The 111132-nt window shown below is 65.0% G+C and carries 115 protein-coding genes and 1 riboswitch (2 of these 116 running past the window's edge); of the genes, 76 read left to right on the top strand and 39 right to left on the bottom strand.

Translation table 11 applies throughout. The annotated features are described in order from the left end of the window. The 15 genes from ATC04_RS02585 to aqpZ all read left to right on the top strand — a co-directional run. Positions 1 to 409 carry the final stretch of an acyl-CoA dehydrogenase family protein gene (locus ATC04_RS02585; protein WP_052772518.1) on the top strand. The gene continues 728 nt to the left of window position 1, outside the view, so 409 of the gene's 1137 nt are visible here — the last part of the coding sequence; its start codon lies beyond the left edge, outside the window; it ends in the stop codon at positions 407 to 409. Continuing rightward, a complete protein-coding gene (locus ATC04_RS02590) occupies positions 406 to 1914 on the top strand; it encodes an MFS transporter (RefSeq protein ID WP_047120258.1) in 1509 nt (502 codons plus the stop codon). Before ATC04_RS02585 ends, ATC04_RS02590 begins: the two co-directional genes overlap by 4 nt. A gap of 2 nt (positions 1915 to 1916) precedes the next feature. Continuing rightward, entirely contained in the window at positions 1917 to 3629 is a 1713-nt protein-coding gene (locus tag ATC04_RS02595) for an AMP-binding protein (protein WP_047120257.1), read from the top strand. Next, positions 3626 to 4144 carry a MaoC family dehydratase N-terminal domain-containing protein gene (locus ATC04_RS02600; RefSeq protein WP_052772517.1) on the top strand — a complete coding sequence of 173 codons (519 nt, stop codon included), beginning with the start codon at positions 3626 to 3628 and terminating at the stop codon, positions 4142 to 4144. The genes ATC04_RS02595 and ATC04_RS02600 overlap by 4 nt, the downstream gene beginning before the upstream one ends. After that, positions 4144 to 4596, top strand: a complete 453-nt coding sequence (locus tag ATC04_RS02605) for an OB-fold domain-containing protein (protein ID WP_052772516.1) — start codon at positions 4144 to 4146, stop codon at positions 4594 to 4596. The genes ATC04_RS02600 and ATC04_RS02605 overlap by 1 nt, the downstream gene beginning before the upstream one ends. Further along, entirely contained in the window at positions 4593 to 5042 is a 450-nt protein-coding gene (locus ATC04_RS02610; protein WP_152666900.1) for a MaoC family dehydratase, read from the top strand. The genes ATC04_RS02605 and ATC04_RS02610 overlap by 4 nt, the downstream gene beginning before the upstream one ends. Next, positions 5039 to 6214: a lipid-transfer protein gene (locus ATC04_RS02615; RefSeq protein WP_047120256.1), complete on the top strand. Its 1176-nt coding sequence runs from the start codon at positions 5039 to 5041 to the stop codon at positions 6212 to 6214. Before ATC04_RS02610 ends, ATC04_RS02615 begins: the two co-directional genes overlap by 4 nt. Then, positions 6207 to 6851, top strand: coding sequence for a PaaI family thioesterase (locus tag ATC04_RS02620; RefSeq protein WP_082124005.1), 645 nt, complete (start codon positions 6207 to 6209; stop codon positions 6849 to 6851). The genes ATC04_RS02615 and ATC04_RS02620 overlap by 8 nt, the downstream gene beginning before the upstream one ends. Positions 6852 to 7065: 214 nt before the next feature. Continuing rightward, a complete protein-coding gene (locus ATC04_RS02625; protein WP_047120255.1) occupies positions 7066 to 7836 on the top strand; it encodes an electron transfer flavoprotein subunit beta/FixA family protein in 771 nt (256 codons plus the stop codon). 12 nt (positions 7837 to 7848) lie between these two features. Beyond that, positions 7849 to 8823, top strand: a complete 975-nt coding sequence (locus tag ATC04_RS02630) for an electron transfer flavoprotein subunit alpha/FixB family protein (protein ID WP_047120254.1) — start codon at positions 7849 to 7851, stop codon at positions 8821 to 8823. A gap of 17 nt (positions 8824 to 8840) precedes the next feature. Next, positions 8841 to 9779, top strand: coding sequence for a cytochrome b/b6 domain-containing protein (locus ATC04_RS02635; RefSeq protein WP_047120253.1), 939 nt, complete (start codon positions 8841 to 8843; stop codon positions 9777 to 9779). 126 nt (positions 9780 to 9905) lie between these two features. Continuing rightward, positions 9906 to 10817 carry a LysR family transcriptional regulator gene (locus tag ATC04_RS02640; protein ID WP_047120252.1) on the top strand — a complete coding sequence of 304 codons (912 nt, stop codon included), beginning with the start codon at positions 9906 to 9908 and terminating at the stop codon, positions 10815 to 10817. A gap of 120 nt (positions 10818 to 10937) precedes the next feature. Next, the gene (locus tag ATC04_RS02645; RefSeq protein WP_052772514.1) at positions 10938 to 11996 is read left to right on the top strand and encodes an FUSC family protein; all 1059 of its coding nucleotides are present in this window, start codon (positions 10938 to 10940) and stop codon (positions 11994 to 11996) included. Positions 11997 to 12165: 169 nt separating this feature from the next. Beyond that, positions 12166 to 13452, top strand: coding sequence for an SH3 domain-containing protein (locus ATC04_RS02650; RefSeq protein ID WP_052772513.1), 1287 nt, complete (start codon positions 12166 to 12168; stop codon positions 13450 to 13452). Between the two features lie 141 nt (positions 13453 to 13593). Then, positions 13594 to 14358, top strand: coding sequence for an aquaporin Z (gene aqpZ, locus ATC04_RS02655; RefSeq protein WP_047120251.1), 765 nt, complete (start codon positions 13594 to 13596; stop codon positions 14356 to 14358). A 163-nt stretch (positions 14359 to 14521) separates the two neighbouring features. Here the strand turns inward: aqpZ and ATC04_RS02660 are convergent, their stop codons facing one another. The 5 genes from ATC04_RS02660 to ATC04_RS02680 all read right to left on the bottom strand — a co-directional run bounded on the left by ATC04_RS02660 (position 14522) and on the right by ATC04_RS02680 (position 20900). Next, positions 14522 to 16063, bottom strand: a complete 1542-nt coding sequence (locus ATC04_RS02660; protein WP_047120250.1) for an ATP-binding cassette domain-containing protein — start codon at positions 16061 to 16063, stop codon at positions 14522 to 14524. Next, a complete protein-coding gene (locus tag ATC04_RS02665; protein ID WP_231735889.1) occupies positions 16056 to 16907 on the bottom strand; it encodes an ABC transporter permease in 852 nt (283 codons plus the stop codon). The genes ATC04_RS02660 and ATC04_RS02665 overlap by 8 nt, the downstream gene beginning before the upstream one ends. Then, positions 16900 to 17850, bottom strand: coding sequence for an ABC transporter permease (locus ATC04_RS02670; RefSeq protein WP_231736047.1), 951 nt, complete (start codon positions 17848 to 17850; stop codon positions 16900 to 16902). The genes ATC04_RS02665 and ATC04_RS02670 overlap by 8 nt, the downstream gene beginning before the upstream one ends. 4 nt (positions 17851 to 17854) lie before the next feature. Beyond that, positions 17855 to 19276, bottom strand: a complete 1422-nt coding sequence (locus tag ATC04_RS02675; RefSeq protein ID WP_231735890.1) for an ABC transporter substrate-binding protein — start codon at positions 19274 to 19276, stop codon at positions 17855 to 17857. 340 nt (positions 19277 to 19616) lie between these two features. After that, a complete protein-coding gene (locus ATC04_RS02680) occupies positions 19617 to 20900 on the bottom strand; it encodes an MFS transporter (RefSeq protein ID WP_047120246.1) in 1284 nt (427 codons plus the stop codon). A 298-nt stretch (positions 20901 to 21198) separates the two neighbouring features. Between ATC04_RS02680 and ATC04_RS02685 the strand changes: the two genes are divergently transcribed. After that, positions 21199 to 21969, top strand: a complete 771-nt coding sequence (locus ATC04_RS02685; protein ID WP_047120245.1) for a type II CAAX endopeptidase family protein — start codon at positions 21199 to 21201, stop codon at positions 21967 to 21969. A gap of 6 nt (positions 21970 to 21975) precedes the next feature. Then, complete coding sequence (locus tag ATC04_RS02690; protein WP_047120244.1) at positions 21976 to 23163, top strand: MFS transporter; 1188 nt, start codon at positions 21976 to 21978, stop codon at positions 23161 to 23163. A 50-nt stretch (positions 23164 to 23213) separates the two neighbouring features. Here the strand turns inward: ATC04_RS02690 and ATC04_RS02695 are convergent, their stop codons facing one another. Beyond that, positions 23214 to 24074, bottom strand: a complete 861-nt coding sequence (locus ATC04_RS02695) for a hydrolase (RefSeq protein WP_231735891.1) — start codon at positions 24072 to 24074, stop codon at positions 23214 to 23216. A 144-nt stretch (positions 24075 to 24218) separates the two neighbouring features. Between ATC04_RS02695 and ATC04_RS02700 the strand changes: the two genes are divergently transcribed. After that, complete coding sequence (locus ATC04_RS02700; RefSeq protein WP_231735892.1) at positions 24219 to 25559, top strand: MATE family efflux transporter; 1341 nt, start codon at positions 24219 to 24221, stop codon at positions 25557 to 25559. Between the two features lie 10 nt (positions 25560 to 25569). Here ATC04_RS02700 and ATC04_RS02705 read toward each other — a convergent pair whose 3' ends face one another. Then, positions 25570 to 26211, bottom strand: a complete 642-nt coding sequence (locus ATC04_RS02705) for a GntR family transcriptional regulator (protein ID WP_047120242.1) — start codon at positions 26209 to 26211, stop codon at positions 25570 to 25572. A gap of 150 nt (positions 26212 to 26361) precedes the next feature. Here ATC04_RS02705 and ATC04_RS02710 point away from each other — a divergent pair, with 150 nt between their 5' ends. From ATC04_RS02710 to rraA, 6 genes are all read left to right on the top strand, one after another. Continuing rightward, the gene (locus tag ATC04_RS02710) at positions 26362 to 27675 is read left to right on the top strand and encodes an MFS transporter (RefSeq protein WP_047120241.1); all 1314 of its coding nucleotides are present in this window, start codon (positions 26362 to 26364) and stop codon (positions 27673 to 27675) included. A gap of 56 nt (positions 27676 to 27731) precedes the next feature. After that, positions 27732 to 28961 carry an alpha-hydroxy acid oxidase gene (locus ATC04_RS02715; protein ID WP_047120240.1) on the top strand — a complete coding sequence of 410 codons (1230 nt, stop codon included), beginning with the start codon at positions 27732 to 27734 and terminating at the stop codon, positions 28959 to 28961. Between the two features lie 119 nt (positions 28962 to 29080). Further along, positions 29081 to 29695, top strand: coding sequence for a DUF308 domain-containing protein (locus ATC04_RS02720; RefSeq protein ID WP_160309103.1), 615 nt, complete (start codon positions 29081 to 29083; stop codon positions 29693 to 29695). A 38-nt stretch (positions 29696 to 29733) separates the two neighbouring features. Beyond that, positions 29734 to 30033 (top strand): hypothetical protein, encoded by a 300-nt coding sequence (locus tag ATC04_RS02725; protein WP_047120238.1) that lies wholly within the window; start codon positions 29734 to 29736, stop codon positions 30031 to 30033. A 205-nt stretch (positions 30034 to 30238) separates the two neighbouring features. After that, positions 30239 to 31636 carry an amino acid permease gene (locus ATC04_RS02730; RefSeq protein ID WP_231736049.1) on the top strand — a complete coding sequence of 466 codons (1398 nt, stop codon included), beginning with the start codon at positions 30239 to 30241 and terminating at the stop codon, positions 31634 to 31636. 88 nt (positions 31637 to 31724) lie between these two features. Further along, positions 31725 to 32201, top strand: a complete 477-nt coding sequence (gene rraA, locus ATC04_RS02735) for a ribonuclease E activity regulator RraA (RefSeq protein WP_047120237.1) — start codon at positions 31725 to 31727, stop codon at positions 32199 to 32201. 16 nt (positions 32202 to 32217) lie between these two features. Here rraA and ATC04_RS02740 read toward each other — a convergent pair whose 3' ends face one another. Next, the gene (locus ATC04_RS02740; protein ID WP_146955966.1) at positions 32218 to 32526 is read right to left on the bottom strand and encodes a hypothetical protein; all 309 of its coding nucleotides are present in this window, start codon (positions 32524 to 32526) and stop codon (positions 32218 to 32220) included. 97 nt (positions 32527 to 32623) lie between these two features. Continuing rightward, positions 32624 to 33172, bottom strand: a complete 549-nt coding sequence (locus ATC04_RS02745) for a CGNR zinc finger domain-containing protein (protein WP_047120235.1) — start codon at positions 33170 to 33172, stop codon at positions 32624 to 32626. Between the two features lie 129 nt (positions 33173 to 33301). Here ATC04_RS02745 and ATC04_RS02750 point away from each other — a divergent pair, with 129 nt between their 5' ends. Beyond that, positions 33302 to 34273: an EamA family transporter gene (locus tag ATC04_RS02750; RefSeq protein ID WP_052772512.1), complete on the top strand. Its 972-nt coding sequence runs from the start codon at positions 33302 to 33304 to the stop codon at positions 34271 to 34273. Positions 34274 to 34282: 9 nt separating this feature from the next. Here ATC04_RS02750 and ATC04_RS19685 read toward each other — a convergent pair whose 3' ends face one another. Continuing rightward, positions 34283 to 34609 (bottom strand): 4a-hydroxytetrahydrobiopterin dehydratase, encoded by a 327-nt coding sequence (locus ATC04_RS19685; RefSeq protein WP_052772511.1) that lies wholly within the window; start codon positions 34607 to 34609, stop codon positions 34283 to 34285. A 440-nt stretch (positions 34610 to 35049) separates the two neighbouring features. Between ATC04_RS19685 and ATC04_RS02760 the strand changes: the two genes are divergently transcribed. After that, a complete protein-coding gene (locus tag ATC04_RS02760; RefSeq protein WP_047120234.1) occupies positions 35050 to 36498 on the top strand; it encodes an amino acid permease in 1449 nt (482 codons plus the stop codon). A 95-nt stretch (positions 36499 to 36593) separates the two neighbouring features. Here ATC04_RS02760 and ATC04_RS02765 read toward each other — a convergent pair whose 3' ends face one another. After that, positions 36594 to 37157 carry a dihydrofolate reductase family protein gene (locus tag ATC04_RS02765; protein WP_047120233.1) on the bottom strand — a complete coding sequence of 188 codons (564 nt, stop codon included), beginning with the start codon at positions 37155 to 37157 and terminating at the stop codon, positions 36594 to 36596. Between the two features lie 231 nt (positions 37158 to 37388). Between ATC04_RS02765 and ATC04_RS02770 the strand changes: the two genes are divergently transcribed. Next, positions 37389 to 38918 carry a GMC family oxidoreductase gene (locus ATC04_RS02770; protein WP_047120232.1) on the top strand — a complete coding sequence of 510 codons (1530 nt, stop codon included), beginning with the start codon at positions 37389 to 37391 and terminating at the stop codon, positions 38916 to 38918. Between the two features lie 88 nt (positions 38919 to 39006). Here ATC04_RS02770 and cycA read toward each other — a convergent pair whose 3' ends face one another. Then, positions 39007 to 40500, bottom strand: a complete 1494-nt coding sequence (gene cycA / locus ATC04_RS02775; RefSeq protein ID WP_047120231.1) for a D-serine/D-alanine/glycine transporter — start codon at positions 40498 to 40500, stop codon at positions 39007 to 39009. Positions 40501 to 40822: 322 nt separating this feature from the next. Beyond that, positions 40823 to 40921, bottom strand: a riboswitch (glycine riboswitch). A 335-nt stretch (positions 40922 to 41256) separates the two neighbouring features. Here cycA and ATC04_RS02780 point away from each other — a divergent pair. From ATC04_RS02780 to ATC04_RS19190, 3 genes are all read left to right on the top strand, one after another. After that, a complete protein-coding gene (locus ATC04_RS02780) occupies positions 41257 to 41640 on the top strand; it encodes a MarR family transcriptional regulator (RefSeq protein WP_052772510.1) in 384 nt (127 codons plus the stop codon). Beyond that, positions 41637 to 42695: an FUSC family protein gene (locus ATC04_RS02785; protein WP_052772509.1), complete on the top strand. Its 1059-nt coding sequence runs from the start codon at positions 41637 to 41639 to the stop codon at positions 42693 to 42695. The genes ATC04_RS02780 and ATC04_RS02785 overlap by 4 nt, the downstream gene beginning before the upstream one ends. Positions 42696 to 42986: 291 nt before the next feature. Continuing rightward, positions 42987 to 43970 (top strand): phospholipase D family protein, encoded by a 984-nt coding sequence (locus ATC04_RS19190; protein WP_152666897.1) that lies wholly within the window; start codon positions 42987 to 42989, stop codon positions 43968 to 43970. Between the two features lie 181 nt (positions 43971 to 44151). Here ATC04_RS19190 and ATC04_RS02795 read toward each other — a convergent pair whose 3' ends face one another. The 3 genes from ATC04_RS02795 to ATC04_RS02805 all read right to left on the bottom strand — a co-directional run bounded on the left by ATC04_RS02795 (position 44152) and on the right by ATC04_RS02805 (position 47181). Next, a complete protein-coding gene (locus ATC04_RS02795) occupies positions 44152 to 46431 on the bottom strand; it encodes a heavy metal translocating P-type ATPase (protein WP_047120228.1) in 2280 nt (759 codons plus the stop codon). Positions 46432 to 46469: 38 nt separating this feature from the next. Next, the gene (locus ATC04_RS18650) at positions 46470 to 46790 is read right to left on the bottom strand and encodes a heavy-metal-associated domain-containing protein (protein WP_047120227.1); all 321 of its coding nucleotides are present in this window, start codon (positions 46788 to 46790) and stop codon (positions 46470 to 46472) included. Positions 46791 to 46851: 61 nt separating this feature from the next. Continuing rightward, complete coding sequence (locus tag ATC04_RS02805; RefSeq protein ID WP_047120226.1) at positions 46852 to 47181, bottom strand: metal-sensitive transcriptional regulator; 330 nt, start codon at positions 47179 to 47181, stop codon at positions 46852 to 46854. A gap of 96 nt (positions 47182 to 47277) precedes the next feature. Between ATC04_RS02805 and ATC04_RS02810 the strand changes: the two genes are divergently transcribed. Next, entirely contained in the window at positions 47278 to 48420 is a 1143-nt protein-coding gene (locus tag ATC04_RS02810) for a peptidoglycan bridge formation glycyltransferase FemA/FemB family protein (RefSeq protein ID WP_047120225.1), read from the top strand. A 14-nt stretch (positions 48421 to 48434) separates the two neighbouring features. Further along, positions 48435 to 49709, top strand: coding sequence for a carbamoyl-phosphate synthase (locus ATC04_RS02815; protein WP_047120224.1), 1275 nt, complete (start codon positions 48435 to 48437; stop codon positions 49707 to 49709). On the opposite strand, the gene ATC04_RS02820 is transcribed toward ATC04_RS02815, so the two are convergent. Both ATC04_RS02820 and ATC04_RS02825 read right to left on the bottom strand, forming a co-directional pair. Beyond that, on the bottom strand, positions 49706 to 50485 hold the full coding sequence (locus ATC04_RS02820; RefSeq protein ID WP_047120223.1) for a DUF4232 domain-containing protein: 780 nt from the start codon (positions 50483 to 50485) through the stop codon (positions 49706 to 49708). The two genes, ATC04_RS02815 and ATC04_RS02820, sit on opposite strands and share 4 nt — an antisense overlap. A 30-nt stretch (positions 50486 to 50515) precedes the next feature. Then, entirely contained in the window at positions 50516 to 51097 is a 582-nt protein-coding gene (locus tag ATC04_RS02825) for a hypothetical protein (protein WP_152666896.1), read from the bottom strand. Positions 51098 to 51198: 101 nt separating this feature from the next. Between ATC04_RS02825 and ATC04_RS02830 the strand changes: the two genes are divergently transcribed. The 4 genes from ATC04_RS02830 to ATC04_RS02845 all read left to right on the top strand — a co-directional run bounded on the left by ATC04_RS02830 (position 51199) and on the right by ATC04_RS02845 (position 54035). Then, positions 51199 to 51657 carry a GatB/YqeY domain-containing protein gene (locus ATC04_RS02830; RefSeq protein WP_047120221.1) on the top strand — a complete coding sequence of 153 codons (459 nt, stop codon included), beginning with the start codon at positions 51199 to 51201 and terminating at the stop codon, positions 51655 to 51657. Between the two features lie 84 nt (positions 51658 to 51741). Then, the gene (locus tag ATC04_RS02835; protein ID WP_047120220.1) at positions 51742 to 52989 is read left to right on the top strand and encodes an MFS transporter; all 1248 of its coding nucleotides are present in this window, start codon (positions 51742 to 51744) and stop codon (positions 52987 to 52989) included. 174 nt (positions 52990 to 53163) lie between these two features. Continuing rightward, on the top strand, positions 53164 to 53472 hold the full coding sequence (locus tag ATC04_RS02840; RefSeq protein ID WP_160309102.1) for a prevent-host-death family protein: 309 nt from the start codon (positions 53164 to 53166) through the stop codon (positions 53470 to 53472). Beyond that, on the top strand, positions 53469 to 54035 hold the full coding sequence (locus tag ATC04_RS02845; protein WP_052772507.1) for a type II toxin-antitoxin system RelE/ParE family toxin: 567 nt from the start codon (positions 53469 to 53471) through the stop codon (positions 54033 to 54035). The genes ATC04_RS02840 and ATC04_RS02845 overlap by 4 nt, the downstream gene beginning before the upstream one ends. Before the next feature lie 129 nt (positions 54036 to 54164). Here ATC04_RS02845 and ATC04_RS02850 read toward each other — a convergent pair whose 3' ends face one another. After that, the gene (locus ATC04_RS02850) at positions 54165 to 54935 is read right to left on the bottom strand and encodes a DUF2786 domain-containing protein (protein ID WP_047120218.1); all 771 of its coding nucleotides are present in this window, start codon (positions 54933 to 54935) and stop codon (positions 54165 to 54167) included. A gap of 262 nt (positions 54936 to 55197) precedes the next feature. On the opposite strand from ATC04_RS02850, the gene ATC04_RS19690 reads away from it, so the two are divergent. After that, on the top strand, positions 55198 to 55338 hold the full coding sequence (locus tag ATC04_RS19690; protein WP_181728092.1) for a hypothetical protein: 141 nt from the start codon (positions 55198 to 55200) through the stop codon (positions 55336 to 55338). 82 nt (positions 55339 to 55420) lie between these two features. Here the strand turns inward: ATC04_RS19690 and ATC04_RS02855 are convergent, their stop codons facing one another. Then, positions 55421 to 56098 (bottom strand): helix-turn-helix domain-containing protein, encoded by a 678-nt coding sequence (locus ATC04_RS02855; RefSeq protein WP_047120217.1) that lies wholly within the window; start codon positions 56096 to 56098, stop codon positions 55421 to 55423. A 188-nt stretch (positions 56099 to 56286) separates the two neighbouring features. On the opposite strand from ATC04_RS02855, the gene ATC04_RS02860 reads away from it, so the two are divergent. Together ATC04_RS02860 and ATC04_RS02865 are read left to right on the top strand one after the other, a co-directional pair. Then, complete coding sequence (locus ATC04_RS02860; RefSeq protein ID WP_047120216.1) at positions 56287 to 58197, top strand: FAD-dependent monooxygenase; 1911 nt, start codon at positions 56287 to 56289, stop codon at positions 58195 to 58197. Between the two features lie 115 nt (positions 58198 to 58312). Then, a complete protein-coding gene (locus ATC04_RS02865; protein WP_047120215.1) occupies positions 58313 to 59032 on the top strand; it encodes an AAA family ATPase in 720 nt (239 codons plus the stop codon). Between the two features lies 1 nt (position 59033). Here the strand turns inward: ATC04_RS02865 and ATC04_RS19830 are convergent, their stop codons facing one another. Genes ATC04_RS19830 through ATC04_RS02875 form a run of 3 tightly spaced genes read right to left on the bottom strand, consistent with a single transcriptional unit; the run spans position 59034 to position 60993 of the window. Beyond that, positions 59034 to 59591: a hypothetical protein gene (locus tag ATC04_RS19830; RefSeq protein ID WP_231735893.1), complete on the bottom strand. Its 558-nt coding sequence runs from the start codon at positions 59589 to 59591 to the stop codon at positions 59034 to 59036. Next, a complete protein-coding gene (locus ATC04_RS19835) occupies positions 59546 to 59980 on the bottom strand; it encodes a hypothetical protein (protein ID WP_200899423.1) in 435 nt (144 codons plus the stop codon). The genes ATC04_RS19830 and ATC04_RS19835 overlap by 46 nt, the downstream gene beginning before the upstream one ends. Then, positions 59977 to 60993 (bottom strand): proline racemase family protein, encoded by a 1017-nt coding sequence (locus tag ATC04_RS02875; RefSeq protein WP_047120214.1) that lies wholly within the window; start codon positions 60991 to 60993, stop codon positions 59977 to 59979. Before ATC04_RS02875 ends, ATC04_RS19835 begins: the two co-directional genes overlap by 4 nt. 217 nt (positions 60994 to 61210) lie before the next feature. Here ATC04_RS02875 and ATC04_RS02880 point away from each other — a divergent pair, with 217 nt between their 5' ends. Both ATC04_RS02880 and ATC04_RS02885 read left to right on the top strand, forming a co-directional pair. Next, complete coding sequence (locus ATC04_RS02880; RefSeq protein ID WP_047120213.1) at positions 61211 to 62041, top strand: PspA/IM30 family protein; 831 nt, start codon at positions 61211 to 61213, stop codon at positions 62039 to 62041. Positions 62042 to 62307: 266 nt separating this feature from the next. Beyond that, positions 62308 to 62559: a hypothetical protein gene (locus ATC04_RS02885; protein WP_052772506.1), complete on the top strand. Its 252-nt coding sequence runs from the start codon at positions 62308 to 62310 to the stop codon at positions 62557 to 62559. Positions 62560 to 62628: 69 nt separating this feature from the next. On the opposite strand, the gene ATC04_RS02890 is transcribed toward ATC04_RS02885, so the two are convergent. The 3 genes from ATC04_RS02890 to ATC04_RS02900 are packed head-to-tail and all read right to left on the bottom strand — an operon-like array spanning position 62629 to position 65434. Further along, positions 62629 to 63483 (bottom strand): hypothetical protein, encoded by an 855-nt coding sequence (locus ATC04_RS02890; protein WP_052772505.1) that lies wholly within the window; start codon positions 63481 to 63483, stop codon positions 62629 to 62631. Then, positions 63480 to 64169, bottom strand: a complete 690-nt coding sequence (locus ATC04_RS02895) for a response regulator transcription factor (protein WP_047120212.1) — start codon at positions 64167 to 64169, stop codon at positions 63480 to 63482. The genes ATC04_RS02890 and ATC04_RS02895 overlap by 4 nt, the downstream gene beginning before the upstream one ends. Beyond that, entirely contained in the window at positions 64157 to 65434 is a 1278-nt protein-coding gene (locus tag ATC04_RS02900; RefSeq protein ID WP_047120211.1) for a histidine kinase, read from the bottom strand. The genes ATC04_RS02895 and ATC04_RS02900 overlap by 13 nt, the downstream gene beginning before the upstream one ends. Before the next feature lie 105 nt (positions 65435 to 65539). On the opposite strand from ATC04_RS02900, the gene ATC04_RS02905 reads away from it, so the two are divergent. Together ATC04_RS02905 and ATC04_RS02910 are read left to right on the top strand one after the other, a co-directional pair. After that, the gene (locus ATC04_RS02905) at positions 65540 to 66025 is read left to right on the top strand and encodes a 2'-5' RNA ligase family protein (RefSeq protein WP_047120210.1); all 486 of its coding nucleotides are present in this window, start codon (positions 65540 to 65542) and stop codon (positions 66023 to 66025) included. Positions 66026 to 66139: 114 nt separating this feature from the next. Beyond that, positions 66140 to 66985 (top strand): SGNH/GDSL hydrolase family protein, encoded by an 846-nt coding sequence (locus ATC04_RS02910; protein ID WP_047120209.1) that lies wholly within the window; start codon positions 66140 to 66142, stop codon positions 66983 to 66985. Here ATC04_RS02910 and ATC04_RS02915 read toward each other — a convergent pair whose 3' ends face one another. Then, on the bottom strand, positions 66986 to 67408 hold the full coding sequence (locus ATC04_RS02915; protein ID WP_047120208.1) for a VOC family protein: 423 nt from the start codon (positions 67406 to 67408) through the stop codon (positions 66986 to 66988). It abuts the gene before it with no gap. Between the two features lie 169 nt (positions 67409 to 67577). Between ATC04_RS02915 and ATC04_RS02920 the strand changes: the two genes are divergently transcribed. After that, positions 67578 to 67751 (top strand): hypothetical protein, encoded by a 174-nt coding sequence (locus tag ATC04_RS02920; RefSeq protein ID WP_157359274.1) that lies wholly within the window; start codon positions 67578 to 67580, stop codon positions 67749 to 67751. 124 nt (positions 67752 to 67875) lie between these two features. Here the strand turns inward: ATC04_RS02920 and ATC04_RS02925 are convergent, their stop codons facing one another. Then, positions 67876 to 68298, bottom strand: a complete 423-nt coding sequence (locus ATC04_RS02925) for a hotdog domain-containing protein (RefSeq protein WP_082123998.1) — start codon at positions 68296 to 68298, stop codon at positions 67876 to 67878. Positions 68299 to 68564: 266 nt separating this feature from the next. Between ATC04_RS02925 and glsA the strand changes: the two genes are divergently transcribed. From glsA to ATC04_RS02960, 7 genes are all read left to right on the top strand, one after another. Next, positions 68565 to 69590, top strand: a complete 1026-nt coding sequence (gene glsA / locus ATC04_RS02930; RefSeq protein ID WP_047120938.1) for a glutaminase A — start codon at positions 68565 to 68567, stop codon at positions 69588 to 69590. A gap of 326 nt (positions 69591 to 69916) precedes the next feature. Then, positions 69917 to 70468, top strand: a complete 552-nt coding sequence (locus ATC04_RS02935) for an alternate-type signal peptide domain-containing protein (protein ID WP_052772504.1) — start codon at positions 69917 to 69919, stop codon at positions 70466 to 70468. 6 nt (positions 70469 to 70474) lie between these two features. Beyond that, entirely contained in the window at positions 70475 to 71083 is a 609-nt protein-coding gene (locus tag ATC04_RS02940; protein WP_146955964.1) for a hypothetical protein, read from the top strand. Further along, a complete protein-coding gene (locus ATC04_RS02945) occupies positions 71080 to 71649 on the top strand; it encodes a signal peptidase I (protein WP_047120206.1) in 570 nt (189 codons plus the stop codon). Before ATC04_RS02940 ends, ATC04_RS02945 begins: the two co-directional genes overlap by 4 nt. Then, complete coding sequence (locus ATC04_RS02950; RefSeq protein ID WP_047120205.1) at positions 71646 to 72311, top strand: hypothetical protein; 666 nt, start codon at positions 71646 to 71648, stop codon at positions 72309 to 72311. Before ATC04_RS02945 ends, ATC04_RS02950 begins: the two co-directional genes overlap by 4 nt. After that, positions 72308 to 72883 carry a SipW-dependent-type signal peptide-containing protein gene (locus ATC04_RS02955; protein ID WP_047120204.1) on the top strand — a complete coding sequence of 192 codons (576 nt, stop codon included), beginning with the start codon at positions 72308 to 72310 and terminating at the stop codon, positions 72881 to 72883. Before ATC04_RS02950 ends, ATC04_RS02955 begins: the two co-directional genes overlap by 4 nt. 1 nt (position 72884) lies before the next feature. Continuing rightward, the gene (locus ATC04_RS02960) at positions 72885 to 74012 is read left to right on the top strand and encodes a signal peptidase I (RefSeq protein WP_052772502.1); all 1128 of its coding nucleotides are present in this window, start codon (positions 72885 to 72887) and stop codon (positions 74010 to 74012) included. A 38-nt stretch (positions 74013 to 74050) separates the two neighbouring features. Here ATC04_RS02960 and ATC04_RS02965 read toward each other — a convergent pair whose 3' ends face one another. Then, positions 74051 to 74659 carry a TetR/AcrR family transcriptional regulator gene (locus ATC04_RS02965; RefSeq protein WP_047120203.1) on the bottom strand — a complete coding sequence of 203 codons (609 nt, stop codon included), beginning with the start codon at positions 74657 to 74659 and terminating at the stop codon, positions 74051 to 74053. A 142-nt stretch (positions 74660 to 74801) separates the two neighbouring features. On the opposite strand from ATC04_RS02965, the gene ATC04_RS02970 reads away from it, so the two are divergent. The 3 genes from ATC04_RS02970 to ATC04_RS02980 are packed head-to-tail and all read left to right on the top strand — an operon-like array spanning position 74802 to position 78345. Next, complete coding sequence (locus ATC04_RS02970; protein ID WP_047120202.1) at positions 74802 to 75779, top strand: nitrilase-related carbon-nitrogen hydrolase; 978 nt, start codon at positions 74802 to 74804, stop codon at positions 75777 to 75779. Beyond that, complete coding sequence (locus tag ATC04_RS02975; protein ID WP_047120201.1) at positions 75772 to 76794, top strand: agmatine deiminase family protein; 1023 nt, start codon at positions 75772 to 75774, stop codon at positions 76792 to 76794. The genes ATC04_RS02970 and ATC04_RS02975 overlap by 8 nt, the downstream gene beginning before the upstream one ends. 30 nt (positions 76795 to 76824) lie before the next feature. Beyond that, positions 76825 to 78345, top strand: coding sequence for an APC family permease (locus tag ATC04_RS02980; protein WP_047120200.1), 1521 nt, complete (start codon positions 76825 to 76827; stop codon positions 78343 to 78345). Positions 78346 to 78401: 56 nt separating this feature from the next. On the opposite strand, the gene ATC04_RS02985 is transcribed toward ATC04_RS02980, so the two are convergent. Then, on the bottom strand, positions 78402 to 79577 hold the full coding sequence (locus ATC04_RS02985; protein ID WP_047120199.1) for an FAD-dependent oxidoreductase: 1176 nt from the start codon (positions 79575 to 79577) through the stop codon (positions 78402 to 78404). 237 nt (positions 79578 to 79814) lie between these two features. On the opposite strand from ATC04_RS02985, the gene ATC04_RS02990 reads away from it, so the two are divergent. The 3 genes from ATC04_RS02990 (at position 79815) to ATC04_RS03000 (ending at position 82170) form a co-directional block, all read left to right on the top strand. After that, a complete protein-coding gene (locus ATC04_RS02990; protein ID WP_082123997.1) occupies positions 79815 to 80558 on the top strand; it encodes a sulfite exporter TauE/SafE family protein in 744 nt (247 codons plus the stop codon). A gap of 46 nt (positions 80559 to 80604) precedes the next feature. Beyond that, positions 80605 to 81789, top strand: coding sequence for a hypothetical protein (locus tag ATC04_RS02995; RefSeq protein ID WP_146955960.1), 1185 nt, complete (start codon positions 80605 to 80607; stop codon positions 81787 to 81789). A gap of 192 nt (positions 81790 to 81981) precedes the next feature. Continuing rightward, on the top strand, positions 81982 to 82170 hold the full coding sequence (locus ATC04_RS03000; protein WP_047120197.1) for a CsbD family protein: 189 nt from the start codon (positions 81982 to 81984) through the stop codon (positions 82168 to 82170). A 96-nt stretch (positions 82171 to 82266) separates the two neighbouring features. On the opposite strand, the gene ATC04_RS03005 is transcribed toward ATC04_RS03000, so the two are convergent. Beyond that, positions 82267 to 82779 (bottom strand): DUF3253 domain-containing protein, encoded by a 513-nt coding sequence (locus ATC04_RS03005; RefSeq protein ID WP_047120196.1) that lies wholly within the window; start codon positions 82777 to 82779, stop codon positions 82267 to 82269. A 249-nt stretch (positions 82780 to 83028) separates the two neighbouring features. Between ATC04_RS03005 and ATC04_RS03010 the strand changes: the two genes are divergently transcribed. The 5 genes from ATC04_RS03010 (at position 83029) to ATC04_RS03030 (ending at position 87709) form a co-directional block, all read left to right on the top strand. Next, positions 83029 to 84156, top strand: a complete 1128-nt coding sequence (locus tag ATC04_RS03010) for a type III polyketide synthase (protein ID WP_047120195.1) — start codon at positions 83029 to 83031, stop codon at positions 84154 to 84156. After that, the gene (locus ATC04_RS03015) at positions 84156 to 84857 is read left to right on the top strand and encodes a methyltransferase domain-containing protein (protein WP_047120194.1); all 702 of its coding nucleotides are present in this window, start codon (positions 84156 to 84158) and stop codon (positions 84855 to 84857) included. Before ATC04_RS03010 ends, ATC04_RS03015 begins: the two co-directional genes overlap by 1 nt. 26 nt (positions 84858 to 84883) lie before the next feature. Next, positions 84884 to 86008: an NAD(P)/FAD-dependent oxidoreductase gene (locus ATC04_RS03020; RefSeq protein ID WP_047120933.1), complete on the top strand. Its 1125-nt coding sequence runs from the start codon at positions 84884 to 84886 to the stop codon at positions 86006 to 86008. A 61-nt stretch (positions 86009 to 86069) separates the two neighbouring features. After that, positions 86070 to 87368 (top strand): 23S rRNA (adenine(2503)-C(2))-methyltransferase RlmN, encoded by a 1299-nt coding sequence (gene rlmN, locus ATC04_RS03025; RefSeq protein WP_231735894.1) that lies wholly within the window; start codon positions 86070 to 86072, stop codon positions 87366 to 87368. A gap of 65 nt (positions 87369 to 87433) precedes the next feature. Then, complete coding sequence (locus ATC04_RS03030; RefSeq protein ID WP_047120192.1) at positions 87434 to 87709, top strand: hypothetical protein; 276 nt, start codon at positions 87434 to 87436, stop codon at positions 87707 to 87709. On the opposite strand, the gene ATC04_RS03035 is transcribed toward ATC04_RS03030, so the two are convergent. Beyond that, positions 87706 to 88224 carry a hypothetical protein gene (locus ATC04_RS03035; RefSeq protein WP_047120191.1) on the bottom strand — a complete coding sequence of 173 codons (519 nt, stop codon included), beginning with the start codon at positions 88222 to 88224 and terminating at the stop codon, positions 87706 to 87708. The two genes, ATC04_RS03030 and ATC04_RS03035, sit on opposite strands and share 4 nt — an antisense overlap. 273 nt (positions 88225 to 88497) lie before the next feature. On the opposite strand from ATC04_RS03035, the gene ATC04_RS03040 reads away from it, so the two are divergent. The 4 genes from ATC04_RS03040 (at position 88498) to ATC04_RS03050 (ending at position 91770) form a co-directional block, all read left to right on the top strand. Next, a complete protein-coding gene (locus ATC04_RS03040; protein ID WP_047120190.1) occupies positions 88498 to 88983 on the top strand; it encodes a carboxymuconolactone decarboxylase family protein in 486 nt (161 codons plus the stop codon). After that, the gene (locus tag ATC04_RS03045) at positions 88983 to 90179 is read left to right on the top strand and encodes an aminotransferase class I/II-fold pyridoxal phosphate-dependent enzyme (RefSeq protein WP_047120189.1); all 1197 of its coding nucleotides are present in this window, start codon (positions 88983 to 88985) and stop codon (positions 90177 to 90179) included. The genes ATC04_RS03040 and ATC04_RS03045 overlap by 1 nt, the downstream gene beginning before the upstream one ends. A gap of 440 nt (positions 90180 to 90619) precedes the next feature. Beyond that, the gene (locus ATC04_RS19195; RefSeq protein ID WP_152666895.1) at positions 90620 to 91018 is read left to right on the top strand and encodes a hypothetical protein; all 399 of its coding nucleotides are present in this window, start codon (positions 90620 to 90622) and stop codon (positions 91016 to 91018) included. Positions 91019 to 91041: 23 nt separating this feature from the next. Next, positions 91042 to 91770 (top strand): RES family NAD+ phosphorylase, encoded by a 729-nt coding sequence (locus ATC04_RS03050; RefSeq protein WP_047120188.1) that lies wholly within the window; start codon positions 91042 to 91044, stop codon positions 91768 to 91770. Positions 91771 to 92020: 250 nt separating this feature from the next. On the opposite strand, the gene ATC04_RS03055 is transcribed toward ATC04_RS03050, so the two are convergent. The 4 genes from ATC04_RS03055 to ATC04_RS03070 all read right to left on the bottom strand — a co-directional run bounded on the left by ATC04_RS03055 (position 92021) and on the right by ATC04_RS03070 (position 96931). After that, a complete protein-coding gene (locus ATC04_RS03055) occupies positions 92021 to 93355 on the bottom strand; it encodes an alpha/beta fold hydrolase (RefSeq protein ID WP_082123994.1) in 1335 nt (444 codons plus the stop codon). Next, positions 93352 to 94569 (bottom strand): amidohydrolase family protein, encoded by a 1218-nt coding sequence (locus tag ATC04_RS03060; RefSeq protein WP_047120187.1) that lies wholly within the window; start codon positions 94567 to 94569, stop codon positions 93352 to 93354. The genes ATC04_RS03055 and ATC04_RS03060 overlap by 4 nt, the downstream gene beginning before the upstream one ends. Beyond that, entirely contained in the window at positions 94566 to 96020 is a 1455-nt protein-coding gene (locus ATC04_RS03065) for an aminopeptidase P family protein (RefSeq protein WP_047120186.1), read from the bottom strand. Before ATC04_RS03065 ends, ATC04_RS03060 begins: the two co-directional genes overlap by 4 nt. A gap of 143 nt (positions 96021 to 96163) precedes the next feature. Then, positions 96164 to 96931, bottom strand: coding sequence for a helix-turn-helix transcriptional regulator (locus ATC04_RS03070; protein WP_047120185.1), 768 nt, complete (start codon positions 96929 to 96931; stop codon positions 96164 to 96166). Positions 96932 to 97166: 235 nt separating this feature from the next. On the opposite strand from ATC04_RS03070, the gene ATC04_RS03075 reads away from it, so the two are divergent. Beyond that, on the top strand, positions 97167 to 97523 hold the full coding sequence (locus ATC04_RS03075) for a DUF2695 domain-containing protein (protein WP_082123992.1): 357 nt from the start codon (positions 97167 to 97169) through the stop codon (positions 97521 to 97523). 5 nt (positions 97524 to 97528) lie between these two features. On the opposite strand, the gene ATC04_RS03080 is transcribed toward ATC04_RS03075, so the two are convergent. Beyond that, entirely contained in the window at positions 97529 to 98200 is a 672-nt protein-coding gene (locus ATC04_RS03080; protein WP_047120184.1) for a VTT domain-containing protein, read from the bottom strand. A 367-nt stretch (positions 98201 to 98567) separates the two neighbouring features. On the opposite strand from ATC04_RS03080, the gene ATC04_RS03085 reads away from it, so the two are divergent. The 4 genes from ATC04_RS03085 to ATC04_RS03100 are packed head-to-tail and all read left to right on the top strand — an operon-like array spanning position 98568 to position 101990. Then, positions 98568 to 99485 (top strand): ABC transporter ATP-binding protein, encoded by a 918-nt coding sequence (locus tag ATC04_RS03085; RefSeq protein ID WP_047120183.1) that lies wholly within the window; start codon positions 98568 to 98570, stop codon positions 99483 to 99485. Then, positions 99482 to 100237 (top strand): ABC transporter permease, encoded by a 756-nt coding sequence (locus ATC04_RS03090; protein WP_047120182.1) that lies wholly within the window; start codon positions 99482 to 99484, stop codon positions 100235 to 100237. Before ATC04_RS03085 ends, ATC04_RS03090 begins: the two co-directional genes overlap by 4 nt. A gap of 26 nt (positions 100238 to 100263) precedes the next feature. Next, positions 100264 to 101388, top strand: coding sequence for a histidine kinase (locus ATC04_RS03095; RefSeq protein ID WP_047120181.1), 1125 nt, complete (start codon positions 100264 to 100266; stop codon positions 101386 to 101388). Then, positions 101385 to 101990, top strand: a complete 606-nt coding sequence (locus tag ATC04_RS03100; RefSeq protein ID WP_047120180.1) for a response regulator transcription factor — start codon at positions 101385 to 101387, stop codon at positions 101988 to 101990. Before ATC04_RS03095 ends, ATC04_RS03100 begins: the two co-directional genes overlap by 4 nt. On the opposite strand, the gene ATC04_RS03105 is transcribed toward ATC04_RS03100, so the two are convergent. Continuing rightward, a complete protein-coding gene (locus ATC04_RS03105; protein WP_047120179.1) occupies positions 101987 to 102487 on the bottom strand; it encodes a DUF456 domain-containing protein in 501 nt (166 codons plus the stop codon). The two genes, ATC04_RS03100 and ATC04_RS03105, sit on opposite strands and share 4 nt — an antisense overlap. A gap of 17 nt (positions 102488 to 102504) precedes the next feature. Here ATC04_RS03105 and ATC04_RS03110 point away from each other — a divergent pair, with 17 nt between their 5' ends. Continuing rightward, on the top strand, positions 102505 to 103344 hold the full coding sequence (locus ATC04_RS03110) for an enoyl-CoA hydratase/isomerase family protein (RefSeq protein ID WP_152666894.1): 840 nt from the start codon (positions 102505 to 102507) through the stop codon (positions 103342 to 103344). Here the strand turns inward: ATC04_RS03110 and ATC04_RS03115 are convergent. Continuing rightward, positions 103341 to 104909 (bottom strand): long-chain fatty acid--CoA ligase, encoded by a 1569-nt coding sequence (locus ATC04_RS03115; protein WP_047120178.1) that lies wholly within the window; start codon positions 104907 to 104909, stop codon positions 103341 to 103343. The genes ATC04_RS03110 and ATC04_RS03115 overlap by 4 nt on opposite strands. A gap of 190 nt (positions 104910 to 105099) precedes the next feature. Here ATC04_RS03115 and ATC04_RS03120 point away from each other — a divergent pair, with 190 nt between their 5' ends. Further along, positions 105100 to 105870, top strand: a complete 771-nt coding sequence (locus ATC04_RS03120; RefSeq protein WP_353611645.1) for a VOC family protein — start codon at positions 105100 to 105102, stop codon at positions 105868 to 105870. 1 nt (position 105871) lies between these two features. Here the strand turns inward: ATC04_RS03120 and ATC04_RS03125 are convergent, their stop codons facing one another. Continuing rightward, positions 105872 to 106669, bottom strand: a complete 798-nt coding sequence (locus ATC04_RS03125) for a GNAT family N-acetyltransferase (RefSeq protein ID WP_047120176.1) — start codon at positions 106667 to 106669, stop codon at positions 105872 to 105874. A gap of 104 nt (positions 106670 to 106773) precedes the next feature. On the opposite strand from ATC04_RS03125, the gene fdhD reads away from it, so the two are divergent. The 3 genes from fdhD to ATC04_RS03140 form a co-directional block, all read left to right on the top strand. Further along, on the top strand, positions 106774 to 107604 hold the full coding sequence (fdhD, locus tag ATC04_RS03130; protein ID WP_047120175.1) for a formate dehydrogenase accessory sulfurtransferase FdhD: 831 nt from the start codon (positions 106774 to 106776) through the stop codon (positions 107602 to 107604). Positions 107605 to 107665: 61 nt separating this feature from the next. Continuing rightward, positions 107666 to 109987, top strand: coding sequence for an FdhF/YdeP family oxidoreductase (locus ATC04_RS03135; RefSeq protein ID WP_047120174.1), 2322 nt, complete (start codon positions 107666 to 107668; stop codon positions 109985 to 109987). 220 nt (positions 109988 to 110207) lie between these two features. Next, positions 110208 to 111132 carry the 5' portion of a nucleobase:cation symporter-2 family protein gene (locus tag ATC04_RS03140; RefSeq protein ID WP_047120173.1) on the top strand. Its footprint extends 554 nt past the window's final position, so only the first 925 of its 1479 coding nucleotides appear in the window; the start codon lies at positions 110208 to 110210; its stop codon lies beyond the right edge, outside the window.

Raw genomic sequence — 111132 nt, forward strand, 5'->3', positions numbered from 1 at the left:
GCTGATCTCCGGCGTGGGAGCCGAGGCGCTGCGCCGCACCGCCGCCTACACCAACGAGCGCAAGCAGTTCGGGCGCGCCATCGCCACCAACCAGGGGGTGGCCCTGCGCGCGGCGGACGCGTTCATCGACACTGAAACAACCTGGCTGTCCACCATCGACGCCGCCTGGCAGCTGGACAACGACGGCGACGGCGCGGAAGCTGCCTTCGGCGCGTCCTGGCTGGCCCGCGAGGCCGGCTTCCGCGTGGTCCACACCACCCAGCACCTGCATGGCGGCATGGGCGCCGACCTGGACAACCACATCCACCGCTTCTTCCTGTGGATGCGTGAACTCGACGTGCTCTGGGGCACCGCAGGGCAGGTATCCGAAGAACTCGCAGCAGCAATCCTGGACGGAGACACCGCGTGAGCACGCCAGCAGCAGCGGGCAAGGCCCGCACCCACGCCGGACAGAGCGTGGCGGCAGTACTGGCGATCCTGGTGATCGCGGAGGTCGTCGCGGCCTTCGAAACCTCCATGGCGGTGCAGCTGCTGTACACGCCGGGCGAGTTCTTCACCTCCGACCTCTCCCAGCTGGTCTGGGTGGTCACCTCCTACTCGCTGGTCGCGGCGCTGGCCACCAGCTTCGTCGGACGCCTGGGCGACCAGTTCGGCCGCCGCAAGATCCTGGTCTGGGTGCTGCTGCTCTCGGCACTGGGCTCGGTCATCAGCGCGATCGCCCCGACCTTCGGCATCCTGGTTGCCGGCCGCGCCTTGCAGGGCGTGTCCGGCGCGGTGCTGCCGCTGGCCATCGGCATGGTGCGCTCCACCTTCCCGGAGCACAAGATCGGCACCGGCATCGCGGTAGTCTCCACCTCCGCGCTGATCGCCGGCGCGGGCGGCATGCTCGGCGGCGGACTGTTCCTCGACTACGCAACCTGGCACTGGATCTTCTGGACCGCGGCGATCTTCGCCTGCGCGGCCGCGGCGCTGGTGCACTTCGGCATCACCCGCGAACCGAAGTCCTCGCTGGCCTCCGCGGTGCACGTGGACTGGGCGGGCGGCCTGATGTTCGGCATCGGCATCGCCGGCGCGCTGTACGGCCTGACCCTGAGCAAGTCCCTGGGCTTCACCAACCCGCAGGTGCTGCTCTTCCTGGTCGGCGGACTGGTGCTGCTGGCGCTGTGGGTCCGCTGGGAGCTGCGCACCCGCGAGCCGATGATCGACGTGCGGATGTTCGCCCAGCGCAAGTTCGCCCTGGGCATGCTGGCCACCGCGCTGATCGCTATCGGCCCGATCGGCACCACGAATATCCTCACCGTGACCCTGTACCGCAATCCGAACAGCATCCCGCAGGCGGACGGCAGCGTCATGGAGCTGCCGGTGGGCCTGGGGCTGAGCGCCTCCGTGACCGGCCTGCTCGGCTTCATCACCGCCGCCGCGGCGTTTGCGATCTCGCCGCTGATCGGCCGGATCTCCAGCCGCTTCGGGGCCCGCATGGGCCTGATGATCGGCTCGCTGCTGACCATCACCGGCCTGCTGATCGTGTGCATCGACCCGACCAGCATCGCGGTGGTCATCACCGGCATGGTCGTGGTGATCTTCGGAACCGGCTTCCTCTACTCGGGCATGCCGACCGTGATCGTCGAATGCGTGCTGCCCGAGCAGACCAGCACCGCCACGGGCGTCAATGCAGTGACCCGCACGGCCTTCCAGGCGGTTGCCGCCTCGGTCGTGGGCCTGTTGCTCGTGTTCTCGCCCGTTGCAGCAGGCGAGAACACGTTCGTCTCGATGACCGGCTTCCTGCTCGTCGTGGGTGTGCTCATCGCCACCTGCCTGCTGACCATCGTCGTGGTCCTTTTCATTCCAGCGACGAAGCTGGCAGGCGCGGCCAGCGGCAAGCCACAGGTCTCCAACCTCACCCTTAAGGATTGACAATGAACACCGTTCTCGAAACGAAACTTCAAACTACCAGAGATCTACTTGACCTGCGAGCCGAGGACCACCACCCCGGCCTGCTCTTCGAAGGGCGCATCTGGACCTGGGCGGAAGTCGTGGCAGAATGCAAGGTCCGCGCGCATCTGCTGCTCTCGCTGCACGACGAAGGCAAGCCCTTCCACGTGGGCGTGATGCTTGAAAACGACCCCGAATACATCTTCGCCATCGGCGGCGCGGCCTACGCCGGCGCCACCGTGGTGGGCATCAACCTCACCCGCCGCGGCGAGGAGCTGGCCCGCGACATCGCGTACACCGACGTGGAGATCCTGCTGACCACCCGCGAGCTGGAAGGCTACTTCAACGGGGTGGACTCCGGGGTGCCGGCCGCGCAGACCCGCTACATCGAGAGCGCGGAGTACGCCCGCGAGCTGGATTCGCTGCGCCACCTGCCGCGCCCGGAGGCGCCGGCGGCCGGGGACCCGGATACCACGCTGCTGCTGCTGTTCACCTCCGGCTCCACCGGGGACCCGAAGGCAGTCATCTGCACCACCGGGCGGCTGTTCCGCACTGCGGAATTCCAGCACATGGGTCTGGGCCGCCAAGATGTCAGCTACAACTCCATGCCGCTGTTCCACGGCAACGGCATCTTCGCCTGCTGGGCCAACCCGCTGTACACCGGCGGCACCTTCGCGCTGGCCCGCAAGTTCTCCGCCTCCGGCTTCCTGCCGGATCTGATGCGCTACAAGGCCACCTACTTCAACTACGTGGGACGCGCGCTGTCCTACGTGCTGGCCCAGCCGGAGAAGGCCGCGGAGGCCGACACCTACCTGCGCTCCTGCTTCGGCACCGAGGCCAGCGAGTTCGACCTGGCCGAGTTCCACCGCCGCTACGGCGTCTGGCCCACCGAAAGCTACGGGGCCTCCGAGGGCGGGCTGACCCTGAAGCGTTCGGACGACAGCCCGGTGGGCGCGCTGGGCACAGCCCCCGAGGGCATGGACGCCGCGGTGGTCAACCCGGACACCATGGAGCAGTGCCCGCGGGCGATCTTCTCCGAGAACGGGCACATCCTGAACGCGGACGAGGCCATCGGCGAACTGGTGAACCTCACCGGCGCGGCCCTGTTCGAGGGCTACTACAAGAACCCGGAAGCCGTGGCCGAGCGCGTGCGCGGCACCGCGTTCCTCACCGGCGATTTGGCCTACCGCGACGAGGCGGGCTACTTCTACTTCGCCGGCCGCACCTCGGACCGGCTGCGCGTGGACAGCGAGAACTTCTCCGCCGCCCCGGTGGAGCGTGTGCTCTCCCGCTACCCGGGGGTCACCCTGGCCGCCGTCTACCCGGTGCCCGACGCCCGCACCGGCGACCAGGTCATGGCCACGCTGCAGTTCGATGACCCGCAGTCCTTCGACCCGGTCGACTTCGCGCGGTTCCTGGAGTCCCAGCCGGACTTGGGCACCAAGTGGGCCCCGCGCTTCCTCTCGGTGGTCTCCGACGTGCCGGTGACCGCCACCCAGAAGATCAACAAGCCCAGCCTGCGCCGCGAGGCCTGGCTGGTCAACGAGAACGTTTTCCACCGCCCGGGGCGGGAGATCGCCTTCGAGGTGCTGGACGAATCCGCCCTGGCGCAGCTGGAAGCCCTGTTCGAGCAGAACGGCCGCGCCCACCTGCTGCCGCTGAAGCCCGCCGAAACCACCATTAAGGAGACAGTATGAGCCAGGATCCCAATGTCCTGATCGGCGAGATGATCGCCGCCGGCAACGAGAGGATCAGCGTCGCCCGCGACGAGGTCAACCGGCCCATGATCCACCACCTGTGCGACGCGATGGAGGAAACCAACCCGATCTACCTGGATCCGGAGGCCGCCCGCGCCGCCGGCCACCCGGACGTCGTGGCCCCGCCCTCGGCGCTGCAGGTCTGGAACATGATCAACCCCTCGGACCCGGAGATCGAATCCGACGTGGACCGCGCCTATGCCCACCTGGCCGAGTGCGGCTACCCGAAGGTCGTGGCAGTGAACTGCGACCAGGAATACGACCGCTACCTGGTCCCGGGCGACCTGCTGACCGCCAGCGAGAAGGTCGAATCCTTCGTCGGCCCCAAGCAGACGGGCCTGGGCGAAGGCTACTTCATCACCACCTTGACCACCTACACCGACCAGCAGGGCGACCGCGTGGGCACCATGCGCTTCCGCACCCTGTGGTACAACCCTGAAAAGAGGAACTCGTAATGAGCGAAACGCTGACCGAGACCCCGGCCACGGCCAAGAGCCAGGCCCTGCGTCCCCGCCCGGCCATCAACCTGGACAACGCCTTCTTCTTCGAGTCCCTGAACGAGCGCGGCGAGCTGAGCATCCAGCACTGCGACGACTGCAACGAGCTGCGCCACCCGCCGGTGCCGATGTGCCCCGAGTGCAACTCGCTGCACTGGTCGCCGAAGACCATGTCGGGCCGCGGGATCCTGCACAGCTACGTGGTCATGTACCACCCGATCGTCCCGCCGTTCGAGCCGGGCTACATCGTGGCAGTGGTGGAGCTTGAAGAGGGCGTCCGCGTGGTCATGAACCTAGAGGGCGTGGCCCGCGAAGACGTGCAGATCGGCATGCCGCTGCACATCGCCGCAGAGCGCATGGACGCCGAGCTGGTCCTCCCGGTAGCCCGTCCGGCAGGGGGCGCCGCATGAGCACCGTCGACACCGCCGCCCGCGCCGGGCAGCAGACCGCCGAGCAGGTGCAGGCCGGGGAGGCGCTGCCCGAGCTGCGCATCCCGATCACCGCCACGCTGATCGTCACCGGGGCCATCGCCACCCGCGACTTCCAGAAGGTGCACCACGACAAGGACGTCGCCCAGGCCGCCGGCACCCCGAACGTCTTCATGAACATCCTGACCACCAATGCGCTGGTCAACCGCTACGTGGGCGAATGGGCCGGCCCGGCCGCCCGCGTGGGCCGCATCAACATCCGCCTGGGTGCCACCAACTTCCCGGGCGACGAGATGGTCTTCACCGGCACCGTGGACTCCGTGGACGGGGAAAACGTCGTGGTGAAGGTGGTTGGCACCAACTCCCTGGGCCCGCACGTGACGGGCACCGTAGACATCGTGATCCCATCGAAAGGGGAATCGGCATGAGCAACCTGCTGAATAAGGCAGTCATCGTAGGCATCGGCGCCACCGAGTTCTCCAAGAATTCCGGCCGCTCCGAGCTGCAGCTGGCCCAGGAGGCCGCCCTGGCCGCCTGCCGCGACGCCGGGGTGAACCCGCAGGACGTGGACGGCATGGTCACCTACTCCATGGACACCAACCCAGCCATCGAGGTCGCCCGCGGCCTGGGCTGCAAGGAGCTGAACTTCTTCAGCCACGTGGACTACGGGGGAGGCGCCGCCGCCGGCACCATCCTGCACGCCGCCATGGCGGTGGCCACCGGCGTGGCCAAGACCGTGGTCTGCTACCGCGCCTTCAACGAGCGCTCCGGCGCCCGCTTCGGGCAGGCGATGAGCACCGCGGGCATGGCCCCGGACGCCCGCGCCGCCGCCTACGCCTGGACCCTGCCCTTCGGTCTGATGACCCCGGCCTCCTGGGTGGGCATGTTCGCCCAGCGCTACATGCACCTGACTGGCGCCACCTCGGAGGACTTCGGCCGCGTGGCGGTGGCCGACCGCAAGCACGCGGCCACCAACCCGAAGGCCTGGTTCTACGAGAAGCCGATCACCCTGGAAGACCACCAGAACTCGCGCTGGATCGTCGATCCGCTGCACCTGCTGGACTGCTGCCAGGAATCCGACGGCGGCCAGGCGTTCGTCATCACCACCCCGGAGCGCGCCAAGGACCTGCCGGGCAAGGCAGTGACCATCCGCGCCGCCGCCCAGGGCGCTGCCTACGACCAGCACACCATGGTCAGCTACTACCGCAAGGACGGCGACCGCCCGCTGCCGGAGATGGGCAACGTGGCACGCCAGCTGTGGAACGACACCGGCCTGCGCCCGGAGGACATCGACACCGCGGTGCTCTACGACCATTTCACCCCGTTCGTGCTGGCCCAGCTGGAGGAATTCGGCTTCTGCGGCCGCGGCGAGGCCAAGGACTTCATCAAGAACGGCGCCATCGAGCTGGGCGGCCGCCTGCCGATCAACACCAACGGCGGCCAGCTGGGCGAGGCCTATATCCACGGCATGAACGGCATCGCCGAGGGTGTGCGCCAGCTGCGCGGCACCGCGGTGAACCAGGTGGAAAACGCCCGGAACGTGCTGGTCACCGCCGGCACCGGCGTACCGACGAGCGCATTGATCCTGGGCAATGACTAGGCAGGTGGCCCTGCCGGACGGCGGGGAGAAGGTCCGCGCGGCCGGCGGGGAGAAGCTGCTGGAAGCCGCCGGTCAGGTGCGCGAGCTGCTGGATGCCATGGTCCGGCTGGATGTGCGCACCCCGGCCGCCCCTGAACTGGTCGAGCGCCTGGACGAGGTGCTTGGGCTGCTGCGCGGGGAAATTGCTCCGGAGAGCGCGATGGTTCCCGACCTCTTCAAGGACCGCAAGGGCGATTACATGGACCGCTCGCCGGTCTCCGGGGTGCTGAACCCGATCGCCCCGCCGGTGTCGTTGCGCATGGACGGGGAGAACGGCGTGCGCACCTCCACCCGGCTGGGCCTGCCCTACCAGGGTCCTCCGGGCCGGGTGCACGGAGGCTGGGTGGCCACGCTGCTGGACCACCTGATGGGCTTCGCCGCTGGAACCGTGGACCAGTGGATCTTCACCCGGTCGCTGACCGTGGACTACGACCACGCGGTCCCGCTGTTCGAAGAGCTGGAGTTGACCGCGTGGGTCGAGGAAATCGACGGCCGCAAGATCTGGGTCAGGGGCCAGATCGAGGCCGGCGGCAAGGTCGTGGCCCAGGCCCGCGGGCTGTGGCTGCCGCCGCGCAACCGCCCGGCGCCGCAGGACTGAGCAGCCGGGCAGGGCGGGGTGCGGGCGAAGCGGAACTTCGTCCACGCCCTGCCCTAGACAAAAACTAGAATCTAGTTATAGTATTTCAGAAACGTGACCCGCGCCACGCGAAAGCCCGGCGGCGCACGGGCAGCGCCCGCGGCCACACCGTGAACGCACCCAACCCGGCGGAGGAGCCGGGCGGTGCGGAACCGAACCAAGAAAAGAGCAAACCATGAAGATTGCAGTGCTGATCAAGCAGGTGCCGGACACCGAAGAAGGCCGCCACCTCACCTCCGACGGGCGCGCAGACCGCGACGCCAGCGACCGCGTGATCGACGAGATCACCGAACGTGCGCTGGAAGCCGCGCTGAAGCAGAAGGACGCTGACAAGTCGGTGGAGATCACCGTAGTGACCATGGGCCCGGCCGCCGCCAATGAAGCGCTGCGCAAGGCACTGAGCATGGGAGCCGACAAGGCGGTGCACGTCCAGGACGACGCACTGGCCGGATCCGACGCGCTGGCCACCGCCCGGGCGCTGGCCCAGGCGCTCTCGGGCCTGCAGGCCGACCTGATCGTCGCAGGCAACGAGTCCACCGACGGCCGCGGCGGCGTGGTCCCCGCCATGGTCGCCGAACTGCTGAACCTTCCGTTCCTCGGCCCGCTGGGCACCCTGGAGATCTCCGGCGGCACCGTGCGCGGCACCCGCTCGGACGCCTCGGGCACCACCGCGCTGCGCGCTTCCATCCCGGCAGTCATCTCCGTGGCCGAGGCCATGGGCGAGGCCCGCTTCCCGAAGTTCAAGGGCATCCTGGCCGCCAAGCGCAAGCCTGTCGCCGTGCAGAGCGCCGCAGAACTGGGCCTGGGCGCGCCGGATCACGCCGCGGGCAACCTGGTGCTGGCCTCCGCCGCCCGCCCCGCCCGCACCGCCGGCGTCAAAATCATCGACGAGGGACAGGCCGCGCAGGAACTTGCCGCGTACCTGGCCGCCGAGAAGCTGATCTAAGGAACGAATGACATGACTAACATCCTGGTACACATCGAACTGGGCGAAGACGGCACCCCGACCGCCAGCGGCGCGCACCTGCTGGCCCTGGCCTCCAAGCTGGGCACCCCGGTGGCCGTCGCCACCGCAGCCGACTCCGCCGCCACTGCCGCCGCCATCGGCGGGCAGGGCGCCGAGCAAGTATTCATCGGCGAAACCGCCCAGGCCGCCGCCCACCCGGCGGCCAGCGCCGTCGCCGCCCTGCAGGCTGCCATCGAGGCCTACGCCCCGGCCGCCGTGCTCGCTTCCAACAGCGCCGTGGCCCGCGAGGTCATCGGCCGCCTGTCGGCGCGCACCGGCAACCCGGTGGTGCTCGAAGCCGTTGAGCTTGAGCAGCGCGACGGCCGCATCGCCGCCTCGCACTCGGTCTTCGGCGGCACCTACGTCACCGAATCCACCGCGGGCGCCGGCATCCCGCTGGTCACCGTGGCCTCCAGCGGTGCCGAGCCGCTGCCTGCAGCAACCCCGCAGCTGGCCACCGCCGCCATCGAGGTGGCCACCGCCGCCTCGGCTGAAATCGAATCCGTGACCCCGCTGGCCGCCGCGTCCTCCCGCCCGGAGCTGCGCGCCGCCAAGATCGTGGTCTCCGGCGGCCGCGGCCTGGCCTCGAAGGAGAACTTCTCGCTGGTCGAGGCGCTCGCCGACTCGCTGGGCGCAGGCCTGGGCGCTTCGCGCGCCGCCGTGGACTCCGGCTACATCCCGCAGAGCCACCAGGTAGGCCAGACCGGCGTCAGCGTCTCACCCGACCTCTATGTTGCAGTGGGCATCTCCGGCGCCATCCAGCACCTGGCCGGCATGCAGACCGCCAAGCGCATCGTGGCTATCAACAAGGACGAGGACGCGCCGATCTTCGACATCGCCGACTTCGGCATCGTGGGAGACCTGTTCGAGATCCTCCCGCAGCTCACGCAGCTGCTGGAGGCCAAGCAGCCAGTCACCGCCGGCTAGATCAGGGGGTCATTTCCATGTCGCTGACAACCAAGGAGGGTGCCCGCACCGCCGACAAGGCGGCGGGAAACCCGGCCCTGAAGAAGATCTGGATCGCCGTCGGCGTGGTGGTTGTCCTGGCTCTGCTGGTGCTGGCCGCCCGCTGGTGGCGCGGAACCGCGGCGGGGGAGCAGTTCCTGGTCGCCTATCCGGGGCACTCCGCGCTGCCGCAGAACGCGCCCACCGGCATCCCGGCCTGGCTGGGCTGGCAGCACTTCCTGAACGCCTTCTTCATGGTGCTGATCATCCGCTCCGGCTGGCTGATCCGCACCACCGCCCGGCCGAAGGCCTACTGGACCCGGAACAACACCGGGCTGTTCAAAACCAAAACCAAGCCCAAGAAGATCAGCCTGGAAATCTGGCTGCACCTGAGCCTGGACGTGCTGTGGATCGTCAATGGCGTGGTGTTCATCGTGCTGCTGTTCGCCACCGGCGCGTGGATGCGCATCGTGCCGACCAGCTGGGACATCTTCCCGAACGCGCTCAGCGCCGGCGTGCAGTACCTGTCGCTGGACTGGCCTGCCGAGAACGGCTGGCTGAACTACAACGCGCTGCAGGTTTTGGCCTACTTCGCGATCGTGTTCCTGGCCGCCCCGGTCTCCGCCATCACCGGGCTGCGCATGTCCCCGGCTTGGCCTGCCAAGCTGGACAAGGCATTGCCCATGGAAGCGGCCCGCAAGGTGCACTTCCCGGCCATGCTGTTCTTTGTCGGCTTCCTGGTGATGCACGTGCTGCTGGTGCTGCTCACCGGAGCGCGGGCGAACCTGAACCACATGTTCGCCGCCCGCAGCGACGACGGCTGGCTGGGCGTCATCATGTTCGTGGTGGCCGTCGCGGTCACTGCCGGAGCTTGGTTCGCCTGCAAGCCGGTGGTCATCCGGGCCCTGGCGGGAATGTCGGGCAAGATCTCCAAGTAGCTGCCCGCCCCGGGCCGTGCGCTCGCTCGCCGGAACCGGCGCACCGCAGGATTGCGATCCCGCGGTGCGCCGGTTTTCGCATGCCCCGACGTGGTGACCCGCGGCGCGTGGTGCAATGGACAGGTGATGTTAAGGCAGTTGGAATACTTCGTGGCGCTGGCCAGGGAACAGCATTTCGCGCGGGCCGCCGAGGAATGCAATATTTCCCAGCCGGCGCTCTCCGAATCCATCAGGAAACTTGAAACCGGTCTCGGGGTGCCGCTGGTGCGACGCGGCCACGCGTTCCAGGGGCTGACCCCGGAAGGCGAGACGGTGCTGCGCTGGGCCCAACGCCTGCTGGCGGACCGCGATGCGCTGACCCAGGAGGTGGCGGCGCTGCAGTCCGGACTGACCGGCACGCTGCGCCTGGGTGTGGTGCCCGCCGCGTCCTCCACGGTGGCCCAGCTCTGTGACGCCTTCGCCCGCGCCAACCCGAAGGCCCGGGTCCATGTCCAAGGCAGCCTGCGCTCCACCGAGATCATTGCCCAGATCCGCAGCTTCGAACTCGATGCGGGGCTGGTCTATGCGGACCCGGCGGAACTCGGCGGACTGCTCGCGCTGCCGCTGTACCGCGAGGAGCACGTGCTGCTCACCAAGGAGGGCATGTTCGCCAGTGCGGGGGAGCCGACCGCCGTGGACGAGGTGCTCTCGCTGCCGCTGTGCCTGCTGGATTCCTCCATGCGCGGCCGCCAGTTGCTGGACGAGGTGCTGGCCTCCCATGGGCGCAGCGCCGAGCCGCGCATCGAGTGCGACTCGATGATCACGCTGCTGGCGCAGGTGGCCACCGGCCGCTGGGCGAGCGTGGTCCCGAAGCAGTGGCTCGCGCCCCTGGGCGAGTTGCCCGGCGTGGTCCAAACGCCCCTTGTCAGTCCGCGGATCACCAGCCAGATCAGCTTGGTCATCCCCGAGCACCAGCCGCTGCCGCTCTTATTACGCGCATTACTCTCTGCGACGGGCGACGTATATCCGTCCGTCACAAACGATTTTGACTTGGCTTGATATGTTTTTCCGATTGAACCATCAAAAATAATACTTGGACATGATCAAACTCTCGATGCAACTCTGAAAAGGCAGAACCGTTCCTTTCCGCAGGAAGCTGCGCGAACCAGAGGAGCGATCATGGCCAACTTCCAGAATGCGCCAACCGAGCCGGCCAGCGCCCCGACATCCCGAATCCCAACCCCGGCGCTGGCCGCCGCGGCGTGGCAGCGCCTGGTGCTCTCCCACAGCCCCGAGATCCGCCCCGCCCTGCGCGTGGGCTTCGGGCTGGCGATCCCCGGTGCGGCACTGATGCTCCTGGGGCACGTGGACCTCATGGTCTACGCGGTCTTCGGTTCGGTGGTCGGGATGTACGGACGCAGCCCGCACCGGCTGCAGCGCCTCAAGGACCAGGTCCTGGCTGGAACCATGATGCTATGCGCCGGAATTTCAGGCATCGTCATCGCGCCGTGGGGGCCGGACGGCTGGGCATTGGTCGCCGGGGGCATCTTCTGGGCCTGCGCCAGCTCGCTGACCACCGACCGCTACGGCCTGAAGCCCGGCGGCTCGTTTTTCCCGGTCTTCGCCTTCGGGGCGCTGGCCAGCCTCCCGGTGGGGCAATCGCCGTCCACGGCGGGGCTGGCTGCATTTGTGCTCACCGCGCTGTTCTGCATCGTTCTGGGGCAGACCGCCCGCTTCGGTGCCGCGGCCCGGGGATTTCCCGGACACGAGCCGATCGGCTGGCCCGACGCGCTGCGCCGCTCGGCCTGCTACGCCAGCGTGGTGCTGCTGGCCGGCACCTTGGCCATCGGCCTGCAACTGGAGCACCTGCAATGGGTCATGGCCGGAGCGGTGGTGCCGCTGGCGGCCGGCAACGCCCGCGGAAGGCTGCGCAGGGGTGTGCACCGCGTGGCAGGCACCGTGGCGGGGCTGGTTGTCCTGCTGGGCATCTACTATCTGCAGCTGCCGGAGCTGGCCCTGGGCGTGGTGATCATCGCGCTGATGTTCCCCGCCGAGGGCTACATGACGCGCAACTACGGGCTGGCGCTGAGCTTCTTCACCCCGCTGATAATGCTGATGCTGGAGCTCGCCGACCCGAGCGTCAACGCGGACGTGCTGTGGGAACGCGCCGCGGGGAACCTGCTGGGCGTGCTGGCAGGAATCCTCGGAGCGCTGCTCTTCGATCGCAAACCCCGCTGACGATGCCCCGGATTCGGCCTGGACGTAGCATGATTAACTATGTCAGGCGTCGAATCGGCAATCTCGCTCGCACCGGGAACGGCTTTGCGCAGGACACCAGTCAAGCCCGCGCCTCTTGGAAGATTCCACTGCCGTGAAAACAGATTTCAGATCATCTCGACGATTCGCTGTGTCAACCGCCGGCGTGCTGCTGGCCGGTTCGCTGGCCCTGGGCGGTTTGGTGCCGGCCAGCGCGGCGCAGCCGCTCCCGGCTGCCGCGCCTGCCGCGGCACCCGGAACACTGCAGGCGGCCGCCGCCAAGCGGGTGACCCAGATCAAGACCACCAGCAACCTGAACATGCGCTCCGGTTCCAGCACCGCCTCCCGCGTGATCCTGACCATCCCGAAGAACAAGACAGTAGCGGTCAAGTCCCAAGCCTCCAACGGCTGGTACCAGGTCACGTACGACAAGAAGACCGGGTGGATCTCGAATAAATACGTCAAGGTCACCAAAACCGCCGCCACCGGCGGAACGACGAGCAGTGCGAAGCGCGTGAAGCTGTGGGTCACCCCGAAATCCACGATGAACATCCGCAAGGGCGCGGGAACCGGGCATGCGGTCGTCGGCAAGCTCAGCAAGGGGCAACCGGCCTACGCAAGCTCCAAGACCGCCAACGGCTGGTACAAGATTTCCACCCAGGGCAAAACCGGATGGGTCTCCGGCGCCTACGTCACCACCTGCTCCAAGGGCTGCGCCATTGACGCAGGCCCGTACACCACCAACCGCGCTGGCCTGTCGGACCGCTACTTCACCAAGTCTTCCGGCGCAGACCTGCATGCTTCGGTCAACGGCAAGAAGCGCATCGGCGACATCCCGAAGAATTCGATCGTCTACCGGGACGCCGCATGGGAAAAGAAGGCCGGCCCGGTCTCCGGCTGGTACTACGTGCGCACCCAGGGAGCGGACGGCTGGATGCAGGCTTCGGCGCTGAAACGCAGCACCAGCGCCAAAACCAGCAACACGAGCAAGATCACCCGCAGCAAGGTGCAAAAGCAGGCCAACGGGAAGCTGCCCGAGTCGATGCTGGTGGCCCTGAGCTGGGACAAGGAAAAAACCCTCATCGCCGCCCCGGCCGCCGCGGATCTGGGGCGGCTGAATTCGGCCTTCAAGAAGAAGTTCGGGAAGAACCTGGACATCGATCTGGCCTACCGCACCCTGGACACGCAGAAATTCCTCTACCAGGAGCTCGGCTCCTACATCGCGGCCAAGCCGGGGACCTCGAACCACGGCTGGGGATTGGCCATCGACGTCCCGGAGACCTACAACTACTCGTTCAAGGGCAAGTACTACAAGTGGCTGAAGGCCAATTCGAAGAAGTACAACTGGATCCACCGGAAAAATCTGGAAGAATTCCGGTCCAACGGAGGCCGAAATCCGTACGCCGAAGCATGGCACTTCGAATACGTCGGCAAATAATTCCCATGTCATGACAGGCAACAAATCTTTCTTGAGAATGAATGTCGGAAATCTTTTCAATAGAGAGATCTCCCAGTAGCCTTAGGGCACGGCTCACGCTGTCGTGGAACTCGCTTCATCTTTTGAGGAATGGAACAAGACATGTCAGATACGTCCGCGCCGACAACCGGCGCCAAGATTGCTGCCGAATTCCTGGGGACCTTCGTTCTCGTCTTCGGCGGCTGCGGCTCGGCGATTTTCGCAGCCAAGGTGATTTCCGATGAAACGGTCAATATGGGCATCGGCTTCCTGGGTGTTGCCCTGGCCTTCGGCTTGACCGTGCTGATCATGGCGTACGCCGTGGGCCACATCTCGGGCGGCCACTTCAACCCGGCCGTCACCATGGGTACCGCCGTCGCGGGCCGCACCGCATGGAAGGACGTCCCGACCTACATCATCACCCAGATCGTCGCGGCTTCGGCCGCCGGCGCGGTGCTGTACTGGATCGCCAGCGGCAAGGACGGCTTCGACGCCGTCGAATCAGGTTTCGCCAGCAACGGCTACGGCGACCGTTCACCGGACGGATACTCCATGCTGGCCGCGCTGGTGGCCGAGATCGTGCTGACCGCCATCTTCCTGTACGTGATCCTGGGATCCACCGACCGCCGTGCTCCGAAGGGCTTCGCCCCGCTGGCCATCGGCCTGTCGCTGACCCTGATCCACCTGGTCGCCATCCCGATCACCAACACCTCGGTCAACCCGGCCCGCTCGCTGGGCGTCGCCTGGTTCGCCGGCGGCGAGGCGCTGGGCCAGGTCTGGCTGTTCATCGTGGCGCCGCTCATCGGCGCCATCATCGCCGGCGCCAGCTACAAGATGCTTGAGCCATCCGTGAAGGCCGCAACCCGCGAGGGCTTCGACCCGAAGTAAACCGGCCATAGCCCAGGCGGCCTCATGGGGCCTTGGAATATTTCACACCTGTGTGGATCTTCCAAGGCCCTTTGCCGTCTGTGACGACGGGCTTCACCAGGGCATTCAGGGTGAGGGCGCTCAGCGCGAGCCGAGGCTGGGAGCCTGCCGGCGGTGGAAAGACCTAGTTCAGCACGGCTTTCACCGGGGCGGGAATGTCCAGTGCGGCCACCAGGTCCTTGCTGTGGTGGTGCTTCGGGCTGGACAGGAAATCGTCGAGCCGTCGGTGTTCCACCAGCCGCCCCTCGTAGAACACCGCGACATTGTCGCTGACGTAGCGGATTACGCCCATGTCATGGGAGATCACTACCAAGGACAGACCCAGGCGGGTGCGCAGCCCCAGCAAGAGATCGAGAATATGGCGCTGCGCTACCGAATCCAACGCCGATGTCGATTCATCGCAGACAAGCACCTGCGGCTTGGCCAGCAATGCCCGGGCGATGGCCGCGCGTTGCAGCTGGCCGCCGGAGCACTGGCCTGGTTTTCGATCCAGTAGTTCGACCTGCAGCCCCACCTGGTCCAGCGCCGCATCTATCTCCGCCGAGGCTTGGTCGGCAGGCAGCCGGTGCACGGCAGCAAGCAAGCTCGTACGCAACGGCAGCCTCGGATCAAAGGAAGAGAAGGGCTCCTGAGCGATCAGCTGGACGGCGGCAGATTTCCCGTCGCGTTCGGGGCTCAGGATCTGCCCTTCCGTGGGTTTTTCCAAGCCTGCGAGCAATCTGGCGAAAGTGCTCTTCCCCGAGCCCGAACGCCCGACGACGCCCAGGACTTCGCCACCATGCAAGCTCACGGTGGTGGCCTGCAGCGCGGCGGGCCCCTTGGCCTTGCGTGTGTAATTCTTTCCCGCGCCCACAACTTGAAGCAGGGAACCGGCGGCAAATTCCCTTGGCGCGTGCGCGGCCGGCAACACGGCCTCGATCAATTCACGCCGCTTGGCGTGGCTGTCCTTGGCGAAAAGCTGGGATGTCAGGCAATGGTCGACAATCGCCCCATCGCTGACCACCAGCACGCGGTCGGCGATGTGCTGGATGCTGGCAATGTCGTGGGTGATCAATAGGACGCCTAGGCCGCGTTCAAGCTGCTTGCTGCGCAGCAGCTGCAGCGTTTCCGCTTTCAGAATGGAGTCCAGCGAGGAGGTCGGTTCGTCGGCGAGGATGAATTCCGGGTCGGCTGCCAGGGCGATGGCAAGCATGGCCCGCTGCGCCATTCCGCCCGAGAGCTGGTCCGGGCGCTTGCCGGCGATATCGGCGGCGGGAGAGAGCCCGACCTCTTCCAACAGGGACTGGACTTTTGCCTCGTGTTTCTTGGCCTTGCCCGGGCCGAAGACTCCCAGTGCTTCCAAGAGGTGGGAGCGAATGCTCATGCGCGGATTCAGCACCCGCTTGGGCTGTTGGAAGAGCATGCCGATGCGCCGCCCGCGCACCGTATCCATGGCCTTTCCTTCCAGCTGGTCGATGCGTTCGCCATCCAGCAGTATCTGTCCCTCGGCCTGCAGCTGCGGCGGGAGCAACCCGATAATTGCCTTGGTCAGCAACGTCTTTCCAGACCCGGAACGGCCCACCACGGCTACCAGCTCGCCGGAGCGGATAGCCCCGGACATGGCGGTGAGCAGGGTTTTCCCGCTGCTGCGCACCGACAGATCGATGAATTCAAGCGATTCAGTCATTGGCTTCCGCCTCGGTCTCGGTGGCCAGCACGTCCTGCCCGTTCAGCGCACGGGTGATGCGGTTGCCCAACAGGGTGACGCAGAAGCTCACCAGGAAGATCGCGGCGCCGGGAGCGACCAGGCCCCAGGGAGCACGCAACGCGTGCGGCTGCGCCTCGGCCAGCATGGAGCCCCAATCCGACTGCGGGGGCTGGACACCGATGCCCAGGTAGGACAGCGAACCCAGCAGCACCAGCAACAGGCCGAAACGCAGGGCCGTCTGGGCCAGTACCGGACCCGCCAGATAGGGCAGAACATGGTGGCGGAGAACGAACCAGCGCGAGGCGCCAGCATGCCTGGAAGCCTCGACATGGTGGGTCGACAGGGCCTGGGCCGCCATGGAACGCACCAGGCGGGCGGTAGGCGTCCATGCCACCACTCCCACGGAAAGCACCATGGTGGAAAATCCCGGCCCCATCACGGCGATGATCAGCAGCGCAATCACGATCTCCGGCAGCGCCAACAGCAGGTCGTTGGCGCGCAGGAACAGTTCATCCAGCCAGCCTCCGCGCAGCGCGCTGAGCAGGCCGAGAACGGTGCCCACCAGCAGCGAAAACAGCGTGGTGATGAACGCTACCGACAAGGAGAAGCGTCCGCCGTGCAGGACGCGGCTGAAGGTGTCGCGGCCCAGGGCGTCGGTGCCCAGCACGTGCGCCCAGCTGGGCTGCTGCAACCTGTCCGCCAGGGACTGGGCATCCGGGTCGTAGGGGGAAATCCACGGAGCCAGCAGGGTCATGAGCAGCACCAGCAGCAAGATGGCCGCCGGCCAGCTGACGAAGATCGAACGCTGCATTTTCCTAGCCACGGCTGGCTCCTATCCGTACCCTTGGATCTGACCGGCGGTGCAGGAGGTCGATGATGCCGGTAGCCAGCACCGCGCAGGCCACCGCTACCACCACCCCGCCTTGGGCTACCGGGATGTCCGCGTCGACAATGGCGTCGAAGATCAGCCGGCCCATGCCCGGGATGGCGAAAATGACCTCGACGATGACCGAGCCGCCCAGCAGGCCGGCGAACCACACACCCACCATGGTCCACAGCGGCAGCAGCCCGTGCGGGATGACATGGCGAACCAGGGTGCGGGTGGCGCCCAACCCGCGGGCGCGGGCAGCCAGCACATGTTCGGAGTCCAGCGCCTGCAGGATGCCCGAGCGCACGGCGATGGTGAAGAAGCTGATGGGGCGCAGCGAGAGGACCAGCACCGGCAGCACCATGGAGGCGGGGGAGTCGAAGCCCGCCGAAGGCAGCCAGGACAGGCGCACGGCGAAGAGCAGCACCAGCAACGGCGCCAACGCGTATTCCGGGATGGCGATCAGGGCATGGGTGGCCGAGGTGATCACCCGATCCGGCCATCCTTCGGCCCGCACCGCGGCGACAACTCCCAGCATGATGGAGACCAGCACCGCCACCAGCAAGGCGGTTCCGGCCAGCGAGAGGGTAACGCCGATGGCGGGCAGCACCAGGTCGGCGACCGGAGTGCCGCTGATATAGGAGATTCCCATGTCTCCGCGGAAGAAGCGGCCGAGCCAGCGGCCGAATTGCAGCAACAGCGGGTCGTAGAGCCCGAACTGCTCGGCATAGGCCTGCACGGTGGCCTCGTCCATGGCGCCGACGTCCATGCGGGCGCGCAACATGGATCGCACCGGATCCCCGGGGGAGACGAAGGGAACCAAAAAGACCGCGAAGGATGAAAGCAGGACGGCTGCGCCGAGCCCGAGGACCCGGCGCAGCGCGGTGGCGAAGTGCACCAATTTACTTGGTCTTCGCCAGGTCCTTGGTCAGCACGTATCGGGTCAGCGGGTCCTGGACGTACCCCTGAACGGTGCTGCCGAGCGCGTCGATGGCCTGCTCGTTGACCAGCCAGACATTGGCTGCGTCCGCGGCCAGGACGTCGCCTGCCTGGCGGTAGAGATCATGGCGCGTGGCCTGGTCGGTTTCCGGCAGCGCCTTCTCGATCAGTGCGTCGAAGTCCTTGTTGCAGTAGTGGCTCAGGTTGTAGCCGCCGTCGCAGGTGTAGTCGGACTGCAGGAAGCCGATGGGATCGGCAATGTCGATCATGCGGTTGCGCTGGCTGAGGATCATGTCGTAGTTGCCTGCCAGCACCTCGGGCTCCACCGAGCCGTAGGATTTCGTGACAACATTTGCCTGCAGGCCAATCTGCTTGAACTGCTCCTGGATGATGGCGCCCACCGCTGCGAACTCCGCGCGCTCGGTGATGGCGATGATTTCCAGCGGCTTGTCCTGCTGGTAGCCGGAGTCGGCCACCAGCTTCTTGGCCTCTTCGAGATTCACCTGCGGAACCTGCAGGTCCGGGTTGGCCCAGCTCTCGCTCGGAGCAAAGGGGCCGGTGGCTGGCTGCGCGGCGCCTTCGTAGACGCTGGCGGCGATGGCCGGCAGATCCAGCGCCATGGTGGCGGCCTGGCGCAGCTTCAAGTTGTCGAAAGGCGCCCGCGAGTTGTTCAGGTAGAGGGTTGCGGTGCGCGGGGAATCGGCCTTGAGCACCTTCACCGAGTTGTCGGCTTCGAGGGTGGCCAGGCTGGTGGCGGGGATGGACATGGAGATGTCTGCCTCGCCGGTCTGCACCTGGGTGGCGCGGGTAGGACCTTCGGTGATGTAGCGGATTTCGCCGCCGGCGAGCTGGACGTCACCGCCCCAGTAGTTCTCGTTGCGGTCCAGGCTCAGGGACTGCCCGGCCTTTTCGGAGACCGGGATGAACGGGCCGGTGCAGTGGCCGAAGGGGTCGATGCCGTCGGCACCGTAGGCCGCAGGCGCCAGAATGCCGGCGTTCACACTGGCCATGCGGTAGGGCAGCAGCGGATCGGCGGCAGGGGTGGTGACGCGCAGGGTGTCGGCGTCAACTGCACTCACCTTGGAGATGGTCTTGGGATTGACGGCACGGGCCGGAGCGGTCGCCTTGAGCACGTGGTTCAGCGAAGCGGCAGCGGCCTTGGCGTCCAGGGCGGTGCCATCTTGGAACTTGACGTTCTGACGCAGGGTGAAATCCCAGGCGGTGTCCGAGGACTGCTTCCATGACTCGGCGAGCATCGGCTCGATATTTTGCGTGGTGGAGTCGTACTTGACCAAGGTCTCCAAGCAGCCGGCGATGGAAAGCACATAGGCGTCATCGCTTTCCAAGGCCCAGTTCGAAACCGGGGCCCGGAAATTAGCTACCACCGCGCGGGCCTCTCGGTCCACAGACGGTGCCGAAGTAGGGCTCGGGGTGGAAGCGCTGCAGGCAGTCAAGGCGAGGGCAGTAGCCGCAAATACTGCGGTTGCGCTCAGTCGTCCAAGGTTCATGGAAGTCCTTCGGCATTACGTGATGAATTAGCTTCTAATGCAATAGAGCCTTGGTAAGCGTATCCTAATCGCCTGGAATATTTGGCGGTGTGACCGCGAGCGAGGCTCCTGGGAAAACATGCTTCCATCACGGGTTCGCTCAAAAATCACATTGAGTAGGGGGGAGTTGCTATGGAATTTGGAAGTTCTGTACACCGTTGACCGAGTGTGCTGCAGTTCACGTCCTGTCTGGCGCTGTGCCCACGCCGCGGGCAATGCCGGCGGCCCGCCAGGAAGCCAGCAGCAAAGGCAGGATCAGCACCATCCACGGCAGGAAGCCTGGCACTACCAGCTGGCCCGCCTGGGTCGCCAACCATCCGATGAGGACATTTCCCAGCAGCACCGCCAGACCTCCGCAGCTGGCGAGCAATCCGAAGTAGGAACCGGTCGGCCGTTCGCCGGCAAATTGGGGAACCAGCGAGAGCGCTGTCGGATGCACGCTCATATGCCCCAACGTCAGCAAGGTGATGGCACAGAGAATCCGCAGCAACCCCGCGTCTGGTTCGAAGGCCGAGGCTGGAACAAATGCGAGCACGCCGAATCCCAAGGCGCTGAGCAAATATCCGCAGCGCAAGGTGGCCTCGGCGCCGATGCGAGCGGCAACCCATGAAACTGGAAGCTGGAGGGCCAAGGTCAGGATGGAAATCCACGCGAAGAGCACCCCCAGCCACTGGGCCGGATGATTCAGCCGTTCGAGCTCGAGCGGGATGGCGAGGTAGAGCTGATTGTAAGCCAGAAGGTCTGCCGCGTGCAGTCCGCAGAATGCCAGGAACCTCCGGTCCTTGAGGCACTGCCGCAGGCTTCCGCTGCGAGGAGGCGGCACGGGGACATAATTGGCGGATTGGTTCGGGACGTCGGTGGTTGCCGGCTTGCGCAGGGCCACGGCAAGGAAGATGCCGATGGCGACAAAAAAGGCAGATCCAAAACCGGCAACCGTCGAAAAACCCCATCCCCACAGAGCGGCACCGACCAGCGGTCCGGTGACGGCGCCTATTTCGCCGGTGATGCTCAACCAGGCAAAGTGCGTAGCGCCTTTGGCTTCGGCGGCCCGCTGCTGATCGAGTGCCTTCTGGGCATTCGCCACCAGAATATTCAGACCCGGGGAGAAAAGTGCCCCGCCGAATCCGGTGCACAAGGTCCCCAGGATGAACAGCCAGAGTATTGGGCTGCTACCCCAGAGGGAAGCCGCCAACATGAGGAAGCCCGAAGCGCGCACCGCGCAGCCAATCAAAATCATGATCCGGGCGCCGAAGCGGTCCGCGAGGCTGCCGCCGGCTAAAAAGAGGCCTTGCTGGGCAAAGGTCCTGATACCGAGAATCAGCCCTACCGCGGCAGAGGCAAGCAAGAAGTCCTTGGCCAGAACTACCGCGAGAAAGGGAACTACTGCGTAGAAACCGATATTGAAGAGTGTTTGGGTGCCAAGAAGCACCGAAACCTCGAAACGGGAGGAGCTGGTTTTCATGGACCTCGATAACAGTGATCTCTCCTGCAACGCAGGCTTCTTAGATTCTAGCCAAATGACGCGCCAAGGGTATTTTCTGGCTTGCCACATCCAGTGCGGGACTCGGGCTCGGGATTGTGGGTGGAAACGATTAATTGCAGGGTCCTGATTCTTCGGAACTCTTCGGTGGGCACGATCTCATTCGCACGTGCCTGCGTGGATTCCTGATGGCTCGGATGTGCCATCCGCGGCCTATCGGGATCACGGCGGCCTGCTCGAACACGGCGGATCCACAGCAGGGGCGGATAGGCTAGGAAACATGCACCAGCTGCCTGACTACCCGAACTATCCTGTTGTTCCCCGACGCAGACAGCGTGTATTCGACGCAGGGCGGTTCACCCGCGGCGATCTGTTCACCGTGCTGGCCTACATCGTGTTCTTCGTGCTCGGCGGGGCGAGCCTGATCGGGCTGATCCCCGGCTACATCGGTGCCTTCGAAACCGAGCAGCAGGCGCTCTTCGGCATCAACCTGATCCTCTACGTGTCATTCTTCGTGCTGGCGATGATCCAGTGCGGGCCGCAGTTCTTCGACTCGTTCAAGACCATGCGGTACTACCCGTGGGCCAAGTGGCTGATGCTGCCCGGAGGCTGGATCATCACCATCTTCTCCACCGCGATCGTATCGCTGTTCGTAGGACAGATGGCCACGAGCGAGAACCAGGCGATGCTCGAAGAGATGTCCAACGCGGTGCCGCTGCCGGTCATGCTGGTGGTGACGGCGCTGTTCGGTCCGTTCGTGGAGGAATACCTGTTCAGGCATCTGCTGATCGGCAAGCTCTCGCGCAAGCTCAATGTCTGGGTCTGCGCGGTCATTTCCGTGGTGGCTTTCGCCAGCATCCACTTCGTCGGTTCCGGCATCGGGAATTGGACCGAGATCCTTCCCTACATCATGCTGGGCGTGATGATGTCGGTGGCCTATATCCTGTCCGGGAAATCAATGGCCTACTCCTACATGCTGCATGTCATCAATAACGCCATCGCGTTGCTGATGGTCTACCTGGTCTACCCGCTGCTGCCGCAGGGAATCTAGCTCTTGATGTTCAGCGGCCACGAACCCGGCACCCCCGCCTATCGGGGCATGCTGCTGGCGCTCTTTGCCGGCGGTGTCGCCACCTTCTCCCAGCTGTACGCGGTGCAGGGGCTGCTCCCGGTTATCGCCGAGTACTTTGCGGTCTCCTCCTCGGACGCGGCGCTCACGGTCTCGGCCGCGACCCTCGGCCTTGCGCTGGCAGTCACCCCCTGGGCCATCATTTCCGACGGCATCGGGCGCCGCAGGGTCATCGCCATCGCGTTGGTGGCCTCGGTGGTCCTGGGGCTGCTCAGCTCCGCGGCTCCGAGCTTTCAGTGGCTGGTGGCCATCCGCTTCCTCGAAGGGATCGCGCTGGCCGGGGTGCCCGGCAGCGCCCTGGCCTATCTGGTGGACGAGGTCAGCGCGAAAACCGTGGCGGTGGCCAGCGGCACCTATATTTCCGGCACGACCCTCGGAGGCTTGGCCGGGCGCCTGCTGGCCGGATTCGCGGGCGAACCTGCCGGGTGGCGCTGGGGCGTCGCGGCGGTCAGCCTGATGGCTGCGCTGGCGACACTCTTCTTCCTGGCCAAGGCGCCCGTGGCCCGGGGCTTCACACCGATCCGCAACCGGAACCTGCGGTCCATCGGAGCGAAGTTCGCCCAAGCGCTGCGGGGACGGATGGTGCTGCTCTACGCGCAGGGCTTCCTGCTCATGGGCGGCTTCGTCGCCGTGTACAACTACCTGGCATTCCGGCTTGAAGCCCCGCCGTTCCTGATCCCAACCTCGCTGGCCGCCCTGGTGTTCCTGGCCTATCTCTCCGGCACCTACACCTCGGTGGCCAGCGGGAAGCTGGTCATCAAGTTCGGCAGGAAAAACACCCTGCTGGGCAGCATCTTCACCAGCGTCCTCGGCCTGATCGCCACGCTGAGCGGGAGTCTGGTCGTGATCATCGCCGGGCTGCTGGTCTTCACCGCGGGTTTCTTCGCCGCCCATGCGGTGGCCAGCGGCTGGGTGCCGGTTCTCGCGTCGCAGGCCCGAGCGCAGGCAGCCAGCCTGTACAACCTCTTCTATTACATCGGATCCTCGCTGCTCGGCTGGCTGATCGGCATCCCATTCATGGGCCACGGCTGGCCGTTGGTTGTGCTCTGCGTCGGCGGACTGCAGCTGGCGGCAATGCTCCTGGCCTCCTTCCTGAGGCCCGCGAGATCGCGCTGACCAGCAGGAATCCATTATATTCCATGAAAAGAATATAAAATTCTTCCCGCTCAGGTCAGGTGGTCGAAGTGCCCGCCAACCCAGCGCGCGTAGCGTTCGGCTGAAAACTGGACGATGCGGTGGGCATCGCGCGGCACCACGCTGGAGAAGTTGTTGTACAGCCGGTCGAACTCCAGCTCGCCGACCTTGGCCGCCAGCCGGCGCACCACCGCGGCGGAAAGCGGGATGCGGTTGGGGTAGCTGCGCAGGAACGTCACGTTGCCATCGGCCACGGGGAAAATCGCGTCTCCCGCCAGCAGGACGCCCCGGCCTCCGGCTCCCGCCGGCCACAGGGCCACCGTGCTTCCGGGGAAGTGCCCGCCGACCTGGTGCAGCCAGACTCCAGGCAGCACTTCGAAGGGTTCGTCCCATTCGACAACTGCGTTCGAGGAATACTGGACCCACCCGGCGTCCTTGCGGGCCACATAGATCGGCGGGTCGCCCAGGGCTTGGCTGTACTGCTGCTGCACCCCGTACATGTGCGGGTGGCTGGCGACGATGGCCCGCAGCGGACCGCGCTCCGAGATCCGCCGGACCGCCTCGTCGGTGATGATTCCCGGGACGTCGAAAAGCAGCGACCCCGCTGCCGTTTCCAGCAGCAGGCCACTCTGGCCGATACCCACCTCCGGCGCCGTCACCGCGGTCAGTCCCGGTTCCAGCGTGGTGAACTCCAGGTCGCGGCCCGCCGCGACGAGTTCCTCGGTGCTCACCCAGCGCTGGGTTCCGCCCGGGATGTACTGGCGTTCATCGGCGCAGATGGGGCATTGGCCGGTGGGCTTGGAACCGGGCGGGAACTCGACGGCGCATCCTGCGCATTGCCAATGCGGTGCGGAATCGCTGGAAGCAGCGGTTGCTGGATGATCTCGGATCACCGGGTTGCCTTTCGCCGGGGGCAGGGTTTGATGCTCCCCAGTATGCCCAGCGGTGGACACCAGTGGAATAGCGGTGCCGCGCCATTTGTGCGCCGGGGCGACGTCGAATGGAGATTGGGGGTGGGGCTTCGTAGAGTTGAGCAGGTGAGCTCACCTACGCCCGTTGAACCCAACCGCAGCATATCCCGCCAGATCCTGGCACTGGCAGTGCCCGCCTTGGGCGCGCTGATCGCCGAACCGCTGTTCCTGATTGCCGACTCGGCCATCGTGGGACACCTGGGTGTCGCCGAGCTGGCCGGCGCCGCGCTGGGCACCACGGTGCTGCAAACCGCGGTGGGCCTGATGATTTTCCTGGCCTACGCCACCACCCCCGCCGTGGCGCGGGCGCTCGGTGCGGGGCAGCCGGCCCGGGCCATGGCCGCGGGCCGCGACGGCATGTGGTTCGCCGTTGCGCTGGGTGTGCTGCTGACGATTGCCGGGTATCTCGGCGCCGAGGCGGTGGTCCGCGGCATGGGCGCCGAAGGGGCGACCGCGCAGTTCGCCGTCGACTACATCCGCTATTCGCTGCCCGGGCTGACCGCCATGCTGCTGGTCTTCGCGGCCACCGGCATCCTGCGCGGCATGCAGGACACCAAAACGCCGTTGGTGGTCGCCACCGCGGGCTTCGGCCTGAACATCGTGCTGAACTTCGCCCTGGTCTACGGCGCGGACCTGTCCGTGGCCGGCGCCGCGCTGGGCACCTCCATCGCCCAGTGGATCATGGCGCTGGTGTACCTGTGGATGATCATGCCGAGGATCCGCCGGGAAAACGTGCCCCTGGCCCCGAGCTGGTCCGGCTTCATCTCCACCGGGCAGGTCGGCTCGTGGCTGATGCTGCGCAACCTGACCATGCGCGCCGCCCTGCTGCTCACCGTGGTGGTGGCGACCAGTGCCGGGGAGCAGACCCTGGCCGCCCACCAGCTGGTCTTCACGGTCTTCTCGTTCCTGGCCTTCGCGCTGGACGCGCTGGCCATCGCCGCGCAGGCGATGATCGGCAAGGAGCTGGGCCGCGGGGACGCGCAGCAGGTGCGCAAGCTGACCGGGATCATGAGCCGCTGGGGCATCTACTTCGGCCTCGCCACCGGGGTATTCCTGCTGGCGACCTCATGGGTGTTCCCGATGGTCTTCACCACAGACGAGCAGATCCGCTCGCTGACCACCGTCGGGCTGTGGGTGCTGGCGCTCGCGCAGCCTTTGTGCGGGCTGGTCTTCGTGCTGGACGGCGTGCTGATCGGCGCGGGGGACGCCCGCTACCTGGGACTGGTCGGCGCGCTGAACCTCGCCGTCTACGCGCCGATGCTCTGGGCGGTGCACCGCTTTGCCCAAGGCCCGCACAGCGCGCTGGTCTGGATCTGGATCGCCTTCTCGCTGGGCTACATGGCGTCGCGCGGCGTGACGCTGTTCGTGCGTTCGCGCGGCACCGCATGGATGCGCCTGGGCGCCTGATCCCGCGGTTTCAGATCTGGGCAGGTCCCAGCATGGCAGAGCGGATCGAAGCCAGGTGCGAGCGCATGGCCTGCGCCGCGCCGTCGGCATCGGCCCGGGCCAGCGCGGCCAGGATCGCGCGGTGCTCGGCGATTTCTTCCGACTGGGACATGTAGGGCTGCATGGCCGGCAGGACGTAGTGGGCGCGGGCTGTCTGCGCGAAGCAGGTGTCCAGCGCCGCGAGGATCCGGGAGTTGCGCGCCGCATGGCTCAGTTCGCTGTGGAAGAGCCGGGCGGCATGCATCGAGGCGATCGGGTCGCTGACCGCGAGCCGCTCCTGGTCGTCCAGGAGCCCCTGCAGGCTCTGGATCAACTGGGCGCTGTGCATCCGGGCCACCTGGCTGCACACATGCGGTTCGAGCAGCAGGCGCATTTCGAGCACTTCGTAGACGTCGTTCATCGAGATGGCGCGGACCAGATAGCCCTTCTTCGGCAGGATCTGCAGCAGTCCCTCGCTGGTCAGCTGGCGCAGCGATTCGCGCACCGGGGTCTTGGAAACGTTGAATTCCTGGGCGAGCGCGGGTTCGATGAGCATGGAGCCGGGAGCCAGGACGCCGCTGTTGATACGCTCGCGCAAGGTGACGGTCAGTCGCTCGGAGATAGAACCTGCCATGAGTCCCCATTTTTCTCGGTGCCCGCAGCGACCGGAATTTTTGTAATGTTTGGGATCCAGTTCACTTTTGATCCCGAGAACACCTTAGTCTGGATTGAAATATATTTCAGGAATCTCACAGCTGAAATCCGGACGAAGGAGACCACTTCCGTGACCACACTTCAGCACGCTGCAAGCGCCCAGACGCAGCGAAACCGCCGCAGGGCACTTTTCGCTTCGGTGTTCGGAACCGCCATCGAGTGGTACGACTATGCGCTGTACGGCGCCGCCGCCTCCGTGGTGATCGGCCCACTCTTCTTCTCCGGGGCCGGCGAATCCGCCGCGTCCATTGCGGCCTTTGCCACTTTCGCCGTGGGCTTCGTCGCCCGCCCGCTGGGCGGTGTGGTCATCGGGCACCTGGGCGACCGCTACGGGCGCCGCCCGGCGATGCTGCTGTCGATCATCCTGATGGGCGTCGCGACCGTGGGCATCGGGCTGCTGCCCACTGCGCAGACCTGGGGCGCCTGGGCCGTGGGGCTGCTGGTGTTCTTCCGCCTGGTCCAGGGATTCGGCGCGGGCGCAGAGCTGACCGGCGCCATGACGCTGGTCGCCGAATACGCCGAACCCAAGAAGCGCGGCTTCTACACCTCGTTGGTCCTCTCGACCCCTCCGCTGGGCATCGCGCTGGCCACCATCTGCTTCTTCGCGGTGTCGCTTCCCGGCGAAGAGGTGCTGCTGGGCTGGGCCTGGCGCATCCCGTTCCTGATCTCAGCCCTGCTGTTCGTGGTGGCCATCTACATCCGCAACAAGCTCGAGGAAACCCCTGAATACGCCAAGACGATGGCCGCGGCGAAGGCGAACGCCGACAGCGCCAAGCTGCCGGTGCGCGAGGTCTTCGAATCCCACACCCCGCGGGTCGTCCTTGGGTTCTTCGCCATCACCGGGCACAACGCGGTCAACTACATCATCGCGGTCTTCTCGATCAGTCTGATGGTCTCCTCCGGCATGGATCGCTCGTCGGCCCTCCTGGCAGTCACCCTCGGCTCGCTGGTCTCGGTGCTGCTGACCCCGGTGGGCGGCTGGCTGGCCGACCGTTTCGGGGCCTCCAAGGTGCTGGCGGCCGGCAACATCTCCGGTGTGCTGCTGGCCTTCCCGATCTTCTGGATGTTCTCAACCGACCAGTTCGTGCTCGGCCTGCTGGCCGTGGCCGCCGGCTACGCCTTGATCATCCCGTGCACCTCCGGTGCGCAGGGCGCGTTCCTGACCGAACTCTTCCCGGTCAAGGTGCGCTTCTCCGGCATCGCCATCGCCCGTGAGCTGAACGGGGCACTGGTTGCCGGGCTCTCCCCGCTGATCGCCGCGGCGCTGCTGGAACTGGGCAACGGCTCGATCACCCTGCCCGCCACCTACCTGGCCGCCTGCTGCCTGTCTTCGGTCATCGCCATCTACCTGGGGACCCGCGCGGCCAAACGCCAGCTGTACTAGGCTGGCGCCCGCGCGCCACCATTGCCAACCACGAGTACTACCTAAGGAACAACGACATGGGAAACCTCAAGCGCCAACTGCCGGATCTGGGTGAACTGGTGAGCCTGATGAGGTTCAAGGTTCCATCCACCGACCGCCGCGCGGTCCGCTTGGCAGCGGCCGCCGACCTCTGGGACCTGCGCAAGATCGCCAAGCGCCGCACGCCCACCGCGGCCTTCGACTACGTGGATGGCGCCGCCGGTCGTGAGATCACCGCGGACCGGGCACGCCGGGTCTTCGACTCGGTGGAACTGCTGCCGCGCATCCTGCACGGCACCGCACATTCGGACCTGTCCACCACCATCGCCGGCGGGCACTCGGCCCTGCCCTTCGGCATCGCTCCGACCGGCTTTACCCGGTTCATGCACTCCGAAGGCGAAATCGGTGGTTCGCGCGCGGCGATGAAGGCGGGGATCCCCTTCAGCCTCTCCACCATGGGCACCCGCTCCATCGAGGAGGTCGCCCAGGCGGCCCCTGAGGGGCGCAAGTGGTTCCAGCTCTACCTGTGGAAGGACCGCGAGAAGTCGAAAGCGCTCGTCGAGCGCGCCGCCGCCGAAGGATTCGACACCCTGCTGGTCACCGTGGACACCCCGGTGGCGGGGCAGCGCTTCCGCGACACCCGCAACGGCATGAAGATTCCGCCGGAGCTGACCCTGAAAACCGTGCTGGATGCCTCCTACCGCCCAGAGTGGTGGTTCAACTTCCTGACCACCGATTCGCTGAAATTCGCCTCGCTATCCGATACCTCGGCGGACCTGCCGACCATCATCAACTCGATGTTCGACTCTTCCTTGGACTTCGAGGACCTGAAGTGGATCCGCGAGCTGTGGAAAGGCAAGCTCTTCGTCAAGGGAGTGCTCACCGCCGAGGACGCCGCCAAGGCGAAAGCCGCCGGCGCGGACGGCCTGGTTGTTTCCAACCACGGCGGACGCCAGCTGGACCGGGCGCCGATCGCTTTCGAAGCCCTGGGCGAGGTGCGCGCAGAAGTCGGCGAGGAGATGGAGATCATCATGGACTCCGGCATCATGTCCGGTGCCGATATCGTGGCCAGCCTGTGCGCCGGAGCGGATTTTGTACTCATCGGACGCGCCTACCTGTACGGCCTGATGGCCGGCGGCGAACAGGGTGTCACCCGCGCCATTGAGATGCTGGCCAAGGAAGTAGAGGTCAACATGCAGTTGATGGGAGCTGCAAGCATCAAGGACCTCACCCCCGAATTGATTCGCCGGCGCACCACCGTCGGCTAGCGGGCATTGCCTCGGCGTCGCCGGCCCGCGAACCTCCCCTTGGAAGGACGGTTCGCGGGCCGGTGTGATTAAGCCCGGCCAAAGTGGCGGATAGTTCTATCGGCGGTAGAATGGAAAGCGTGCCAGCACCAAAAACCACTCAAGTTCAAGCCCAAGATGTCTTCCGCCCCGTATTGCTGCGTGGCCTGACTGCGGCGATCTACGCGCTGCTGTCCATCTTCTGGGTGGGCGCCGACGAGAAGGTCTTGTCCTACTCGACGGCGGCGTTCCTTGTGGTCACCGGCGTGTTCATGTGGCAGTACGTCACCGTGGACAGCGCTCCCGAGAAGTCGCGCGGCCCCTACGCGCTGGGCGCCGGCCTGATGCTGATGGCAGGCATCGCCACCATCTTCGCCACCACCACCATGTGGATCGGCCTCCTGGCCGCCTTCGCCTTCCTGGTCACCGGCCTGGTCGAGCTGTACGTCTTCTTCACCCTGCGCGCCCAGTTCCCGCCATTCCGCAACCAGCTGGTCACCGGCGTGGTCGGATTGATTCTGGCCGCTGCGACGATTTTTGGTTTCAACATGGACGCCCACGCAATGTTCGGCGTCATTGGCGGCGGCGCCATCGTGCTCGCCGTGTTCGTCCTGATCGCCGGTTTCGGCCATCGACATGAAATGAAAGCCCCCGAGGCCGCTGACGGCCTGGAAACCGGCGGCACCTCGAATCCCGGCACCGACGGGACCAACTAGCCTTGACGACCTCAGCAAAAGTAGAAACGGAGTTCCCGGTGGGAAACAACCCGAAGAAGAAGCAGCCGTGGAGCCAGTCCATCAAGGGCCCGCTGAGCTTCTCTTTGATTTTGGCCCTCGTCGCCGGCGGCGTCGGCATGATCACCTCGACCGGTGGATCGCAGAACGAGATCCGACTGGATGTCGGACTGGCCTGCTTCGGCATCGCCTTTGTCGCCAGCCTGCTGGTCATTTCCGTCTTGACCATGGCGTCGAAGGAAAACGACCCGGAATTGGGCAAGGGCACCGGGGTGAATCGATCCTCGGCCAACCCGGATAAGAAGTTTAAAAAAGACTGATAATAAACTTGACCAAGCGTCGCGACGCGCTGGGACTGTCCGTCTGAGGAAGTCCCGGCGCTTTGTCGTTTGGTGGAGCCGAGCGTGCCCCAGCGCACGTGCAGTGCACTAACTAAGGAATCAAGTGAGCAGTACCAGCAAGAGCACGTCCGAAGACGGCACCCCACTGGGGCGCCAGTTGATGCGACGCAAGTCCATTGCCGCAATGACCAGAGACGCGGCGGACAACGCAGGCATGGGTCAGCTCAAACGCACCTTTGGCGTCTTCCAACTGGTCATGATCTCCGTGGGAGCGACCCTCGGCACCGGCATCCTGGTGATCCTGGGAGATGCGGTGCCCAAGGCCGGTCCTGCCACCTGGATCGCATTCGTGATCGCCGGGATCACCGCACTGCTCTCGGCCGTGTCCTACGCTGAGATGGCAGGCATGGTCCCGGTCTCGGGATCCAGCTATTCCTATTCCTACGTGACGCTCGGCGAGGGCATCGCCTGGATTTGCGGCTGGTGCCTGGTGCTCGAATACGCGGTCTCCGCCGCGGCGGTCGCGGTCGGCGCCGGAGCCTACGTCAACCAGACGCTGGAGATCTTCGGCCTGTCCCTGCCCGACTACCTCTCCGCCGGTGCAGCCGATGGCGGGCTGGTCAACCTGCCGGCCCTGCTGGTTGTCGTGCTTGCGACCTTCCTGCTGGTGCGCGGCGCCCGCGAGTCGGCCTTGGCCAACACCGTCATGGTGATGATCAAGATCGCCATCCTGATCTTCTTCGTGATCGTCGCCTTCACCGCCTTCGACTCGGGAAACTTCGAACCACTGCTGCCCATGGGCATCGCCGGTGTCAGCGGCGCCGCCTCGATGGTGTTCTTCTCCTACATCGGCTTCGACGCCGCTTCCACCGCAGGCGAGGAAGCGAAGAACCCGCAGCGCGACCTGCCGCGCGCCATCCTGATCGCCATGGCCCTGGTGACCGCCATCTACGTGCTGGTGGCCGTGGCCGCAGTGGGCGCGCGCAACTGGGAATGGTTCGGCGAATCCGAAGCCGCCCTGGTGCAGATCGTCTCCGAGATCACCGGCCGGCCGTGGCTTGCGTTCTTCTTCGCGCTCGCCTCGGTGGTCGCGATCGTCTCGGTGGTGCTGACCGTGCTCTACGGCCAGACCCGCATCCTGCTGTCCATGGCCCGCGACGGGCTGATCCCGCGCTTCTTCGGCAAGGTGTCCGCCGAAACCCGCACCCCGGTGGTCGGCACCCTCGTGACCGGTTCGGTGGTCGCGGTGACCGCGGCGCTGATTCCGCTGGGCCAGCTGGCCGAAGCGACCAGCATCGGCACACTGTTCGCCTTCGCCCTGGTGGGCGTCTCGGTCATGTACCTGCGCCGCACCCAGCCGGACGCCCCGCGCACCTTCCGGGTGCCTCTGTACCCGGTGGTTCCGTTGCTGGGCATTGCGGCCTGCCTCTACCTGATGTTCAACCTGGCCGGCATTACCTGGGTGGTCTTCGGCATCTGGATGCTCATCGGCGCGCTGATCTACCTGGCCTACGGACGCCGCCATTCGCGGCTCGGCGGACTGACCGAGGTCGACTACAAGGCGGAACACCGCCTGAAGTAACACGCAGGGGCCGCCCCCGCGCTTCGGGGCAACTGCGGCTAGGCTGTCAGGTGTCGGATACCTACGATTCCTTGCCCGGGAGGACCCCATGCATCAAGATCCAGTCAGCACCGCAGACCTCTACGACCAGCACGGGGACGACCTGCAGTCGATCTCTGTCCAGTTCCAGGATTTCGGCGGCAGGCTGTCATTCCACGGCCCGGCCCGCACCATCAAATGCCATGAGGACAACGGGCTGATCAAGGAAACCCTGAGCTTCCCGGGCAACGGCGCGGTGCTCGTGGTGGACGGCGGAGGGTCGCTGCGTTTTGCGCTGCTGGGCGACATGATCGCCAAGAACGCCGAGGCGAACGACTGGGCGGGCATCATCATCCACGGCGCAGTGCGCGACCGCGCCGAACTGGCCGGCCTGCAGCTGGGCATCAAGGCGATCGGGAGCAACCCGCGCAAGACCGTGAAGCGCGGCCACGGCACCGTGGACGAGACCATCAGCATCGGGGACGTGAAGATCCGCCCCGGAGCCATGGTCTACGCCGACATCGACGGAATCCTCGTCCAGCACTAGGACGTGGCCGGGCCGATCAGTGGTCGTCGTTGGCCGGGAGCCACTCGTTCTTGAACTCCTCGATGGTCATCGAATCCAGGTCCTCGCGGATCTGGACGATCAGCCGTTCGGCTTCCTCTAGGCTTGAGGTATGCAGGCTGAGCAGCACGGAATCATCCAACCGGGAATGCACAACTACCTGCGGTTCATTGGCTTCGAATTCGGCGTCGCCCAAGGTGGCGGAGGCCAGGGCCACGACCCAGCGTCCTGCGGCCCGCAACGGGCCGGTCTTGACGGCTTCCAAGCGTGCCTCGAAGCCGGAGGATGCATGTGTTTCTTCGGTCATGACCTGTCCTTTCGACATGACACTCGGCGTGCCGGGTATGTCTTCATCTTAGAGTTCGGCATCGCCAAAGGCGAATAGGGATCCCCAAATTTCGAAGTTATTTGCCGACGGAAGCCTTGCGGGCGCGGTAGGCCCGCACGTGCTCCCGGTTGGCGCAGTTTCCCGCATCGCAGTACAGCTTTGAACGGTTCCGCGAGAGATCCAGCAAGGCGTTCTTGCAGTCGGTGGAAGCGCAGATGCGCAGGCGTTCCAGCCCGCCGGCGAGAATGACCTCGGCCAAGGCCATGGCGGCATTCACCGCGAAACGGTCGTAGAGCGGGCTGCTCGTGGTGGTCGCATGCAGCTTGTAGCCGCGCTTCGGGGACTTGATCAGCTGCGGCTGGGCGTTAGCGGTACGCAGGATCTGGTTGACGCGGAACACCGCATCTTCCTCGGAGGCCGTCCAGATGCTCTTGAGCTGCGAGCGCAGTTGCCGGATGGAACGCAGCTCCGCTTGGTTGTGGGCGCGGTCCGCGGTGAAATGCTGCGAGTCCAGGAATTCGTCCAGGTCCGCCACGCTGGAAAGCATGTCAACGATCTGCACCTCGGTGTTCAAGAGGTTCACGATGACCTTCAACGAGGCTTCGATATCGGGCGTAAAAGTCATAATTCAGTCCTGAACGAGCTAGCGGATTGACTGTGCTTCAAGCCTAACCGTATCGTCTGGAACATATGTCCCATCTCCGCCGGATCGACATCGAGCCGGCGGAAGTTCTTTGAAAGCACCGCACACTTGATGACTCACCCTGAGGAACCGCTGGATTCCCCTGCCCTGCGCACGGCTGCCCCGCGCGTTTCCAACTCCGCCCGCGGAGTCTGGATTGCGCTGGCGTCCTCGGCGGCGTTCGGCATTTCCGGAACTTTCGCCCGCGGGCTCTTCGAAGCTGGATGGTCGCCGGTCGCCGCGGTGACCGCGCGCATGGCGGGCGCGGCACTGGTGCTGGCGATCCCGGCCATGCTGGCCATGCGCGGCCGCTGGACCCTGCTGCGCACCAACTGGGTGTCGATCTTGCTGTTCGGCCTTTTCGGCGTGGGCGCCTGCCAGTTGTGCTACTTCCTGGCGGTGCAGCGACTGGATGTCGGCGTGGCACTGCTGCTGGAGTACCTGGCTCCGGTGCTGATCGTGCTGGTGCTGTGGGTGCGCCACAAGAAGCGCCCGTCGGTGGCCACGATTGCCGGGACCCTGCTCGCCCTGGGCGGCCTGGTGGCGGTGCTGGACCTGACCGGCACTTCGGACATCGACCCGATCGGCGTCTTGTGGGGGCTGGGCGCGGCGGTTGGGCTGACCGTGTACTTCTTCATCAGCGCCCGGGTGGATGGAGCGCTGCCGCCGATCATGCTCTCCGCCGGAGGCATGGCGATCGGCGCCCTGTCCATGGTCGCGGTGGCCGCCTTCGGCATCCTGCCCATGGAGTTCTCCACCGGCACCGGTTCATTCGCCGGCTACGAGACCCCGTGGTGGCTTGCGCTCATCGGCCTGATCCTGATCTCCACGGTCTTCTCCTACACCACCGGCGTGATGGCGGCGCGGGCGCTGGGTTCGAAGGTCGCCAGCTTCATCTCGCTGACCGAGGTGCTGTTCGCGGTGCTGTGGGCCTGGCTGCTGCTCTCCGAGCTTCCCGGCCCGGTGCAGCTGCTGGGCGGGCTGCTGATTGTCGGCGGCGTGGTGCTGGTTCGCGTCGACGAGCTGCGCAGCGCCCGGCTGTAGCCCGAACCGTCAGCGGGAGGCGTCGTCGACCGCCAGCCCCTCGAGCTTTGCGGCTTCCTCGGAAATCCGGGCGGCCAGGTCGAAGTCCCGCTTCGCGATGCCGTGGACGCTGCGCAGCGAGATCCCCACGTGGACGGACTCGTAGCGCCAGTCGACGGTCGGGTGGTGGTTGAGCTGTTCGGCGGCCAGCCCGATGACCGCGATGAATTCCAGCGCGGTGGCGGTTGTGTCGAACCGATAGCTGACAGCCAGTGTGCTTTCGCCCAGTTCCCAATCCTGCAGTTCATCCATCAATTGCCACACCTGCACGCGTGGCAACGGCCCGGTTTCCGTCATGGCGATCCTTCCGAAAACAATGTCGCTGCTCCAAGGAGCCGCGACGCCCCTTTTTCGGGTCATCGTGGCATGGGTCCACCCCGGAAGCCAACAGGTGTCAGACATTGCACAGGACGAAGCGGGTGCACCGGGATTCGGGTGCCGGAAAACCACGGCTGCTGCCGCCGTCCGGGGCCGGCGCGCCGGGCCTGACTGAGGATGAGTACAAATGAGTGACGAATATTCTCTCATGAGATCGACGGCTGGCCAATTCTGGTGTCGTTCCATGGCCAATACATCGGCCCGCTCATCGATTCTTTTCTACCGCTGGTCGCTTGGTGGCGAATAATCCGTGACTTTGGCCGATTGGGGTGTATCAGTCACGGGATGATTCTTGGCGGTGTTCCAACGCCATCACATGCTTGACTGAGCCATCACATGCTTGACTGAAAGGGACGAAGTTGTCCACAACACGTACAAATAAGGATCCGGGACAGGTGTCCCTGGCCAAGACCTTGGGCAACTGGGATGCCCTGGCCCTTGGCTTCGGCGCAATGATCGGATTCGGCTGGGTGGTCCTCACCGGCGGCTGGCTTTCGAGCGCCGGAACCCTGGGAACCATCGTCGCTGTGCTGGTCGGCGGCGGCATTATGGCCGTGGTCGGCCTGACCTACGCCGAGCTGACCGCTTCCATGCCCAAGGCCGGCGGCGAGCACAACTTCATCCTGCGTGCGCTTGGCCCGCGTCCATCCTTCATCGGCTCCTGGGCGATCACCGGCGGCTATGTCACGATCGTGGCCTTCGAAGCCGTGGCGTTCCCGCGCACCGTTGAATACATCTTCCCCGGCATGAGCCAGATCCCGCTGTGGACCATTGCAGGTTTCGAGGTCCACTTGACCTGGGCGCTGGTCGGCGTCCTGGCCGGCATCCTGATCACCTGGATCAACATCCGCGGCGTGAAGCAGGCCGGCGTGGTCCAGACCTTCACCGTGATCTTCCTGCTGGCCATCGGCCTGCTGATGATCTTCGGCTCGGTCACCGGCGGCGAAACCGCCAACATGGAGCCATGGTTCACCCCGGGCATGAAGGGCTTCTTCACGGTGCTGATGGCCGTGCCGTTCCTGTTCATCGGCTTCGACGTGATCCCGCAGTCCGCTGAAGAGGTCAAGATCCCTTCGCGGCAGATCGGCAAGCTCGTGGTCATTGCTGTCATCATGGCGACCCTGTGGTACGTCATGGTGGTGCTGACCACCGCCTCGGCGATGCCGGCCGCGGATCTGGCGAACGCCAACATCGCCACCGCCGACGCCTTCGGCGCGCTGTTCAACTCGGATTTGATGGCCAAGATCCTGATCGCCGGCGGCATCGCGGGCATTCTGACCTCCTGGAACTCCCTGCTGCTGGGCGCGTCCCGTCTCGTGTTCTCGCTGGCCCGCTCCGGCATGCTGCCCGACTGGTTCGCCCGCCTACACCCGAAGTACAAGACCCCGCACAATGCGCTGCTGTTCATCGGCGGCATCTCGCTGGTTGCCCCGTTCTTCGGCGAACGCATGCTGGGCTGGCTGGTGGACTCGGGTGCCCCGAGCATCATCATCGCCTACTTCCTGGTGTCCGTGACCTTCCTGCTGCTGCGCCGCCGGGAACCGCAGATGGACCGCCCGCTGCGCGTGGGCGGCGAAGGCCGCTTTGGCGAGGTCATCGGCTGGGCCTCGGTGCTGCTGACCTTCGGCCTGTTCAGCCTCTACATGCCCGGCATGCCGGCGCAGCTGACCTGGCAGCCGTGGCTGATCTTCGCGATCTGGTGGGCCATGGGCGCGCTGTTCTTCTTCAAGGTCCCCGGCGGCATCCCCGCTGGTGTCGACGCCGAAGAAAAGGTGCTCGAAGTCGTCAGGGCACGACGCAAGAAGTAGCGTTTGTCTGGCACTGCGTGCAGGGCGCGTCCGTTCGCGGACGCGCCCTGCACGTATTTCATGCGCAGTTCCCGGCGCTCGGGTGTGCGCGGCTCCTAGCGCTTGACCTCGTAGCACAGACGCATGACCCCGCCGCTGAGCTCCTGGGCGCAGAGCAGTTCCAGATTGGTGCGGGCGAGGCCCGGGGCGAAGTAGGGGGTCCCGCCGCCCAACACTATCGGGAACAGGTTGATCCGGTATTCGTCGATCAGTCCCAGCCGCGCCGCCTGGGCGGCCAGGTCCGCCCCGCCGATGGCGATCTCCGTGTCGCCTCCCTGCGCCTTCAGCGACTGGATCTCCTCGCCCAGGGACCTGGTGGCCAGCCGGGCGTTGCCCTGCACTTCATTCAGCGTGCGGGAGAACACGACCTTGGGCAGAGGGTTCCACAGTGCGATCCAGTCCAGATCCAGCTTTGTGCTTTCCGGGTTATCCGCGGCGGTCTCCCAGTACAGCATGACCTCGTAGAGCTTGCGCCCCATGAGCTGGACACCGAGATTCTTCGCCTCGTCGATGGAGGCCTGGTAGATGTCGTCACCCGGAACGCTCCAGTCGATTCCGCCATCCGGACCGGTGATGAATCTGTCCATGGACATGGACATTGAATAGGTAACCTTGCGCATTGCCGCCGCCTCTTTCGAAGTTGCTTCCACGGTACGCACCGCTGGGCGCGCTGGAAAGGGCCTGCAGCGCACTGCCAGCATGGGACCCGTCCTGCGCTGGAAGCCAACCCGCGTGCGCTGCAGGCCAATCCCTAAATCCCGAATCCGTAGCAGACTAGGTTCGATATGTGTGACACGGCCAACACCTGGAGCCGACATCGGCGCTGGCCTGCACGGGAGAAAAGGGGAATTGTGGAGAACAAAACCGTCATTGTCGTAGGCGCAGGTTCGGCCGGATCGGTGGTCGCGCGCCGGCTCGTGGACGCCGGAGCCAGCGTCACCCTGTTCGAGGCAGGCAACGAGGACACCAACCCCGCCATCCACGACCTCTCGCGCATGGGGGAGCTGTGGCACAGCGAGGACGACTGGGACTACTACACCGCGCCCATGAACGGCACCGCCAGCAAGCCGATGCACCTGCCGCGCGGCAAGGTCATGGGTGGCTCGCATGCGCTGAACGCCACCATCTGGGTGCGCTGCGCCCCGCAGGACTTCGACCACTGGGCCAGCGTGAGCAGCCCCGACTGGGCCTGGGAGAACGTCCTGCCGGTTTACAAGGACATCGAGAACTTCTCCGGAGGCGCCAGCGAGCTGCGCGGCGGCGCGGGCCTGCTTCCCGTGGTCGACAAGTACCCGCTGGACGAGATCCACCAGTCGATCATCGAGGCCGCAGTGCAATCCGGCGTCGAGCACAACCAGGACTACAACGGCCAATCCCTGGAAGGCGTCTCCCAGGAGCAGGTGAACATCGTCGACGGCGAACGCATCAACACTTGGAAGGCCTACCTGAAGCCGGTGCGCGAGAAGCTGCGGATCATCACCGGCGCACAGGTTCACTCGCTGCTGGTCGAGGACGGCGCGGCGGTGGGCGTGCGCTACCGCAGCGGCGGGCAGCTGCACGAGCTGCGCGCGGACGAGGTGGTGCTCAGCGCCGGCGCGCTGGGCTCCCCGCAGATCCTGTTGCGTTCGGGCATCGGCCCCTCGGCGGAGTTGGAGGCCGCCGGCGTCGCTCCGCTGCTGGATGCCCCGCAGGTCGGCAAGAACCTGCACGACCACCTGCTGGCCCCGGTGATCGGGCAGACCACTGCCAAGGACATCCCGGCGCCGCGCACCGGCATCTCGGTGTCGCAGACCCACCTGTTCGCCAAGTCGCGGGAGGATCTGGACGTGCCCGACACCCAGCCGATCTTCTTCTCCGTGCCGATGTACTCGCCGGGCATGGAACCGGTTCAAGGCACGGCATTCACCCTGCACTCGGGCATCATTGCCCCTCACAGCCGCGGCGAGCTGACGCTGTCCGGGCCGTCGCTGGACGACCCGGTGCGCATCGACCTCAACGCGCTGGATGACCGGCGGGACATGGACGCGTTCCTGTTCTCCATCAAGCAGTGCCGCGACATCATGGCGCAGCCGGCGCTGGCTGGGGACTGGGGAGCGGTGGAGGTCTATCCGGGCGCCGAGGTGCAGGACGACGCGGCGCTGGAGGACTACATCCGCAACAACGTGGTGACCTACCACCACCAGGTGGGCACCTGCCGTATGGGCGTCGACGCGCAGGCGGTGGTGGATCCGCGGCTGAAGCTCAACGGGCTGAAGGGCCTGCGGGTCATCGACGCGTCCATTATGCCGCGCATCACCACCGGCAACACCAACGCCCCGGCGGTGCTGATCGGTGAGCTCGGCGCGAAGTTCCTGCTGGAAGACCTGGCCGCGAGCCGGTAGCCGCCGGCCTGTTCTCCCGTGCTGACGCCAAGGGCCTCGCACCGTCATCCCGTGACGTTGCGAGGCCCTCGATGGTTGCCCAAAGGCGCTAGCTGTCGATGCTTTCCTTGGCCTTCTCGGCCTGGGCTGCGCCGGCTGACACGGTGCTGCGGTAGGCGGCCGCCTCGCGGCGCTCGTGGGCGACCTTGCCGGCGTGGGCCAGGCGCAGCGCCTCGTGCTTCGGATCGCGGCGGACCCCTAGGTAGCCGATGCCCAGCCCGATGAACCAGAGCGGGGTGGCGATCAGCGCGACCAGCGTGTCGGCCTGGGTGGTCAACGCCCACAGGATGAAGACGAAGAATGCCAGCACGACGTACGGCATGAACCGTCCGCCGGGCATCTTGAAGGCGCTGGCGTCATGCAGCTGCGGGCGGCGGGCCCGATAAGCCAGGTAGCTGAGCAGGATGATCGACCAGACGAACATGAAGCAGAGGGCTGAAATGGTGGTCACCAGCGTGAACACCGCCATCACCGAGTCGCCGCTGTAGAGCAGCGCGACGCCTGCCAGCAGGAACATGCATGAGAACATCAGCGCGTTGCGCGGCACCTTGCGGGAGGAGAGCCGCTCGAACTTCTTCGGGGCGTCGCCTTCCAATGCCAGGCCGCGCAGCATGCGCGAGGTCGAGTAGATGCCCGAGTTGGCGCTGGAGGTGGCGGAGGTGAGCACCACGAAGTTGATGATGCCCGCGGCGCCGGCCAGCCCGGCCAGGGTAAACATGCCGACGAACGGGGATTCCTCGGCGGAGAACAGCGTCCACGGCTCGACCATCATCAACACCAGCAGCGCGCCGACGTAGAAGAACAGGATGCGCAGCGGGATCGAGTTGATCGCCTTGGGCAGGGTCTTCTCCGGGTCCTTGGTCTCGGCCGCGGTGGTGCCGACCAGTTCGATGCCCACGAAGGCGAACACGGCGATCTGGAAGCCGGCCACGAAGCCCATGGCGCCGTTCGGGAACATGCCGCCATGTGCCCAGAGGTTGGAGAAGGAAGAGCTGATGCCGTTGTGCTGGAAGCCTGTGATGACCATGGCCAGACCCACCACGATCAGCGCGCCGATGGCGATGATCTTGACCAGGGCGAACCAGAATTCGGTTTCACCGAAGGCCTTCACGGTGCTCAGGTTCAGCACCAGCAGCAGGGCGATGCAGGCCAGGCCCGGGATCCACAGGGGCAGGTCGCCCCACCAGAAGGCGACGTAGTGCGCGATGGCCACGACATCCGCGATGCCGGTGACAACCCAGCAGAACCAGTAAGTCCAGCCGGTGAAGAAGGCGGCCCAGGGGCCGAGCAGGTCGCCGGCGAAGTCGGCGAAGGTCTTGTAGTTGAGGTTGCTCAGCAGCAGCTCGCCCATGGCGCGCATGACGAAGAAGAGCATGAAGCCGATGATCATGTACACGAAGATGACCGAGGGGCCGGCGACGGCGATGGTCTTGCCGGAGCCCATGAACAGGCCGGTGCCGATGGCGCCGCCGATTGCGATGAGCTGGATATGGCGATTGGAGAGTCCGCGTTCGAGCTTGGGGGCAGAGCTGGTTGAGCTCATTCAGGCGCCTTCCGGGAGTGGGGGATCCCGCACCCGACGCAATCCGGGACAAGCTGGTGGGCCTGTCCGCGGACAGCGCTACCTTCGAACACGCGCATCGTGGTGTTCTCCTGTTTTCGGCCGCATAAGGCTCAAGCGCTCAAAGCAAGTGCCTGCCGCGACCACGGGGGAGCATCATGGGCGTGCCCGCGAGTGCGGCACTGTTCTGATGTTCCTCCCCAATCTGTTTGCGTACCTGAGAGTTTTCACTTCGCGCCGAATACTGGGCGAAGCCTGCTCCTTCGGTGAGCGCGACCTTCATCGCGCTACTTTCCAGATGTGCCTGTTCGTGGCGGTACGGGGGCCTGAGAGTTTCCCGGGGAGGAATTGCTCCTACGGCGCCCGCCCTTGGTTCAGGACGGGGCTCTCCCGCCACGCATCAATGGCTGTTTGGTGACTGCCATCACAGTATGCCTTGGAAACGTGAAGCGATGCAAATTGAATCTGCCGGAAAATCGTCGTAAAGCCTCAAAAGGTCCTTTCGAAAATCCTTATTGACAAGTGCGTTTCAATTCCGTCTTGTGGCTTAAAGTTTGAAACGGCGCAACGCTTAATATGAGACCCCAGGTTCCCGCCCCTGGGTCGCGTTCGGGGAGGCAATCTGTCCCGCTATGAAATCATTTCATTGTGAAATGATATTCTCGGTGGGTGAATGAACAGAAACCGCCCCAATTCCAATGGAACTCCTTGAGTTATCTGGCGACCCGGGTTGGGCGCGTGGGTACCACGGCGCTCGGTGCGCTCATGGACGCCGAGGGGCTGACGCGCCACCACTTCACGATCATCAGCGCACTGGAAGAGTCCGGCGCGATGTACCAGAACGACCTGGCCGACCGGGCCAATATCAACCGCGGCCATATGGTCGCCTACCTCGACCGGCTGGAAGCGCACGGTACGCTGCAGCGCACCGTGGACCCGGCGGATCGCCGCCGCCGGCTCATCGAGCTGACCGCTGAAGGGCGTCGTTTTGCGGACCGTGCCGTCGAAGCGGCCCGCGAAGGCGAGGAGAAGATCTACAGCGTGCTGGATGCGGCCCAGCGCGACCAGCTGCGCGGCCTGCTGCAGCTGGTAGTCGCCAGCGAGGAGGAAGCTCGCCCGTGATTGCCCACGCACAACAGATCTGGAAGCACAGCGTTGCCGTCGCCCCGCGCATGCCGGCGTTGCGGCCCGCGGCCCGGGCCACGTTCTGCCTGGCGGTGCCGCTGCTCATCCTCGCCAGCCTGGGACGGATGGATTGGGCGATGTATGCAGGGTTCGGCGCCTTCTGCGCAGTCTTCGGCCGCTACGACAACTACGCGGTCCGCTTCTGGCAGCAGCTCAGCTGCGGCGCGGTGCAGGTAGCATCCATGCTGCTGGGCACGCTGTTCTCCTTTCTCCAGACGCCGTTCATCGTCGATGCACTTGTCTTGGCCGTGATCGCCTTCGGCTCCAATCTGGTGTCGCGCGGGGTGCGCTGGCTTCCGCCGGGACCGATCTTTGCGGTGTTCGCCGGCGGTGCCTGCCTCTCGGTTCCGGCAAGCGGCGAAAGCTTCATCGGGGTGCTGCTGGTCGGTGCGGGCACCGCATTGTTCAGCCTGCTGGTCATGCTCGGGCTGTCGGCCCGACGCGGCCGACTGGCGGCCGCGCTGAAGGCGGAACCCACCTGGGCGCCGACCGAGAAATCGGTCCATGAATCCGTGCGCATGGGCATCGCCGTCTTGTTGGCCGGTGTCGTGGCCTATCTTCTTGGGGGAGACCACTGGTACTGGGCGAGCCTTGGCGCAATTTCCGGGGTGATGGGGGCAACCGTCCACAGCCGGGTTGCCCGGGCCCTGCAACGCTGCGTCGGAACCTGCATCGGCGTGCTGCTGACCTGGGCCGTGTTCGTCTTCGAACCCAATCTCTGGGTGCTGCTTGCGGTGGCGCTGGTCGGCCAGTTCTGCATCGAGGTCGTCATCCTGCGCAATTACGCGGTGGGCATGGTCTTCATGACTATGGTCGCGCTGCTCATGGTGCACCTCGCCAGCCCCGAGGATCCCATGGTGCTGCTGGTTGACCGGGTCACCATGACGGTGCTCGGGGCGGCCACCGGTGCGGCGCTGAGCGTGGCGATCGGCATCGTCCTCCGAATGCGCAGCGGCGAAGTCCAAGCACTGAGCACGACTACCAACTCATGATGTTGGTTGCGCATCAGGTCATTTTAACTGTCGCTAAGCCCCGTTTGCTAAACAAGCTAGAAGAAAATTCATGCATTCATTGGGACTCGTCTGCATAGTTTTTATCCTTTCCAAGAAGGATGCTTCGTTATTTTGGGGCCCAAGTGGCGCTTAGGTACATGGCACGCGATCTGTCGCAAGTTGAATCGTTAGAATCTGCAAGCTAGAGGGCGTTTGAGTAGATGGAGAATGATCTATGGTTGGCTTTGTTCTAGTCCAAGCCGGGTGATCATGCGTGTTTGAATTAACCCCATGACATTGAATTTTCATGCTGGCGACGTCTGGTCGCAAATTACCGCGGTAGTCGAGAGTGCAGGAAGAACTTATGCTGCAATTTCTTTTATTGGACAGGACGCTCCTGACCTACTTCCGCTAGGAGAATCTGACGTCCTTCTGGTCAACGCGAAAGATAGCTGTGTCCGTTCCCATGCAACCAACCCGTACGCTCTGGAAGAATTCACTAAACGTGGTGTTGTTGTGTACAGCTCGGATCGACTCCATGCGAAAGTGATTGCGACCGATCAGCATGCAGTTGTCGGATCAGCCAACGCTTCGGCTAATTCAACACGCTCCTCTGAAGCTGTAGTAATTACCAAAGGGCTGCAAGATCGAAAACAGATTAGAGATTTCGTTAAACGTGAAATCGCGGAGAACGGTTTTAAGCTCAATCAAGAAAAACTCAATGAGCTAAAGAGAATCTTTGACGAAGCGCCGCAGCCCGAAACGGGGATTCCAGGGGTCAATAACCCCGCACCACAAGTAACTGGATTTCCCTGGGCATTGGGCCCCGTTTATCTCGTGGAAGATGTGGGATCTGATCTTACGGATGATGAGGAATCGGCGCTGCTCGAAGGCAGGTCAAGAGAAACAGGTTTTAGCCTGAGTGTTGCGCAGAGCAACGAGTTAGGTGAGCCTTTTGAGGTGGGGGACATCGTAATTTTCTGTGACGAGTCTACTGTCAGGGCACCCATGTACGTTGACAGCGCTGAAATCGCGATGGATTCAGACCCTTCTCGCAAGGGTCAGATAATGCAGCAGAAGATCAAGCACAGACGGTCGTACGCCAGATCCGGAATGAAAAATCGCTACGATTTTGAGAATCATTCGTTTCGTGAACTGATGGAGGAACTGGAGGAAAGTTCGGGCTTCATGGAGCTCAAAGGTGCCCAGCGCGACAATCTGCTCAGGGTCTGGTTTCCGGAGCTGGCGCATGAAGACGTCGCTTTGAATGGCTGATCGGTTACGTCTATAAACTACCTGTGTCCGTCTAAACCTTGCACGGCCTTGCGGCTATGGGCCTGTTCGAGGAGTAGACGTAGTCAAATGAACAACAAGTTCGCCTGAAAATGCAAAAAGCCGCCGGACGGGAATCCAGTTCAGGAATCCCACCCGGCGGCTTTGGCCTTGGCTGCTATTACTATTTCTTGCCGAAGTTGCGCAGCCGCAGCGAGTTCAGCACCACCAGCACCGAGCTGGCGGCCATGGCCGCGCCGGCGATCATCGGGTTCAGCAGGCCCAGCGCCGCGATCGGGATGCCCGCGGTGTTGTAGGCGAAGGCCCAGAACAGGTTCATCTTGATCGTGGACAGCGTCTTCTCCGACAGCGCGATGGCCTGGGCGACCTGATGCAGGTCGTTGCCCATCAGAGTAATGTCCGCAGCCTCGATGGCCACATCCGTGCCCGAGCCCATGGCGATGCCCAGGTCCGCCTGTGCCAGAGCCGGGGCGTCGTTGACGCCGTCGCCCACCATGGCCACGACCTTGCCTTCGGCCTGCAGGCCGGAGATCGCCTTGACCTTGTCCGCCGGGAAGACCCCGGCGAAGACGTCCTCGGGCTTGATGCCCACCTGCGCGGCCACCTTGGCCGCCACGGACTTGTTGTCCCCGGTCAGCAGCACCACGCGCAGCCCGCGCTGCTGCAGCTCGGAGATCGCCTTGGTGCTAGTCTCCTTGACCTTGTCGGCCACGGAGATCACTGCTTGGAACTGGTGGTCCACCGAGACCAGGATGGCGGTGGCTCCGGCCTGCTCGGCCTCCGCCAGCATGTCCAGCGCTGCCTGGTCCAGTTCGGTGCCCTGGGACTGCAGCCAGCTGTAGCGTCCCACAACCACGGTGCGGCCGTCGATCACGCCCTTCACGCCGCCGCCGGGATCGGAATCGAAGTCCGACACCTGGGCCAGCGGGCCGAGCTGCGCGGCCGCGGCGGCGATGGCCTGGGCAATCGGGTGCTCGGAATGGTGCTCCACGGCGCCGGCCAGGGCCAGTGCCTCATCCGGGTGCACGCCGTGGACGGCACGGGTGCCGACGTGGGTCATCACGCCGGTAGTGACGGTGCCGGTCTTGTCCAGCACGATGGTGTCCAGCTTGCGGGTGTCCTCCAGGACCTGCGGTCCGCGGATCAGGATGCCCAGCTGGGCGCCGCGGCCGGTGCCGACCAGCAGTCCGATCGGGGTGGCCAAGCCCAGGGCGCACGGGCAGGCGATGACCAGAACTGCCACCGAGGCGGTGAACGCCGCGTAGCTGTCGCCGGTGGCCAACCACCAGACCAGGAAGGTGAGCACCGCGATACCCAGCACGATCGGCACGAAGACCGCGGAAATGCGGTCTGCCAGCCGGGCGATCGGGGCCTTGCCTGACTGCGCCTCTGAGACCAGACGGCCCATCTGGGCCAAGGTGGTGTCGGCGCCCACGCGGGTGGCGCGGATGACCAGGCGGCCGGAGGTGTTCAGCGTGGCTCCGGTGACCTCGTCGCCTTCGGCCACCTTCTGCGGCACGGATTCACCGGTGAGCAGCGAGGTGTCGATGGCGCTGGCCCCGTCGACCACCACGCCGTCAGTGGCGATCTTCTCGCCGGGACGGACCACGAACTGGTCTCCCACCTGCACCTGGTCGGCCGGGATCTTCACCTCGGCGCCGTCGCGCAGCACGACGGCTTCCTTGGCGCCGAGATTCAGCAGGGATTTGAGCGCATCGCTGGCCGAGGACTTGGCCCGGTGCTCAAGGTAGCGTCCGAGCAGCAGCAGCGTGGCGACCACGCCGGCGGTCTCGAAGTACAGCGCATGCTCGCTCATCTTCATGCCCACATGGGCGGTCATCATCGGATCGAGGATCAGCTGGATAGCGGAGAACAGGTAGGCGGCCAGCACGCCCAGGGACACCAGGGTGTCCATGGTGGAGGCCAGATGCCGGGCGTTGACGGCGGCGGCCTTGTGGAACGGCCAAGCGCCGTAGAGCACGACAGGGGTGGCCAGCGCGAACGTGACCCAGCCCCAGTGCGGGAACTGCGCTGCGGGGATCATGGAGATGACGAACAGCGGGATCGTGAAGATCGCGGAGACGACCAGGCGGCGCAGCAGGTGGTTGGGGACCAAGTGCTCGTGCCCTCCGCCGGAGCCTTCGTCGTGCCCCGAATGCTCCGGGGTGTTCCCGGGGGAGCGGGGCTCCGGGTGCAGCGGGGCCTTGAGATTCGCCGAGTAGCCGGCGGCCTTGACGGTTTCGATCAGCGTCTCGTCGGTGACCTCGGCCGGGACCTGGACCTTGGCGCTTTCCAGCGGAAGGTTGACCACGGCGCTCACGCCGGGCAGCTTGCCGAGCTTGCGTTCCACGCGATTCACGCAGGACGCGCAGGTCATGCCCTGGATCTCAAGGTCGACAGTGCGCAGGTCCAGGGGAGAGGGGGTGTCGGTTTCGGAAGTCATGGGGGTAACCCTGTACTTTCCTGCCCGAGATCGGGCAATTACGCGTTGATTGCCTCGACGGTGTATCCGGCTTCGTCGATGGCGTTCTTGATGGTCTCTTCGCTCAAGGCCGCAGAGGAGCTGACGGTGGCGGTGGAGATGCCCGTGGCGTTCAGGATGACTTCGACGTCGTTGACGCCGTCGATCTCCTTGAGCTCTTCGGTCACCGATGCCACGCAGTGGCCGCAGGTCATGCCAGAAATCTGGATCTCGGTGCGGGCGATGGCCGGCGCGGCGTCCGGGCGGGGCACGATCTGCAGCAGGTCGTTGCCGTTCTCGGCCTTGTTGGAGGAGCATCCGCAGTTGCAGTTGTGGCTCATGATCTTGCTCTCTTTCGGGTATCCGGGGACAGCGCCCCGGGAATGGGAAAAATCCATTGAACTAGCGCACCAGGCGGGCGATGGCCGCGGAAGCCTCGGTCACCTTGTCGTTGACGTAGCTTTCATCGCCGGTCTCGATGGAGGTCTTGGCGGCGTCCACCACGCAGTGGCCGATGTGGTCCTCGACCAATTGCACACTGACCTTGTGCAATGCGGCATTGATGGCGGAAACCTGGGTGAGGATGTCGATGCAGTACTTGTCCTCGTCGATCATCTTCGCCACGCCGCGCACCTGTCCCTCGATGCGCTTCAAGCGCCGGGCCAGGGCATCCTTGTCCGCGTGGTAACCGTGGTGCTGGGCGTCTGCAGCAGGGGCTGGTGTCGTGTTCATATTTAGATAATACCCCTCAGGGGTATGAAGTCAAATACCCTCCAGGGGTATGATTGGTCACGTAATTCCCAGCTTGGTCGCGATAGGATTTCATTCGTGAGCCACAACGAACTTCACGTGCGTCCTATTTCCAGCACCGAACACTCATCCTTCCTCGCTACCGCCCAAGACGTCAGCTTCCTGCAGCGTCCCGAATGGGCGCGCGTCAAGGGCGGCTGGCGCGGCGAATCGCTGGGCTGGTTCGACAACGACTCGCTGGTCGGCACTGCGCTGGTGCTTCACCGCAGCGCGCCGGTCATCAAGAAGACCCTCGCCTATGTACCGGACGGGCCGGTCATCGACTTCGAAGCCTACGGGGCCGACGCGGTGCTGAAGCCGCTGGCCGCCTACCTGAAGAACCGCGGCTCCTTCCAGCTGAAGATGGGCCCGGGACGTGCGGTGCGCACCTGGGGCGCCGCCGCCGTGCGCAAGAACCTGGGCAAGGAAGGCTTCGCCCAGCTCTCCGACCTCGATGTGCAGTCGCAGTCCGACAGTGCGCTCGCGCTGAACGACGCGCTGGGCGCCCTGGGCTTCACCAAGGAAGACGTCGGCCTGGACTTCGCCGCCGGCCAGCCCGAGTACGTGGCCCGCGTGGCCCTGCAGGATGCCGAGGGCAACCAGCTGGACACCGAGAAGGTCATGGCTTCCTATTCCTCCACAACCCGCAACGAAACCCGCAAGGCGCTGAAGAGCACCCTGCAGGTCGAGGTGGGCGAGTGCAAGGACATGGCGCGATTCCATGCCCTGTACAACCACACCGCCGACCGCCAGGATTTCACCGGCCGCCCGCTGAGCTACTTCGAGAAGATGCACACCGTGCTCAACGAGGCAGTTCCCGGCTCCTGCACCCTGTACATCGCCAGCAACGAGGGCGTGGACCTGGCAGCGTCCATCATGATCCGCTCCTCCAACCTGGCCTGGTACCTCTACGGCGCCTCGTCCTCCGAGCAGCGCAAGCTCTTCGCGCCGAAGGCCATCATGCACCATATGATCAGCGACTCCATCGAGGCCGGTTGCCGCTACCTGGACCAGGGCGGCGTGAGCGCAACCCTGGACAAGGACCACCACCTTTCGGGGCTGACCAAGTTCAAGACCAACACCGGCTGCGATATCGTGCAGACCAACGGCGAATGGGACCTGGCGCTGAACAAGCCGTTGGCGTGGGCCTTTGAAAAGTACATGAACTGGCGCAAGAAGTAGGAACCGCAACCCCCATGGCAATTGATCCAACCCAGCGCTTCGTCCCGGTGATCCTGGGCGGAGACATCGGCACCTACACGCTCGCCCGCGAATTCTACGAGGCCTACCAGGTCCGCTCCGTTGTGCTGCCGGCCGCCGGCAACGGCGTCATCGAGCACTCGGTGGCCATCGACCTGCGCCCCATCGGCTCCATGGCCGACGAAGGACGCGTCGTGGAGACGCTGCTGGAACTCGCCGCGGAGCTGAAGGCCTCCGGGGACCAGCCGCTGATGCTCTTCGGCTCGCTGGATTTCCACATCATGCTCATCGCCAAGCACCGTGCGGCGCTCGAAGAGCACTACGTGATCCCGTACCCGGAACTCGAGGTCATCGAGGCCGCGGCGCTGAAGGAGAACTTCTACGCGCTCGCCGACCGGCTGGGCATCGCCCACCCGCGCACCGCCGTGTACCGCCCGGGAGCCGACCTCGAAGCCCTCGCCGGCAACCTCACCTTCCCGCTGATCGGCAAGCCGTCCAGCTCGGGAGACTGGATCGCCGCGAAGTTCGAGGGCAAGCAGAAGATCCACACGATCCAGGACTTCGCGCAGCTGGCCGAGCTGGTGTCCAAGATCGATGCCAGCGGCTACACCTCGGGCTACATCCTGCAGGAATACGTACCCGGCGGCGACGACGCGATGCGCCTGTGCACCTACTTCGCCACGAAGGAGGGCAAGGTCATTTTCGCCGGCTACGGCGAGGTGGTCATCGAGGAGCACGCGCCGTTGGTGTTGGGCAACTCCGCCGCCATCGTCACCGGCCGCAACGACCAGATGGCCGCCGACGGGGCGCGCATGCTGGAGGAACTGGGCTGGCGCGGCATTGCCATGATCGACGCCAAGTACGACCACCGCGACGGGCAGATCAAGTTCTTCGAGATCAATCCGCGCCTGGGCCGCAACCACTTCTACCTCACCGCCGCCGGGGTGAACCCCGCCCGCTTCTACGTCACCGAATTCCTGGGCGCCGAGTTCGACTCGGCCAGCGTGGAAACCACCGCCGTGGTGGAAACCGAGGCGGGAGTGCTGCAACTGAGCCGCGAGCACCTGTTCACCGTGCTGCCGCACCACCTGCTGCGCCGCTTCCTGGACAGCGGTACCGGACGCAAGGCGGCCGTGCTGCTGAAATCCGGCAAGGTCTCCAACCCGCTGAAGTTCGCCCCGGAAAAGCACCCGCGCCGCCGGGTCTACCTGGTGCTAAATGCGGTCAACCACTACGTGAAGTACAAGAAGTTCCCTCCGCGCAGCATCTAGGGTGCCCGGCTGCCGGGGCGTTCGCCCGATCCGCTGGACTCCCCGGGCTTCGACCAGCCCTCGGCGGCCTGCACCCAGGGGCCCAGATCGACCCGTGCCCCGTCGAGGATATCCAAGGACGTCGGACGTTCCTGATGCATCGGGGTCAAGACCACTGGTTCCAGGTTTGGCAGTGCGGCCACGCTCAGGTCGGTGGTCTCATCGGGATCCTGGCTGGTGGACATGGCTTTCCAATTCAGGGTGGAGATGGCGTATTCCCCGGAAGGAACCACGATCCGCTCCGCGCTCACATGGGTTTCCGGGCGGGTGACCGCATCATCCTGCACGTCGCCGTCGGCATTCAGGAACGTGATCTGCGCATAGCCCTGCAGGGAGCAGGCGCTTGCGGAAACATTGTGCGCGTAGAGAGACAGGAATCGTGAACCGAGCGCCGCATCCGGGCTGCTCAACGAGAGCTTGAGGTCGTCCTGGGTGCAGGTCGGGGCGTTCGCATCGCCAGGCCAGGCCGTGACGCCCTCGGGCAGCACCGGCGGCTTGGCCATGAGATGATCGGGCAGCTCCCGGCCGATCCAGCCGTCGAAGATCGTTCCGACGTCCGGGCTGGACAGGGTATAGGCTGTCGGCTCCGACAGGGGTTCATGCGCGTCGAGCCACCGCTTGATGTCGGCCGTCTGCTCGGAGTCGTCCGCAGCGCTCGAATACACGGACAACGAGCCCGAACCGAAAATGGCGTTCGCAACGTTCGGCTGCTGCGCGGCTTCGACTGCCAGTTGCACCTGCTCCAGCTTGAATTCCCCGTTGGGGGTTTAGCGAATCGAGCCGTCGGGGAGTTCAAGCGTGGGTTCGTAGTCCAGCCTCCGCGCGAGCTGCGCCAATTCAAGCAGTGCTTCGGTGTTCGGGGCGGACACCGATCCGTTGCCCACTTGCGTTGCTCCTTGCTGCCAGAAGCTGAAAGCCTGCGCCGTCTCTTGCCTCGGACGGTCTCCCAGCATCAACTGCAGCGGGTAGGTTTCCATGCCGGGAACCTGGGATTCCTGCGGGATACCGGCTACGATGCTGACTGCATGCTGGAGTTCGACATTGCCAACCACGACGGCCTGGGCCTGTTCGGCAGCGCGGGCCGCAAGTTCTGCCGCCTGCTGTGGGCTGAGCGTTTCAGGCAGGCGGAACGTCCACAGGACCAGCACCGGCCCCGAGCCGTTGGCGGCGGACGACCCCGCATCGTAATCCACCTCGGTGTCCAGGACATTGTCCAGCTCACCGATCTCGCCCAGCGCGGTGCACACCGGTTCGGGTGCGTCGCAGCGATCCCACGGGTCCCACAGCGCCACTGCCGCCGCCGTGACGGCAAGAGCTGCCAGCACGGCGATCAGCAATCTGCGTTTCATAAGGCTCAAGCTACCAAACGCCGTTCACGGCCCGCGGCCACCATGCCGCAAGCGAGTAAAGTCGGGGGTGGATGAGAAGACGTACGACGAAGGAGAATCACATGACTTTGAAAGAGCGCCTGCACGAGGACAGCATCACCCACCTGAAGGCGGGCAACGAGATGGAGAAAACCACGCTGCGCAATATCATCAGCACCATCGGGACCCGTGAGAAGTCCGGGAAGAACCCCACCGAGCTGAGCGACCAGGACGTGGAGAACTTGCTGCGCAAGGAGGTCGCCAACCGCGAGGAAACCGCCGCGCTCGCCGCCAGGGACGGGCGCGCAGATTTGGCCGAACGGGAACTGGCCGAGGCGGCTTTCATCTCCACCTACCTGCCGAAGATGCTCGACGAGACCGAAGCCCAGGGCATTGTGGACCGGATCATGGCCGAGCTCGCGGCCGACCACGAGCTGACCATGAAGGACATGGGCAACGCCATGAAGCTGGTCGGTGCCGAGATCGCCGGCCGCTTCGACGGCAAGGCCGTTTCGCAGATGGTGCGCGCGAAACTCGGCTAGCCAACGGCGTTGCCTGTGGGCGGCGCGGGGACCAAGCGGCGCCGGATAGGCCGGGAGCGCCCGGCCCGATAGTCTGTGCCTACTATGTCTGATTTTTCCCCGCCCCGCCTTGCGCTGCCCAAAGGATTCGGCGTCCTGCTGGTCCTGGCCATCATCTTGGCGTCGATCAACTTGCGCCCTGCAGTCACCTCGCTCGGGACGCTGCTGGATCCGGCCATCGAGGACCTGCAGATGAACGGGTTCATCGCAGGCATGATCACCGGAGTCCCTCCGCTGTGCTTCGCGCTGCTGGGACCGCTGGCCCCGCGCCTGACAGGCAAGCGCGGGCCGGAACTGGTCGTGATCGCCGCCATGGGCGCCATCCTCGCCGGAATCCTGCTTCGGTCGGCCGCGCCGGAAACCTGGACATTCCTCCTGTGCACCGCGTTGGCGCTGGCCGGAATCGCGGTGGGCAACATCCTGATGCCGGTGCTGGTCAAGCGGTGGTTCCCGCACAAGATCGGCGTGGTCACCGGGGCATACACCACGGCGGTGGCGCTGGGCGCCTCGGCTGTGGCAGGAGTGGGCGTCCCGGTCAATGACATGCTCGGCGGCCACTGGCGCATCGGTTTGGCGGTGTGGGCGCTGCCCGCGCTGCTGGCCCTGGCGGTCTGGCTTGTTGTCTACCTCGGCTTGCGCTCCCAGATCGCCGCGCAGCATGGCGAATTCGGACGGAACCATGTCCAGGCCGCAACCATAGGCCCCATGTACAAAAATCCGACGGCCTGGTGGGTTGCCTTGTTCTTCGCCGGGCAGTCCTCGGTCGCCTATATCTTCATGGGTTGGGCTCCGAAGATCTTCGCCGATTTGGGCATGGATCCCATCGAAGCCGGTGCGCTGCTGGCGATCCTGCTAGGCGTGGGTGTCCCGTTGTCATTTGTGATGCCAGCGCTGGCCGCGCGGTTCACCCACCAAGGGCCGTTGGTGATCATCAACGGCGTGGCCGGGCTGATCGCGGTGGCCGGCATGCTCACTTTCCCGCTGGAAGGCGCCTATCTCTGGGTGATCCTGTTGGGCATCTGCGGATCGAATTTCCCGCTCGCCCTGACCATGATCGGGCTGAAAGCCCACAGCGCCGCCGGGGTAGCGAAGCTTTCGGCCTTCGGACAGTCGGCCGGCTACTTGATCGCGTTCCCCGGTCCGTTCGCCGTCGGGGCGCTGTATGAGGTCACCGGGTCATGGACCTCCCCCATCTGGCTTATCGCGGCGTTGATCGTGTTCCAGACCTACACCGGAATCATGGCCGGGCGCCCGCGCTATATCGAAGACCAGCAGCGCACGCAGGTGCGTTGATACCAATTTGCCGTTGGCATCTCGTGCAACGCGTTTAGCGGCCCATGAAACGGTTGCACCCAAGCAAACGAGTGCGAGCTGCTTGGCGTACCTCCAGCTCGCTGTCAGCCTAGCCCGAACGGGTAGCGTCGACCATGCCTAGAAAATCTAGGCAGAAATCTATATAGTTTTTTTATGGCCACCATGAGTATTACAGACGCATCCCGTGCGGGAATTTCGGCATTGGTAACCGCTGCTGAAGAAGGCAAAGATACGTCTTTGTCACGCCACGGAAAGGTTGTGGCTGAAATCGTGTCAGCTAGGGAGATCGCGCAATTACGCCGTGATCGCGAAACCCTTCGGGATGCTGCTCTGGTAATGGCGCGCTTCGCAACAGATAGCGGGGTGCGTACCGATCTGGATCAAGCCATGGAGTTCTTCAACTTGAATCGTGCGGAGCTCGAAGCGGAGAACGCTCGCGAAGCCGATCCTGAGAATTCGTGAATCAGCCCGGGGAACGGTTGTGCATCGTCCGGTTGACCGAAGACGCGGTAGCTGACCTCTATCGACTGCATAGGAAAGATCCCAGGATCGTACGCGCCGTTTTCAAGAAGATGCTCCTATTGGAAAAGTCACCCGATGCGGGGGAGCCCTTGCTTGGTGCCCTGATTGGTTTTCGTAAACTCGTCGTGGGAGACAGGGACTGGAGAATTGTTTGGCGCGTCACCGAAGATGCGTCCGGCGTACCAGTGCTCGATATTTCTGAAGTGTGGGCAGTCGGTGTCCGCTCGGACGGAGAAGTGCATGACGAGCTGACCCGGCGGGTCGCACGCATGGGCGATGATCCTCGGGTTCAGCCACTCAAAGACGTCATTGTTCAAATGGGCAGACTCTATGAATCGATCGAAGCTACGCCCGAACCCCAGCAAGGAACTGGTCTCCCGGAATGGATGGAAACCGCATTGAAGGAACAGTTGCATCTTTCGAAGCAAGCCATCTCGCTACTTACCGAACATCAAGCGCAGCAAAAGCTGATGGAGCACTGGTCCCAGAATCGAGGCAACTAGCCAGCGTGTCGAACATGGTGCTCAAGAATTCCAGTTGCTGTTGGCTAACGGACCGGGAACCCGGACCCGTCTGAGATCGGCGGGCAAGCAATTTGACGGCCTCGCAAGCGGAATGAGCGGATCCACGATTTAGCCGGCAATGGCATCCGGAGCCTCATTGGGCCCGTCCACGTGTTTGCCGATTCCCAAGTCCGCCCGTCGCCCGGCCGCTTGCCCGGCGAGCACGGCTCCCATGCTGCCCCTGCTCGCCCGGTTTCTGGAAGCGCGCAGGTACGGGTAGTTATCGCTGACAAACTCGTCGACCTGGTGTTTGCGGTCCACCAAGACCAAGTCGGTTCCCGTTCCGGCTTGGGCGCTTTCCTCCTGGTAGAGCCCCTGGATCCTCATGGCGACCTGCACGTAGAAGCTGCGCTGGAATTCCCGCCGCTCGATCTGCTTTGCCGAATCGGTCCAAAGCGCTGACTGGAATTTCCCCTCGGTATCCCACCAATGGGTCATGGCAAGGGTTGCCTGGATGACCAGCGACGAAAAGAGCGTCTTTACGGTTGCCACATCGGATTCGTGGCCGATGATGTAGAGCCTGCATGAATTCGAGTAGTTGGTCTGGAGGAGCGTGACGGTGCGGAACGCTCGCCCAACTTGCGACAGGCCGTCGCGCTGTCCCAGCCGATAGACGCCGTGCATCTCGAAGTGTTCCTCGATGATGGCTTCCTGCTTCTTGCCCTGGTGCGCGGATTGCGCATCGAGTTCCGCCCTGCCGATGCCGTAGCGCACCATCAGCCGCTCGGCATGTTCCTGGAAGGCCTGAGCCTCGTGCGGGTAGCTGGTGTTTTCGGCCTTGTTCAGCAGGAGCGTGATGCGCTCCTTCAGGCGCTGGAGCTTGTGTTCTGAATTCTTCATGATGCTTTCCTTGGCGGTGGCGAGCAGGCTTCGGATGAAGCCGGCGGGGCGTTCTCAGGCCCAGTGTGGCACGACGGAGGAAAGTCGGCTGACAGGGATGTGGATAACTACTTTGTACCAGTTGAAACGGACATAAATCGGCTCTAGCCGGTTTGCGGAACCGCGCGTAGAGTGAAGGCACCCAACTGGTCCTGTGGTTTTTGGTTCAGGGACCCCAAGTGAACTCCGAGAGGTTGTCATGGGAGATTTTCGGACATACACCATGGAAGAACGCGCCACCTACCTTGCTCCGCCCTGCGAACGCTGCGGGCAGCACCGCCATGTGGTCTGGGAAAAGGTCGAAGGCACCAACGGCTACAAGCCGCGCGATGCCGGTTGCTCCAACGAAGCCTGCACCGCCTAGCTCGAGGAGCTGCGGCAATGGCAAGAGCCGGGAAAACTGTTCACGCAGTTTTCCCGGCTCTTGCCGTCTGAGCGGAATCGTCCTAGATCCGCAGGCCCAGCGTGGAGGAGATACGCACGGAGGCTTCGGCGAGCACCGAGGCGATATGCTGTTCGTCCAGATCGCGCGGGGGATAGATGACCGCGATGGCGGCCGGCTTGCCCTGTGGCAGCAACAGCGGCACGGCGATCGACGTCAGTCCCGGGATCACCTCGTCGTGGCTGAATTCGAAGTCCTTGGCAGGGTATTGCTCGGGATGGAGCTGGGAACGGATGACGCGTCCCGGAGCCCCGTTGTCGATGGGGTGCCGGGTGCCCGGGCGCTGGGCCACGGTGGCATCGGCCAGCCGGGGTTCGGCGGTGCTCAGTGTGACGGCGGCTTCGCCGTCGAAAACCACCAGCAGGGCGGTCATCTGCAGCTGGTCCGACACCGTGGCTAGATGCGGGGCGGCGGCGGCTTGCAGGGACTTGGCAACGTTGCGGGCCAGGGCGCCCAGCCGGGCGCCGAGCTCCAGGTCTCCGGAGGGCATACGCTCGACGAACCCGTACTGCTCGAAGGTCTTCACCAAGCGGTAGGCCATCGATCGGTGGATGCCCAGTGCCTCGGCGAGTTCGGGAACGCTGAGCGGCCGCGTGGATTCACCGATCAGGGTCAGTGCTTCCAGCCCGCGTCCCAGGGTCTGGGATCCGCCTTCAATGCTGCCCTTGGAGGTTTTGGTCATTGAACAATCTTTTCATTGCGGGCGTGGAGCACCGCATTTTCACGTATCGGAAGTGACGCAGGTCGACAACGCTTGTGACCTACGTCTTGAAGACAGCGTACTTGAAAGCTACTCTTGTATCTATAGTTACAACCGTGTCGCAAATATAGAGACAAAGATGTTTGTGTGACACCTCGAGGAGCCAAATAATGCAGATTCACCACAGGGGCTACGTCTCCGGAGATCCACGCGTCAAGCCTGCCGAGGGCTATGGCATTGACCGTTCCATGGAAATCCCTGATGAGATGGATGTGCTGATTGTCGGCACCGGCCCGGCCGCCGCAGTGGTCACCGCCCAGCTGTCCCGCTTCCCAAGCATCAACGCCCGCGCCATCGAGCTGCGTCCGGGCCGTCTGGACGTCGGCCAGGCTGACGGCATCCAGGCTCGTTCGGTGGAGACCTTCCAAGCCTTCGGTTTCGCCAACGAGGTTGTCGAGGAGGCCTACCGCAACGTTGAAATGTGCTTCTGGACCCCCGATCCGGAGAATCCAGCCAACATCAAGCGCCACTCCCGCGCGGCCGATGACTCCACCGGCATGAGCGAATTCCCGCATATCTACGTGAACCAGTCGCGCATCCTGGACTACTTCCTGCGTGACGCCGAGCGCGCCCCGGGCAAGATCGTCCCGGACTACGGAGTCGAGTTCCTCGACTGCGACATCGACCCGGAAGCCGAGTACCCGGTCACCGCGCGCATCAAGTACTGCGCCGGCGAGCGTTCCGGCGAGGAGCGCACCGTCAAGGCCAAGTACCTGGTCGGCGGCGACGGCGCCCGCAGCTCCGTGCGCCGCTCCCTGGGCCACAAGCTGCACGGCGACGCCTCGATGCACGCCTGGGGCGTCATGGACGTCATGGTCAACACCGACTTCCCGGACATCCAGGTCAAGTGCTCCATCCAGTCCCACGACGCGGGCAACATCCTGCTCATCCCTCGCGAGGGCGGCTACCTGGTGCGCTTCTACGTGGACCTGGGCGAACTGACTGCCGAGGACGCCGGCGCCATCCGCAAAACCCCGGTGGAAGAGATCGTTGCGACCGCAAACCGCATCATCCACCCGTACACCATGGACGTGAAGAACGTCGCCTGGTTCTCCGTGTACGAGGTGGCCCACCGCATCACCGACGGCTTCGACGACGTCTCCGAGGACGAGCGCGGCTCCCGCACCCCGCACGCCTTCATCATGGGCGACGCCTGCCACACCCACTCGGCCAAGGCCGGCCAGGGCATGAACGTTTCCATCCAGGACGGCTTCAACCTCGGTTGGAAGCTGGCCGCGGTGCTCGAAGGCCGCGCCCCGGAATCCCTGCTGGATTCCTACGCCGAAGAGCGCAAGGTCATCGCCCAGAACCTGATCGACTTCGACAAGGAATGGTCCACCCTGATGGCCAAGTCCGTGGACGACTGGGAAGATCCGGACGAGCTGGAGAAGTACTACACCAAGACCATGGAGTTCCCCGCCGGCTTCATGACCCAGTACACCAAATCCTCCATCACCACCGGCACCGAGCACCAGGCGCTGGCCGCGGGCTTCCCCGTGGGCAAGCGCTTCAAATCCGCCGAGGTCATCCGCCGCTCGGATAACCGCTGGCGCCACCTGGGCCACCTGCACGAGGCGGACGGCCGCTGGCGCGTCTACGCCTTTGCCGACCAGGCCGCCCCGGCGCTGGAAGGCACCGCCATGGCTGACTTCGCCGCCTGGTGGAGCCAGGATGAAGCCTCGCCGCGCAACCTGTACACCCCGGCCGGGGGCGATGAGGATGCTGTCTTCGACCTCAAGGCGGTCTACCAGCAGGACTACACCGAGGTGGAGCTGCACGACGTGCCCAAGGCGTTCCAGCCGGTCAAGGTTCCCTTCGGCCTGCACGACATCAACCAGGTGTTCTGCGCCGGCCACGGCCGCGACATCTTCCGCGACCGCGAGATCAGCACCGACGGCGCCATCGTGGTGGTCCGCCCGGACCAGTACGTGGCAGGCATCTTCCCGCTGACCGCCCGCGCGGAGATCGCTGACTTCTTCGCCGGGAACATGGTTCCGGTCAAGAACAGCATCAAGGCCTAGCCTGGCCGTTTGAACACAGATCGGCGGCAGCCGGCGGTCCCTCGGGGCCGCCGGTTGCCGCCGTGTTGCGTGCGGGAGCCTGTTCCGGGGGGGGTGGGTTTGGTAGCGTCGGGGCATGAGCGGATTTCTCGACTACCAACCGGTGCGGCGCGTGGCCGAGCATTCGCTGGCTCCGATGCCGCGCGGGGCCTGGCCTGCCACCATCCCTGCCGTGGAGCAGCTGCTCGACGACGGCCTTGAGCTGGCGCCGCTGACGGTGCTGGTGGGGGAGAACGGCTCGGGGAAGTCCACCATCGTGGAAGCCATCGCCGCCGCCTACGAGCTGAATGCGGAGGGCGGCACCACCAACGCACGCCACCAGACCCAGCCCACCGAATCGCAGCTCTCCGAGCACCTGCAGCTGGTGCGCAGCGCCGGGGCCTCGCGGGCGGGGGTGTTCCTGCGCGCCGAAACCATGCACGGGCACTTCGCCTACCTGGATTCCATCGGCTCCGGAGGACTGCACAACTTCCAGAGCCACGGCGAATCCTTCATTGAATTCTTCACCGACCGCTCCCGGGTCAACGGCTTGTGGATCTTCGACGAAGCGGAGTCGGCCCTGTCCTTCAACGGCTGCCTGATGCTGCTCTCGCACATCAGCGACCTGCTCCGAGCAGGATCCCAGGTCATCATGTCCACCCACTCGCCGATCCTCGCCTCCCTGCCCCAGGCAAGGCTCTACGAGATCGGCGAGTGGGGGCTGCGCGAAAGCACCTATGACGACCTGGAGATGGTGCGGAACTGGCGGTCGTTCCTCGATGCTCCGGGCCGCTACCTGCGGCACTTCGAGAACTGAGTCAGTCGGAAGCCGCCTCAACCGACGCGGCTGCCCCGGCCAGGACCAGGTCTTCCCAGGCCATGCCCGAGCTCTTGAAGACCACCGGTCCGTTGCCGCGCAGCAGCTCGGGCTCCCGGACCGCGCGGGCCATCGTCAGCAGCTGCTGCGCAGACAGCTCGCCCTCGGCGATGGCCATGACGACGTCCCCGCATTCGCGCAGCGCGGTGGCGATATCCTCGACCACCACGGTGGAGCGTCCCAGCAGCGCGGCGGGCAGCTCTCGGGCGTCCGGCTCGTGGGATCCCACGGCCACCACCACGGCGCAGGGGTTGATCAGCTGCGCATCGAACAGCGGCTGGCGGGCGGTGGTGGTGCAGATGACCAGCCCGGCTGCTGCGGTGGCTTCCTCGGCCCTGGCGCTGCCGGCTGCTGCCACCTCAATGTCCTCCAAGTGCGCGTAGTTCTGCGTCGACCGCACCACGGCGGTCACCGACTCGATCTCCCGGCGGCCTTCCAGTACCGCGCGCAGGGTCAACAGGTGGGACATGCCCTGCTGCCCTGCGCCGTAGAGCACCACGCGCAGCGGGCCTTCGCGCTCAAGCAGGGCATCCTGAATGGCGGCCAGCGAACTGCGGCGGTTCGCACATTGGTCAGCGCCACCCCGTCGATCAACTGGCGCGGGGTCAGCGTTTCGGAGTCGAAGAGGATGTAGGTTCCCTGGATGCGCGGCAGGTTGCGCGCGGGATTTCCCGGGGCCACGGAGAGCACCTTGATGCCGGCGATGTCTCCGGCTTCCGAGGGCATGAGCAGGAACTCGCCGGAGCTCAACTTGCTGCTGATCCGCTGGTGGTCTGCGGCGGGGTCGAAGCCCGCGCGCAGGGTGTCGCGCAGCGCGCGCACGGCGCGGACCGGGCTGACGCGGTCGTAGAATTCGCCGGCGGTGAGAAACGGGATCGACTGGCTCATCGCAGCATGAATCCCGGAGTCAGTTCATCGCGCGGGTCCACGATGAAGGTATGCTCGCCGGTCTGGTAGGCGGTGCCGGTGACCTGCGGGATGACGGCGGAATCCCCGTCGACCTGCTGGTGCTCCAGGACCACGGCCTGGAACTGCGATCCGACAATCGAGCCATGCTGCAGCAGCTGGCCTTTGGTCAGGAAGCCGCGGTTGGTGAGCGTGGCGACGCGGGCGCGGGTTCCCGACCCGCAGGGGGAGCGGTCCACCTCCCCGTCGGCGAAGACCGTGGCGTTGCGCTGGATCACCTCGCCCCCGGTCGAGAGGTCCTCGAACACGATGGTCCCGTAGATGCCGCTGAGCCGTGCATCGCTCGGGTGCTGTGCGTGCGCTGAATCGTTCAGGGCCCACTTGATTTCGCGGCCGATCGCGATGATCTCGCCATAGTTTTCGGGCGTGACGCTCAGGCCGACCGAAGCCGCATCAAGCTGCGCGTAGATGGCCCCGCTGAAGCTGACGTCCACGGCGACTTCTCCGCGTGCGGTCTGCACGGCGACGTCCTTGGAAATGACGTAGCTGGCCACGTTGATGAAGTCCGCGTGAGTGACCGCGCCGTCTGCATCGGTGTGGACGCGGGAGATGACCCGACCGGACGGCACGTCGATGACCACATCGGTCACGCCGGAAGGATCCGGCTGCACGATGCCGTGTTCCAAAGCCCAGACCCCCAGTGCGATGGTGCCGTGGCCGCAGGCGGTGGAGAACCCGTCCTTGTGCCAGAAGAGCACGCCGAAGTGCGCCCCGTCGTCGTTCGGGGCGGTGACGAAGCCGCCGTACATGTCTGCATGCCCGCGCGGCTCGAAGCACAGGATCTGGCGGATCCGCTCCACCTGGGGTGAATTCATGGCGAAGACCCGTTTGGAGGGAACATCTGGACCTTCAAGGGCCACGGGCAGATCGGTCACGATGCGGAACGGCTCGCCCGCGGTGTGGTAGTCAATGCTTGTGTACTTTTCGGTTGGCATTCAGGCGCTCCGTCGGGGTCTGGATGAAATGGAATCGTGCGTGATCTCTGATTCCAGTACAGGAAGACCAGTGCTATATAATATATTACTTATCCTGTGGCGTCGCGGGGAGCGGCCAATCCCTTGACAGGGTGGGCGGCATCGCTGAAACAATTCGCAGATTCGGGAACCATCCATGCTTCCCCTAAGGTTAAAGAGGTAGACGAAGGGATGGCACGTGGCCAAGAAACAATCAATTTGGGCTCGAATTTTCGGTATCGGCAAGGCGAACGCTAACGCGGCAATCGACGCGCTGGAAGACCCCAAGAAGATGCTGGACCAGACCGTCCGCGACTACACGAACAACATTGCCGAAGCTGAGCAGGCGGTGGCCCAGACCATCGGCAACCTGCGCATGGCCGAGGAAGACCTGGCCAAGGCGCGGAACGAAGTGAAAGAGTGGGGTTCCAAGGCCCTGGCCGCCTCGAACAAGGCCGAGGAATTCGCCGCCGCAGGCGATGCCACCAACCAGCAGAAGTTCAACCAGCTGGCTACTGTAGCGATCCAACGCCAGATGGCCGCGGAGAAGAAGGCCGGTGCGCTGGCTTCCACCGTGGGAACCCAAAGCGAGGTCGTTGACAAGCTCAAGGCTGGCCTGAACACCATGCAGACCAAGCGCCAGGAGCTGGTTTCCAAGCGCGACGAGCTGGTGGCCCGCGCCCGCAACGCCAAGACCCAGAACCAGATGATGGACACCATCAAGGCTCTGGATATCAACGACCCGAGCAGCGAGATCAGCCGCTTCGAGCAGAAGATCCGCCAGGACGAAGCGAAAGTCCGCGGTGCGGCCGAGCTCGCGGCGTCCTCCCTGGATTCCCAGTTCGCGCAGCTCGAGGATCTGGGTGCCGCCACTGAAGTCGACGCGCGCTTGGCCGCGATGAAGGCTGCCAATGCCCCGGCCGCCGAGATCCTGGAAGAAGCGGACGGCACGGCGCAGCTGGAGGCCTCCGCCCCTGAAATGTCGGAAATCGAGGCGCGGCTGGCTGCCATGAAGAAGAACCAGGCCTAAAACCTCACCGAACGCACGAAAACCCGGGCAACGGGTCTGCATATCGTGCGGGGTGTCCCGGCGGACGCAGGCAATGATGCTCGGTGGTTCAATCGTTTCGAAGGGAAATCGAGAAGCAGGGCTCCACGGTGCGCGCCGTTGGAGGTGACGGTCGCCGTGCCCGAGCGCTGATTTCGCCGAATATCCCGCGTGCTGCTCGCAAACGTGGGTTTGCCGCATTCAGAGTGCCCGGCATTAAGGATGAGTCGCTGGAATTCGATTGGGCCATGGTTGAACAGATCCGTCCGCAGATCGACCAGCCGGATCCAGCGTGGCCGAGCGTCTTCGCGGGTATTGCCATCCCCACGCTTGCTATCGGAGGCGGGCCGCAAAGCTTCGTCCCCTCCGAACACGTTGAACAACTCGGCCGCATCATGCCTGACTGCCCTGTGGGATCCCTGGACACCGGACATCTGGTGCATGCCACCGACCCGGAAGGGTTCGTACGGCTCGTCCGCGTGCATCTCGACCACGTTTAACGCTGCAAGGGACCCGCCAAGGGGAGTGCACCGGCTTCTGCCGGCGCACTCCCTGGCTGCTTCTTTTTTCTATTCGCCGCTGGCTTCAGTTCCCGGGGTCAGCACCGCGGAGCCAGCCGATACTTCCACGCTGATCTGATGCTTGGAGCTGCTGGAATTATCCAGGTTGTTCTTCAAGGATCCCGCTGACGCATCCGACACCACGTGGTAGCTGGTGTCCGGGACAACCAAGTCCATCCAGCCGGCGCTGACCCGGGCATTGACGGAGCTTGGCGCGGTCCCGTCGAGCTCGGCCGACATGCGCCCGGCCGAAACTTCCAGGGTCGCGGTGTCCACGTCGCTGAGCACCAGGCCGGCGAATCCTGCACCGAGCTTTGCATCCACCGTATGCGCCGATCCCAGCATATTCAGTTCGCCTGCGCTGACGTCCAGCCCGAGATCGTTGAAGTTGCCGTTGGCCCGGAATTCGCCGGCTCCGAGCTCGAACTTCGCATCCAGGGTCCCGTTGTTCAGTTCTTCCGGCAGCGTCAGCTTGATCTCATTGTCGGCCTTGGTGCAGCCGAAGAAGCAGAAGTCGTTCCAGCCCGCCGGTGGGCGGACTTGCAACGTCGATCCCGACCGGTTCAGCGCCCAAGCGCTTCCCGAGGTGCTGCGGACCTCCAGCACCGCTTCGGTCGTGTCGGTGAACTGCAGCTCGAAGCTGCCGGAGTTCGCCTGGATATCCAGCGCCGTAATGCCTTTGGCATCAGCGGTCTGCACGACGTGGCTGCTGTTCAGCGTGGCCATCGCGCTGCGTGCCGCACCGATTCCGACGGTCAGCAGCGCCAGCACGCCGATCACGGCCAGGATGATGTTCAGCGCCGTGGCGGACCCCCGCGGCGCGGGTTCCTGCGGGGGCAGGGGGTTCAGGGTCTGGGTGCTCATGGGTTCGTCCTGTCTGTGCGGTTGGTGCCCAGGGTTTCGATGTGGGCCAGGGCGGCCAGCACACGCCGGTTGCCCATTCCGTCGGCTTCCAGTCCGAGCTTCTGGAAGATGGAGGTGATGTATTTTTCGACGCTGGCCTCGGAGAGGAACAGCAGCGCGGCGATGGCCTGGTTGGACTTGCCCTCGGCCAAGGCTGCGAGCACGGTTCGTTCACGGTCGGTCAGCTGCTGCATTTTTGAATCATGGTTTCGCCGGGTCAACAGCTGTGCCACCACTTCCTGGTCCAGTACGGTGCCGCCGGAGGCGATCTGCTCCAGGGAGGCGATGAAGTCCGCGACATCCGCCACCCGGTCCTTGAGCAGGTAGCCCAGGGCGCCGGACTGCGTGGCGATCAGATCCGAGGCGTAACGCTCCTCCACGTATTGGGAAAGCACCAGCAGCGGGAGGTTGGGGTAGCGGCCGCGGACTGCCAGCGCCGCCCGGATGCCCTCGTCCGTGTAGGTGGGCGGAAGCCTGACGTCCAGGATGCAGATCTGCGGGAAGTTCTCCGGTTCCGCAGTCTGAAGGAAGCCCATGAGTCCGGTGGTGTCCGGCAGGTCGGCCACGACCTCGTGGCCCGAGTGGGCCAGCAGGCGGACCAGGCCCTCGCGCAACAGGACCGAGTCTTCGCAGATCAAGACGCGCATGGCACGTTCACCTCCAGCGCGGTGGGACCGCCCTGCGGGCTGTCCAGCGTAATGGTTCCCCCTGCCGCGACCACGCGGTTCGAGATGCCGTCCAGTCCGCCGCCCGGGATGATGCGGGCGCCGCCGGTGCCGTTGTCCTCGATGCGGGCCCACAGCATCGGCTGCTCCTGTCCGATGGCGCGTTCGCGCACCGTGACCCGGCAGTTCGAGGCCCGCGAGTGCTTGGCCGCGTTGGTCAACGCTTCGGCGATGGCGAAATACACCGCCGCCTCCGCATGCCGGGCGTAACGCCCGGTGAGCTGGACATCGAGCTGTACAGGGATGTGCGAGCGTCCGGCGATGGCGGACAGCGCCGCGTCCAGCCCGCGGTCATCGAGCACCGAGGCGTAGATGCCCCGGGTCAGTTGCCGCAGCTCGGTGATGGCCGACTTGGTGGAGGCATGCGCCTCGGCCACCAGGGCCTTGGCCTGCTCGGGGTTGCTGTCGATCTGCTGGTGCGCCAGGCCGAGGGTCATGGCCACGGAGACCAAGCGGGGCTGGACCCCGTCGTGCAGGTCGCGTTCGATGCGGGTGCGCTCAAGCTCCGCGGCGCGCATCGCGCCTTCGCGCTGCACCGCGGTGGTGCGCACGCGTTCGGTCAGTTCGGTTTCCCGAGCGGTGGATCCGATGATTCCCACGGTGACCGCGCGGTGCATGAAGATCATGGCCACGGCCAGCGCCGCGCCGAGCAACGCGACGACCAGCATCCAGGGAGCCTGGCCGGCGGGGATATCCATGCCGAAGGGACCGGGGACGATTTCAGCCTGGGTCAGCGGGGCGAAAGCGGTGACGCACAGTCGGATCATCCATTCCAATCCACTGAGCATGGTGGCGCCGGCGAAGCATGAAATCACGAAGCTACCGAAGGCCGCCCACATCCGGCCACTGGCCAGATTGTGTCCCAGCGAGCGGACATAGGCTCCGAATCCGGGGTGCTGGCGGGGGCGCCAAACCAGCGGCTCGACCCGGAGGTCGTAGAGGTCGGAAACCCGACGAATCTCGAACCGTGCCAGGCCGAAGAGCGCGTAGAGCAAACCTGTCAGCACAAGGAGCCCGAAGCCGAGCAGGAACGTCAGCCCAACGCCCGCGGCAAACCAGGCAATGACCAGCGGGAGGACAACCACGCCGAGGGTTCCGAGGGCTGCCAGATGCAACAGCGTCAAGCCAAGTCGCAACGGGGGACGAGCAGGAAGCACGCCCGATTGGGTCTGCAGTGTTGAAGTCATGACTCAATCCTATTGAGCAGGGTTTTGCTGCAACACCGAGGGAACCGGAGAACATTGGTAGGGAAAACCCGAATGCGTGCCGGCCGAAGATGACAGACTGATGCCATGCACAATCTGGTGGCAGCAGTATTCGTTGAACAGGTGGCCCCCGACCAGTACTTCCGGCGCGAGGACTGGCCGCTGCACATCACCCTGCTGCGTTTCGACCTGCCCGAGGCTCCAGGAGTCCTGGACCGCTTTGCCGAACAGCTGTCGGAGGCCGCCCGTCCCGCGCTGGGCGTCGGGCTGGAAGTCGCCGGACAGGCCTGGTTCGGCCGCCAGGAGAACCTGCTGGTGTCGCTGGTGGAGCCCGATCCGGCCCTGCAGCTGCTGCACGAGCGGCTGTGCGAAATCGTGCTGGAAAACCGGGGGCGCATTGCCTCGGTCCGCTTCACCGGCCCGGGCTATCGTCCGCACATCACCCATCACCACGGGCGCAGCCGCGCGCAAGGGGATGCCGTTGCGCTGGAACGGATCGCTCTGGTGGACATGGCCCCGGGCGCAGACCACGCGTGGCGCCAGGTGCTGCATCTGGTGCAGCAGAACAGCTGAGCAGGGCACGGTAGGCGCCCCCGCACCGTTCCTGCGTACTTCGCGGCGGGGAATTAATCTGGTGTTAGCGCCGGCTCCACCAACCGGCCAAGCGCCGAACCTAGATTGGCTCCCATGGGCAGGTTATTTGTTGCGGTGGGCGATTCATTCACCGAAGGGGTAGGGGACTGGGAACCCCGGCTGCCCAACGGGGTTCGCGGCTGGGCGGACCGCGTGGCCAAACAGCTGTCCAAGGCGGACCCCAGCTGGCGATACGCCAACCTGGCCATTCGAAGCCGGCGGCTGGATCGGATCATTAACGAGCAGATCGACGCCGCCATCGCGTTGAAGCCGGACGTCATCAGCTTCTACGCCGGCGGCAACGACATCCTGGAACTGCGGCAGGACATGGACCGTTTGCTTGACCGCTACGAAGCGGCGGTGGACCGCCTGGCCTCATCCGGGGCGCAGATCTTGCTGTTCACCGGATTCGATATCCCGGTGCATCCTGCGTTGGTCCCGTTCAAGCACCGGAACTGGAAGTTCAACGACAGGGTCCGGCAGCTGGCCCGCAAGCATCCGGATACCGTGACCTTAGTCGACTACTGGGCCTGGGACATCTACCACGACCAGCGCATGTGGGACACCGACAAGCTGCACATGAACCGTGCGGGGCACCGCTACATGGCCATCAGGATCCTGGAGATCCTCGGATCCCAGCACCAGCTCGAATTCCAACCGCTGGAAGACATAAGGTGTTTGAGCCAGGTCCAGCTTCTACAGCGGGACATCGAATGGATACGCCAGTGGGTGCTGCCGATGTTCGGCAGACGGCTGCGTGGAATCACCTTGGGCGACAGCCTCGAACCGCGCTGGGAAACACCGATCTATCCGGCGAAGGGCATGAAAAAACAGTTCCGCAGACGCCAACGGGCGGCTGCGGAACTGCTGCACGGCGATGCCGAAGGGTCTGTGCGCTGACTAGGTTCCCGGATTCTCCATGGCTTCGGGGCTCATCCACGCGATTTCCCAGACATGGCCATCGGGATCCTGCACCGCGGCCTGGTACATCCCGGGGAACGGCTCATCTGCGGGCCGGTAGATGGCCCCGCCGCCGGCCTGAGCATTGGCGACGAACTCATCGACTTCTTCGCGGGTATCCGCCGACAACGCGTTGAGGCATTCGCGATGGCCCGGGCCTAAGGCAGGCTTGTCCTCGCCCACCAGGAAGCTCGAAAAGAACTCTTCTTGCAGCACCATCACCAGAATGTTCTCTGCGATGATCCATGAGGTGGCATTCTCGTCCGAGAAGGTGTCGTTCTTGGTGAAGCCCAAGGCTGCGTAGAACTTGTCGGCCCGCGTCAGGTCCGAGGTTGGAAGGTTGACGAATATCATCCGGCTCATGGGAGTCTCTCTTCGATATTGGATGGGATCAAGGCAATTCCGTCACAGTACTCTTCCGCATGACAGGCCCATGTGCAATGGTTTTGGCGAATTTCCCGGGCGAGCGGGAAACCATGAATTTGGCATGTCGATCCCGGTCCTCAAAGTGGCCAGGCACGAGACTGGGATCATGTGGAAAACCAGCATCTCACCAGGGGCGGCGTTGGTTGTTGCCGCGCTCTTCGCCAGCATCGGAATCTGGCGTGCGCTCGATGCACAGCCTTGGCAGGGCGGAGTAATGTTTGCGTTGGCGGCGGTCTGGATGGCGGTAGCCATGCGCCAAGCCCGGAAAACGGATCGTTAGCCGGTTCCCGGGCGACAATTCGGGCAATGGAAAACGCCGCGGCCCCGGCGCTGGTGGAGCGCGGAAGCCACGGCGGATTCGTGGACCAACAACCTGGAAATGGCTGCGGGTATCGTGCGGAAACCTAGATGAGAGCCTTGGTGATTTCCAGCGGGATACGATCGCGGGTGTAGGTGATCTGGTCGTAGCCGTGGGGTTCGGGCTTGCCGTCCGAGCCCATGTTCACGAACACCAGCTTTTCGATGGTCAGGATCGATTCCTGGGTGAAGATGTTGCGGACCTCTGCACGCAGGGTGATCGAGGTGCGTCCGAAATCGATGGCGGTCAGGCCCATCTCGATCAGGTCGCCTTCCTTGGCGGAAGCGATGAAGTTGATTTCAGACATGAACTTGGTGACCACGTGTTTGTTGCCGAGCTGGATGATCGAGTAGATCGCCGCTTCCTCGTCGATCCAGCGCAGCAGGCTGCCGCCGAAGAGCGTGCCGTTTGCGTTCAAGTCTTCTGGGCGAACCCACTTGCGCGTATGAAAAGTAATACCCTTAGCCATACTCAAAATGCTAGGTCAGGTCGGGGGCTGTTCGCTGTAAGTTGCTGCACAATGTAGGTGAAAACACACGCATTTGCGGCGTGCGGCAAGACGATGGAGACGCGGACCACCTGGGGGAAACGCCGCGGGCGTCATGCCGGGAATGCCAAAGTACGTCGAACGCGCCGGCTGGAGGTCTTCAGGGTGCCGCGTGCCAACAACCTGAGCTGTTGATAGTCTCTGAACGAAGCCAGAATTCGATTTCTTCGACGAAGAGCAAGGTGATCATGACCTATACCTCGGACGGGAATGAGAGCATTCCTACCGATTTTGATGACGTTGTCCAGCAGGTATCCACCGGTACTCTCGCCCATCAACGCATCGACGAGCTGCTGCTCGAAGCACATGAACGTTATTCGGACGTTGACGAGGGCCTGCTCGCCCACTACATACCAGTCCTGGGGCAGGTCGAGCCGGAAACCTTCGCCATTTCCATGTCGCACGTCGGCGGCACCGTGCACGGGGTGGGCGATTGCCACCACCAATTCTCCATCCAGTCCATCTCCAAGATGTTCGTTTACGCCCTGGTGCTGCAAGAGCACGGGCACGAAGTTGTCCATGAGAAGATCGGCGTCAACAATACCGGCATGCCATTCAATTCGGTGATGGCGGTCGAGCTGAACAACGGGCACCCGATGAATCCGATGGTGAACGCCGGGGCCATCGCGACGACCGAAATGATCGCAGGCAAGAGCGCCGCCAAGAAATGGGAGAACGTGCGCGAAGGGCTTTCGGCTTTTGCAGGCCGCCCGCTGACGCTGGACGACGAAGTGTACGAATCCGAATCCGAGGCAAACGAACGCAACAAGGCGCTGGGGCGGCTGCTCAAGAGCTACGGTCAGCTGGACGGAGACCCGAACAACGCGGTGGACATCTACACCAAGCAGTGTTCGCTGAACGTCACGGCGCACGATTTGGCGGTCATGGGTGCGACCCTGGCCGACGGCGGCATCAACCCCGTGACCGGCCAGCAGGTGGTCAGCGCGGATGTCTGCCGTGACACCTTGGCCACCGTCGCCACCAACGGGCTGTATGAGCGTTCCGGGGACTGGCTGTTCGAGATCGGTATCCCCGCCAAGTCCGGGGTTTCGGGAGGCATTGTCGCGGTGGCTCCGGGCAAGGGCGCCATCGGCGCGTTTTCGCCGCGCCTCGACATGGCGGGCAACTCCGTCCGCGGCCAGCTGGCCATCGGCCACCTTTCCCGTGCGCTGGGTCTGAACCTCTTCGCCTCGGCGCCTGACTCCGCCAGGTAGCCGCCACGATTCCGCATGGCTGATCGGCCATGTACCCTGGCCGGTCGGCCAGTCTTTTTTGTCGACCCGCAGCCCGTGCTTGGCCAACTGGAAAAACGACTGGCGTAATCTTTTGCGGCATCCATCGGCATTCCCATACGGGCTAGTCAAGGTGGCTTTATATGCCTGTTTGGAAGTTCTCGAAATAGCCGGTTGGCGAACGGGTGGGCTGTCGATGCCATGGTGCTTTGGGTGGTGACCGAGTGCATGTTGTGCCCGTGTGGGAATCCGGATTCACTCGAAAGTAAGTGCGCGGGGAGCGCTCGGAAATTTTGAGGATTTGAATCATGAAGAAGACAACCAAGGCGACCATTGCCGCAGCCGCCGCCGGCGTCCTGCTGGTGACCGGAGCGGGAACCGCCGCGCTGTGGCAACAGACCGAAACCGTCGACGCGGGAACCGTGGAAACCGGCCACCTGACGCTCACCGTGGACGACAACGGCGTCTGGACCGACATCAGCGACGGCGGAGCAGGCGTGCCGTTCGATCCGACCACCGAGCAAATCGTTCCCGGCGACGTAGTGGCCTACACGCAGACCGTGCGGATTGACGCTAAGGGCAAGAACATCGAAGGCGCGCTGTCGGTGGGCACGCTTCAGGCGCTGCCGCCGGAGCTGCAGGACGAAATCGATCTCGGCCTTGAAATCGATGCCACGGCCGAAGGCCTGACCCAGGCCGGCAACGTGATTTCCTTTGCGGAGCAGGGTGTATACCAGGTGCCGGTTAAAATCACCGTGACCTTCCCAGCCGGAACTGCTGCATCCACGCCAACCGACACCATGGACAAGCCAATCGATCTGGACGCACTGACGCTGACGCTGGACCAGGTTCGCAGCTAGCGGTTGGTGGACTCACGAACCGGCATGCCGAAATCCCTGAAGTTCGCAGCGGCGGCGGCCGTGGTGCTGGTGCTGGGACTCAGCACCCAGACCACGGTCGCTGCTTGGCGTGCCGAAGGGCAGATCGATGCCGGGCAAGTCCGGACCGGTTCGCTGAGCCTGCTGGCGGGCAACGGCAGCTCGGCGGCGAAGGACTACGTCTTCGCCGAGCTTAATTCCCAGAATCTGCTGCCGGGGTCATTCGTGCAGGCTCCGTTGACCATCTCCAACGCCGGAACGACGCCGCTGGTTTACGGGCTGGCGGGAATCACCACGGGAACCGCATCGGGCAGCGCCAAGGACCAGGCGCTGGCGGATGCAGGAACCATCAGCATCTATGCGGCAGTGCCGCCTGCAAGCTGCACGGGAACGCAGCAGATCAGCGGACAGCTGCTCTATTCGGGCCCGCTTAACGCGAGCGCGGCCTTCGCCAGCCCGCGCGAGCTTTCGGCCGCAGGAACCCCGTCGGCCTCCGAAGCGCTGTGCGTCAGGCTCAGCCTTCCGGCCGGCACCTCGCAGGCCGCGGCCGGAGGCAGGATGGCGCCCACCCTCAGCTTCACGGGACAGCAGAAATGACGGTGCTGACGCGGGCGCAACGGCGTCGGGAAGAACAGAAAACCGGGCCGTTCTGGTGGGCCGGCCAGGTCTTGTCCTGGCTGGCGCTCTTCATCGTGCTCTGCCTGCTTGCCGTCATGGTGGTCATTCCCCGGCTCGGCGGGGCCACCGCCTACACCGTGCTGACCGGATCCATGCGGCCGGACTTCCCTCCGGGCCGGCTGGTCGTGGTCAAACCGGTTCCGGTTGAAGCCATCGAGGTGGGAGACGTGCTCACCTACCAGCTTGAATCCGGGGAACCCGGCGTGGTGACCCATCGCGTTGTCTCGGTGGCCTCGTCGCTTTCCGGCGAGCGGCAGTTCGTGCTGCGCGGGGACGCCAACAACACCGACGATGCGCCGATCGTCGCGGAACAGGTGCGCGGCAAGCTCTGGTATTCGCTGCCATGGCTCGGCTACCTGAATTCAGCGCTCAGCGCTTCGCAGCGGACCTGGCTGACTTGGCTGGCCATCGGGGGACTGCTGTCCTATTCGCTGGTGATGTTCACCGGGGCATGGCGGGAGCACCGCGGGAAGAAGGCGTCATGAAGTTCGCGGCGCCAACCAGGGCCATGCTGTCAGTGGTGCTCGCGGGCAGCCTGCTGGGCGCGGGGACCCCCGGAGCGCACGGGGACGGAGATGACCCGCGGGGCCTGAGCTACAGCGTGGACGGCGGCGAATTCCGGGAAAGCCCGGGCGAACTGTTCGGCGGAGAAATCCGGCTCGTTCCCGGAGACCGGCTGACCGGAGAGCTCTCCATCCGCAATGACCGGCCCCATCCCATCGAAGTCACGGTAAAACCAGTGGTTTCGGCCCCCGCCGCCGGGCTGAAGTTCGCGGTGGCGGGAAACCCCACGATGCGGCTGGATCCGCAGCAGCGCGCAAACTTCGCCTTGGAGGCAAGCCTGCCGGTTTCTGCCGGAAATTCCTCGCAGGACCGGGAGCGGTCGCTGAGCCTGGACATCAGCGCGATCGAGGTCGCCGGCGGGATCCCGCAGGAACCCGAATCGCCGGAGGCCCCGCAGCCGCCGGGCAGTCCCCATTCTCCTGACGTGGAAGGGGAGCGTCCGCCGGACGAGCTGGGATCCACCGGCTTCAGCGGCTGGGCGATCCCGCTGGCGCTAGGCATGGCCGGGGCCGGCGCAACGCTATATCTACGTTCGAAGCAACACGGCGCCCAGGCGCAGGCACCCCAAGGAGCATCTCAATGAGCAGACGATCGGTACAGGTCAAGGCGATCCTGTCGATGGGAATCCTGGTAGGCCTCGGCTCGGTGTCCACCTTGGCGGCCTGGACCGGAACCGCCACGGCGACCACCAGCATCACCGCCGCAAAGGTATCGCTCGGGGTCGGAGCAACGGCCTCCAGCGCGACCTCCGAAAGCTACACCGTGCCGGTCTCCTCGGTGAACTGGTACCCGGGAGCCAGCGCCGCAGCGGTAGTTGTCGTGAAGAACACCAGCACGGTCGAGCTGCCGTATTCCATCAGGGGCAGCATCACCGACAGCGGCGGCGTCGAATTGGGCAAGGCCATGCAGGTACAGGTGAAGACCGGATCCACGGTCAGCGGCACCGCACCGAGCGCGACTTGTTCCGGCACAGCGGCCATCGTAGATAAGAAAGCTGGATCAGCTTTCGGCGGGTCAGTTGAAGTATCGACACTGGCCGCAGGCGCTTCGGAAACACTCTGCGTGCAGTACTCGCTGCCCGTGACCGCGGCCAACAACCTGCAAGGCGCCACCACGAAGCTGGACCTGGTCTTCACCGGAACGGTGGGGTCATAAGGTGGGAAACCAGGAACGGATCAAATCCGATGCACGCAACGGCAACCCGCTCCAGCGCCTTGCGCTGAATGCCGGGGCGATCCTCGGATCCTTGTGCCTGCTCATGACGCTTGCGGCTGTGCTGTTTGGGGTGAAACCGCTGGTTTTTGCCAGCGGCTCGATGGGACCCGGCATCCCCACCGGATCGTTGGGACTGGCTGTTCCCACCCCGATTGTGGAAGTTGCCATAGGCGACGTGGTTTCGGTGGTCACCAGCAACGAAGTTCGGGTGACGCACCGGGTAGCCGACAAGACCGAAGCAGGCCTGATCCTCAAGGGGGATGCCAATCCCGTCGCGGACCTGCAACCGTATGCGGTGGACAGCGCCGACAAGCTTCTGGTCAGCTTTCCGGGCTTGGGGTACCTGGTGACGTGGCTGTCCCAGCCATGGGCGTATTTCCTGGGCGGGTTGTTGTGCGCCTACCTGCTCTATCTCGCATTCTCGCGTAGCCCGCAGCCAGCAGTTGGTGAATCCGTCCCGAGAAGTTCTACCCAGAAACGCAATTCGGAGACTGATGCCGATACTTGTGCAGGATCCCCTGGGCGGGGGGACTTGCCTCGTGCTGGCATATCCCGCCTTTTGTGCATGGTGCTTGTTCTTTCGACGGCGGTCGCTTCGTTGCAACTTCGCCCTGCGGTCGAATCGACGCAGGCTGCTTTCACTTCCACGGCGAAAGCCGGGGGTACGTTGCACGGCGCCGTTATGCAACCGGCCAAGAATCTTTCATGCAAAGATAAATCCTCGCTATCCGGTAACAATGTCATCAACTTCGCATGGCAAGCTCCAGCAGCCCAGGGTTCGAAATTAACGGGATACAAGGTATCTGTCCAAATCAACGACAGTGAAGAGAAATTCTCCGACCCCCTGCCTGTGTCTACCACCACATACTCTGTCGATATTTCCCCTTCGGGCGGGTTGCTGTCGCTCCTGATAGACCTTCTGGGCAACCTCTTTGGGTCGAAATTTGACGTGAACTTCCGCGTGTATGCGATGTATGACAACGGATGGACCGCCGCTCCCATCGTCCATTCGAAAGCGAAGGGCTCTATCGGATTACTTGGAGTGGTCAGATCGCTGCACTGCTCGTGAGTACTATCGAGCACGATGCAACGATCCGTGCCGGCAGGCTAACTGGAACGAATATTGCCTAAGCCGAGGAGAATCAGCTCAAGTCCCTTGTGAAAGGTCAGTCGCGCTCGCTGTTCCAGCTGGAGACCGGCGTCCAGCGCCTCCTTGAATTCATGCCCCGAAGAATCATTAGCTTCCCAGACAATTTCCGGCGCAGCCGCATCAAGCGCCGAGCCGAGCACGAATGAATCGATGATGGTGATCGCGTGCAATCGGTCCGCCGGCGGGAACCCCGCCTGCGCGAGAGTTTGCGCCAACGCATCGTAGACCCGCAAGGTGGTGCGGTCCCGCACGGTATGGCTGGTCAGCAACGGGATCAGCCGCGGGTGTTTTGAATACGATTCCCAGTAGGACGTGGCGATTTGCCTTACGGTTTCCTGCCAGTCCCCGGAATCGCCGTCCGGCAGGCTGATCGCCGACATGGCGCGGCCGCGCATCAGCTCGATGATCTCGTCCTTGCCCGCCACGTGGTTGTAGAGTGAGGACGCCGTCACTGACAGGGCCTTGGCCAGTTGCGGGAGCGTGAACTCGCCGTGCTTGTCGACCAGTTCCAACGCCGCGGAGGCAATCGCATCCGGGCTGAGCTTGGGCTTGGAGGGGCGTGCCATGGCGTCTACTGCCTTCCTGTCGGGGCCTTCCACCCGAGCATATCCGAGTTAAACGAAAATCATTCGTTACCCCTTGCGTGTGACGCGGGGCACTGCTTATCCTGTAAACGAATCACATTCGTTTTAGCGATGGAGCATAGCCATGAAAGAAATACTCGCTCTCACCCCGCCGGCCTCTCCGGCCCGCGTGGACGCCGCCGAGCGCGGGGAACTGACGGTCGCGCTGGTCCAGCACCACTGGCACGAAGACCCGCAGGCACTGCGCGACGAACTGGAAGACGGCATCCGCCGCGCGGCCTCCCGAGGGGCCAAGATCGTGTACCTGCCGGAGCTGACGCTGAGCAAGTACCCGGCCTTCGTGGTGCCGAACCCGGACGCTGCCGACGAGTCCGCCGAGGACCTGGAGAGCGGGCCGACCGTCGCCTTCGCCCGCGACATGGCCGCGCGCTACTCCATTCATGTGCACATTTCGCTGTTCCGCAAGGCCCCGGCCGAGGACGGCCTGGGACTGAACACCGCCGTGGTCGTGTCGCCGCAAGGCGAAATCGTCGCGCTGACCAACAAACTGCACATTCCGCGCACCGCCGGCTACTACGAGGACAAGTACTTCCGCGAAGGCCCGAGCGAGGATCCCTACCCGGTGCACCGCCTCGAGGAGCTGAATGGCCTGGCCATGGGCTTGCCCACCTGCTGGGACGAATGGTTCAGCGAGCCGCCGCGCATCTACTCGCTGGCCGGCGCGGACCTGGTGGCCTACCCGACGGCTATCGGCTCCGAACCGGACCACCCGGACTTCGACACCGAACCGCTGTGGCGCCAGACCATCATCGGCAACGGCATCGCCAACGGGCTGTTCATGGTGGTCCCCAACCGCTGGGGCGACGAAGGCGCACTGACCTTCTACGGTTCCTCCTTCATCTCGGATCCGTATGGCCGCATCCTGGCGCGCGCTCCGCGCGACGAATCCGCCGTCCTGGTGGCAACCCTGGATTTGGACGCCCGCCGCGACTGGCTGACGCTCTTCCCGTTCCTGCGCACCCGCCGCCCGGAAACCTACGGCGCGCTGACCGAAGCCCGTGCCGAGTCCGGTCTGGGAGAGATGGGGAGCTCCCATGTCTGAGTTCCTCATGCCCGCGGAAACCGATCCGCACGAACGCATCTACATGGCCTTCCCCTCCGGCGGCTACACCCTGGGCGACACCGCCGAGGAGGCCGAAGCCGCGCGCAGCACCTGGGCCGCGGTGGCCAAGGCCGTCGCCCGCTTCACCCCGGTGACCATGGTCGTGGACCCGCAGGCCGAATCGGACGCCCGCCGCCACCTGGGCGAGGAGGTCAGCTACGCGCTGCGCGAGCTGGACGACGCCTGGATGCGGGACATCGGGCCGACCTTCGTGCGCGACGCCTCCGGCGAACTGGCCGCCATCGACTGGAACTTCAACGGCTGGGGTGCCCAGTCCTGGGCCTCCTGGGGCAAGGACTCGAAGATCGCCGCCCAGGTCGCGCAGCTGGAGCAGACCGCCCGGGTGCAGTCCTCGATCACCAACGAGGGTGGCGGAATCCACGTGGACGGCGAGGGCACCATGCTCGCCACCCGCAGCGTCCAGCTGGACCCGGGACGCAACCCGGAAGCCAGCGCCGCGGACATCGAGGCCGAGTTCGCCAAGCAGCTCGGCGCGCAGAAGGTCATCTGGCTGGAGCGCGGGCTGACCCGGGACAACGAGGAGTTCGGCACCCGCGGCCACGTGGACATCGTCGCCTGCTTCGCAGAACCCGGTGTGGTGCTCTACCACGACCAGCAAGACCCGGCCCATCCGGACCATGCGATTTCCGCCGAGGTGCGCAGCCTCCTGGAGGCGGCCACCGACGCCAAGGGTCGCAAGCTGCGCCTGGTCCCCGTCCCGGCGCCCAAGACGCTGAAGGACGAGGAAGGCTGGGTGGACTACTCCTACATCAACCACCTGGTCACCAACGGGGGAGTCATCGCCTGCTGCTTCAACGATGAAAACGATGCGCAGGCCGCGCGGATCCTCGCCCAGGCCTACCCGGGCCGCGAGGTCGTCGCGGTGGACGCCACCGAGCTGTATGCCCGCGGCGGAGGAATCCACTGCATCACCCAGCAGGTTCCGAAGCGATAGAACACCCCGCCCGGTAAAGGATCCAGTGCGATGAAAGACAAGACGAAACCCAGCCGGCTGAGCACCAGCCCGGTCACCGAAACAGGCAAGGGCCTGACTGCAGGCCAGATCGGCCTGTTCACGGCCATCGTGATCGGCGTATCCACCATTGCGCCCAGCTACGTGGTGGCCAGCACGCTCGGCCCCACCGCCGAAGCGGTGGGCACGCACCTGCCGGCCATCTTCATCGTCGGGTTCATCCCGATGTTCCTGGTGGCCCTGGGCTACCGCGAGCTCAACCGGGCCATGCCGGACAACGGCACCACCTTCACCTGGGTGTGGAAGGCCTTCGGGCCGCGTGCCGGGTGGATGGGCGGCTGGGGCATGCTCGCGGCGAACATCATCGTGCTCTCCAACCTGGCCGGGGTGGCGGTGGACTTCTTCTACCTCTTCCTCGCCCAGGCCACCGGGCAGGAACAGCTGGCCGAGCTGGCGTCCAACCCGTGGATCAACGTGGCCACCTGCTTGGTGTTCATGCTGGGCGCCACCTGGATCTCGGTGCGCGGGCTGCACGCCGCCTCGCTGGTGCAGTACCTGCTGGTCGGCTTCCAGGTGGTGGTGCTGCTTTGGTTCACCATCGCGGCCCTGGACAAGGCGGCCCCGGCGGTGCAGTTCTCCGCCGAGTGGTTCAACCCGCTGGGCATCGATTCCTTCTCCGCCATGGCGGTGGGACTGAGCCTGTCCATTTTCGCCTTCTGGGGCTGGGACGTCTGCCTGTCCATGAACGAGGAAACCAAGAACGGCGAGCGCACCTCCGGTCTGGCCGCCGGGTTCACCGCGGTGATCGTGCTGGCCGTGTACCTGCTGACCTCCGTGGCGGCCACGGTGTTCGCCGGGGTGGGGGATTCAGGTCTGGGCCTGGCGAATCCGGAGAACATCGGCAACGTGTTCGCGGCCCTGGCCGGCCCGGTCATGGGGCCGGCAGCCATCCTGCTGTCGCTGGCGACCCTGGCGTCCTGCGCGGCTTCGCTGCAGTCCACCATGATTTCCCCGGCCCGCTCGATGCTGGCCATGGGGCACCACGGGGCGCTGCCGCAGGCGTTCACCCGGATCCACCCGAAGTTCGGCACTCCTGCCTTCTCCACCATCGTGGCGGCGGTGGTCTCCACCGGCTTCTACGCGATGATGCGTTTTGTCTCCACCAACGTCTTGAACGACACCATCCTGGCGCTGGGCATGATGATCTGCTTCTACTACGGGGTCACTGCATTCGCCTGCGTCTGGTTCTTCCGCCACACGCTTCTCGCCTCGGCGCGCAACTTCCTCATCCGCGGGCTGGCTCCGCTGCTGGGCGGGCTGGCGCTGGTGGCGGTGTTCCTGCAGACCACCGTGGACTCGCTGGACCCGGAGTACGGTTCCGGGACGCACGTGGCGGGCATGGGCCTGGTGTTCGTGGTCGGGGTGGGAATCCTGGTGCTCGGCGCGGTGTTCCTGATCGGGGCCCGCAAGTGCCGTGCGGCGTTCTACGAATCCCGTCCGGAAACCAGGTACGTGAAGCAGGAAACTTCCTAGCTCCCGCAGCGCGCAGCCCGGCCCTTCCGCAGGGCCGGGCTGCGCGTGCGCTGGGGCTAGGACACTCCGGCCCGGCTCCGGCGTTCGAGGAACACCGAGGTGTCGATTAGACGGCTGGCCGCGAACCGCGGGATCGTTCCGGCCGCCCCGGTGGCCAGCTGGGCCAGGTGCTCGCCGATGGCGGGCACGAACTTGAAGCCGTGGCCGCTGAACCCTGCGCCCACGGTGACCGGCCCCAGCCGGTCGAGGATGAAATGCTCGTCCTCCGTGTTGGCGTAGGTGCAGGACACCGGCTCGAAGCTGTCAGGATCGGTGCCCGGAAGCCAGCGGCGGGCATAGGCCTGCAGGGCGTCGAGCTGCTCGGCGACCGGCCGGTGCGGGCGGCGGTCCGGATCGATGACTTCGCCCGATCCGTGCCAGCCGACCTTGATGCCCTCGCCCGGGGTGTGCATGCCGTACACCGGAGCGAAAATCCTCAGGCCGTCGTGGTCTCCCGGGGCGAGGGTGTGGTTGAAGCCGGGCCAGTGGGCGGATTCCCCGCGCCGGGCGAAGTGCACCGGGTGCTCCTCGGTGACGTGCAGGCGCGGCAGCTCGAAGCCCGGTCCCAGCAGCGTGCGGGTCCACGCACCAGCGGTGAGGATGACATGGCGTGCGGACAGCGTGGCGGTGCGCCGGCCGTCATCCACGTGGATCTTGACCAGCTCATCCGAGACGACCTCCAGCTGGAGCACCCGGTGCCGGTGGCGGATCTCGGCTCCGGCGGCGGCTGCCAGCCGCTGCAGGGTGGCCACGGCCAGGTCGGCATTCAGCTGCCCGCCGCTGGGAATATGCAAAGCCTGCGTCTGGAACCTCATGCCGGCAAAGCGCTCGCCGGCCTCGGCTGCGTCCAGCAGTTCGCTTTGGATGCCGGCGGCCGTAAGCGTCCTGTGGATCGAGTGCTGGCCGGGTTCGTCGCCGTGATTGACCAGCCCGGTCCGGTTCAGTAGCTTGACCTTGCCGGCCTGCGAAAGGTCTTCCCACAGTTGGTTCGCGCGGCGCAGGAGCCCGACATAGGCAGGATCCGCGTAGGCGGGGTTGAAGTTGCGTGTGCTGCCGTGGGACGCGCCCTCATGGTGTCCGGGGGCGAAACGCTCCAGCAACAGGACCTGGTGTCCCTGGCCGGCAAGGGAGAAAGCGGCGGCCGAGCCCATGGCTCCGCCCCCGATGACCAGGAAATCGACGTCGGTGCTCATCTCTTCAGCCTAGGCCCGGTGACTCGCCGGGCCGACGCCGGGGTCGTAATATTGCGGGTCGGACGGCGCCGTTACCGGATTGGTGCGGAGGCCGGGAATGGTTCAAGTCAGGCCTTGTTGACGTGTATCGTCGAATACAGAGGTCGAGTGTGCATTTTCGGGGACTGGTCTTCCCGCACCTTCCCAAGAACGCCGCGCCTCGGCAAACCATGACAAGCAACCAGGAGCGGAGTCCGCGTGGAGCAAACAGTGCAACTCGGTGCGTTGATCGGCTTGGCGGCAGCGGTGTTCGCCGGGGCATCCACGCAACGCATCTCCGGTATGGGTTTTGCGCTGGTAGCCTCTCCATTCCTGGTCTTGGTGCTCGGGCCGTTCGAAGGCATCATGCTGGTGAACTTCCTCGGAGCGTGCAGCAGCTTGCTGATCTTCGCCCAGGTCTTCCGGCAGGTCGAATACAAGAAGATCGCGCTGCTGCTGGTGCCCGCGGTGATCATGACCTTCCCCGGTGCGTGGGTGGCCACGCTGCTCGGCGGTCCTTGGCTGACCATCGGCATCTCGATCATGGTGATCCTCGCGCTGGGCGCCAGCTTCCTGGTCCGCAATCTGCCGGCCGCGCAAAGCAAGGGGCTGGCCATCGGCGCCGGCGCCATCTCCGGATTCATGTCGGTCACCGCCGGCGTCTCCGGCCCGGCCATCGCCGGCTACGCGGTGGCCAGCCGCTGGCCGCAGGCGAAATTCGCGATTTCCGTGCAGCTCTACTTCCTGGTCCTTGCGGTGTCCTCGCTGGTCGCCAAGGGCGGCATGCCGCAGCTTGACTGGATCCAGTGGACCGCCTGCCTGGTGGCCATGGTGCTGGGTATCGTGCTGGGCAATTTCCTGGCACCGAAGATCCCGGCGAAAGTCAGCCGTGCCTTCGTGGTGCTAGTCGCGCTTGCCGGAGCGGTCGGCCTGCTGGTCAACGGCATCACGGAACTGGTCTAACGGCCTGCCCGGCACTGCCTGAATTGTCCATGGAACAATGGATGTCGTGCCTCTCCACTTCCCCGAACCGACGAATCCCAAGCGCGTGACCGAACTCGAAATCGAGCGGAACGCGCTGTGGTCGGGACTGTTCTGCGCGCTGTTCGGGATGGCCACGGCCTTGATCATCTTCGCCGGCGAGCGCCCCGCGCTGTTCGGCGGACTGTCGGTGGGTTCCGTGGCTTCGGTGACCGGCGGCGTCTCGGCGGGGCTGTCCAGCGCCTATGCGTTCCGGAGCCTGCTGCGCCAGCGTGAACCGTGGCTGCGCCGCATCCCGGCCTGGCGCCAGTATGTTGCCGCCCTCGGCCTGGTACTGGTCCACGTGGCCAGCACCGTGATGATGATCCTGGTGGCCACGCACCTGTTCCAGCAAGCGTTCATCGGCCTGCGCCTCGATGTGCTGGCCGGGTCGCTGGCCGTCAGCGGCATCACCGGGCTGAGCGCCTATTTGGCGCTGGTGGCTACGGCGCGCACCAGCGCCGAGAACCTGTCGGTGGTCCTGGGCATCTACATGGCCGCCGGCGTGCTGATCAGCATGCTGCTGGCCGAGGACCAAGGCTGGTGGCAGGGGATGTTCTCCCGGCTGGGGACCTCGCAATCCGGCATGGGCTCCTTCTGGACGTTCAACACGACCATGATCATCTCCGGACTGGTGCTGATCTCGTTCACCGAGTTCCTGACCAGGGACCTGGACGTGCTGTCGCGGACCTACCGCTGCCGTCCGAACCTCGAACGCTACCCGCTGATTCGCAAGCTGCGCCCGCGCCCCCGGGTGGTGGGCTGGTGCCTGGTCGCGGTGTCCGTGGGAATCATCGGCGTGGGCAGCGTCCCGATGAACCTGTCCCTCGGGGTGCATTCGGCGTTCGTCCAGCTGGCCTCCGCCGCCATGATCATCCTGCTGCTGGGAACGATGGTCCTGCTGCCGGGGTATCCGGCGGTCTTCCACATGATGTCCCTCTCTGCCGTGGGTGCGCTGTGGGTGGCGTTCCTGCTCTGGGATTCATGGTCCTACTACAACCTGACCGGTTTCGAGCTGTCGGCCGTGGCGATCCTTTTCACGTGGATCTCCGTGTTCATCCGCACCACCGCGGCGATGATCCGCGATCGGCAGCAGCCGCGCAGCACGCATGGCCCGGGCACACGCAGCGTCCACCGCGATCCGGCGCCAAGGACTGAAAAGCCTGCCGTCTGAAATGTGCCGCGCTGCTCGGCCGGTAGCCGCGCATGGGCCCGGTTCGTAGTGCCCCGTTCCGGGCAGTGTTCCTGCACTTCCCTGACATGCATCCTTGACGTTTCCTTGGAATTATCCAGCGGCGAGACCAGCGGACAACATTTTCTGTAGCGTAATGGGTGTCGTTTCAACCGAATAACTGAGGAGGGCAAGATGGGTCTCGGAGACAAGATTCAGAACAAGTCAGAAGAAGTTGTTGGCAAGGCCAAGGAAGCCACGGGCAAGGCGACGAACGACAGGTCGTTGCAGGCCGAAGGCGTCAAGGATCAGGCTGCCGCGAATGCCAAGCAGGCTGGCGAAAAGGCCAAGGACGCGTTCAAGGACGCAACCGACAACAAGTAGAAGTCATTCACGCCAGTGGCCCCGTCGTTGCGACGGGGCCACTGGCCTGTCCAAGGGCCGCTCCTCCAGTTTCGTGCAAGCCATTGTCCGTACGGCCTAATCTTGCTCCCGCGGGTCCATTCGGGCCAGTTGCAGTCGCACGGGACCACGGACATTGTGCGCATCGACGTCATGCCCTTTCTGGGTCACCCGAATCGCGCCGTCTGCGGCCAGGGAAGCGGCCACCTGCCGGACGCGTTCCATCCGGGGCCGCCAGCGTTCGCCACCGCCGCCGACGATGCGTGCGACATCGCTGGGGCAGATCGAGGACCCCTGCCTCTTACGCAGCAGGGTGAAGATCGCCGCCCGGATGCGTTCATCCAGCTTGTCCTCGCGGGCTTCTTCCCACCACGGCTGTCCGCGCTCGCCCAGAGCCAGCTTCGCCTCGTGGACCCTGGCGCGGGCTTCTTCGTCCCCGCGTCCTATCTCACGGCGGGCGTTCATCAGTTCGTCGACGAGCTCCTGTCGGAGCTTCGGCGGGATCCCGGGATCGCTCGCACGCCACTTCCGGCCGGAAATGACCAGATATCTGCCGTCTTCCGTTCGCTCCACTGCGTCTTCATTGCTCATGGTTGCCTTTATTCCGCCTCACCCATAACTTGTTCCCATGCTGCCTGCGGTGCATGCATGACGGGGTTTCAGGGTAGGACATTTCACGCTGCCGTTGCGAGGGGTTCCAGACGGCTGCCAGCCGTCGTGGCACGCGACGACGAGTGGAGAGCTGGCACGTGCTCCCGCGGCGCTGGCGGCCGATCCTGGTTTCCTGACAGTTGCGCGCGATGGTTTACACCGGTCGCGCGCAGGTCCTAGGCTCGGGTCATGCCAGTGATGATCAGAACGATCCAGACCGCCGTACCTTCGACAGTCTTGAAGCAGGACGACGTCAGGGACGTCTTCGCCGCACAGCCCGACCTCAGCCGGCTGGGACAGCGGCTGGTGGCGACCTCCTTCAACTCCGCGGACATCGACACCCGCTACAGCTGCGTTTCGGAATTCAACACCGAGCTGCCCGAACCGGCTGAACCGATGTTCTATGACCGTTCTTCCGGCCTGCTCAAGTCGCCGAGCACCGCCGAGCGGAACCGGGTCTACGTGGAGCACGCAGGCGAACTGTTCATCGAGGCCGCGCGGCGGGCGCTGGACGCCTGCCCGGGGCTCGAACCTGCGGATATCACCCACGTGATCACGGTGTCCTGCACCGGCTTCTACAACCCCGGCCCGGACTACCAGATCGTGCGCAGCCTCGGGCTGAATCCCTCGACCGTCCGCCACCATCTGGGATTCATGGGCTGCTATGCAGCATTCCCAGCGCTGCGCGCGGCCCGGGATTTCTGCCTGGCCGACGAGAACGCCACCGTGCTGGTGGTCTGCGTGGAGCTTTGCACGTTGCACGTGCACAGCTCCAACGACCCGGACACCATCATGGGCTCGGCCATCTTCGCCGATGGCGCCGCCGCCGCGGTGGTGGCCCGGGGCGGCGAGGGGCTGCAGATCGACGACCTGAAGACCACGCTGACCCCGGTGGGCGAGGAATCGATGGCCTGGAACATCGGGGACCACGGGTTCGAAATGGTGCTGGGAACCTACGTCCCGCACATCATCGACGACCACATCACCGACGCGCTCACGCCGCTGCTGGACGCCGACGCGGAGGGACCGCTGGAGATCGGGCAGATCACTCACTGGGGCATCCACCCGGGAGGCCGCGCCATCCTGGACCGGATCCAGAACCGGCTGCAGCTCTCCGAAACGCAGCTGCACCCGGCCCGCCGGATCCTCAAGGACTACGGCAACATGTCCAGCTCCACCGTGCTGTTCGTGCTCAAGGAAATCCTCGAAGCCGGCAGCACCGGCGCCGGAGAACGCGTCTGCGCCATGGCCTTCGGCCCCGGGCTCACGGTGGAAACCGGCCTGTTCACGGTGGCGACGGTTTCCGGAACCAGCTGATGCGGCGGCGTCCCGACGAGCTGGAGGCCATGGACCATCCGGACTGCGACCCCGTGCTGCTGAACCGGACCTACGCCCAGTTCCCGCTGGTAAACAGGGCGGTCGGCGGATGGAAGGGGATCTACGCGCAGCAGATCGCCCCGCTGCTGGCCTCCGGCGAACCGGCCCGCCTGCTGGACATCGGCTGCGGCGGGGGAGACATCGCCCTGCAGCTGGCCCGCTGGGCACTGCGCGACGGCTACGAGCTGGGCGTGCTGGGCATCGACCCGGATGAGCGGGCCATCGCCTTCGCCCGGCAGGCCGCGGCGAAAAGCGCCCTGCCGGCCGGGAAGATCGAATTCTTGCGCTGCACCAGCGCGGACCTGGTGCGCGGCGGAGAGGTCTTCGACGTGGTCATCTCCAATCATCTGTTGCACCACCTGGACGATGCCCAGCTGCGCGGGATCCTGGCCGACACCGAAGCCCTGGCCACCGGGCTGGGGCTGCACGCGGACATCCGGCGCTCCCGAATCGCTTCGCTGCTGTTCGGCGCGGCGACGCTGCCACTGGCAAGGACCTCGCTGATCCGCCGCGACGGGCTGGCCTCCATCCGCCGCAGCTACACCCCGGTGGAACTTGTCCGCCGAGTGCCTGCCGGATGGCAGGTGCATACCGCCAAGCCGTTCAGGAACCTGCTGGCCTACCGGCCGGCCTGGGCATGACCGCAAGGGCAAAGGGGGCGAAAATCATGGATGGCGCGGCGATCATCGGCGGCGGGCCGGTGGGGCTGGGTCTGGCGGTGCTCCTGGCCCAGCAGGGGTGGACCGTGCGGGTCTTCGAGCGCCGCCGCGGAATCTCCGCGCACTCCCGGGCCATCGGCCTGCACCCTCCGGCCCAGCGGGTGCTGGCCCGCGCCGGGCTGGCGGCGCAGCTCGCAGAGCAGGGCACCGCAATCCGCCGGGGAGTGGGAATCAGCAACGGCCGGCAGATCGCCGAGCTGGACTTCTCCTCGCTGCCCGGCCCCTACCCCTACGTGCTGGCGCTGCCGGAACACCAGACCATGACGCTGCTGCGGAACCGGCTGCGCGAACTGGACCCGCAGGCCCTGGCCGAAGGCCATGAATTCCATGGCATCGAGGGACAGTCGCGCGAATCCATCCGCTTCACCGTGGCCGGGCCCGGGGGAGTGCAGACCCGGGAAGCCTCCTGGCTGATCGGCGCCGACGGGGTGCAGTCGGCGGTGCGCGCCGAGCTCGGAGCGGGGTTTCGCGGCAGGCAGCTGCCGGACCGCTACCTCATGGGCGACTTCCCCGAATCCACCGGCTGGTCGCAGACCGCCGCGCTGTTCATCGAGTCGCAGGGCATCGTCGAGTCCTTCCCGCTGCCGCAAGGCCTGCGCCGCTGGGTGGCCAGACTCGGACGCGGGCAGTCGGTGGACACGGACCTGCCGACGCTGATCCGCGCACGCACCGGCCACCGGGTGGACGCCCAAGCCTGCACCATGCGCAGCAGCTTCGCCACCGCCAACCGCAGGGCAACCAGCATGGTGCAAGGCCGGGCGGTGCTGCTGGGCGATGCCGCGCACCAGATCAGCCCCATCGGCGGGCAGGGCATGTGCCTGGGCCTGATCGGTGCGGCGCAGCTCGCGGAGCTGTTGGCCTCCGGCGCCGGCCCGGAGGACGGGCAGCTGCAGCAGTTCCAGGCGCGGCAGCTGAAAGCCGCCCGGCAGGCTGGCCTGAAAGCGCACCTGAACATGGCGCTGGGCCGGCCGGTGGCGCCGTGGCTGCTGCCGGCGCGCAACCAGCTGTTCAGCGCCGTGGCGGGGAACCGCACGGTGCGCGATACGGTGGCCCGCAGCTTCACCATGACCTGAATGCCGCGCGTGCCCAAACTCACCGCCTGTACCCAGCTGATACGTGAAACAATGGATGGTGATGACTTCGAGCAACCCCACCACACTTTCCGCTGACGAGCGCAAGGCCCTGCGCCAGGAGCAGGCCGCCGCCCAGCGTGCCCAGCAGCTGCGTATCTCCACCTCCCGCGCCCAGGCCGAAGGCCGTGCGCAGGTCATTCCGACCGCCGAGGGATGGAAGCAGGAGATGGGCGCCGACGGCCGCCCCGAACTGCAGTTCGCCACCAAGCGCCGCGTCTCCCAGCCGCCGACCCACCTGGCTGACCTCACCCTGGCCGAGCGCCAGGAGAAGCTGAAGGAACTGGGGCTGCCGGCATTCCGCGCCAAGCAGCTCTCGGTGCACTACTTCCAGCACTACACCACCGACCCTGCCAAGATGAGCGACCTGCCCAAGGACCGCCGCGAGGAACTGGTCGACGCGATGTTCCCGAAGCTGCTGACCGAGGTCAAGCGGCTGACCACCGACGACGGCAAGACCATCAAGTTCCTGTGGCGCCTGTTCGACGGCTCGCTGGTCGAGTCCGTGCTGATGCGCTACCCGAACCGCATCACCCTGTGCATCTCCTCGCAGTGCGGCTGCGGCATGAACTGCCCGTTCTGCGCCACCGGCCAGGCAGGCCTGACCCGCAACATGTCCACCGCAGAGATCCTGGACCAGATCGTCCAGGCCAACCGCGTCATCGCCGAAGGCGGACTGGGCGGCCAGAAGCACCCCGACGAGCGCGTGGGCAACATCGTGTTCATGGGCATGGGCGAACCGCTGGCCAACTACAAGCGCGTCATGAACGCCGTGCACCGGATGGTCGCCGAAGCCCCGGAGGGCCTGGGCATGAGCGCTCGCGGCATCACCGTCTCCACCGTCGGCCTGGTTCCTGCCATCCGCAAGCTGGCCAACGAGGACGTGCCGGTCACCTTCGCGCTATCGCTGCACGCACCGGATGACGAGCTGCGCGACGAGCTGATCCCGGTGAACTCGCGCTGGAAGGTCGACGAGGCGCTGGATGCCGCCTACGACTACTACGTGAAGACCGGACGCCGCGTCTCCATCGAGTACGCGCTGATCAAGGACATGAACGATCACGAGTGGCGCGCCGAAATGCTGGCGAAGAAGCTCAACGCCCGCGGCCGCGGCTGGGTGCACGTGAACCCGATCCCGCTGAACCCGGTGCCGGGCTCCATCTGGACCCGCAGCGAGCCGGACATCACCTCGAAGTTCGTGCGCCGCCTGGACGAGCTGGGTGTGCCGACCACCCTGCGCGATACCCGCGGCAAGGAAATCGACGGCGCCTGCGGCCAGCTGGCCGCCGACGGCGACAAGTAGCCACCGCTACCCCGGGCAGAGAAGCCTATACTTTGGCTAAGACCTAAGTAGAGGGAGGACTGCTCATGAGCACGATTCGGCTTCCGAGGATTGCCGTCTCCCGGGACCTGGCCAAGGACCTGGTCTGGGCCGACGAGGTGAAAGCCGACGAGCCGGTGGTGCTCGACGGGCGCTGGATGGTCGTGAACAACGAGGACTTCGCCAGCCAGCTCGCCACCGAGCTGCGCAACCGGAACATCGTGCACTTCGAGGTGCTCGGCGGCAGCCCCGAATGGCAGGACGCCATTCGGGCCGCCGGGGCCACCCATGACGTGCAGATCAACGTGCAGTCGCTGGACTAGGCGTCGATCCAGCGGATGTTCTTCCCCGAGCGCTCCAGCACGGTGTCCCAGAGCTTCTGCTCCTCATAACCCTGCTGCCTGCCCGAGTTGTTGAAGAACAACTCCGCGTACGTCTCCCAGCGGGCGTACTCTTCCCGCAGTTCGTTGTTGTCGATGCGGCTGGCCGCGGTGCGGAATTCTCCCTGCAACGCGGCCTGGGCCAGCGCCGGAAAGGGATCGGGACCTCCGGAGCCCGACTGCAGGTAGTCCAGATGCGCCGTCCATTTGCTGCGAAGCTCCAAGGCCACATCCTGGACCGCGATCAGCGCGGCCAGCTGCGCGGTGTTGCGGCGTTCGGCGCGCTGCGCCCTGCGGTTGCCCAGCACCGTCACCCAGGTAATGGCCAGGCCCGTGAGCAGGCCGAGGAGCGCGGTGGTCCACGGGGTCAGGCTCAGCGAGGAAATGTTCTCCCGCATGAAATCGCATAGCTGGACCAGGTCCTTGGAATCCAGTTGCCCGCACGTTTGAATCTGCATCACGCCACCTCGCCGCCGCCTATCCAGATCATGCCGGTATTCTATGCGCGAATCCAGCAGGCCAGTAGGGCAACGGGCAAGCATCCTGATGGGTTGCTATCGAATGCGGCAGTCTCGCCGCCGCCGTCACGTAACCTGCAGCTTTTGTTGCTACATCGCAATATATTGTCCTGAAGGGCACGAACAGGGACTTGAGGGTCTTGTCCCATAGTCGGTGGCTGAGCGCCCGAAGCGAACTAGGAGGTTGCAAACGCCGGGCGGTATGGTTCAGATATGGCTGTCTCAGATCCTCTTTTCCTTGATAAATCCAATCCGGAGTTGTGGAACTCGATTGGGAAGTTCGCCAATCAGCTGACCAAGTCCTACCAGGACGCAGGCATCAGCGACCGGCTGGCCGAACTGGTGAACCTGCGGGTCTCGCAGATCAACGGCTGCGCCTACTGCCTTGACCTCCATGCCCGCAAGGCCATCGACGCAGGGGAGACGATGCAGCGTATCAACTTGCTGTCCACGTGGAACGAATGCGGCGGACTGTTCGACGAGGAAGAGTGCGCGGCGCTGGCCATCGCCGAAGCAGCAACCAACCTGCCCACCCCCGAGGAACGCATTGCAGCTGTGGCCTCGGCCCGTCTGGTGTTCTCCGATGAGCAGGTGGCGGCCATCCAGTGGATCGCCGTGGCGATGAACGCGTGCAATCGCATCTCGGTGCTCTCCCGGCATCCGGTCAAGGAACGCAGCCTGGCTGAAGGCGCAAAGTAGTGAAGGTGTCGAAGCGCGGAGAAGTCCCGCCGTTCGAAGTCATGCAGATCGTCGAGGAAGTCGCGCACCTGCGTGCCGCCGGCCGCGACGTGATCTCATTGTGCGTCGGGGAACCCGGCGGGGGAGCGCCCGCCGCGGTCAATGAGCTCGCCGCGCAGCTGCATGCGCAGAACGCGGATTTCGGCTACACCCCGACCGCCGGCCTGGCCGAGACCCGCGAGGCCTTGGCCGCGCACTACCTGGCCCGCTACGGCGTCCAGATCCCGGCGCGGAACTTCGTCATGACCACCGGATCCTCCGGGGCGTTCCAGCTGGCCTTCCTTGCGGCCTTCGACGCCGGGGACGTGGTGGCTCTGGCCCGTCCAGGCTATCCTGCCTACGCCAACATCCTCGGAGCCTTGGGCCTGCAGGTGGTGGACCTCCCCACCGGGGAAGCCGAACGTTTCCAGCCGACCGTGCAGCTGCTGGAGCAGGCCCTGGCCGAGCACGGAAGGCTCGACGGCCTGGTCATCGCCTCGCCGAACAACCCGACCGGCACCATGTTCAGCGCCGAGGAACTCGAAGAGCTGTGCAGCTGGTGCGACGCCCATGGCGTGCGGCTGGTCAGCGACGAGATCTACCATGGCATCGAATTCGTCCCGGAGCGCAAGGGGCGCACCTCCTGGGAGTTCTCCCGCTCCTCGATCGTGGTTTCATCCTTCTCCAAGTACTGGGGCATGACAGGGTGGCGCCTGGGCTGGATGATCGTCCCCGACGACATGTTGGCCGCGGTGGACGCCCTGGCCTCGAACCTCGCCTTGTGCGCGCCGGCTCCGGCCCAGCGTGCGGTCATCGCCGCCTTCGAGCCGTCGAGCCTTGCCGAGGCGGAGCAGCGGGTCGCCGAGTTCGCGAAGACCCGCGACCTGGTGCTGGCCAACTACAGAAAGCTGGGCATCGAGCAGGCAGCGCCGGCCGACGGCGCGTTCTATCTCTACGGGCGGCTCAGCGAGCGTGTGCTCGACCGCTTCGGCACCGCCGGAGAGTACTGCCGGCAGGTGCTGGAACATGCACAGGTGGCGCTGACCCCGGGCGGCGACTTCGACCCGTTCGAGGGGCACCTGTTCATCAGGCTGTCGTTCGCCGCCGGTTACGAACGGGTGGCCGAGGCGCTGGAGCGGGTGGAAGCGTTTTTGCGCCAGACGCTGTCCGGGGTATAGGACTCGTGGATCGGTGGTGAGAAACTTGGGTGATCTGCACCGCCGGTTCCGCACGAACCTTGTGGTCAATTTCGATGTTGAGCTTCTTGAAACCAACCATCCTGCGACAGTCGTGACGCCAAGCGGCCGATGACATATTAGGCGCTTTCAGGACCGCCGCGTCCTAATCCGCCTGCCTTTGGGCATCCACTATGGCGATGCGTGTGCACGACGTCGGAGTTCGGGCCGGGGAACGCCTGCTGTTCCACATAATGCGGGCCGTATTCTCCCTTATCAGGATGGGTAGATCTTGTTGTGTCCGGTGTGGCAAAACCCCGGAAACGTGCACACTCCGATAGCTGAAATCTGCGCCTTTCGAGCTGCTTGATGAGGCTTGGTGGTGCGTTTTTGGGTGCATTTTTACTATGGGTTGAGCATGCATCCCAGAGTACAATCGAATCATGAAAGCAGCAGTGTCACCTGATCAGCGTCCGGGACTTCGCGCGTACGAGGATTCCGTCGGTCTTCCGTTTCATGAGCTCATTTCGCAGTTGCGGGAGATATTGGGTGTGCGCCTGGTTGCCTATATCGGTGGGGTGAAGTCCTCCAGATCGGTATCGGCTTGGGCAGATGGCTCATCCGTTCCCGGCGAAGTCGACCAAGAACGACTTCGTCATGCTTTTCATGCCGCGGCACTTCTGCGGGATCGCTACGACGCTATAACTGTGCAGTCCTGGTTCAAGGGGATGAATCCCGGCTTGAATGATGACGCACCCGCCCAGGTCCTGCACGAGTCTGACCCGATAGTTGGTTCTCGGGACGTGATCGTCGCCGCTAAATCATTCGCTTACGGCCGATGATGAATCCCGAACATGGAAACAGCGTGGACCTTGAAATAGAGTGCCCAGATGAACCCCTCCATGTTTGGCGCGTCGGATTCTCACCCGAACTTTGGGCTTGGACGCCTTGGACGTTCGCCGGTGACGACGGACTTTTCAGTGGACGTTGGGATGACCAGCTTGGCGAGTTTCGTACCATCTACACTGCCGAAAGCCTTCTTGGATGCTTCCTCGAGCTGCTTGCCCTCTTCCGTCCCAGTCCCGAGCTGGTCGCCGGGCTTGACCAGATTATCGACGACGACGGCAGCATTGGCAGCTACCCCGAGGCTCCCCAATGCGCCATTGGCTACTCATGGTTGGAAGACCGGCGGTACGGTTCTGCACGCCAAAGCGGCAAATACTGCTACGTCACCCACTCACGCAGTATTGCCGCGTTGAGCATCCACTACCCCTTCGACCGACATGATATTTCCCTCGCCGACGTCGATACTGCCCTGTTGAAGGACGCCCGAGACCGCGTGCTCACTAGATCCATCGCCAGATGGCTTTACGACCTGCACGAAGAGACAGCGGGCGAGCCTGTCGTCGATGGTGTGAGGTTTAATTCCCGCCACGGTGATGAGATCCGTGTCTGGGCGGTGTTCCAACGTGCCGATGACTTGGCTGTCAGTCCTCGGATCCAACCTGTGATGGAGCCTCTCTCGGTGCCGCCCGACCTTCCCGAGCTGCAAGAGGCATTTGCCCGCTTTGGTCTGCAATGGCATGAAGGCTGATTGCCCAGAACGTGCGCACGGCACCACGCGTCCAGCAAAAGGAACGGTGTGCCGTGGCGGCTTCGGTGAATCGGAAAGGCCAATAAGCCGAATCCCTGATTCAAGCTTCTGAGTCATTGCGCATGATCCCAAATTCGTTCCTGCAGGTTCGAACTCCTTAGGACTGGAACTCGCGGTATGCGAAGAAGCGGGCACGGAATGATCCGTGCCCGCCTCTCTTCACGCATGGTCAATACGGTTTTGTGATGATTCAACTGGTCAGCGGACCGCCGACCTCGTCCACCATGGCGAAGAGCCTGCGCAGCACCGCTGGGTCGTTGATCCCGTCGTGCTCGTGCTCATTGGTGACCCAGGCCTGCAGGCCGCCGACCTTTTTCGCGGTGTCCAGCGACAGGCCGGCATCCACATACATGTCGTCGTAGTAGACGGCGGCGGCCATCGGAACCCGGTTCGCCGCGATCTTCTGAAGGTCGTAGATCTTCCGGTGGGTGCCGCGCGCTGCCAGCACCTCGACTGCCGGGATATACGGGCGCAGCAGCCGGGTCTCCTCGAAAGTCCAGCGGAACATCATTTCGCCGGTGAACAGCAAGGTGGGCGCATCCGTGGCGAAATCCGCGTGCTGCTCCAGCTCCGCCTGGGCGGCGAAGGCGCTGGGGCCGTTGGCTCCGTTGCCGTAGATGTCCTCCTGCAGCACCGCGAACAACGGGTTCCCGGCAAAGCTGGTGCGCGCCTGGACCTCCTGCAGCAGGCAGTCGCTGAGCTGGGTGCCGTCGCCGGATTGCTCCAGCAGCCAGTGCAGGCGTTCGAAGCCCGGACCCATGCCGAAGTCGATGCCCAGCGACTGCAGCCGGCGGACCGTGAAGCGGTCGCCGTCGGGCAGCAGCACCTCGCGTTCGGCCAGCGTGCGGGCCAGATTGGCGGCACGGGCGCGGTCCTGCGGGTACATGCGGTAGAACTGCTCGTTCTTGGCGCGTACCCGGTGGATGGTGCGGGCGTAGACCCCGGCGGCGCTCGGCTCAAGGCTCGGCAGCCCGCCGGTGATGAAGCAGGCGGTCAGCGCGTTATCGAAGTAGCTCAGGTAGCTCAGGGTCAGGAACCCGCCGTAGCTCTGGCCCAGCGTGGCCCATTTGCGGCCTTGGTAGCCGCGGCGGCGGATCGCCTCAGCATCGGCCACGATGGAGTCCGCGCGGAAGTTCTCCAGGTACGCCGCGCCGCTGTCGCCGTCCGGGAATCCGGAGATCACCTGGGCGGTGACCGGGGTGGACCGGCCGGTGCCGCGCTGGTCCATGAGGATCACGCGGTAGCGTTCAAGCGCCGTATCCAACCGGTCGGAACCGCCCACCGGGCGCGGTCCCTGCCCGCCGGGCCCGCCCTGCAGGTAGACCATCAGCGGCAGCTGCTGCCCGTCCAGGTGCGCACGCACCATTTCGCGGTAGAACAACTCGATGGCGGGGCCGCCCGGATTGTTCCAGTCCAGCGGCACCTGAAGCACGTAGTCGCGGAAGCGGCGTCCGCCGGCTACGTAGGTTTCCAGCAGCCGCGGGGCCGCATCCAGGTTCTGCACGGCCTGTGCCAGCGCGGTCATTTGGCGCCCTCCAGCAGTCCCAGCGAATCGAAGACCGGGGCTCCGGCCTGGATGACGGTGCGGCCCTTGGCCTCGGACACCAGGAAGTCCACATCCTGGCGCGGATCGCCGTCAAGCACCAGCAGGTCCGCGGCCTTGCCGGCGGCCAGCGAACCGATGGACTCGTTGCCGATCAGCTGCGCGTTCACGCTGGTGGCCGAGCGCAGCAGGTCTTCCACGGTGGAAGCCGCCGCCTGCAGGGCCAGCCCGTTGAGCTGCTCGTCGCCCAGCTCGCCCATCAAATCGCTGCCGAAGCCGACCTTGACCCCGGCATCCAGTGCATGGCGCACCGCCTGTTGCCCGCGCTCGAGCACAATCCGGTTCTTCTCCTGGGACACCGCAGCCAGGCCAAGTTCCTCGCCGCGCGAATCCATGGCCGCATAGGCGGCCAGGGTGGGGACCAGGAAGGCGTCGTGCTGCGCCATGAGCTTGGCGGTGTCGGCATCCAGCAGGTTGCCGTGCTCGATGCTGCGCACCCCGTTGTGAACCGAGTGGCGGATCGCCGGCACCGAGTAAGCGTGCGCGCAGACATAGGAGCCGCGGCGGGCCGCCTCGGAGGTGATGGTGCGGATTTCCTCGGGGGAGTATTGCGGGATTTCCAGCGGGTCGGTCAGCGAGATGACCCCGCCGCTGGTCATGATCTTGATGGCGTGTGCCCCGGTGCGGAAGGCATTGCGCACTGCCACGCGCAGGTTGTCGGGCCCGTCGACAATTTGGCACATGTGCCCGTGGCTGAAGCAGGTGTCCAGGTGCGCCTCGCGCGGGTCGCCGTGCCCGCCGGTCTGGCTGAAGGCGGGACCGGTGAAGTAGTAGCGCGGCGAGTCGAACAGCTTCTCCTCGATGGCGCGGGCCAGGCCCAAATCGCCTCCGGCCACATCGCGCACCGTGGTGAAGCCGCGGCGCAGCGCGGCTGCCAGGCGGTGGGAGCCGGCCAGCGCGGAGTAGGACAGCGGGCCCAGCTCGTTGTCCAGGCCCTGCAGGGCCACGGCGTAGGCGTGGAAGTGCGCGTCGATCAGCCCGGGCAGCACGGTGCGCCCGGCGGCGTCGACCAGGGTTCCCTCGCGCTGGGCGCCCACAGCGGTGATGGTCCCGTCGACCAGGGTGATGTTCGCCGGCTCGTCCAGGAAGCGTTCGCCGTCGAAAACCGTGGCGTTGCACAGGGTCAGGGTGCTCATGCGCGCACCGCCAGGTTCATCGCCTGGGCCATCCACTGCTCCAGGCCGGTGGCGTCCAGCGGCAGTTCGCCGGAGAGGTTCTCGTAGCCGGTGGCGGTGATCAGCAGGTCGTCCTCGATGCGTACGCCCAGGCCGCGCAGCTCCGGCGGGACCATGGCGTCGTGGGCGTGGAAGTAGAGGCCAGGTTCCACGGTCAGCACCATGTTTTCCTCCAACAGCGCGCCCTGGTAGTCCTCGTAGTGCGAGTGCGAGCAGTCATGCACGTCCAGGCCCAGGTGGTGGCCCACACCGCACACCAGCCAACGGCGGTGCTGCTGGCCGATGGGGGACAGCGCCTCGTCCACCGAGACCGGCAGCAGGTCCCAGTCGTGCAGGCCCTTGGCGATTTCCTCCATGCAGGCGAAGTGGAAGTCGCTGTACGGCTTGCCCGGAGCCAGCGCGGCCAGTCCGGCGCGGTGGGACTTCTCCACCAGGTTGTGGACCTGGCGCTGGGCGTCGGTGAAGGCTCCGGCCACCGGGAAGGTGCGGGTGACATCTGCGGTGTAGCAGGAGCGTTCCTCCACACCCATGTCCAGCAGCAGCAGCTGGTCTTCGCGAACCGGGCCGTCGCAGCGGGTCCAGTGCAGGGTGGGCGCGTGGATGCCGGCGCCGATGATGGTGGCGTAGCCCGGGCCGTTGCCGTAGGTGCGGGCGGCGCGGTCGAAGGTGCCCTGCAGCCAGCGCTCGCCGCCGGAGGTGATGGCCTGCGGGATCTCGGCCAGCACCTGGCGGAAACCGTCAATGGTGTGGTCCACCGAAGCGCGCAGCTCGGCGATTTCCCACGCGTCCTTGACCATGCGCAGCTGGGAGAGGACCCGCTTCAAGACGGGGGAATCCTGGGCGTTCAGCTTGTCCAGCTCGCTGGAGTCCACGGCGCCGGCGGCCTGGAACCGGCCCGCACGCACGGCGGACTCGAGTTCCTGGATCGGGCGAACCGGGATGCCCAACGCGCGCTGCCAGTCAAGCGGCTTGTGGCTAGGGCCGACCCAGAGTTCGCCGTGGATGGCATTGGAAAAGAAGTCAGCGGTGCCCGGCGCGTAGGGGACTGGCAGGAACAGTTCGAAGTCATGTCCGTCGCTGGTCGGGTGGCCCAGCAGCACGGCGGACTCGATCTGGGCGTTGACCAGGTACATGAAATCGGAGTGGGCGCGGAACTCGTGGAAGTTGTCGTTGGCCCGCACCGGTGCGTGGCCGGCGAACACCATGATGCCCTGGCCGGCGAAGGCCGCCGAGAGGTTCTCGCGGTGGTTGGCTGCGGCCTGCGACGCCGCGGCATCGACAGGGGCAGGCAATTGGGGTGATTCCCAGCCCTTGGCCATGAAGTCCACGAAGGGCTGGCTGTTCGCCAGCCGGGGAATGACATTCTCCCCGCTGCTTGGTACCGGCATTGACTTGGGGAGTTTCTCACTCATCGACGTGGTGCTCCTGTGAAACGAGAACTGTTGGGATGGCAGGGCTTAGCGCCCCGGTCATTCAAGCTTTTCACGGATCCGCCGCGCCTACGACATAAAACGGTGTCGTAAAACCGACACGTCGTTAATCAGTCTCTGCTGATTCAGTCTGCGGATTCGCGGTCCACGATCAGGTGCTTGGCGCTGATGGCGCCGAGCTGGAACCTGCTGGCTGCGCCGAATCCGCGCTGCAGGGTCTGGATTTTGCGCTGCACCGTGCGCACGCTGACTCCCAGCGCACGGGCCACCGACTCGTCCTTCTGCCCGGCGGCCAGCAGTCGCAGGATCTGGATCTCGTCATCCTCCAGCAGCGTTCCGGACTCGAACTTCCGGTTGCTGACCTGCAGGGCGGTTTCCCAGACCTTGGTGAATGAATCGTTGATGAAATCTGCCAGCACCGGGGAGGTGAGCTGCACGGCCAGATGCGATGCGGCGGAGGCTTCCGAAGTGTGGATGATGAACTCCTCGCGGTCGCGGATCAGCAGCCGCGTCGAGACATTCGTGGAGACCCGGGCTTCCTCGCCTTGGCGGACCGAGTTCAGCATGGCCCGGGTGAGGTCTCCGCGCTCGAATACCGAGGGGTCGTAGACCACCCGGAAGCGCACCCCGCGGGCCAGCGCGGCGGGCTGGGACTTCGATTGGGACTCTGCATGCGCGGGTCTGCCGCCTCGGTCCAGCGCATCGATCGAATGCACCGCCCGGTCCTGGAAGTCGTTGAAGGTGTCTACCAGATCCTGGCGCGAGTAGATCAGTCGCATGGACAGGCCGTCCCGATGCACGTGGGCTCCGTCCGTTGGTACCCCGGTGCGGCGCATGTCGTCGGCCAATGCGGCCAGCTGCTGCGAAATCGAGGTGAGCGTATCGGCATCCATGCGTGTACGACCTTAGTGATGTGTGACGGGGTGCAGTCCGTGCCCCGGACAAGGCAGCACGGGGACAGTTGAATCATGGCACATTTCATCGGACAGGATCCCGGATGCCGATGGGCGTTAGCCGTTCTCCACAGTTCGCCAGGCAGTTGCGAAGCCTTGCGGATCGTGACTGACAGTGGGAGCAGGCAGCCGCAACGGGCCGCCGGAACTGCATCCCAGAGTTGAGGAGAAAACCATGCCGTCACTGCCGGATCCCGTCGACCGTGAATGCCTGCCGTGCTATCTATATCGAGTCGCAGGCGCCGAACCTTGTGCCGCGAACCTGCGCGCGCTGATGCACTACCGCGATTATTCGGCCCCGCGGGCTACCGCCCTGGAGCGGAAGATCAAGCTGCTGGGCGGCTTCTGCGACTGCGAGGTGCTGCTGAACGTTTTCCGGCCCATTACCGATGAGGCTGCGCGCGCGGTGGACGAGGGCCTGGACATGGTCTGCAAAGGAACACGCCGCGGCAGCATTCAACCCTGCGAACAGTGGATGATGCGCCGCGGCGTGCAGTGGGGCGGAGGCCAGTTCCACTCCCGGAGTGCTTAGATTATCTAGTCTTCCAAGCTCCCGTTGAAAGTGGATTTGTTCTTCTTCCCGGACATGAAAGCCTTCAGCAGTTCCACGCCGATCGGAATCACGGAGATGAAAACAATCAGGATGAAGATGAGGTCGATGTTCTCTTCGATCCAGCTGAACTGTCCGAGCCAGAAGCCCAGCAAGGTGACGCCGACACCCCACAACAGAGCGCCAATCAGATTGTAGAAGACGAAGGTCTTGTGGTTCATCTTGGCAACACCGGCGATCACCGGAACGAAGGTGCGGACCACGGGAACGAAGCGGGCCAGGATGACCGCGCGGCCGCCGAAACGCTCGAAGAAGCTGTGGGCGTGCTCGACATTCTTCTGCGAGAAGAAGCGTGAATCCGGCTTCTTGAAAATCGCGGGACCGGTCTTTTTCCCGATCATGTAACCGGTTTGGTCGCCTGCGAAGGCGCAGACGAAAATGCACAGGGCAAACAGCCACAGCGGGACATGGATGGTGCCGGTGGCGATGAGCATGCCCACGGTGAAGAGCATTGAGTCGCCGGGCAGGAAGAAACCGACCAGCAGGCCGGTTTCCGCGAAAACGATGCCGCAAACGATCAGGACGACCCATGGCGCCAAAGCCGGGTCGTTAAGGAAGACCGCGGGATTCAGCCAGTCTGGCAGGAAAGCCGCACCCATGGTGGGCGACCCAAGTTCGGTCACTATCGAAAGAAATGAAGAATGATCTAGCACGAGAAAAGCCTACGGGATTTCGCTGTGAGTTTGCCCGTGCATAGATGCAGATCACTGCGGTAAATCGATGTGGGAATGGCATTTTGGCCGGGCTGACCGGTAAAGACTTCGATGCCGGGATCTTGCTGTACTGTGCGGGCGCGGTGACGAATGAACCCGCCGGAGTAGCCAAGCTCACATCCGCTGACGCGTCCCCGAAACGACAGTTGAAATGCGGCAACTAAATTCTCGCTGCCGACCCATGACAACGGTCATGTTCAAGTCATGACATTCTGCTCTTCGCCGGCGGGCCTTTTCCGCGAAAAATTGAACTATGGAAACGCTGAACCGAACCGAAGCAGTATCGCTGACGGGTCTGCGCAAGACCTTCACGACACCACGCACCAAGGTCGAAGCCGTGCGCGGAGTCGACCTGAGCATCCAAGCCGGCCAAATCGTTGCCCTGCTCGGCCCTAACGGCGCAGGCAAGACCACCACCGTGGACATGATCCTGGGTCTGACCCAGCCGAGTTCCGGCTCGGTCGAGGTCCTGGGCCTAAGCCCGCACCGGGCAGTGACCTCCGGCAGGGTTTCGGCGGTGCTCCAGACCGGAGGGCTGTTGCGCGACCTGACCGTTCGCGAAACCATCACGGTGATTGCCACCATGCACGGGCAGGCCGGCCGTGTTACGCAAGTCATGGACCGTACCGGGCTGACCGCCATCGCCAAGCGGAGGGTCGGAAAGTGCTCCGGCGGCGAGCAGCAGCGCATCAAATTCGCGTTGGCCCTGCTCCCGGACCCCGACGTGCTGATCCTCGACGAGCCCACCGCCGGCATGGATGTGATGGCCCGCCGCGACTTCTGGGAAAACATGCGCTCGGAGGCATCCAGCGGACGCACCATCATTTTTGCCACCCACTATCTGGAAGAAGCGCAGAACTTCGCTGAGCGCACCGTGCTGATGAGCCACGGGCGCATCGTGGCGGACGGGGCGACCGAGGAACTGCGCAAGCTGATTTCCGGACGCACCGTCAGCGCCACGCTGCCCACCGAGCAGGCGATCTCCCAGGCGGAAGCCTTCGACGCCTCGGTGAGCATTGCCGAACGCAATGGACAGCGCATCTCCTTCAAATGCGCCGATTCCGACCGCTTCGCCCAAACCCTGTTGACCGATCTGGGCGCCTGGGACCTTGAAATCTCTGCGCCAAGCCTGGAAGACGCATTCATCCAACTGACCGAGGACGCCCAATGATTGCCACCTATATCCGCGTTGAATTCGCCCGGCACTTCCGCGACGGCTACAACCTGGTCTTCGCGCTGCTGCTGCCGGCAGCCATGTACTTCCTGTTCGGCAACATCCCCAGCTACACGGATGCCGAGGTCGGCAGCGGCAACGTCAAGTTCTACCTGATGGTTTCCATGGCAGCCTACGGCGCGGCCGTCAGCACCGTGGCCATTGCCGGCACGGTGGCCACCGAAACCATGCAGGGCTGGGGCCGGCAGATCGCCTTGACCCGGATGACACCGGCTTCCTTCGTCACCAGCAAGATGACTGTCGCGGCCACGGTGGCGGCAGCCTCGGCGGCGCTGGTCTTCGCCCTGGGCGCAGTTACCGGAGCGCGGGTCACCGACGGCTGGATGTGGGTGGTCAGCTACTTGATCATCCTGGCCGGAGCGATGATCTTCGCCTGCTACGGCATCGGCGTGGGCATGCTGTTCAAGTCGGAATCCGCGCTGGGGCTGGCCTCGGGCCTGATGGTGTTCTTCGCCTTCTTCGGCAACGTGTTCATGCCTCTGGAAGGCGGCATGCTCGACGCAGCCCGTTTCACCCCGATGTTCGGCTATGTGGCCTTAGCCCGCTACCCGATGCTGCACTCAATTCCCGCAGGAGGCGACATGGCGCCGGATCCATTGTGGATTCCAGTGACTAGTGTGGTTGCATGGGCAATCATCTTCGCGCTCTTCGCGGTCTTCGCAACCCGGAAGGCCAAGGCGCGCCAGTGAATAATTCAGGGAGCAATCCCACGGCAATGAGCCAGGCCGGCTGCGAAGTCGACGAAGGCACTGCCTTTTGGGACAAGTGGGGCTGGCTGGTTGCCGGGGTCTGGATCATCTTCCTGATCTTCCCGATCCTGGACCTGCTGCTGGAAGACTATTCGCTGCCCACCAGGATCATCGGACTGATCCTGGTGGTCGTCTTCGCGGTGGTCTACCTCAGGGCCTACGCGGAATTCAGCAGGGTGGTCGGCGAGGGCGGAACCAGGCACCCGCGGGCCTATGCCTACTTCGCCATCCTGTGGGTCATCGTGCTGGCGGGGATGCCGGTCATCGGGCTGACAGTCATGGGGATCTTCCCGTTCCTGACCTCCTACTCCGCCTTCCTGCTCACCAAGCGCTACACGATCGCCACCTATGTCGCCGTCGCCGTGCTGTGTTTCGCCCTGCCGATCATCTACGGGGAATTCATCGACCTGCTGTTCCTGATCGGCCTGAACCTGGTGCTGATGGTCGTGTACGCCATCACGGTCGCCGCGATCACCCGCTCGGTGGTCTCGGAACAGATCCGCGCCGACTACCTGGTGGTGGCGGAACAGGAACGCATGGCCCGCGACGTGCACGACGGCATTGGCCATTCGCTGACCGCGCTGAACCTCAAGGCCCAGCTGGCGTTGCGGCTCATGGACGCCGGCAGCTACAAGGAAGCCCGCCGGGAGCTTGAGCAGCTCAGCGACCTGGCAGTCACCGCGCTGGATTCGGTCCGCACCACGGTGCACGGGCTCAACCGGCAGAACCTTGAGGCCGAATTGCAAGAACTGCACCAGGCCTGCACCGACAACGGACTGGAATTCACGGTGCTGGGCACGGTGGAGGACGTCCCCGTGGCCTGGCGGTCGCACATTGCGTGGATCCTGCGCGAGGCGGTCACCAACGTGCTGCGCCACGCCCACGCCGGATCCGTCGCGGTGCGGCTGGGCACCGCAGGGGTCAGCGTGGACGACGACGGCGACGGCATCCAGGGCGGTGAGAGCGGCCACGGCATCCGCGGCATGCAGGAACGCGCCCGGCTGTTCGGCGCCAGTTGTACAGTGGGAGCATCCAGGCTGGGAGGAACCAGCCTGCAGGTGGCATTCGGCGCGGGAAGCGGGGACACATGATTAAGGTGCTGATCGCGGATGACCAGCACCTGGTGCGCGGCGCACTGGCCGCCCTGCTCAATCTTGAGGACGACCTCCAGGTGGTCGCCGAATGCGCCGACGGCGACGAAGTCGCGCAGGCGCTGGATGACAGCGGGGCGCAGGTCGCGCTGCTGGACGTGCAGATGCCCCGGTTGGACGGGCTGCGCACCGCGCAGCTGTTGCGCGACAGCCATCCCGAGGTCAAGATCCTGATCGTGACCACCTTCGACCGCCCCGGATACTTCCGCCAGGCCTTCGAAGCCGGGGCCAGCGGATTCCTGGTCAAGGATTCCCCGCCGGCGGAACTGGTCGCCGCCATCCGCCGGGTGCATTCGGGCGGGAAGGTCGTCGACCCGCAGCGCGCCATGCTCAGCGTGGAAACCCGCTCCAACCCGCTGACCGAGAGGGAACGGGAAATCCTCGCGCTGGCCGCCGGCGGGGGACCTGTGTCGCAGATCGCCGCCTCCCTGCACCTGTCGGCCGGAACGGTGCGCAACCACCTGTCCAACGCCATCGGCAAAACCAATACCTCGAACCGGATCGAGGCGGCCCGCAGCGCGCGGGAAATGGGCTGGATCTAGCGGGTGGCGAAGTGGGTGATGACCCCGATCATCCACACCGAGGACGCCAGCAGCACGCAGCCCAGCTCGATCACGATGCCCAGCCCCATGGCCTTCAGCGCCGCCCAGGACGAGGCCAGGGCACCGGAGGTTTCGCCGCGGCGGAGCGCCTCGCCGATGAACAAGCCCACCGCGAAGCCCACGAACAAGCCGACCACCGGGATCAGGAAGGCCCCTGCGATCGCGCCGATCAGGGCCGTGAGGATGGACCCCTTCGGGATTGCGTGTTGCTTGAGCTTGCGACCGGTGAGCACCGCTGATGCGGACCAGCCGAGAAACGCGATGGCGATGCCCAACCCCGCGGCCCACCAGGAGGCGCCGCTGCCCAGCAGCCAGCCCCAGGCCAGCAGCGTTCCGATGGCCAGCAGTGATCCCGGAAGAATCGGGAAGATGGTTCCCAGCGCTGAAACCACCAGCAGCAGGCCGGCAAGAATCGTGTAAAGAATTTGTAGATCCACATGCCTAGTGTGGCACGGTGAGCAAGACGGCAGCGCAGACCGGAAAACAGGAGGTCCTCATGTCCGGGGAAAACAAGGCACGGGTCGGCGTGCAGATCCAGGGCTCCACCGCCGTGGTGCTGCTGGAAAACGAGCGCCAGTTCAACGCCCTGACCAAGGACATGTGCCTGCAGCTGCTGGGCGCCTTCGCCGTGCTGTCCGCGGATCCGGCGGTGTCCGCGATCGTGATCCGCGGTGCCGGCGGGAACTTCTGCGCCGGGATCGCCATCGACCAGATGGACCAGGTGCTCTTCGACAAGGACGCCGACGGGCAGCTGCTGAACCACTTCGATCTGGTGGACCGGGCGATCACCGGCTGCCCCAAGACCACGATCGCGGTGGTGGAGGGCAACTGCTTCGGCGGGGCCTGGCAGTTGGCCTCGGCCTGCGAGATCCAGCTGGCGGCCGATGACGTGAAGCTGGCGATCACCCCGGCGAAGATCGGGCTGGTGTTCCCGCGTCCGGGCATCGAGCGGCTGGTGCGCACGGTGGGCGAAAGCCGGGCCAAGTACCTGCTGTATTCCGGAGCCCGCATCGCGGCGGCCGAAGCGCTGGACTGGGGCATGTTCACCCGGATGCACCCGGCCGCGCAGCTGGACGGGGAAGTCGAATCGCTGCTGCAGGCGCTGCAGGGCAACTCCCCGTACTCCATCGCGCGGACCCGCGAGGCCATCGCCGCCCATGGGCAGGAGCCGGCCGCAGCTGACTACGAATCCTGGTGGGCGCGGCTCTGGGAAGAGAACGGGGAGAATCCCGAGCTCGCCGAGGGGCGGCGGGCGTTCCTCGAGCGCCGCGCGCCGCGCTACGGCGATGCCTAGGAGGGCTGCCCTGACTGTTCGGCGTACTGCGCTACCAGCTCGCGCTTGAGGATCTTCCCGCTGGGGCCCAGCGGGAATTCCTGCACGATCTCGATGTGGCGCGGGAACTTGTAGGCCGCCATCTGCTCGCTGGCCCAGGCTCCGATGGACTCGGCGTCCAAGGTGGAGCCTGCTTCCAGGGTGATGGCGGCGGCGATCTCCTGGCCATGGGTTTCATGCGGCACGCCGTACACCGCCGCATTGGAGATCTCCGGATGGCTGATGAGCACCTCCTCGACCTCGCGCGGGTAGACGTTGTAGCCGTTGCGCAGGATCATGTCCTTGGTCCGGTCCAGGATGCGCACGTAATCGTCCTCGTCCTTGGTGCCCAAATCCCCGGTGCGGAACCAGCCGTCGACCATCGCCTCGGCCGTGGCCTCGGGACGGTTCAGGTAGCCGGCGAACAGGTTGTGCCCGCGGACCACCAGCTCGCCGATCTCCCCGCGCGGCAGCAGCCTGATCTCGTCCAGGTACGCCGGGTCCGCGATCTCCACCTCGACGCCCCACACCGGGGTGCCGATGGTCCCCGGCCGCGGGGTGCGCCCCACGTGGTTGAAGCAGGCCACCGGCGAGGTCTCGGTCAGCCCGTAGCCCTCGTAGATGGGCGCGCCGAAACGCTCCTCGAAGGCGGTGAGCACCGACACCGGCAGCGAAGCCCCGCCCGAGACGCCGAAGCGCAGGCGGGATGGCTTGCCCTCGCGCTGCTTGCCCGCCTCCAGCATGGCGACGTACATCGTGGGAACTCCGAAGAACAGGTCGATGTCTTCATCCAGCACCAGGTCCAGCGCGCCGACGGCGGTGAACTTGGGCAGCAGCATGATCTCGGCGCCAACGCGCAGCCCGGTGTTCAGCACCGTGGTCTGCCCGAAGGTGTGGAACAGCGGCAAGCCGCCGAAGACCTTGTCGCCGCGGCGCATGTCGATGGTGTCCAGCAGCAGGGTGTTCGCCTGCTCCAGCAGCGCCACGTGGGTACCCAGCGCGCCCTTGGGCTTGCCGGTGGTGCCGGAGGTGTAGAGGATCGTGGCGATGTCCTCGGGGCGGCGCGGCAAGTAGGTGTCGATGGGGGTGGCCGCCGCGGCGAGGTCCTCCAGACGGATGCTTCCCAGCTCTTCAGGAGCCAGCACGCTGATCGTCTCGACGCCGCTGAGCTCTGCGCCGGCGGCGCCCTCGCCCAGCAGCGGAGCCGCGCACACCAGCAGGCGTACTCCGGAATCCTCCAGCACATAGGCGATCTCGTGGCGTTTAAGCAGCGCGTGGATCGGCACGACAACCGCGCCGAGTGCCAGCACCGCGTAGTAGACGCGGGCGAAGTCCGTCACGTTCGGAATCAGCACCGCGACCCGGTCGCCTTCGCCGATGCCGCGCTCCCGCAAAGCCCCTGCGTAGGCGCGGGTTTCGTCCCAGAGCTGCCGGTAGCTGGTGCTCTGCCCGTTGACGGTGATCGCGTTCAACTCGCCATGGCGGGCGGCGCCCTCGGCGGGGATTGCTGCAACGGACATGGTGGCGTTTGGCGAGGAAGAAAGCATGGAAAGGCTCCCGGAGATCAGCGCGAAATGCGAGTGTGTGCTGTGTCACAACCTAACATAATGGAACTGGAAACCGGGAGCAGGTACCCGGTGCCAAGCTTCTGGAGCCTGAAAGTCATATCGTTGCCGCGAGGCGGCCCGAAGCCTAGACTCGCCCTAGCAACTGGATCATGTTTGAAATGGGGAAATGATGCAGGAACTTGGGCAGCCCGGCGCGGAACCGTGCCGGGTAGATTTACTGACCGGTGATATGAAACGAAGCGTCGACTTCTATGGGCGGCTTTTCGGATGGAAAACGAGCGGCGGGAATTCCGGCACGGAAGACTCGATCGACATGTACTTGGGGGACGAACTCGTAGCCGGATTCCTGAACAACGATTCAGGCTCCGAATGCAGCGATGCCTGGGTCACCTACCTGAATGTGGCAGACGCCCACGCGGCCAGCTACTCGGCCGGGATGTACGGCGGCTGCGTTTTCCTGCAGCCGCTGGAAATCCAGGGGCAGGGCACCTTGGCCATGATCGGCGACCCCACCGGTATCGGTGTGGGGCTCTGGCAGTCCTCCACTGTCAGGGGGCTGACCAAGGCCTCCGGGCGACACGGGACCCGGATCTGGAATGAATTGCACACCACCAAATTCGAGAAGGTCACCCACTTCTACCGCGATGCGCTGGAATGGGATCTGCTCAGCTTGTCTGACACCGACGAGTTCCGGTACCAGAGCTACGGGCAGGGGCCGAACGCCAAAGCGGGCATCTTCGACATTTCCGGCCAACCGGATCCGAAGCCCGGGTGGCGGACCTACTTCGCGGTGACGGATACGGACAAGGCGCTCGCGCTAGCGAAGAATCTGGGGGCGAAAGTCCTCAAGCAGGCGCAGGATTCGCCCTTCGGGAGGATGGCGGTGCTCGCCGATCCCACCGGGGCGGAGTTCTCCATCATCCAAACCGTACCGGCCTGAGTTATCCGGAACGCTTCCAGGTGTACGGGGTTGTGGTCGTCACCTTGACCATGCCCTGGCGCTCCAGGATCGGGCGGGAGTACTCGGTGGAATCGCTGTGCGCAAAAATGTGCCCGGCGGCCCTCGCCGACCAGGCGCGGGCGTCGGTCAACGCCCGGTAGATTCCGCGGCCTCGGTAGGCGGGGAGCACGCCGCCGCCCCACAGGCCGACCACCTCCGTGCCGGCTACGGGCTCCAGCCTGCCGGCACCGACCATGCGGGCCCCGGCCCAGGCCACCCACAGCTCGAGGCCGTTGGCGAGGTCCATGCGCGCGGCCAGCTCCCGGGCCAGGCCCGGGGAAGGCGGCTGGCCGAATGCCTCGGCGGACATGGCGCACATCTGCTCAACCTCCAAGGGGGTGCTGATTCGGCGGACCTGCACACCCTGCGGAGCAGGAAGGCCGCTGATCAGGTGTTCAAGCCGGCCGAGCATCACTGATTCCGGCTGTCCGGCGCTGAATCCGCAGGACAGCAGGGCCTCGTGCAGTCCCGGGGCGTGGTCGTGGCCGCGGGTCTTGAACTCCACCTCGGTGATTCCGGAGCGCGCCGTGAAATACTCCAGCGCCGGGCCAACCAACGCGGACAGCGGTGCCGGTTCGCCGCCGGTGAACCGCGGCGAGGTGATGAAGCCCTGGCCGCCGGGGAAGACCGCCAGATACAGCGGACCCAGCCGGCCAACCCGGAGGGCGCCCTGCATCTCCGCGTCGGTGCGCAGCTGCGAATCGTAGATATCCAAGAGCCTGCCGGCGGGGTTGGTCATGTGAAAATTCTAGGGCCAACCGGCCCGGCGCGCGGCGCTTTGCCCTGAGCCGCAGGTCGGTGGCACACTCGGACGAGGCAGCCAACGTACAAACAGGGAGCACCATGGGACGCAAGATCATCCGGCGCCGTGTCATCCGGGCCATGTCGGATGGGACCACCCGGGTGCGCGAGGAGAAGCTGGCCGGCGAAGAGCCGCTGGAAATCCGCTTCGGGCACACCTCCTTCACGACCTCGATGCGCACCCCCGGGGACGACTTCGACCTCGTGGCAGGGTTCCTGTTGGCAGAGGGAATCGTCACCAAGTCCGAGCACCTGGTGGCGATGCGCTACTGCCTGGGCACCGACGAGGACGGAAACCAGACATATAACGTCATAGAGGTGCAGCTGGGTTTCGGCGCCGTACCCCCGGACTTGAGCGCCTCGCGCAACGTGGTGACCAGTTCGGCCTGCGGCATCTGCGGCACCAACTCGATCGACGAGGTGCGCAAGAAATCCACCTTCGAGCTGCGCGAGGACTGCGGCCACGTGGATCTGGACGTGCTGCTGTCCATGCCCGACACGCTGCGCGAGTCGCAGAAGCTGTTCTCTTCCACCGGCGGCGTGCACGCGGCAGGCCTGTTCTCCACCCGCGGGGATCTGCTGATCCTGCGCGAGGATGTGGGCCGCCACAACGCGGTGGACAAGGTAATCGGGGCGGCCCTGCGCGAAGGTCGCATGCCGCTGTCCGACACCGTGCTGCAGGTCTCCGGCCGCGCCTCCTTCGAGCTGGTGCAGAAGGCGGCCATGGCCGGCATCCCCGTGCTCACCGCGGTGAGCGCGCCCTCCTCCCTGGCCGTGGACCTGGCCCAGGATGCGGGGCTGACGCTGGCCGCCTTCTCGCGCGGGCACAGCGTAAATCTTTATACGCATGCGCATCGCGTCGTGAACGCGTAGCGTAGTAGGTGTGTGGCTGGCGCCACAGCGCATTCGGCAGGAATTCAGACGGAGGAACGACATGCATCGCCCGGCTCCCAAGGAAGACATCAACGAAGACGAGCTGAAGGTCACCGAGCCCGAGCATTCGGCCGCGGGCCTCAAGGCCGTCATGGTGTCCATGGAACGCGGCTTCGCCGAAGCGGGCCCGTCGCGGACCCTGCGCTCCATGCTGCGCATCAACCAGCGCGGCGGCTTCGACTGCCCGGGCTGCGCCTGGCCGGAATCGATCACCGGCGCCCGCAAACCCGCGGAATTCTGCGAGAACGGCGCCAAGGCGATCGCCGAGGAGGCCAGCGCCCGCACGGTGACCCCCGAGTGGTTCGCCCAGCACCCGATCTCCGTGCTGCAGGACAAAACCGAGTACTGGCTCGGCTCCCAGGGCCGCATCACCAACCCGATGATCATCCACGCGGGGGAGACCCACTACCGCCCGATCAGCTGGCCCGAAGCGTTCTCCACGATCGCCGAGCACGTCAACGCCACCACCCCGGACCGCTGCGTGTTCTACACCTCCGGGCGCACGGCGAACGAAACCGCGTTCATGTACCAGCTGCTGGCCCGCTCGCTGGGCACCAACAACCTGCCTGACTGCTCCAACATGTGCCACGAATCCTCGGGCACCGCGCTGAACCCGACCATCGGCATCGGCAAGGGGACCGTCTCGCTGGAGGACTTCGAGCATGCCGAGGCGATCTTCGTGGTCGGCCAGAACCCCGGCACCAACCACCCGCGCATGCTCTCCGCGCTGGCCGACGCCCGCAAGCGCGGGGCGCGCATCGTGGCGGTCAACCCGCTGCCTGAAGCAGGATTCTTCGGATTCAAGGATCCGCAGACGGTCAAGGGCATGCTGGGCAAGGCGGAGCCGATCTGCACCGACTTCCTGCAGATCAAGGTCGGCGGCGACCTGGCCCTGTTCCAGGCCTTCGGCCACCTGCTGCTGCAGTTCGAGGGCGAGAACCCGGGCTCCGTGGTGGACCACGAGTTCATCGCCTCGGTGACCGACGGGTTCGAGGCCTACCAGCAGGCCCGCTCCTCCATCGACTGGGACGCCACCGAAAAGGCCACCGGGCTGACCCGCGCCGAAATCACGGATGTCGCCCGGCTGCTGGCCAAGTCCAAGGCGACCATCATCTGCTGGGCGCTGGGCCTGACCCAGCAGCCGCACTCGGTGCCGACGCTGAAGGAAATCATCAACCTGCTGCTGCTCCAGGGCAACTTCGGCAAACCCGGCGCCGGCGCCTGCCCGGTGCGCGGCCACTCCAACGTGCAGGGCGACCGCACCATGGGCATCTGGGAGAAGCCAACCGAGAAGCTGCTGGCCTCGCTGGATGAGGAATTCGGCATCGAGTCGCCACGCAAGCACGGCTACGACTCCACCGAGGCGCTGCACGCCTTCGAGAAGGACGAGATCGATGTGTTCGTCTCCATGGGCGGCAACTTCGCGCTGGCCAACTCGGAGACCGAAGCGCTGGAAGCCGGCATGCAGCGCGCCAAGCTGACCGTGCACATCTCCACCAAACCCAACCGCTCGCACGTGGTGCACGGGCAGACCTCGCTGATCCTGCCCACCCTGGGCCGCACCGACAAGGACGACAAGCACCCCGGCGGCGCCCAGTTCCTGTCGGTGGAGGACTCCATGTCGGTCATCCACTCCACCCAGGGCCGGCTGAACCCGGTGTCCGACCACCTGCTCTCCGAGCCGGTGATCGTCGCGCGCATGGCCCAGGCCATCCTGGGCGACGACCATGCGGTGGACTGGCGTGCGATGGCCGAGGACTACGACGTGGTCCGCGACCACATCTCCCGGGTGCTGCCCGGCTTCGAGGACTTCAACCGCCGGGTGCGCGAGAAAAACGGGTTCGTGCTGCCCAACCCGCCGCGCGATTCGCGCTCCTTCGCCACCGACATCGGCAAGGGCCGCTTCACGGTCTCCGAATTCGAGGCGCTCGAAGCCCCGGAAGGCCACCTGATCCTGCAGACCATGCGCTCGCACGACCAGTACAACACCACGTTCTACGGGCTGGATGACCGCTACCGCGGGATCAAGGACGGGCGCCGCGTCATCCTGATCCATCCCGAGGACCTTCAGGAAGCCGGTTTCAAGGACCGCGACCTGGTGGATGTCATTTCCACCTTCCGCGGGACCGAACGCCGGGCGAACCGCTTCCGGCTGGTGTCCTACCCGACGGCCAAGGGCTGCGTCGCCGCCTACTTCCCGGAGGCCAACGCGCTGGTGCACCGCGATCTGGTGGCCCGCGAGTCCAACACCCCGGGATTCAAGGCAATGATGGTGCGCTTTGTGGAGCACACCAAGGATCCGGGTCCGACATTGGACAGCTGAGCGCTAAACAACAGCCCACGGACGGGATTCGAACTGAATTCCGTCCGTGGGCTGTGCTCGTTCCCGCGGAAAACGGGCCGCGCGGGCAGGGACTGGATGATGCAAAGTGCATCACGTCAAGCGCTTGCCCCCGGAAGAGGCTGTATTGTTGCGACACAATATAAGGTGTCCGGCTCCCGGGTCAGAGGAGCCGCTACAGTCCATCGATGAGGATCTTCCTATGAGCGCGGCCCGCAGCAACGCAGCCACCAGCACCCGACCCGAAGACGAACGCCTGCCCCCGGGGCGCACCATCGCCTACGGTTTCCAGCACGTCTTGACCATGTACGGCGGAATTATCGCGCCGCCGCTGGTGATGGGCGGAGCCGCTGGCATGGACACCGCGCAAATCGGCGTGCTCGTGGCCAGCTGCCTGTTCATCGGAGGCCTGGCAACGATCCTGCAGACCCTGGGCATCCCGTTCTTCGGCGCCCAGCTGCCGCTGGTGCAGGGCACCTCCTTCTCCGGCGTGGCCACCATGATCGCCATCCTCAACGGCGGCGGAGGCATGCCTGCGGTATTCGGTGCGGTGCTGGCGGCCGGCGCCATCGGCATCGTCATCGCCCCGTTCTTCGCCAAGCTGCTCAGATTCTTCCCGCCGGTGGTCACCGGCGTGGTCATCACCATCATCGGCATGTCGCTGTTCCCGGTCACCGCCGACTGGGCCATGGGCGGCGCCACCGCGGGCGAGGACTACGGGTCGCTGAAGAACATCGCGCTGGCCGCCATCACTCTGGTGATCCTGCTGGTCCTGTCGAAGTCCGGAGTCCCTGCGCTCTCGCGCCTGTCGATCCTGCTGTCCATCGTGCTGGGCACCGTCGTGGCCGCCTTCATGGGGCTGGCCGATTTCTCCACCGTGCTGGACGGGGACATCTTCGCGTTCCCGACGCCTTTCGCCTTCGGCCTGCCGGTTTTCGAACTCGGCGCGATCATCTCCATGATGATCGTGATCCTGGTGACCTACACCGAAACCACCGCCGACATGCTCGCGGTTGCCGAGGTCACCGGCTCCAAGGTCGATGCCAAGCGCATCGCCAACGGCCTGCGCGCCGACATGCTTTCCTCCACCGTCGCCCCGGTGTTCAACACCTTCACCCAGTCAGCCT

The organism is Arthrobacter sp. YC-RL1 (assembly GCF_001454985.1).
Taxonomy (GTDB): Bacteria; Actinomycetota; Actinomycetes; order Actinomycetales; family Micrococcaceae; genus Glutamicibacter; species Glutamicibacter soli.

Bases quoted from the DNA above. Each gene is read 5' to 3' on its own strand.
- ATC04_RS02690 (WP_047120244.1), top strand. From the start codon at position 21,976: ATGTTCAGCGGCCACGAACCCGGCACCCCCGCCTATCGGGGCATGCTG.
- ATC04_RS02765 (WP_047120233.1), bottom strand. From the start codon at position 37,157: ATGCGCAAGGTTACCTATTCAATGTCCATGTCCATGGACAGATTCATC.
- ATC04_RS03080 (WP_047120184.1), bottom strand. From the start codon at position 98,200: ATGGGTGCGGCTTTCCTGCCAGACTGGCTGAATCCCGCGGTCTTCCTT.
- ATC04_RS03055 (WP_082123994.1), bottom strand. From the start codon at position 93,355: ATGACCGCGCTGGCACAGGCCGTGCAGAACCTGGATGCGGCCCCGCGG.
- ATC04_RS02890 (WP_052772505.1), bottom strand. From the start codon at position 63,483: ATGAGCACCCAGACCCTGAACCCCCTGCCCCCGCAGGAACCCGCGCCG.
- ATC04_RS02635 (WP_047120253.1), top strand. From the start codon at position 8,841: ATGTCGCTGACAACCAAGGAGGGTGCCCGCACCGCCGACAAGGCGGCG.
- ATC04_RS02970 (WP_047120202.1), top strand. From the start codon at position 74,802: ATGAAAGAAATACTCGCTCTCACCCCGCCGGCCTCTCCGGCCCGCGTG.
- ATC04_RS02840 (WP_160309102.1), top strand. From the start codon at position 53,164: ATGGCCACCATGAGTATTACAGACGCATCCCGTGCGGGAATTTCGGCA.
- ATC04_RS03100 (WP_047120180.1), top strand. From the start codon at position 101,385: ATGATTAAGGTGCTGATCGCGGATGACCAGCACCTGGTGCGCGGCGCA.
- ATC04_RS19835 (WP_200899423.1), bottom strand. From the start codon at position 59,980: ATGAGCCAGTCGATCCCGTTTCTCACCGCCGGCGAATTCTACGACCGC.
- ATC04_RS02730 (WP_231736049.1), top strand. From the start codon at position 30,239: ATGACCAGAGACGCGGCGGACAACGCAGGCATGGGTCAGCTCAAACGC.
- ATC04_RS02740 (WP_146955966.1), bottom strand. From the start codon at position 32,526: ATGACCGAAGAAACACATGCATCCTCCGGCTTCGAGGCACGCTTGGAA.
- ATC04_RS02860 (WP_047120216.1), top strand. From the start codon at position 56,287: ATGCAGATTCACCACAGGGGCTACGTCTCCGGAGATCCACGCGTCAAG.
- glsA (WP_047120938.1), top strand. From the start codon at position 68,565: ATGACCTATACCTCGGACGGGAATGAGAGCATTCCTACCGATTTTGAT.
- ATC04_RS02955 (WP_047120204.1), top strand. From the start codon at position 72,308: ATGAGCAGACGATCGGTACAGGTCAAGGCGATCCTGTCGATGGGAATC.
- ATC04_RS02835 (WP_047120220.1), top strand. From the start codon at position 51,742: ATGTCTGATTTTTCCCCGCCCCGCCTTGCGCTGCCCAAAGGATTCGGC.
- ATC04_RS02830 (WP_047120221.1), top strand. From the start codon at position 51,199: ATGACTTTGAAAGAGCGCCTGCACGAGGACAGCATCACCCACCTGAAG.
- ATC04_RS02910 (WP_047120209.1), top strand. From the start codon at position 66,140: ATGGGCAGGTTATTTGTTGCGGTGGGCGATTCATTCACCGAAGGGGTA.
- ATC04_RS02630 (WP_047120254.1), top strand. From the start codon at position 7,849: ATGACTAACATCCTGGTACACATCGAACTGGGCGAAGACGGCACCCCG.
- ATC04_RS19690 (WP_181728092.1), top strand. From the start codon at position 55,198: ATGGAAGAACGCGCCACCTACCTTGCTCCGCCCTGCGAACGCTGCGGG.
- ATC04_RS03125 (WP_047120176.1), bottom strand. From the start codon at position 106,669: ATGACCAACCCCGCCGGCAGGCTCTTGGATATCTACGATTCGCAGCTG.
- ATC04_RS02610 (WP_152666900.1), top strand. From the start codon at position 4,593: ATGAGCACCGTCGACACCGCCGCCCGCGCCGGGCAGCAGACCGCCGAG.
- ATC04_RS02875 (WP_047120214.1), bottom strand. From the start codon at position 60,993: ATGCCAACCGAAAAGTACACAAGCATTGACTACCACACCGCGGGCGAG.
- cycA (WP_047120231.1), bottom strand. From the start codon at position 40,500: ATGAGCTCAACCAGCTCTGCCCCCAAGCTCGAACGCGGACTCTCCAAT.
- ATC04_RS02825 (WP_152666896.1), bottom strand. From the start codon at position 51,097: ATGAAACGCAGATTGCTGATCGCCGTGCTGGCAGCTCTTGCCGTCACG.
- ATC04_RS02985 (WP_047120199.1), bottom strand. From the start codon at position 79,577: ATGAGCACCGACGTCGATTTCCTGGTCATCGGGGGCGGAGCCATGGGC.
- ATC04_RS02950 (WP_047120205.1), top strand. From the start codon at position 71,646: ATGAAGTTCGCGGCGCCAACCAGGGCCATGCTGTCAGTGGTGCTCGCG.
- ATC04_RS02750 (WP_052772512.1), top strand. From the start codon at position 33,302: ATGACTCACCCTGAGGAACCGCTGGATTCCCCTGCCCTGCGCACGGCT.
- ATC04_RS02920 (WP_157359274.1), top strand. From the start codon at position 67,578: ATGTGGAAAACCAGCATCTCACCAGGGGCGGCGTTGGTTGTTGCCGCG.
- ATC04_RS02815 (WP_047120224.1), top strand. From the start codon at position 48,435: ATGGCAATTGATCCAACCCAGCGCTTCGTCCCGGTGATCCTGGGCGGA.
- ATC04_RS02980 (WP_047120200.1), top strand. From the start codon at position 76,825: ATGAAAGACAAGACGAAACCCAGCCGGCTGAGCACCAGCCCGGTCACC.
- ATC04_RS03040 (WP_047120190.1), top strand. From the start codon at position 88,498: ATGGCTGTCTCAGATCCTCTTTTCCTTGATAAATCCAATCCGGAGTTG.
- ATC04_RS02680 (WP_047120246.1), bottom strand. From the start codon at position 20,900: ATGAAAACCAGCTCCTCCCGTTTCGAGGTTTCGGTGCTTCTTGGCACC.
- ATC04_RS03095 (WP_047120181.1), top strand. From the start codon at position 100,264: ATGAGCCAGGCCGGCTGCGAAGTCGACGAAGGCACTGCCTTTTGGGAC.
- ATC04_RS03035 (WP_047120191.1), bottom strand. From the start codon at position 88,224: ATGCAGATTCAAACGTGCGGGCAACTGGATTCCAAGGACCTGGTCCAG.
- ATC04_RS03115 (WP_047120178.1), bottom strand. From the start codon at position 104,909: ATGCTTTCTTCCTCGCCAAACGCCACCATGTCCGTTGCAGCAATCCCC.
- ATC04_RS03135 (WP_047120174.1), top strand. From the start codon at position 107,666: ATGCATCGCCCGGCTCCCAAGGAAGACATCAACGAAGACGAGCTGAAG.
- ATC04_RS02795 (WP_047120228.1), bottom strand. From the start codon at position 46,431: ATGACTTCCGAAACCGACACCCCCTCTCCCCTGGACCTGCGCACTGTC.
- ATC04_RS03065 (WP_047120186.1), bottom strand. From the start codon at position 96,020: ATGAGTGAGAAACTCCCCAAGTCAATGCCGGTACCAAGCAGCGGGGAG.
- ATC04_RS02900 (WP_047120211.1), bottom strand. From the start codon at position 65,434: ATGACTTCAACACTGCAGACCCAATCGGGCGTGCTTCCTGCTCGTCCC.
- ATC04_RS02925 (WP_082123998.1), bottom strand. From the start codon at position 68,298: ATGGCTAAGGGTATTACTTTTCATACGCGCAAGTGGGTTCGCCCAGAA.
- ATC04_RS02615 (WP_047120256.1), top strand. From the start codon at position 5,039: ATGAGCAACCTGCTGAATAAGGCAGTCATCGTAGGCATCGGCGCCACC.
- ATC04_RS03060 (WP_047120187.1), bottom strand. From the start codon at position 94,569: ATGAGCACCCTGACCCTGTGCAACGCCACGGTTTTCGACGGCGAACGC.
- ATC04_RS02975 (WP_047120201.1), top strand. From the start codon at position 75,772: ATGTCTGAGTTCCTCATGCCCGCGGAAACCGATCCGCACGAACGCATC.
- ATC04_RS02945 (WP_047120206.1), top strand. From the start codon at position 71,080: ATGACGGTGCTGACGCGGGCGCAACGGCGTCGGGAAGAACAGAAAACC.
- ATC04_RS02850 (WP_047120218.1), bottom strand. From the start codon at position 54,935: ATGAAGAATTCAGAACACAAGCTCCAGCGCCTGAAGGAGCGCATCACG.
- ATC04_RS03070 (WP_047120185.1), bottom strand. From the start codon at position 96,931: ATGGATGCCGATACGCTCACCTCGATTTCGCAGCAGCTGGCCGCATTG.
- ATC04_RS02715 (WP_047120240.1), top strand. From the start codon at position 27,732: ATGGGAAACCTCAAGCGCCAACTGCCGGATCTGGGTGAACTGGTGAGC.
- ATC04_RS19685 (WP_052772511.1), bottom strand. From the start codon at position 34,609: ATGACGGAAACCGGGCCGTTGCCACGCGTGCAGGTGTGGCAATTGATG.
- ATC04_RS18650 (WP_047120227.1), bottom strand. From the start codon at position 46,790: ATGAGCCACAACTGCAACTGCGGATGCTCCTCCAACAAGGCCGAGAAC.
- rraA (WP_047120237.1), top strand. From the start codon at position 31,725: ATGCATCAAGATCCAGTCAGCACCGCAGACCTCTACGACCAGCACGGG.
- aqpZ (WP_047120251.1), top strand. From the start codon at position 13,594: ATGTCAGATACGTCCGCGCCGACAACCGGCGCCAAGATTGCTGCCGAA.
- ATC04_RS02865 (WP_047120215.1), top strand. From the start codon at position 58,313: ATGAGCGGATTTCTCGACTACCAACCGGTGCGGCGCGTGGCCGAGCAT.
- ATC04_RS03010 (WP_047120195.1), top strand. From the start codon at position 83,029: ATGCCAGTGATGATCAGAACGATCCAGACCGCCGTACCTTCGACAGTC.
- ATC04_RS02745 (WP_047120235.1), bottom strand. From the start codon at position 33,172: ATGACTTTTACGCCCGATATCGAAGCCTCGTTGAAGGTCATCGTGAAC.
- ATC04_RS03000 (WP_047120197.1), top strand. From the start codon at position 81,982: ATGGGTCTCGGAGACAAGATTCAGAACAAGTCAGAAGAAGTTGTTGGC.
- ATC04_RS02915 (WP_047120208.1), bottom strand. From the start codon at position 67,408: ATGAGCCGGATGATATTCGTCAACCTTCCAACCTCGGACCTGACGCGG.
- ATC04_RS19195 (WP_152666895.1), top strand. From the start codon at position 90,620: ATGAAAGCAGCAGTGTCACCTGATCAGCGTCCGGGACTTCGCGCGTAC.
- ATC04_RS03090 (WP_047120182.1), top strand. From the start codon at position 99,482: ATGATTGCCACCTATATCCGCGTTGAATTCGCCCGGCACTTCCGCGAC.
- ATC04_RS02885 (WP_052772506.1), top strand. From the start codon at position 62,308: ATGGTTGAACAGATCCGTCCGCAGATCGACCAGCCGGATCCAGCGTGG.
- ATC04_RS03015 (WP_047120194.1), top strand. From the start codon at position 84,156: ATGCGGCGGCGTCCCGACGAGCTGGAGGCCATGGACCATCCGGACTGC.
- ATC04_RS02620 (WP_082124005.1), top strand. From the start codon at position 6,207: ATGACTAGGCAGGTGGCCCTGCCGGACGGCGGGGAGAAGGTCCGCGCG.
- fdhD (WP_047120175.1), top strand. From the start codon at position 106,774: ATGGGACGCAAGATCATCCGGCGCCGTGTCATCCGGGCCATGTCGGAT.
- rlmN (WP_231735894.1), top strand. From the start codon at position 86,070: ATGACTTCGAGCAACCCCACCACACTTTCCGCTGACGAGCGCAAGGCC.
- ATC04_RS02705 (WP_047120242.1), bottom strand. From the start codon at position 26,211: ATGGCAGGTTCTATCTCCGAGCGACTGACCGTCACCTTGCGCGAGCGT.
- ATC04_RS02595 (WP_047120257.1), top strand. From the start codon at position 1,917: ATGAACACCGTTCTCGAAACGAAACTTCAAACTACCAGAGATCTACTT.
- ATC04_RS03005 (WP_047120196.1), bottom strand. From the start codon at position 82,779: ATGAGCAATGAAGACGCAGTGGAGCGAACGGAAGACGGCAGATATCTG.
- ATC04_RS02805 (WP_047120226.1), bottom strand. From the start codon at position 47,181: ATGAACACGACACCAGCCCCTGCTGCAGACGCCCAGCACCACGGTTAC.
- ATC04_RS03120 (WP_353611645.1), top strand. From the start codon at position 105,100: ATGCAGGAACTTGGGCAGCCCGGCGCGGAACCGTGCCGGGTAGATTTA.
- ATC04_RS02965 (WP_047120203.1), bottom strand. From the start codon at position 74,659: ATGGCACGCCCCTCCAAGCCCAAGCTCAGCCCGGATGCGATTGCCTCC.
- ATC04_RS03030 (WP_047120192.1), top strand. From the start codon at position 87,434: ATGAGCACGATTCGGCTTCCGAGGATTGCCGTCTCCCGGGACCTGGCC.
- ATC04_RS03020 (WP_047120933.1), top strand. From the start codon at position 84,884: ATGGATGGCGCGGCGATCATCGGCGGCGGGCCGGTGGGGCTGGGTCTG.
- ATC04_RS02645 (WP_052772514.1), top strand. From the start codon at position 10,938: ATGGCCAACTTCCAGAATGCGCCAACCGAGCCGGCCAGCGCCCCGACA.
- ATC04_RS02895 (WP_047120212.1), bottom strand. From the start codon at position 64,169: ATGCGCGTCTTGATCTGCGAAGACTCGGTCCTGTTGCGCGAGGGCCTG.
- ATC04_RS02935 (WP_052772504.1), top strand. From the start codon at position 69,917: ATGAAGAAGACAACCAAGGCGACCATTGCCGCAGCCGCCGCCGGCGTC.
- ATC04_RS02605 (WP_052772516.1), top strand. From the start codon at position 4,144: ATGAGCGAAACGCTGACCGAGACCCCGGCCACGGCCAAGAGCCAGGCC.
- ATC04_RS02905 (WP_047120210.1), top strand. From the start codon at position 65,540: ATGCACAATCTGGTGGCAGCAGTATTCGTTGAACAGGTGGCCCCCGAC.
- ATC04_RS19190 (WP_152666897.1), top strand. From the start codon at position 42,987: ATGACATTGAATTTTCATGCTGGCGACGTCTGGTCGCAAATTACCGCG.
- ATC04_RS02660 (WP_047120250.1), bottom strand. From the start codon at position 16,063: ATGACTGAATCGCTTGAATTCATCGATCTGTCGGTGCGCAGCAGCGGG.
- ATC04_RS02640 (WP_047120252.1), top strand. From the start codon at position 9,906: ATGTTAAGGCAGTTGGAATACTTCGTGGCGCTGGCCAGGGAACAGCAT.
- ATC04_RS02855 (WP_047120217.1), bottom strand. From the start codon at position 56,098: ATGACCAAAACCTCCAAGGGCAGCATTGAAGGCGGATCCCAGACCCTG.
- ATC04_RS02685 (WP_047120245.1), top strand. From the start codon at position 21,199: ATGCACCAGCTGCCTGACTACCCGAACTATCCTGTTGTTCCCCGACGC.
- ATC04_RS03085 (WP_047120183.1), top strand. From the start codon at position 98,568: ATGGAAACGCTGAACCGAACCGAAGCAGTATCGCTGACGGGTCTGCGC.
- ATC04_RS02625 (WP_047120255.1), top strand. From the start codon at position 7,066: ATGAAGATTGCAGTGCTGATCAAGCAGGTGCCGGACACCGAAGAAGGC.
- ATC04_RS02600 (WP_052772517.1), top strand. From the start codon at position 3,626: ATGAGCCAGGATCCCAATGTCCTGATCGGCGAGATGATCGCCGCCGGC.
- ATC04_RS03075 (WP_082123992.1), top strand. From the start codon at position 97,167: ATGCCGTCACTGCCGGATCCCGTCGACCGTGAATGCCTGCCGTGCTAT.